We start from the raw sequence: 113,460 nt of genomic DNA, 5'->3' as shown, positions 1-113,460 counted from the left end.
CAGGGCAGGCGTCGCCTCCCCCAGGGTGAGGTAGCCGAGGCCGACGTCGAGGAAGGTCGTGAGCCGGGTCCACACCTTCTTCAGGTCGCGCACGTGGTCGATCGCTTCCGCGATCGTCATCGTGAGCAGTTGCGGCAGCGCCACATCGCCGTCGCCGGTCGCGGACGGGCGCCGGAATCGGTCGGCGTTCGGTCCGTACCGGGTGCCCTCGCAGTCGGGGCAGGTGATGTCGACGTCGGGCAGGAACTGGACGTCGAGCGAGATCTGACCGGTTCCGTCGCAGCGCGGGCAACGCAGCGACCCCGTGTTGTACGAGAAGTCGCCCGCCGTCATGCCTGCGTCACGGGCTGTTCCGAGTCGCGCGTAGGCGCGGCGCAATTCGTCGAGCACGCCCGAATAGGTGGCGACGGTCGAGCGGACGTTGACCCCGATGGGCGTCGCGTCGACCATGTCGACACGTTCGATGCCGTCGGCGTCGAGCTCCGCCACGTGCGCGGGCAACCCCGTGTCGCGCCCGACGGCGTGCAAGGCGGGAACGAGGCTGTCGAGCACGAGGGTCGTCTTGCCCGATCCGGACACGCCGGTGACGACGGTGAGCCGGCCGCGGGGGATCTCGACGTCGAGCGCGTGCACGGTGTGGATCGGCTCGGTGCGCAGCCGGAGAACGCCCTGCGCGAACAACTCCCGTTCGGTCGCGCGCTCGCGCACCAGCACGTCCTCGCGGCCGGCGAGGAACCCACCGATCAGCGACTGCGGGTCGGCGGCGAGGTCGGCGACGGTGCCTTCCGCGACGACGGTGCCACCCTGCCGACCCGAGCCCGGTCCGATCTCGATCAGCCGATCGGCCTCGCGCAGCACCTGCACGTCGTGGTCGACCATGACGACCGAGTTGCCCTCCGCGAGCAGATCTTCGATCACACCTTGCAGACCGTGCACGTTCGTCGGGTGCAGACCGATCGACGGCTCGTCGAGGACGTACAGCACGCCGGTCGTCTCGTTGCGCACCGCACGCGCGAGCTGCACGCGCTGGCGTTCCCCCGTCGAGAGCGTGGACCCCGCGCGGTCGAGAGACAGATAGCCGAGCCCGAGTTCGAGGAGCCGTCGCGCCATGCCCTGCAGCGTGTCGACGAGGCTCTTCGCCATCGCGTGCATGTCGTCGGGCAGTGTGTCGACGACAGTCGGCGCCCACGCGGTGACGTCGTCGAGCGTCTTGGCCGTCACGTCCGCGAGACCGTCGTCGCCGATCCTCGGCGCGCGTGCCGCCGGCGACAGGCGAGTGCCGTGACAGTCCGGGCACGTGCGTTCGGTGAGGAAGCGCCGCACTCGCGCGAGCCGCTTCTCGTCCTGCGCGCGCTCGAGCTCCTTGGTGACGGTGAGCCGCGCGTTGCGGAAGGTGAAGTCGAGCTCGTGGACGCCGTTCTTCGTGGTGACGGTGATGTGCTTCTTCTCTTCGGGGCCACCGAGCACGGTGTTCTTCTCGCGCCGGGTGAGTGTGCGCCACGGGACGTCCGTGCGGACACCGAACTCGCGCGCGATCTGCGGTTGGACGTTGAAGCCGAACATCTGCCACGGCACGATCGCGCCGTCGTCGATCGACATGTCCGGGTCGCGGATCAGCGACGTGTCGTCGACCTCGCGGACCGTGCCGGTGCCCTCGCACGTGGGGCACGCACCGGCCGAGTTGAAGGCGAGCGCCTCGGCGCCCGGGCCGTAGAACTCGACCCCGCACACCGGGCACACGATGAGTTCCTCGAGCGCGACCTTCAGGGTCGGTTCCTGCCGGTGGCCGTTCGGACACACGTGCCGCGCGAGCCGCGAGAACATCAGCCGCACGACGTTGAGCAGTTCCGTCGACGTCCCGAAGGTGGACCGCACGCCGGGAATCCCGGGGCGCTGCCGCAGCGCGAGCGCGGCGGGCACGTGCCTGACCCGGTCGACCTCGGCGCGCGGGGCCTGGGACATCCGGCGCCTGGTGTAGGTGGACAGCGCCTCGATGTAGCGGCGCGAGCCCTCGGCATACAGGACGCCCATCGCGAGCGACGACTTGCCCGACCCCGACACCCCCGCGATCCCCACGAGCGCCGCGAGCGGCACGTCGACGTCGATGTTCTTCAGGTTGTGGACGCGCGCACCGCGCACCTCGATCGCCGACGGTTCGTGGCGGGTGCGGCGGGCCAAGACGGTCTCCTCACGGCCGAGAACGGGGCGCCCTCCATCCTCCCCCGTGCGTGAAAAGAGCGTGCGGGGACTCGCAAAGTGCTCACGAGGGGTCAGCCGCGCGCCGCGAGTTCTTCGTAGGCGGCAACGAGGTCGATCCGCAACCATCCGCCGTCAGGGCCCGCGACGTCGAGCGGATATCCGGCGTCGATCGCGGTCTCGCGCAGAACGTCGAGCCGTTCCGCGTCGGTCAGGTCCGGGGCCGCGTGGCGCAACAGCACGGCGGCGGACGGCGGAATGTCGTTGACCAGGTCGGGGTTCGACCGCTCGAACCCGTAGGTCAGGCGGTCGCGGTAGAGCTCCGCGTCGGTCGACGCGGCGGAGTCGGCGAGCGGCCCTCCCGTCTCCGCTTCGAGCAGTCCCCGCAGCTCGACCCCGGCGGCGTCGACCAGTCGAGCGAACGCGGGATCCGCGAGTCGATCGACGGCCGCCGCCTGCCCCATGATGCGTCCGCCCATGACGTCGAGTGGATAGTGCACCCCGAGCACGACGCGACTGTGCCCGATGGCCGACGCGCGGGTGAGCAGCTGCGGCGCGAACTCGGGCAGCATGTCCGCGAGGAGCAGCGCCGTCCAGTACCCCTGGCTGGTGTGACCCGACGGGTACGACCCGGTGCCTGCGGTGTCCCCGTACGGGTCGGCGCCCCCGCTCACCCCGTCGCCGTGATAGCGCACGATGCGCTCGGGCGCGACGTCGAACGGCCGTGGATTGCTCCAGTACTGCTTTTCCACGAGCGTCGAGTTCGCGAGGAGACCCGCCCGGGCGAGATACCCGTCGAGCAGGGATTCGACCTTGGGCAGCCGGCCGTCGGCCAACGCCTCGCGGAAGACGCTGGCGAGGCGCTCGCCGAACGCATCAGCGAGGGAGTCGAGCCGAGCGTGGTTGTCGTCGTAGAGCGCCTGCGCCTGCGTCGCCTCGTCGGCGGAGTTGTTGATCGCCACGGTGTGCTCGAGGTTGCGGTCCATGATGTCCGGGCGGCTGTCCCGCAACGCGGTGAAGCCGTCGAGGACTCCGATGTAGGTGCCACGGGCAGGAAGATCGGACGGGTACGGGCCGACGAGCTCGCCGAGTTCGAACGGCGCCGGTGCGGGCGGCTGGGCGAACGCCACCGGCGCGGTGAGCCCCACCGTCATCGCCCCCGCGACGGCGAGCACGGCCATTCCTCGACGCACACTCATTCGGCAACCTTTCGCTCGATCCACGCGGACACCTGGGCAGTCAAGCTGCCGAAAGCATCGCAGAAGCAACTCGTCGGTGAACAGCGATCGGCAACCTGCGTGTCCGCCGCTGTGCGCGAAAAGAGCGTGCGGGGACTCGCAAAGTGCTCACGAGGGGGGGAATGACGAAACCCCCGCTCCGGATCATCCGGAACGGGGGTTTCGTACTGGTGGAGCTGAGGGGAATCGAACCCCTGACCTTCTCGATGCGAACGAGACGCGCTACCAACTGCGCCACAGCCCCTTTGCCCTGCAGACGTCGCCCTTACGAGCTCAGCCCTTTCGGACGCTGGCAACTGTAGCAGGCCCACTCGGCGCGCTCCTAATCGGCTGCCTGCAGCAACGTTCGGTCACTCCCCGGCGGCGCGCCGCATCGGGAAATCGGGCGCGCGGTCGTCGTAGAACTCGACGTCACCGTCGTCGTAGGCGTACTCGTATCCGTACTCGTACTCGACCCCGTCGAGGTGGTCGAAGACCGGATCCTCGTCGTCGAGCTCGAGCACCGTGGCACCCGGCCTGCGCAGGCGCGGCGGGGTGACATTGAGTTCGTCGTCGACATGGGATTCGACGCCGAGCCGCGAACGCTCGAGCCGGGCGAGCCGGCGGCGCCGGATGTCCTGCTCGATGCGCACCTGACGGCGAAGGTAGGTGAGATAGCCGACCAGACCGAGCGCCGACGCGACGAACGTGAGCCACAGCAACGGCGCGGTGACGAGCGAGAGAGCCGCGGTCATGATCGTCGCGAACACCAACGCAAGCACCGCGCGCTGACGGAATGCGTACCGCGCACGCTGAGCGAGGGCGTCGGCCTCGGGGTCGAATCCACCACGGCCGCGTCGCGGTGGCGGCAGATAGTCCTCGATCGGGCCGCGCTCGCCGTAGGCGTCGCGGTCTTCGAAATCCTGTTCGTCGACGTCGTAGTCGTCGAGTGCGTCGTCTGCGCGAGTGTCCACGAGGTCCTCCTCGTCGTCGCGGGCATGGTTCCGACCGAACGCGATGCGGCCAGGTGCAGGTTCCGAATCCCATGCGGGCTCCGGTTGCCAGTTCGGGTCGCTGCGATGCCCGGCGGCCGGTCCACGCAGTACACGGCGCGAATCGCCGCGGTGCAGGACGCGGGTGGCGAGCGCAGCGTCGCTCGTCTGACGGATGCGCGGGCGCTTGCTGGCGAGCATCGGCACGAGGACGAACAGCCACACGGCCACCAGCCCGATCAAGAGAACCGAGTTCGGCATGCCGCCACCTCCCCACATCCGTCTACCAGCATCGACAGCGCCATCAGCCTCTTCGAGGCTAACGGCGCGGACGGCGACATCCTCGCAGACTCGCCGACACGAGAATACTCATGTGTCACATCAGTAACATCTGGAATTGTGACGGAAGTTGCGACAGAGTGCACGGAAGCACGGCGCCACGGCGCCTGCCGGAAAGTTGCCACGGGGTCGGCGGGGAACCCGAACCGCCCGTTAACCAGTGCGTAACTGCTGGTCGGGGCTCAGTTCCAGGACGCGCGACCGGCCCGCACGAGGACGTCGGTGACCGTACTCGTCACCTCTTCCACCGTGAGCGCGACGAGCATGTGGTCGCGCCACTGGCCGTCGACGTCGAGATACCGGCGCAGCAGCCCCTCCTCGCGAAACCCGACATTGCGCAGCACCGAACGACTCGCGACGTTCTCCGGACGCACGGTCGCCTCGATGCGGTGCAGACCGACCGCACCGAAGCCGTGGTCGAGCCCGAGCGCGAGTGCCGCCGTCGCGACACCTTGATTGTTGACCTCGCTGTCGACCCAGTAGCCGATCCACGCCGAACTCAGCGCGCCGCGCACGATGTTCCCGATCGTCAACTGACCGCAGAACCGGCCGTCGAGTTCGATCGCCATCGGCACCATCCGGCCCCTGCGTGCCTCCCCTCGCAGCGACGAGCACAGTCCCGGCCACGCCGACACGTGATGCCTCGAGTTCCACGGCGCGGCGCCCGACGGCTCCCACGGTTCGAGGTTGGCGCGGTCGCGCGTGCGGATACGGCTCCACGACGCACCGTCGCGCAGTCGCACGGCACGCACCGTGACGACGCCGCCGCGCACCCGCACGGGACCGAGACGAGGCGGCCACCCCGGGTGCGTCGACACCGGACTCACCCGCGCTGGGCGAGAAACGAGACGTCGACGTGGTCGCCGGTGCGCACCTCGGTGACCTCGGGATCGAGCAGCACGAGACAGTTGGCCTCGGCGAGCGTCGCGAGCAGATGCGACGACGAGCCGGGTGCGCCGCCGAGCGCCTGCACCAGGTACTCGCCGGTGCCCTCGTCGCGCATCAGCTGACCGCGCAGGAAGCCCTTGCGGCCTTCGATCGACGTGATCGGGCCGACCGTGCGTGCCTTCACGACGCGGCGCATCGACTGCCGTCGACCCAGTGCGATGCGGATCAGCGGCCGCACCATCACCTCGAACACGACGAGCGCGCTGACCGGGTTCGACGGCAACAGGAAGGTGGGCACCTCGTCGCGCCCGAGCCTGCCGAAGCCCTGCACCGACCCCGGGTGCATCGCGACACGTTCGATCTCCAGGTCGCCGAGCTCGGACAGCGCCTTGCGCACGGTGTCCGACGCGTCGCCGCCGACGGCGCCCGCGATGAGCACGACCTCGGCCCGGATCAGCTGACCCTCGACGACCTCGCGCAGCCGCCCGATCTCGCTGCTCACGATGCCGACGCGGTTGACGTCCGCGCCCGCATCCCGCGCGGCCGCGGCGAGCGCATAGGAGTTGACGTCGTACACCTGCCCCTGGCCGGGCGTGCGGTCGACGTCGACGAGTTCGCCGCCGATCGAGACGACCGACAGGCGCGGACGTGGATGCACGAGCACCTTGTCGCGGCCGACCGCCGCGAGCAGACCCACCTGTGCGGCCCCGATGATCGCGCCTGCCCGCACCGCGACGTCGCCCGGCTGGACGTCGTCGCCGATGCGGCGCACGTAGTCGCCCGTGCGCACGGGCCGGTTCACCGTGATGCGTCCACGCGCCGACTCCGTCGCGTCGAGCGGCAGCACCGCGTCCGCGAGCGTGGGCAGCGGCGCACCGGTGTCGACCCGCACCGCTTGCCGCGGTTGCAGCCGCGTCGGCTGGCGCGAACCCGCGCGCACCTCGCCGACCACGGGTAGTTCGACCTCGACCGGGTTCCCCTCGTCGTCCACCTCGTCGGTGCCCGCCGACTTGACGTCGACGCTGCGCACGGCATAGCCGTCGATGGCCGCCTGATCGAATCCGGGCAGCGGCCGCTCGGCCACCACTTCCTCGGCGCACAGCAGCCCCTGGGCCTCCGAGATCGCCACCCGGACAGGCCGCGGAGCCACTGCGGCCGCCGTGACGACGGACTGCTGTTCCTCGACCGACCGCATGTGGTTCTCGTCCTTTCGCCCTCGGCTCAGTCGGCTGCGTCGACGGCCCGGTCGCCCTCCTCGAGGCGACCCGTGAGCCATTCCCGCAGCGACGGCCCGTACTCGTCGCTGTTCAACGCAAAGTCAACCGCAGCACGGAGGTAGCCTCCGGGATTTCCGAGGTCGTGTCTCGTGCCGCGATGCACGACGACGTGCACGGGGTGGCCTTCCGCGATCATCAGCGCGATCGCGTCGGTGACCTGAAGTTCGCCGCCCGCACCAGGCTCGATGCGACGCAGCGCGTCGAACACCGCACGGTCGAGCAGATAGCGGCCTGCCGCCGCGAAGGTCGACGGCGCGTCCTCGACGGACGGCTTCTCGACCATGCCGAGCACCTTGAGCACATCCGGATTGGTGGCGTCGGGCACGGTCTCGACCTCGAACACGCCGTACGCACTGACCTGGTCCTTCGGAACGTCGATCGCGCACAGCACCGAGCCGCCGCGCTTCTCGCGCACTCGCGCCATCGTCTCGAGCACGCCGCGCGGCATCACGAGGTCGTCCGGCAGCAGGACCGCGACACCTTCTTCGTCGTCGTCGAGCACTTCCTCGACGCGGCCGATCGCGTGGCCGAGACCGAGCGGCTCGTCCTGCACGACCGACTGGACGTCCAACAGCCCAGGAGCCTTACGCACCTTTTCGAGCAGGTGGTACTTGCCGCTCGCCTCGAGCTTGCTCTCGAGGACCAGATCCTCGACGAAGTGCGCGACCACGCCGTCCTTGCCCGGGGACGTGACGATGACCAGCCGGCTGGCGCCGGATTCGGCTGCCTCACCGGCGACGAGTTCGATACCCGGCGTGTCGACGACCGGCAGCAGCTCTTTCGGCACGGTCTTGGTGGCCGGGAGGAATCGCGTCCCCATACCCGCAGCCGGCACGACGGCCGTGCGGAAAGCCCTGTTGGAACGTGGAACGCCTTCTGTCATGCCCCACACCATAACGGTGGGGGTTCGGCGGTGAGCGTCCACGATCGCTCGGCGACCCCGCAGTGCGACGTGCGCCACCTACAGTGATCGCGTGGAACCCGCCGGTCACGACCCCGACCTCCCCGAGCACGCCGTTTCCCCCTCGGACAAGGCTCGGTGGCGCGGTCGCGTGCTCGAGGCGCGCCGGGCGCTGGGCGCCACCGACCGTGCCCGCGAGGGCGCCGCGCTGGCCGATGCGGCGGCGCGCGCGATCACCACGGGCGAGACGGTCGCCACGTATCACCCGGTGTGGGACGAGCCCGGCGCGGACGCCCTGCTCGACGCGATCGCGCGCGTCGCGGGCCGCGTGCTGCTCCCGCTCACACCGCGTAGGCCGGGGCCGCTCGAGTGGGCACCGTACGCGGGCCCGGCGAGCCTGGCCGCGGGCCGATTCGGTATCCGCGAGCCGACGGCACCGCCCGTGTCCGCCGGCGAGTTCGCCGCGGCCACCACGGTGTTCGTCCCCGCGCTCGCGGTGGACCGGCGCGGCGTGCGCCTGGGGCGCGGGGCCGGCTTCTACGACCGGACGCTGGGCGCCGCGGATCCGTCGGCGCGACTCGTCGCGGTGGTGCGCGACGACGAGCTCGTGGACGCACTGCCCGAGGACCCGCACGACGTGCGGATGGGCTGGGCGCTCACTCCGGGCGGGGGGCTCGTTCGTCTCTCGTGACGAGGGAATATCCTCGCTGGTAGCACTGTTGGCCCGACTAGCGCAGTTGGCACTGTGGACTGTAGAGTGCCAACGCTGCGGTTGGATCGAGCCCGTGGAGGAATGCAGTGCCCACCTATTCGTACGCATGCACCGAATGCGACAACCGCTTCGACATCGTGCAGTCGTTCAGCGACGACTCCCTGACCGTGTGCCCCGAGTGCGCCGGCAAGTTGCGCAAGCTCTTCAACTCGGTCGGCATCGTCTTCAAGGGCAGCGGTTTCTACCGCACCGACAGCCGCAGCGGCGGCACCGCCAGCGAGTCCGCGAAGTCCGATTCCTCGAGCTCGTCCGGCTCGTCCGATTCGAACTCGTCTTCCAGCAGTTCTTCGTCGAGCAGTTCCGCCAGCTCGTCCGGCTCCTCGAGCACCGCCGCAGCCGCCAGCTGACCTCCCGTTTGTCCACAGGGCCCGCCCGGTATCCCCAGGCGGGCTCTTCGTGTTCCCGAGGCGCCGCGGCCGGGCTAGCGTTCGGCCATGCCGCGCCCCGATCGTTCCCTCGCACCGTCGCTCGCCGACCGTTTCGCCGACCGCCTGTCGTGGGCCCGGATTCCGGTGCTACGCAAGATCGCGGCAGGTGTGCTCGCGGCCGCGGCCGTCGTGGTGGCATTGCGGGGCGACCCGTCGGCGGCCGAGACGTCCGTCGTCGTCGCGGCGCGCGATCTCGCGCCCGGTAGTGCACTCGCTGCCGACGACGTCACCGTGGCGGCGCTGCGCGCGGGCGATGTGCCGTCGGGTGCCACGCCTCGCCTCGACGACGTCACCGGCCGCGTGCTCACCGGTCCCGTCCGCGCGGGCGAGGTGGTCACCGACGTCCGGGTGATGTCTCCTCGGCTCGCCGCCGCGACCACCGGCATCGACGACGCGCGCGTCGTCCCCGTCCGCCTCGCCGACGAGGGAGTGACCGGGTTGCTGCGCGAAGGAGACCGGGTGGACGTACTCGCCGCCGGCTCGGACACCGACACGGCCCGAGTCGTCGCGACCGGGGCCGTCGTGGTGCTCGTGACGGCGAGCGACGACCCTCGTGCGAGCGACGCCCGTATCGTGATGCTGGCCCTGGCCGCACGCGACGCCCAGCAGGTCGCGGCCGCATCACTCACCGATGCTCTCACCGTCACCGTGCGTTGACCGTCACACTCCTCGCGTCCTACCCACTCGGTTGCAGCGAGCCCCTAGGCTCGATCACCGAGACATGCCTGCGTCGGGCCGCGCGTCCGGCCTCACACGAATCGAAGGACCCCATGCTCAAAGGATTCAAGGATTTCCTGCTGCGCGGCAATGTGATCGACCTCGCGGTCGCGGTCGTCGTCGGCACCGCGTTCACCGCGATCGTCACCGCCTTCACGAACAACATCATCAATCCGCTGATCGCGGTGATCGGCAGTGCGGACATGGGATTCGGCGTCCAACTGCTGGCGAGCAAGCCGGAAACGTTCATCGACTTCGGCAAGGTCATCACCGCCGCGATCAACTTCCTCATCATCGCCGCGGTCGTGTACTTCATCCTGATCGTGCCCGCCAACGCGGCGAAGAAAAGGTTCACCACCGAGCCCGCCGACAAGCAGGTCAGCCAGGAAGAGCTGCTCATCCAGATTCGCGACATCCTCGCGAAAGGTCAGCACCTGTCGCCCGCGGTCGAAAACGGCGACGAAGGCTGGGCCGACACCCCGGACGACGACGGGTGGGCGGACGGCGCACACGCACGCACCACTCCCCCGAAATCCTGACCGCCCGTTCCCCCACGCACGACTCGGGCCCCGCACCGGCGTTCCAGGTGCGGGGCCCGAGTCGCGTCGTGCGTCCGGCACTCAGCCGAGGCTGAACGGCTGACCGTAGAGCGTGACGGTGCCGTCGACGGACTCCGTCGACACATCGACCGTGACGTACGAACGCGCCTGCGCGTAGCCGGCGCAGCCCGAGACACCGAAGGTCTCGTCGGAGTACGTGAATCCGCCGCTGTTGCCCTCGAAGTCGAAGCTGCTCTTGGACGCCTCGGCGCCGTAGTCGTCCGCGTACGAGATGTCGAGGATCGACACCTTCTCTGCCTGACCGGGCCCGATCGTGATGCCGCCCGACGCCGCACCTTCCACGTCCGCGGTGACTCGCTGGTCTTCGAGAGTGGGCGTGCCGGTCGCTTCGCCGCTCACTTCGCCACCGAAGTTGAACTGGCACGCCACGATGTAGCCGGCGTCGATCGTGCCGCCCTCGGCCGAATCGCCGGACAGCGTCACGTCGATCGACCCGGATGCCCAGACATTGCGGTGCAGCGGCGTCGACCCCATCGACGGGCTGATGTTGGCCGAGTTACCCGTCTGCTTGACGGTCACGACGGTGCCGTCGAGCAGCGTCTGGGTGATCTCGCCGTCCTGCAACGGAACGAAGGTGTCGGCGTTCGCCGCACCCGTCGAAAACAGGCCGATGGCCACGGTCGCCGCGCCGACGACGCTCGCCGCGCGCGTACCGCGGCGCAGAGTCTTGCTGTTCATGATTCCCCTCTGGGTGTGAGTTCACGGGGCCTCGCCCCGATTACCTGCGAGATGAGCGCGACGCTCAGCCGATGCTGAACGGCTGGCCGTACAGCGTGCCCTTGACGTAGTGATTGCCCGGAACCTCGACCACCGAGTACGCACGAGCCTGCGCGTACCCACCGCAGCCCTGCACCTCGATCTCGGCATCCTTGTACTGGATCGCCGACACACCCGATTTGATGTCCTTCGAACCGATCTTGGCGAACTTCACCTCGCCCGGTGCAATGGGCAGGCTCAACGAGCCATCCAGCGACAGACTGTCGAGCGACAGACTTCCGCTGAGTCCGGCGGACAGTCCGGTGATGTCGACCTGGCAACCCACGATGTAGCCCGTGGTGAGCGTGCCTTCCTCGGCACCCTGCAGATCGGCGAACACATCACCCGTCACCCACGCGACACGGCCCGCACCATTGGCAGCCAACGACGGCGACACCAACGCACTCTCGGCATTACGCGCGACCTTCACCGACACATCGCCCGCGTTGACAACCTTCTCGCCACCCGGCAACGGCACGAACGTATCGGCATTCGCAGCACCGGTGGACATCAGCCCGAGCGCCACAGCGCCGGCAGCACCCACGCTCGCAACACGGGCAGCCCGGCGCACACCGGACTTACGGATCTTGCTCATTCGTTCCCCTCACCGAGTTCTCACACGCTCGAGTTCGCGCACTGTCGAGTCGCCCGCCCCGGCTTTCGGGGCGTCAACTCGTGGCGGCGTCAAGTTATCGGAACCGCACGCGAATCGGCGCATCAGATTTCGCGTTTAACACGGGTTTTACGTGATCGACCCATGCGACGAGGCGGCTGGGGCCGCGCGTAATACTCGCGGCCGCATCACTCACCGATGCTCTCACCGTCGCGAAGACTCGCGCACCCCACCGCTGTCGGTGGTCCGGCAGATCAGCCGAGGCTGAACGGCTGGCCGTAGAGCGTGACATTGCTCGACACGGCGTCGGTGCTGACACCGACCTTGACGTACGAGCGGGCCTGCGCGTAGCCGGCGCAGCCCGAGACACCGAAGGTCTCGTCGGCGTAGGTGAATCCGCCGCTGTCGCCCTTGAAGCTGAAGCTGCTCTTGTGGGCCTCGGCGCCGTAGTCGTCTTCGTACTCGATGTCGAGGATCGACACCTTCTTGGCCTCGCCGGGTCCGATTGTCATTTCGCCCGACGCAGTACCCGCACCCTCGACCGTGACCTCTTGGCCGGAGAGCGACGGCGTGCCCTCGGCCTGACCGCCGACCTTGCCACCGAAGTTGAACTGGCACGCCACGATGTAGCCGGCGTCGATCGTGCCGCCCTTCGCGGTGCCGCCGTCGAGCTTGACGTCGATCGACCCGGATGCCCACACATTGCGGTGCAGCGGCGTCGAACCCATCGACGGGCTGATGTTGGCCGAGTTACCCGTCTGCTTGACGGTCACGACGGTGCCGTCCAGCAGCGTCTGGGTGATCTCGCCGTCCTGCAACGGAACGAAGGTGTCGGCGTTCGCCGCACCCGTCGAAAACAGGCCGATGGCAACGGTGGCCGCGCCCACCACGGCCGCGGACTTCGCGCCGCGACGCACAGTCTTGTTCATGTTCTTCCTTTACCGATCGAAGAGTTGGAGTGGGGCGCTCAGCCGATGCTGAACGGCTGGCCGTACAGCGTGCCCTTGACGTAGTGGTTGCCCGGAACCTCGACCACCGAGTACGCACGAGCCTGCGCGTACCCACCGCAGCCCTGCACCTCGATCTCGGCATCCTTGTACTGGATCGCCGACACACCCGACTTGATCTTCTTCGAACCGACCTTCGCGAACTTCACCTCACCCGGCGCAACCGGGAGGCTCAACGAACCGGACAGGTCGATGCCCTTGGTGGAGAGCGATCCGCCCAAGCCACCCTCGAGACCGGTGATGTCGACCTGGCAGCCCACGATGTAGCCCGTGGTGAGCGTGCCTTCCTCGGCACCCTGCAGATCGGCGAACACATCGCCCGTCACCCACGCGACACGGCCCGCACCATTGGCAGCCAACGACGGCGACACCAACGCACTCTCGGCATTACGCGCGACCTTCACCGACACATCGCCCGCATTGACAACCTTCTCGCCACCCGGCAACGGCACGAACGTATCGGCATTCGCAGCACCGGTGGACATCAGCCCGAGCGCCACAGCGCCGGCAGCACCCACGCTCGCAACACGGGCAGCCCGGCGCACACCGGACTTACGGATCTTGCTCATTCGTTCCCCTCATCACACGCTCGCACCCCGACCTTCGGAGCGGGAGTTTTACTACGGGATGGAAACAAGTTAGCCGAAGTATCACGAGAATGTGACCCCTACGTTGCACGAGCAGGCCCACAGCCTGGGGTCCGTTACCACTCCGTGACCTTCCTGTCCTGGTGGGACGCGCTCGCGGGTCGGGCACGTGCACACCAAATGCTCACCAGCACAGCCGGTTCCCGCTCCGGCCGGCGACCGGAACGAGAGCGGCGCTGTTTCCACACTCGCTCTGCGGGCCGAGTGTTCGGCCCACTGCCGGGATTCGATCCGTCCGATCCCAATGGCCGGAACGCACCCGCGGACGCGTCGTACGGCCACGCGAAGTATCGAGAGCCCGTCTGTCCGTTCGGTGAACGGCGGGTGACAGGACGTCGAGGGCTCGGCGTCCGGTACGTGCCGCACGCCCTACCGTGCGTTCGAACCGTGTACCGAGTGGGAACGGCGTGCCGAATCGCGATGGCGCCCGCACGCTATCGCTTCCGCGATACGCACGCGCGCTGGGGGTCGGTCAGCCGTGGTGAGGGGGAACCTGCCTGCGCAGCCAGTCGTCGGAGTCGCCCCCCGAGCGTTCGCCGTCCGAGCCGCGCTCGTCCGCCGTGGTGTCGGGGAAGACGTCGCCGAAGACGCGCGCGAGCCGGGCCCGGTCGATCCGGGCCCGGCTCGCGCGCTCGGGTTCGTCGACGCCCGCGGAATCCTGCTCCCCCGGCGTGGTGTCGCGTTCGGGAGGCTCGTGCGGGTCGTCGTGCGAGGAGATGTCGCTAGCCTTCCAGTCCGGAGAGCTCCGCGATGACGTGGCTCGCGAGCCGCGTGAGGGTGGCCATGCCGTCGCGCACCGCTTCGCGCGACGACGCGAGGTTGACCACGAGCGTGCTGCCCGACACGCCGACCAGGCCACGCGACAGGCCGCCGTCGAGCGAACCGGCCGCGAGCGCGGACGAGCGCAGCGCCTCGGCGATGCCGGGGATCTCGCGGTCGAGCAGTTCGCCCGTCGCCTCGGGCGTGATGTCGCGGACGCCGACACCGACACCGCCGACCGACACCACGAGATCGACGCCGCCGATAACCGCGGTGTTCAGGGCATTGCGGATCGAGACCTCGTCGGCGCGTACCGCCACCACACCGTCGACGAGGAACCCGCCCTCGGCGAGCAAGTCGGTGACCAACGGGCCGATCGAGTCGGTGTTCCCGCGGGCCGTCGTGTCGTCGACGATGAGGACGAGCGCGCGGCCCGCCGTCGCGGATTCGATGTCCATGAGGTCCACCGTAGTGTGCGCGTCCGTCGCCGCGTCGGGGTGTTCGCCCGAGTGTCGCGACCGGCCGGGGAAGTCGACGATCGGCACCGTCACCGGCCCCCGCTCGTCTCGGCGGTACCGAGCGTGACGTCGACGGTCTTCGAGTTCGCGCCGTTCGCGTCCGCGTACGTGACCGAGACCTGGTCCCCCGGCGCATGCGAGCGCACGGCCGCGATGAGGGAGTCGCCGCTCGAGATCACTCGGTCGTCGACCTTCGTGATGACGGCGCCCTTCGGGATGCCCGCCTTCTCGGCCGCGCCGCCCTGCGTGACCTCGGCGACGACCGCGCCGTTGACCTCGCTGATCGACGGCACCTGGACGCCGAGCACGGCCTGGGTCGCCTTGCCCGTCTTGACGAGTTCGTCGGCGACGCGGCTGGCCTGGTCGACCGGGATGGCGAAGCCGAGGCCGATCGACCCGCTCTGCTCGCCCATCGCGCCCGAGCCGACACTCGCGATCGCGGTGTTGATGCCGATCAGCTGGCCGTCCATGTTGACGAGCGCGCCACCCGAGTTGCCGGGGTTGATCGCGGCGTCGGTCTGCAAGGCATCGATCACCGTGTTCTGGTTGCCCGACTCGCCGCTCGTGGACACCGGCCGGTTCTGCGCCGAGATGATGCCTTCGGTGACGGTGCCCGCGAGGCCGAGCGGCGAACCGATGGCGACCACCTGCTGACCCACCTGCACGTTCGACGACGTGCCGAGTTCGATGGGCGTGAGATCGTCGCGGCCCGACACCTTGATGACGGCGAGATCCGACACCGGGTCGGCACCCACGAGCGTCGCGTCGGCCTTCGAGCCGTCCGAGAAGGCGACGCTGAGCTTGCCGCCCGTGCCTGCCGCACCCGCGACGTGGTTGTTGGTGAGGATGAGCCCGTCCGCCGACAGCACGACGCCCGAGCCCTCGCCGCCCTGGCCGCGCGCCGACGCGATCTCGATCTGCACGACACTCGGCAGCACCTTGTTCGCGACCGCCTGCACCGATCCCTCGGGCGCGTTGGCCGTCGGCTGCGCAGTCGCACGCGGTGCATTGAGCGCATTGCTGCTCGAACTGGTGCCACCGTCGCGGCTCGCGGCATATCCGCCGACCGCGCCGCCGATGCCACCTGCGACGAGCGCGAGCGCGACCGCGCCCGCGACCAGCGCGGCGCGACCGGGACGACGCGGCTGCTCGGTCGCGATCAGACCGGGCTGCGCCGGGCCGGAGAACTGCGGGTTGCCCGGGTCGTTCGGATGCCGGGGATCGGGCTGGCCGGTCTGTCCGGGCTGCGGACCCGCGGCGCCGTACTGCGGTGGCGTGGGCGGGTACTGCCCCTGGTACGGGCCGTACTGGCCCTGCGCCTGCCCCTGCGGGTAGGGCGCCTGCTGAAACCCGCCCTGGCCGGGATGCTGCCAGTACGCGCGGGTGGGGTCGGCCTGCTGATCCGGGTTGGGGTTCTGGTCGGGATTCGCGCCCGCGCCACCGTTCGCCTGCGAGTTGTCACCTGATCGATCGTCGGTCATCGCACCACTTTCCACTCCGCGACCCACGGGCCGCACCATCTGGCAATCGACTCTGCCGCGTCGGGCTGAGAACGCGCTGAGACACTCCTGCGTGTTTGCCGAGACCCTCGCGACGCTCCCGCCCGAGACGCCCGACCGAGTCGCCGAGACTTCCGAAGTGTCCCCCGCCTCAGGCGGGTCGTGGGGTCGATTCGCCGGGCAGGACCACCCGGAACAACGCGCCACCACGATCGGACTCCTCCACCGCGATCGTGCCTCCGTGCTTGACTACCACCTGCCGCACGATCGCCAAACCCAGGCCCGAGCCGGGCATCGACCGCGAGGCCGTCGAGCGATAGAAGCGGTCGAAGACGAGTGTGCGTTCGTCCTGGGGGATGCCGGGACCGGCGTCGTCGACGGTGAGTTCGAGCAGCCCGTTGCCCAGCGGCCGCATCGCGACACGCACCTGTTCGCCGGGCGGGCTCCACTTCGCGGCGTTGTCGAGGATGTTGAGCACTGCCCGCGCGAGTCCCGCCTGATCGCCGTACACGTACCACGGCGCGGTGGTGACGGCGAAGTCCACCTCGTTGCGGCGCCGGCGTGCGCGCTCGAGCGAGCGGTCGACGACGTCCGCGAGATCGACCAGCTCGTACACGGTTTCTGGTGCGTCCTCGCGCGCCAGATCGACCAGATCGCCGACGAGCGTCGACAGTTCCTCGATCTGCGCGATGACGTCGGCGCGCAGTTCCGCCATGTCCTCCTCGGGCACCGCGGGTGCGCCGGGCCTGCTGGCGGCGATGAGCAGTTCCATGTTGGTGCGCAGCGACGTGAGCGGCGTGCGCAGTTCGTGGCCCGCGTCCGCGACGAGCCGGCTCTGCCGCTCGCGTGATTCGGCGAGTGCGCGCAGCATCGTGTTGAAGCTCTCGGTGAGCCGCGCGAGTTCGTCGTTGCCGGTGACCGGGATCGGCGTCAGATCGTCGGTGCGCGCGACGCGTTCCGTCGCGGCGGTGAGCCTCGCGATGGGCCGTAGCCCCGTTCGCCCGACGGCGGTGCCCGCGACGCCTGCGATGACGACGCCGAACCCGCCGACCACGAGCAGCACCCACGCGAGCCGGTCGAGCACGCGGCCGGTGGGGGCGAGCCGTTGCGCGATCACGATGGTGCTGCCGTCGGCGGTGCGCTGTGCGAGCACCCGGGTGTTGTCGACGGTGCGCAGCGAGCTGTCCGTTTCGGCGCGCGCGACCGCGATCTCGGGGTCGCCGATCGGCACGTGCGAGCCGGGCGGCGTGTACGTGTCGAGGTTCGCGAACACCAACGCGACGCTCACGTCCGTCGTGTAGAGCGTCGCGCCCGCGATGTAGCGCGGGTCGAAGGTCACGAGGTTGCTGTCGATGAGTGCCGAGGCGCGACTGCGCAACTGGTTGTCGACGTCCGCGTACAGCGCGCGCGACACGACGGCGTACGCCGCGATCGCCATGACGGCGACCGCGATCGCGACGACCGTCGCGGCGAGCAGTGTGACGCGCCAGCGCAGCGACACCGAGCGCGTGAGCGGCATCGGCGGGCGCAGGTCGCGCGGCACCGGTCGCCGCGCGACGAGGGGCTGCGGGCCCGTCCGGTCGTCGCCGGACGTCACGGAGGCGTCTCCCGCAGGACGTAGCCGACGCCGCGCACGGTGTGCAGCAGACGCGGTTCACCGTCGGCTTCGGTCTTCCGGCGCAGGTAACCCACGTAGACCTCGAGCGCATTGCCCGATGTCGGGAAGTCGTATCCCCACACCTCTTCGAGGATGCGGCCGCGCGTGAGCACGCGGCGCGGGTTGGCCATCAGCATCTCGAGCAGCGAGAACTCGGTGCGGGTGAGGCTGATCTGGCGCTCGCCGCGCGTGACCTCACGCGTGACGGGATCGAGGCTCAGGTCCTCGAACACGAGCTTTTCGGACTCGTCCGGGTCGGGCGCCGCACGCCGCAGCAGCGCACGAAGTCGGGCGAGGAGTTCTTCGAGTGCGAACGGCTTCGGCAGGTAGTCGTCCGCGCCCGCGTCGAGGCCCGCGACGCGTTCGGACACCGAGTCGCGCGCGGTGAGCACCAGGATCGGCAGGTCGTCACCCGTGCTGCGCAACCGCCTGCACACCTCGAGGCCGTCCATGCGCGGCATCATCACGTCGAGCACGACGGCATCGGGACGGTCGGCCGCGATCTTCTCGAGCGCGTCGACACCGTCGACCGCGAGTTCGACGGTGTAGCCGTTGAAGCTGAGCGAGCGCCGAAGCGATTCCCGCACGGCGCGATCGTCGTCGACCACCAGTATGCGCATACCGACAGTCTGGCCCGAACGACTGAGACGCCGCTGAGAAGGGGGCCTGCGCCCGCCGGAGGTCACTCGTGGACCCGGGCCGTCGGCAGGCCCCACCCGCGCCAGAGCGACACGACGCGCAGCACGAATGCGAACGCCGTGCCCACGACGAGTCCGATGTCGGTGGGCAGGCCCAGATCGACCACGACGCCGACGAGCGCCGCCGCGATCAGCGCGGGCACGGCGTAGAACTCGCGCTGCAGCAGCAGCGGCACCTCGTTGACGAGGATGTCGCGCAGCACGCCGCCACCGATCGCCGTGGTGGCGCCGACGAGCGACGCCGCGAGCGCGCCTGCGCCGTGGTCGAGGGCGACGACGGCGCCGGTGCTCGCGAACAGGCCCATTCCGAGCGCGTCGAGCACGAGGATCTGGCGGCGCATCTTGGTGACGACCGAGTGCAGGAACATCACGACGAAGGACACGCCGAATGCGGTGCCCAGGTTCGCGGGGCTCACGAGGGAGGTCGGCGGGTGCACGCCGATCAGGACGTCGCGCACGATGCCACCGCCGAGCGCGGTGAACACGCCCATCACGCACACACCGAACACGTCGAGACGTTTGGTGACGCCGACGAGTGCACCCGACGCCGCGAACGTCGCGATACCCACGAGTTCGAGGATTCTCAGCAGCACCCGGTCAGCATGTCACCGGCGGCCGCCACGTCAGGCGGGCATCGACGCGATCGACGGCTTTTCGTGGCCGATCAGCCGCTCGTGGCTGGTGGCGATCTGGTGCTCGCCGAGCCGCTGCAGCGCACGCCTGCCCGCGGGTACTCGGCCGACGACATGGTGCTTCGCGACGTTGACCGCGGTACGCAACACCGGATACCACGGCGGGCGCACCGGCACACGCAGTGCGCGCACCCCCGCGGGCCCGAGCAGCGTGGTGGCGAGGGACAGGCCGCGCTCGTATTCGTACCGGCGGCGCAGCGCCGCGAACCGCGGGTACTGGGCGCGCAAGGGGACGTCGACGAGGGACTTCGCGAGCGCGTAGCTGTCGTCGTCGGCGGGCGGTGACGCGAGACCGATCTGGTAGAGCAGGCGGCGCCCGGCACGCTCGTCGGTGACGAGCCACTGGTCGTCGACGCCCATGAGCCAGCCGACGTAGCGCCACAGGTGCATGACGGCGTCGGCTTCGCGCGCGGTGTAGCGGACTCCGAGGACGCGCGTGTGCAGCAGGAAGCTGGTGGAGAACAGGCCGAGCGTGCCTGCCTGATCGAACTGGTTGACCGGCAGCCCGCGGGCCGTGGTGTCCCAGCCGTTCCGCTCGTGGTGGTATGCGATGAGCGCGTGCATGAGCCGCACGTGCACCGTGAGGGTGAAGCCGGCGCCGAAGCGGTCGAGCCCGCCGTCGGCCACGCAGCCCTGCCACCACACGCCCGTCTCGGTGATGCGCCGCAGCGTGCGGTCGCCGGTGAGCTTGCCCGACGACACGAGGACGGGGAGCGGACCGGAGTTGTTGTAGCCGCCCAGCAGCGAGCCGTACGCGAGGACGTCGCCGACGTCTCGGCCGACCCGACGCAGCGTGCGGGCGCCGAGCGCGATCGCGTCGCGGTCGACCCACGTGGGCGTGTCTTCGAGCAGCGCGAAGTACTCGCGCAGCGGTGCGGGGGTGTCGTCGTCGACGCCGTGCTCGAGCACATGACGGAACTGGGCAAGCGTGACGGTTCCGTCCTCGCGGATCGCGCGGACCAGTCGATCGCTCGGCTCGTCGCGTTCGAGCAGGGCGCGCGCGAGGCGATCGGCCTCGGCAGGTGTCGGGTCCGGATGTCTGCCCGCGAACAAGCGCAACGGCGCGGCCACCCTGCCGGAGCGGGCTGGGTCGCGCAGGAACCGGGTGGGACGTTCGGTGAGCGTGGTCACACCCTCAGACTGCAGCTGACAACGCGCGTTGTCAACAGCCTTCCGGCCCTCGGTCGCCGACATCGGCGTCAGAGCGCAGTGGCCGCGACCGCGACGAGGACGAATGCGCTCAGGATGATCGCGAGCCGCAGGTAGTGCAGGCGATCCCAGCGCTGGTACTGCTCGCGCCAGTCGTCGGGATGCTCGTCCGCCGTCCACGTGGCCTGCCGGTTGTTGATCGGCACCAGGAAGCCGATCGACAGGGCGACGCTCGCGGCCAGCAGGACCGCGGCGACCAGCGCGGCGACGCCGCTGCCCGTCCCCCATGCGACGGCGGCGAGCGCGACCGAGAGGGCGAGCGAACCGAAATACCAGAACGGCATCACGCGGCCCAACATGCGCGCGCCGTCGGCCCGGGCAGCCATGGCGGCAGCGAACGGAAGGCGCAACACGATCGGATTGACGACGAAGGCGACCGCGAACTCGACTCCGACCATCAAGCCGAGGACGCTCACCGCGAGCACTGCGAGAACGAATGTCATGGCATTTCCTCTCGTGCGGGACGGGCGGTCACGCGGGTTGCGCACTTCCCAGCCCCGTCAGGATTTCTAGCACTGCTAGATTTTCTAGCAGTGCTAGATTAGAACGATCACGACATGCACCGCAAGAGGAGACCCGATGGCACACCGAACGGAACGCGAACAGCGCAACGACGAACGGCGCCGCCGAATCCTCGACGCCGCGCGCCTGCGCGCCGACACGGACGGGTGGGCCGCCGTCACGACCCGCCACCTCGCCGACGCGATCGGCTACTCCCAACCCGTGCTCTACGGCCACTTCCCCGGCGGCAAGGCGGAGATCATGCTCGCGGTCGCCCTCGAAGGGTTCGCCGACATGGCGCGCCTGTGCCGCACGGCTCTCGGCCGCAAGCGCGGCAGGATCGCAATCGAAGCCGTCGCCGATGCGTACCTGGAGTTCGGCGCCGCGCACCCCGCCGTCTACGAGGCGATGTTCCAGCAGCCGATCGACACCCGATTCGGCGCCGAGGACACCGACCCCGACCTCCGGGCCGGATTCGCCGCCCTGTCCGAGACCATCGGCGACGACGGCGACGGTACCGCCACCGAAGTGTTCTGGGGCGCCCTGCACGGCCTCAGCCTGCTCGAGCGGGCGGGCCGGATACGGCCCGAGAACCGCGACAGCCGGGTCGCAGCACTCGCTGTGCGCTTCGCACCCGATACGACGGCATAGCCCGAACCCGGTGGACTAGGCGGCGCTCACGTCCTCGGAGCCGGAATGACACCCGTGGCCAGGTCGGCGAGCAGGCTCGGATGCGTCGGCTCCCACCCGAAGCGCTGCCTCGTCTGCCTACTCGACGACGGCTGGTCGACCGCGAACACCGTGCCGAGGAAACCGAAATCCTCCGCCGGCACCTCCTCGACAGGCAACCCGAGTCGCTCACCGACCACCACGGAGATCGAGCGCATCGAATCGCCTTCGTCAGCGACGGCGTGAGCCACCGAGCCCGGCTCGGCACCTTCGAGCACGAGCCTGAACAACCGCGCGGCGTCGAACCGGTGCACCGCGGGCCACCGCTGACTGCCGTCGCCGACGTAACCGGACACGCCGGAGCGCTGCGCCGCCTCGACGAGCAGCGACGCGAACCCGTAGCGGCCGTCGCCCGAATGCACCGACCGCGGCAAGCGCACCGTCGCCGAACCCACCCCGTGTTGCGCCAGGTCGAGGACGGTCTGTGCACTGCGGGCCCGGCCGGCGAGCGGGCCGTCGAATTGCGCCGGATCGTCCTCGGTGGACGGCCGCCCCGGCGTCACCGGCGTGCCCGACGCGAACACGAACGCCTTCCCGCTCCCGTCGACGGCCGCCGCGAGAGCATCGACCGCCGCAGCTTCCTCGTCGACATTCGCCTGGATGTCGGTGAAGTCGTTGCCGAAGGCGAGATGGATGATGCCGTCGGCCTGTTCCGCGCCCGCGCGCAGCGCGGCCGAGTCGGCGAGGTCGCCGCGCAGCGGGGTGGCACCGGCCGCGACGACTGTCTCGGCGGATCGGTCGGAGCGCGCCAAGCCGACCACCTCGTGACCTGCGGCGACGAGCTCGGGAACGACGGCGGAGCCGATGGCACCGCTGGCTCCGGTGACGAAGACACGCATGGGTTTCCTCCACGGACGAGAGTCCCCATGCTATCGCCGCGCACCCCGGACACGTGCCGTTCTCGCAGCTCCGCGGGAGCTTCCGGGCGCCGTCGAACACCGGGCGAAAAACAGTCTGGACTGACTGCAAATATGCGACTAGCGTCACATCACATGGCAACGACGACTCGTGTCACACCACTCCCCTCCTCCGTCGACGTGCTCGTCGTGGGCGCAGGATTCGGCGGGCTGGCCGCCGCGCACGAGGTGCGGCGCACGCATCCCGAACTCTCGGTCCACGTCGTCGAACGCGGCTCGTCCGCGGGCGGCGTGTGGCGCGACAACACCTACCCGGGCTGCGCGTGCGACGTCCCGACCTCGCTGTACTCGCTGTCGTCCGCGGACGAGCCGGACTGGCGGCACTCGTACGGCCGTCAGCCCGAGCTACGGCGCTATCTCGACGGCGTCGCCGCCGCCACGGACGCCCCGTTCACGTTCGACTGCGAACTCACCGACGCGCGCTGGGACGACGCACGCGCACGCTGGACGGTCACCACCACGCAGGGCACCGTCGAATGCTCGGTCCTGGTGTCCGCGACCGGAGCGCTGTCGACACCCGAGTTGCCCGACGTCCCCGGCCTCGACCGGTTCACGGGCACCGTGTTCCACAGCGCGCACTGGAATCACGACCACGACCTGACCGGCAAGCGCGTCGCGACGATCGGCACCGGAGCGTCGGCGATCCAGTTCGTGCCCGAGATCGTCGACCGTGTCGAGCACGTCACGGTCTTCCAGCGCACCCCCGCGTGGGTCGTGCCGCGCGTCGACCGCACGATCGGGCGACTCGAACGCGCGCTCTACCGCAGGCTTCCGTTCACCCACCGCATCACCCGCGGACTCGTCTACCTGTACCGCGAGGGTTATGTCGTGCTGATGGCACGCAAGCCGGCACTGTTGCCGATCGCGACCTTCGTCGCGAAGAGGCACATGCGCCGTCAGGTGCGCGACGCCGCGCTGCGCAGGCGGCTCACTCCGGACTACTCGATCGGCTGCAAACGGATTCTCCTGAGCAACACCTGGTTCCCGGCACTGCAACACGAGAACACGACGCTCACCGGCAGCCTCCGCGAGATCACCGATCGCGGCGCGATCGACGCGGACGGCGTCGAACATCCCGTCGACACCATCGTGTTCGCCACGGGCTTCACACCCACCGAACCGCCCGTCGCACACCGCATCGTCGGGCGCGACGGGCGCACCCTCGCGCAGCACTGGAACCATTCGCCCAGCGCGTACCGCGGCGTGTCGGTGCACGGTTTCCCGAATCTGCTGCTCATGTACGGCCCCAACACGAATCTGGGGCACAGCTCGATCGTGCTGATGCTCGAAGCACAGGCCCGCTATCTCGCGTCGATGCTGGATCACATGCGCACCCGCGGCATCGCGTCGTGCGACGTCACCGAACTCGCCGAGCACCGCTACCGCGCCGAGATGGACAGCGAACTCGAACGCAGCGTGTGGAACTCGGGCGGATGCTCGAGCTGGTACATCGACGCGTCCGGCCGGAACTCGGTGATGTGGCCCAAGTTCACATGGAGCTATCGCGCGATGATGCGGCGCTTCGATCCCGCCGACTACGCGTTCACGCGGGACGTCGCCTCGAGCGAGCGGAACTCGGCATGACCCGCGGGGACGGCCGCGACGTCGTCGTCATCGGTTCCGGATTCGGCGGATCGGTCACCGCGCTGCGGCTCACGGAGAAGGGCTATCGCGTCACGGTGCTCGAGGCCGGGCGGCGCTTCGAGGACGACGAGCTTCCCGAAACCAGCTGGCGCGTCCGTCGTTACGTGTGGGCGCCGCTGCTGGGCTGTTTCGGTGTCCAACGCATCCACCCGCTCCGGCACGTACTGGTGATGGCGGGCGCGGGCGTGGGCGGCGGGTCCCTCAACTACGCCAACACGCTGTACCGGCCGCCGCGCGAATTCTTCGACGACCCGCACTGGGCGTCGATCACGGACTGGGGAGGCGAACTCGCGCCGTACTACGACCAGGCGAGCCGCATGCTCGGCGTCACGACCTACCCCGACAGTTCCCCCGCGGACCCTGTCATGGAAGCGGTCGCCGACACGATGGGTGCGCGCGACAGCTTCGTCGCGACTCCCGTCGGCGTGTTCTTCGGCGAACCCGGCGTCGAGGTGGCCGATCCGTTCTTCGGTGGCGCGGGCCCCCGCCGCACCGGTTGCACGCAGTGCGGGTCGTGCATGACGGGATGTCGCGTCGGCGCGAAGAACACGCTCGTGAAGAACTATCTGTACCTCGCCGAACAGGCGGGCGCCCGCGTCGTCGCCCGCGCCACCGCGCACGACGTGCGCCCCGCCCCCGGCGGCGGATACGTCGTGGCGAGTCATCGCACCGGGTCGTGGCGCGGACGACGGGAGTGGTCCGCCGATCACGTCGTGTTCGCGGGCGGCACGTACGGCACCAACAAGCTGTTGCTGGCGATGCGCCGCAACGGCCACCTGCCGTCGCTGTCACCACGGCTCGGCACGGCGGTGCGCACCAACTCGGAGGCCGTGGTCGCAGCCACCGCGCCGCGCGTCACCGACACCGACTACTCGCGCGGCGTCGCGATCACGTCGTCCTTCCATCCCGATCCGCACACGCACATCGAATCCGTCCGATACGGCAAGGGAAGCAACCTGATCGGTCTGCTGCAGACCGTGCTGGTCGACGGCGACGGCAGGATGCCACGGCCCGCCGCGGCGCTCGGCGCCGCGGCCCGGCATCCGGTGCGCTTCGCGCGGTCGCTGTCGGTGCGCCGCTGGTCCGAGCGCACGATCATCGCGCTCGTGATGCAGACGCTCGACAATTCACTCGAACTGTCGGTGCGCCGTTCACTGTTCGGCACGTCGCTGCGCACGCACCGCGGTACCGGCGACGCGCCGCCCACGTGGATTCCGGCGGGGCACCGCGCCGTGCGCGCGATCGCCGACCGCATCGGCGGCGAACCGGGCGGCTCGATCGCCGACGTCTTCGACATCCCGATGACCGCGCACTTCCTCGGCGGGTGCCGCATGGGGCGCACCGCCGACGACGGCGTCGTCGACGGGTACCACCGGGTGTTCGGCCACCCCGGTCTGCACGTCGTCGACGGGTCGACCGTGTCGGCGAACCTCGGCGTCAACCCCTCGCTCACCATCACCGCACAGGCCGAGCGCGCGGCCGCACTGTGGCCCAATGCCGGCGACGCCGATCCGCGGCCCGCGCTCGGCGACGCCTACCGCACGGTCGCCGCGGTGCCCCCGCGCGCACCCGCGGTGCCCGCCCACGCGCCGGGCGCCCTGCGAGTGAGCGTGCCGGAAGCGGGCACCGCGTGAGCACGCAGAGCGAGCGCAGCACCCGCATGCGCACGTTGATCCTCGACGCGACCATCGACACTCTCGTCGAACACGGCTATTCCGGCACCACGACGCAGGAGGTGTCGCGGCGCGCAGGCGTGTCGAGAGGCGCACAGCTGCACCACTTCCCGACTCGCGAGTCGCTCGTGGTCGCCGCGGTGAGCCGTCTCGTCGACCGTCGGCTGCACGAATTGCTCGGCCGCAAGCACGCCCACGACGCGGGGATCGACATCCTCGTCGACGCGTTCTCCGGCCCGCTGTTCGACGCGTCGCTCGAGCTGTGGGTCGCCGCGCGCACCGATCCGGCATTGCGCGCGGCGATGGTGCCGCTCGAACAGAAGATCTCGGACGCGCTGCGGGCGGGCTGCCTCGAGGTGTTCGGCGAACGCATGACGCCCGAGGCCATGGAACTGAGTGTCGAACTCGCCCGCGGGCTCGCGCTGTCGCGCATCTTCCGCGACGACGCGAGCGAGGCCGCGCTGCGCGCGCGACTCGTCCCCGCGTGGGAAGCGATCGTGCTCGAGAACCCCGAAGGAATCTGATCATGTGGGCCGTTTCCGAATCCGCCGACACCCGCGCCGACTGGCCACAGAGCCCGCCTCCGCCGTGGCCCGCGTCGGTGCACGCGACACTGTGGTGGCATCGCGCGAACGACGCTGCACGTCGACATGCGCTGCCGGGCCGTACGATTCCGATCACGGTGGCGATGGTCGTCGACTATCTCGACTCGCCGGTCGGGCCGTACCGGGAGATCCTCGCGAGCCCGGTACTGCGCGTACCGCGGCGGGGCGTGGGCGTGGTGCCGCGCATGCAGATCCCGTTCATCGCCGTCGATTCGGCGACGTCGGTGCACGGTGGCCGCACACACTGGCGGCTCCCGAAGGTGCTCGCGCACTTCGGCGGCGACGTGACCGGCGACTCGCTCACCGAGGGCGAAGGCTGGTCGGTGCGCACGGATGCGGCGCCGTACGGGCCGACGCTGCCGATCGCGGGTGCGCTCGGCTTCGCTCAGCCGGGTGCCGACGACAGCGCACCGTGGCTGCGCGCGTCCGCACGCCTTGCCGGCACCTCCCGGCCCGCGCGCGTACGTGTCGAGCCGGTGGGCCCGACGCTCGGCGAGTGGCTCGTACCCAGCACCCACCACGGCATCACGATCACCCGCGGGCGGATGCGCACCGGACCGGGGCGGACGTAGCGGTCACACCCACTGCACGAGTTGCCACACGATGCCGTTGGGGTCGGCGAACTGGCAGTAACGTTCGCCCCACGGCTCGGTCTCGGGTTCGGTGACGACCTGTGCGCCGCCGTCTCGCACGCGTGCGAACTCGGCGTCCACGTCGTCGACCACGAACGCGACGAGCATGCCCTGGCCCGCCGGACCGGCGATCGACGCGGGTTTGAACGACTCGAGCCCGGTGCGCAGGAACACGACGTTCACGGCGAGGTCCGGGTGGTGCAACGACACGAAGCCGTCGTCGGCCATCGCGACGTCGAAGCCGAAATGCCGCTGCGCGAAGGTCGCCGACGCGTCGACGTCGGCGACGTTGAGCGACAGGGCGGCAGACGAGATCTTCATGGTTCCTCCAGACGAATCACGATCATTTCCATACACTGTACAGAAATGACACCGACGAGGACGCGAGAATGGATCTGATCGACCTGCTCTGGCGCGGGCACCCCGCGGCGCCACGACGCTCGCCGCGCGGCCGTCCGGCCAAGACGTCGACGGACGGCGCCGTCCGCGCGGCCGTCGCCGTCGCGGACGCCGAGGGGCTCGGCGCCGTCACGACGCGCCGCCTCGCCCACGAACTGGGCGTGTCCGCGATGACGCTGTACGGGCATGTCGGCCCTCGCGACGACCTGCTCGTGCTCATGGCCGACGACGTGCACCGCGCGCACACGCCGTCCGGGTACCCGAGCGAGAGCTGGCGCGACCGCGTGCGCACGGTCGCCCAGGACAACCTGGCACTGCACACGCGGCACGGCTGGCTGCTCGACATCGTCGACCAGCGGCTCGCATTCGGGCCGGGCACGATCGCGAAGTACGACCGCGAACTGCACGCATTCGACGCGATGGCCCTCTCCGACCTCGATCGGGACGGCGCGCTCACCTTCGTGCTCGACTTCGCCCGCGGGTCGGCCCGCGCGGCACTCGCCGACGGGCAGTCCGTCGGCATGGCAGGCGAATGGGCGCGCACCGCACCGCGTCTGGCCGCCTACCTCGGCGACGCCCACCCGCTGGCGCAGCGAGTCGGCGGCGCCGCGGGTGCCGACATGAACGCGGCGTACAGCGCGAGCCATGCGTGGCGGTTCGGACTGGGACGCGTCCTCGACGCACTCGAGCCGCTCGCCACGCCGTGACCTACAGGTCGTCGGGGTCGACGACACCGAGCCGCACCGCGCGGACGAGGCGGCGTGGCACGCGGTAGCGCACGCCACCGACCGTCACGTCGACGAGATCGGGAACCGTTGCCTTCCACTGGGATCGACGCGATCGGGTGTTCGACCTCGACATCCGGCGCTTGGGAACCGCCATCTCACACCTCCTTCCGGGTGCGCTTGCCGTAGCGGCGCTCGAACTTCTCGACCCGGCCTGCGGTGTCGACGCGTCGCTGCGTCCCCGTCCAGAAGGGGTGCGAATCGCTCGACACGTCGACCACGACGAGTGGATAGGTGCTGCCGTCGTCCCACTCGGTCGTGCGGTCGCTCTGGACGGTCGAGCGGGTGAGGAAGGACGTGCCGGTGTTCGCGTCGCGGAACACGACGGGGTGGTAGTCCGGGTGCAGATTCGGTTTCATCGGTTCTCCTGATCGTCGGGACGGGCGGCCACTCGGGGCTCGGCGTCGGACAGGCCGGGCTCGCACGGGTCCTCGTGGAACGAGCCGAACGGGTCGTTCCAGTCGGCCCACTGCGCGGGGTCGGCGAACTCTGCGTCGGTGACGAGCGCCGCGTGCAGCGCGCCGCGCACGTCGTCGGGGTCGGCGCCGCACACCAGCACCACGAGTGCGTTGTGCCGGTCGCCGTACGGGTCGGCCCAGTGCAGTGCGGCGTGCGCACGCCGCTCGGCGTCGAGGGCGTCCTGCTCGTCCGGCGACAGCGCCGCCATCCACGGCCCTCCGTCGCCGACGCGCAATCCGCCGCCTGCCGATTCGAGCCACAGCGCCGTGCCGGGCTGGGTCGCGATCCACAGCCGGCCCCGCGCCGTCACGACGCCGTCGAACAGGACGTCGAGCGCGTCGTGCAGCCGCCCGGGATGGAACGGACGCCGCGCCTCGAACTCGACGAGGGACACGCCGAGGTCGTCGTCGAGCGGCGGTTGCCCCCGCAGCAGCGGCGAGAACGCCGTCGTCGCCGCGCCGCGCAGTGCGGTGGGCGGCACGGCCGCAACGAGCGTGGGCGTCGACGCCGCCGAGCCCCAGGCGACCGGGGCGCCGGGCGCGAGCCGCGCGAGCACCGCGTACAGACGGGCCTGTTCCCAGCCGTCGCCCGCGGACCCGGTGACCAGGATCGCGTCGGCGACCGACACCTGCCCGACCACGATCTGCGCCACGGTGCGCTCGTCGACGAGCCCTTCCTCCTCGACCGCGTCCGCGGCCGGCTCGTCGCCCAGCGCGTCCGCGAGCCAGGTCTCGGCGTCGACGCACGCGAGCACGGCCTCGATGCGCACGTCGTGCGCGGCGGGTGCGTCCACGGCGCCGACGAGCCCCGCCACCACGACCTCGCGGATCGCCCAGCACACCGGCTCGGGTTCGAGCATCGGATCGAGCTCGACGACGATCCGGTCGATGCCGTCGCGCTGCGCGAGGCGACGCAGCAGCGGCAACAGGTCTTCGCGCAGCGTGCACGAGACGCACGCGTGTGCGAGTTCGACGATTCCGGACCGCGTGACGGGCACGCCGTCCTCGACGGTCGTGACGCTGCGCGCGACGACGCCCTCGCCGACGAGGCTCAGGTCGTGATGCACGACGGCCGTGCCCTCCGCCTGCAGCGAGCGCGCGGCGCCCGCGGTGTCCCCACGTCGGCCACAGACCAGTACGACGGGCGTGCGCGTGTCCGGTGCGACAGCCACAGCCACCCTCCCAGTTGGTAACGATTTTCAATACGGCGGGACAGACGTTACAGTCCTCGCAACCGTTTGTCGAAAACGATTATCGTTATGGAGTGCGGGGAACGGCCACGCACCCGACGACCGAAAGGAGACACTGGTGTCAGCACGCTGCCAGGTCACGGGACGCACGCCGGGCTTCGGCAATGCCGTCTCCCACTCGCACCGCCGCACCGGCAGGCGGTGGGACCCGAACATCCAGAAGAAGGCCTACTACGTGCCCAGCGAAGGACGACGCCTCACGCTCACCGTCTCGGCCAAAGACATCAAGACCATCGACCGCGACGGCATCGACGCCGTCGTCGCACGCATGAGGGCACGGGGAGAGAAGCTCTGACATGCCCCGTAACGACATTCGCCCGATCGTCAAACTCAAGTCGACCGCAGGCACCGGGTACACGTACGTCACGCGCAAGAACCGGCGCAACGATCCCGACCGCCTGGTGATCAAGAAGTACGACCCCGTCGTGCGACGCCACGTCGACTTCCGCGAGGAGAAATAGCCTGTGGCCAAGAAGTCCAAGATCGCGAAGAACGAGCAGCGCAAGCAGATCGTCGCCCGCTACGCCGCCCGCCGCGCCGAGCTCAAGGAACTCGTCCGCAAGCCCTCCACGCCGCCCGACGAGCGCGAGGCCGCGCAAGCCGCCCTCGGGCGACTACCCCGAGATGCCAGTCCGGTACGATTGCGTAATCGAGACGCTGCGGATGGACGTCCGCGCGGCCACCTCCGCAAGTTCGGCCTGTCCCGCGTGCGTGTGCGCGAAATGGCTCACCGTGGAGAGCTGCCAGGCGTCCACAAGTCGAGCTGGTAGTAGAGGGAGCAACGGATGGCAGTCAAGAGATCATCGAAGAAGCCGCGCCCCGTCGAGGGCCGCAAGCCCAAGAAGAACCCGCTGTTCGCGGCCAAGATCGAGCACGTCGACTACAAGGATGTGAACCTGCTCCGCACGTTCATCTCCGACCGCGGCAAGATCCGCAGCCGTCGCGTCACGGGCCTCACGCCGCAGCAGCAGCGTCAGGTCGCCGTCGCCGTCAAGAACGCCCGCGAGATGGCCCTGCTGCCCTTCACGAGCCGGTAGGTCCACCCGCACCCCGAAGGCCGGGTACGAGCTGATGCTCGTACCCGGCCTTCGTCGTCCGGTCGGTCCGTCCCGGACGCGAGTTCCGCTCCGTGGACGGACCCCTCGTCCGACGGCCCGCACGCTCGTAACGTCCGGCGGACCCCACGAGCGGAGGTCGGATGAGAAGGGCAACCCCGGTGGCACCCCTCGACGTGCGCGAGGTCGAGGCGTTCGACACCGAAACGGACGTCCTGGTGGTCGGCTACGGATGCGCGGGAGCCGCGGCGGCACTCGAGGCGACGGCGGCCGGACGCGACGTGACGATCCTCGAACGCGCGAGCGGAGGCGGCGGATCGTCGGCGCTCTCCGGCGGAGAGATGTACCTCGGCGGCGGCACCCCGGTCCAGGCGGCATGCGGGTTCGAGGATTCGGCCGACGACATGGAGGCCTACCTCCTGGCAGCGCTCGGGCCGGACGCCGACGCAGAGAAGGTCGGCCTGTACGCACGTGAAAGCCTCGACCACTACCGGTGGCTCGTCGAACACGGAGTGCCGTTCAAGCCGTCGTTGTGGGACTCGCCGACCTGGGTGCCGCCCACCGACGACGGGCTGATGTGGCTCGGCGAGAACGCGTGGCCGTACACCGAGATCGCGCGCCCGGCACCGCGCGGGCATCGCGTCACCTCCGAGGGCTTCGGCGGCAAGGTACTGATGGCGAAGCTGATCGACGCCGTGTCCCACACCCCCGCCGACGTGCACACCGACACCTATGCGACGCGGCTGATCGTCGACGGCGAGCGGGTCGTGGGCGCCGTCGGCCGTCGGTACGGCACCGACCACTACTACCGCGCGGGCGCCGTCGTCCTCACGACAGGCGGGTTCGCGGACAACTCCGACATGGTCGCCGAGCACGCGCCGCAGCTCGTCGGCCTCGGTGTCAACAGCGACGGCAGCGACGACGGTCGCGGAATCCTCATGGCCCAGGCCGTCCGTGCCGCCGTCCGCCACATGTCCGCAGGGCAGGTCGGCATCTCGCTCGTGCCGGGCATGATGGTGCGCGGCATGATCGTCAACCATGTCGGCCAGCGATTCCTCAACGAGGACGTCTACCCCGGGCTCGTCGGGCAGGCCGCGTTGTACGGGCAGAAGCTGCGAGTGTGGGTGATCCTCGACGAGAAGGCCTACGAAGAGGTACCCGAGAACGAGCGGTGGGGCGTCCAGCCGCATGTCGTCGCCGAGACGCTCGCGGAACTCGAACAGCAGATCGGCATGCCGGAGGGCGCCCTCGAGACCACCGTGGGCGAATACAACCGGCATGCCGCGAACGGCGAGGACCCGTACTTCCACAAGGCCGCGAGATGGCTGCGCCCGCTCGAGCCGCCGTTCGCGGCGATCGACGTCCGGCGCGGCATGACGCCGCCCGAGGACGGTGGTGCCGACGGCGGCGCGGCGGTGTTCACGATCGGTGGTCTGCGCACGACCGTCGACGGCCACGTGCTCGACCTCGACGGCGCGCCCATCCCGGGCCTGTTCGCGGCGGGCCGCGCGACGTCCGGGCTGCACGCGTGGGGCTATGTCAGCGGCACGTCGCTCGGCGACGGCACGTACTTCGGCCGTCGCGCGGGAGTCGCGGCCGCCGACCAGTAGCCTGCACACGCCCCGTGTACGGCACTCGAATAGAATTCGACCCGCGTACCGCTCGAACCTGAGCAGGTCGAGGCAGTATCGAAGGGTCGAGTGGCGTAGTTGTCGGGTGTTGCAGCGGGATTCACCGTCATCTTCGTCATCATCGCGGTGGGTTACGTCCTCGCACGACGACAGACCCTCGGGCTCGAGGGCGAGATCGTCCTGGGCCGGCTCGTGTTCTTCGTCGCGACGCCTGCGCTGCTGTTCGACACCCTCGCGAGGTCGGACCTGTCGGTGGTCTTCTCCCCCACCCTCGCGGTCGCGTCGGCGACGGCATTCGCGGCGGGCGCCCTGTACGTCGCGTGCGCGAAACTGTGGCTGCGACGGCCGCTGCCCGAACTCGTGATCGGTGCGCTGTCGGCGTCGTACGTCAACTCGGCGAACCTCGGCATTCCGATCGCGGTGTTCGTGCTCGGCGACGCGTCGTTCGTGGCACCGCTGCTGCTGTTCCAGATCGTCGTGTACTCGCCGCTCGCGCTGAGCATCCTCGACATCACGACGCTCCGCAGCGGGGCGTCACGCCTCGAGACGATCCTGACGCCGCTGAAGAACCCGATGGTGCTCGCGGGCGCGGCGGGCCTCGCCGTCGCGGTCAGCGGTATCCACCTGCCGGAGGCGGTGCTGCAGCCGTTCGCACTGCTCGGCGGCGCGTCCGTGCCCGGCGCACTGCTCGCGTTCGGCATGTCGCTGTACGGCGTGCGGGTGCTCGAACGCGGGGCGAGCCCCCGGCGCGATGTCGCGCTCGCGTCGGTCCTCAAGATCGTCGTGCAGCCGATCCTGGCGTACGCGATGGCACGCTGGCTGCTCGGGCTCGACGGGCACGAGTTGTTCGCGATCGTCGTCGTCGCGGCGCTGCCGACCGCACAGAACGTATTCGTCTACGCGAGCCGGTACGGTCGCGGCACGGTACTCGCACGCGATTCGGCCTTCGTCACGACGCTCGCGTCGATCCCGACGATCGCCCTCGTGGCGGCGCTCCTGGCGTGATGCGCGTTACCGTGTTCTATGCGTGCCTTCTCTCTCGCCCTGCTGTCGTTGGTCGCGATCGCGGCATGTAGCTCCCCGTCGTCGGACGATCCGTCGCCGTCCATGCCCGGCCCGGTTGCGTCGAATTCGAACGAGCCCGGTACCGCTGCGCCCACCGAGAACCCCGACCAGGACTTCGGCACACCGTTCCAGCCGCGCCCCGACATCGTCGATGCGCGGGTCACCCCGTTCGAGTCGTGGTCGAAGATCGACGAGAACACGCTCGCAGTGCATTTCGTGACGGGTACGCCCGAGTGCTACGGCGCGTACGCGACCGTCGAGGAAACCGACACCACCGTCACCGTGTCGATCCACACCGGCACGCTGCCCGAGACCGCCGACAAGATGTGCATCCTCGTCGCGGTGTTCGGCACGCTCGACGTCCCGCTGTCGGCACCGCTCGGCAACCGCGAGGTCGTCTCCGGCTCGTGAGCACTTCGCGAGTCTATGCACGCCTTTTCCACGCACAGCGCGGGCACGGACTCACCGTCGTCCGAATCCAGCCTCCGCGCCGCAAGACCACCTCCACCTCGTCGGCCACCCCGCACGCGTCGTCGACCACCTCGCGATAGCCGTACACGAGCCGGGGACGTCCCGCCAGTTCGGCTGCGTTGTCCCGCCGCCGATCACGGAACGCGACCTCCGCGGCCGCATGCGTGGCCCGGCCGTCGAGACGCACGATGAGCGGCACACCGGTCGCCGAATAGTCGACGTCCTCGAACAGCGTCCTGCCGTCGACGCGCACGGGCGCCTGACGGCGTGCACTCGGCAGGCCGTGCGCACGCTCGACGCCCTCGGCATACCGATGCTCGAGTACCGACTGCACACCTCCCGCGAGCGACGCGATCGCCGCGTCGATCGCCGCGTTGTAGCGTCTCGGCCTACGTTCGAGAACCCGTGCCTGCAGCCGGTGCACCGTGACACCGGCCGCGCCGGACAACTCGATCACGGTCGCATGAGCGGCATGTGGGGTGTCCGCGTCGACCGCGACGTCGAGAATCGTGTCGACACGCGAGGTGAGCGGCAGCGCCGCGTCGACGCCGAGGTAGTTGTGGGCGCGCGAACGGTGGACGCGCACCCCCGGATGTACGACCGTGTCCTCGACGTGGCCCAGGCTCTGCTGCGCGATACGACGCGTCGTGTGCGTCGGCGGCTGGCTCTGCGCCGACCTCCCGTACGGGACGGTGACGTGGACGGGCGCCGTCGGGTCGACCGGACGCCATCCCCATATTTCCGCAGCCGTGGCGTGGCTGACGAGTGCGCCGTTGCTGCCGAACAGCAACGCCGCTTCGAGTTGCTGTGCGCGAGAGAGCGGCCCGGTGAACACGCTGTACACGCCATGCAGCACCGCCTGCCACTGTCCGGATTCCACTCGATGCCGCACCTGCGAGCGCGCGATCCCGAGCGCGGCGAGTTGCGCATGCCCGATCAGCCCCTGCTGACGCTGCGCAGTTGCCTTGACCACCTCGAACCATGTCGGTTTCATGCGTGCAGCGTCGAGCGCCCGACCGACACCAATGCAGGAGTCCAGGCGAGTTGTCCCCAGCCGCGAGAGTTTGTGCACAGCCCCTGTGCGTGAAAAGAGCGTGCCCAGACTCGCTAAGTGCTCACGAGCGGCGGCGGCGCACGTAGTCGCTCACGACGGCCGCACCGAGCCCGTCGAGATCCGGTGCCACGACGCGTCCGTCGACGCGACGCGCGAGCGTGTCGACCACTCGCGCGAGGCCGGGATCGTCGCCGAGCCGGAAGAACGTGATCTGCGCCCCGAACCGCGCGAGGCTGTCGAGCCCGCGCACCGTGAGCCCGAGAGTGCGCGGGCTGGGCGGATAGTCGAAGAACGCATAGCCGTCCGATTCGAGGTGCGCGGTCGGTTCGCCGTCGGTCACGATCATCACGACGGGCGTCGCGTTCGGGTGCCTGCGCAGATGCCGTTCCGCGAGCAGCAATGCATGGTGCAGATTGGTGCCCTGGTCCCAGGCACCGTCGAGGCCCGCGAGCTCGCCCGCCGTCACCACCTGTGCGTGCCGCCCGAACGAGACGAGCTGCAACTCGTCGCTGCGGAATCGGGTGGACACCAGGTGGTTGAGCGCGAGCGCGGTGCGCTTCATCGGCACCCACCGGCCCTCCATCACCATCGAGAACGACGTGTCGACGAGCAGCGCGACGGCAGCCTGTGTGCGCTGTTCGGTTTCGCGCACCTCGACGTCGTCGACGGTGAGCCGCACGGGCATTCGGCCGGGCGAGCGGAGGATCGCGTTCGTGACCGTGCGCGTGACGTCCCACGGCTCGGTGTCGCCGAACACCCACTCGCGCGTGGCGCCGGTCTGTTCGCCCATCGCGCCTGCGCGGCGCGTGTCGCGCTCGCCGCCGCGCGCCGAGATGCGGTCGGCGATGTCGCGCAACGCCGTCTGTCCGAGCTGACGCATCGCCTTGGGGGTGAGCCGCCACTGACCGTCCGGCGCCCGATCGAAGAAACCCTGTTCGCGCAGTGCGCGTTCGAGATCCGCGAGGGTCCGCAGGTCGGCCGTCGCGTCGGGGCCCAGTTGCCGCTCGAGCAGTTCGGGGTCGATGTCGTCGAGTTGTGCCCCGTTGTACTGCTGCGACAGCTGGTCGGCGAGCGACTCGAGTTCGGCGACGTCCTGCAGCGCCGCCGTCCCCTCGCCGAGGCCCATTCCCTGGTCGCCGCGGAACTCCTGCGACCCGGACCAGTCCTCTCCCGGCCGGGCGGCCTGCAGCATCCGGTCGAGCCGGTCGAGCTCACCCGTCAACGACGGGTCGCCGAAGGCCTGCTGTGCGAGCGCGTCGAGTTCGTCGCGCTGCTCCTGCGACAGCGAGTTGCGCAGGCGCTGCGCCGCGGCGGCGCGGGAGGCCAGGGCGTCGAGCAACTCGTCCACGTTCTGCGGCCGCTCCGGGAAGTAGTCGCCGTATTCGTCCATGAACTGCTCGAACTGTTCGCGGGTGTCCTCGCCCCGCGCGTGGGCCTCGAGCAGGTCGTTGAGCGACGCGAGCATGTCCCGGATACGTTGGCGGTCTTCGTCGGTTGCGCCTTCGAGAGCCTGCTTCATGCCTTCGAAGCGCTGGTCGAGAACCTCCCGGCCGAGCAGGTCGCGGATCTTGTCGTACTCCTCGCGTGCGGCCTGACTGCGCCACTGGTAGTCCGCGAGTTCTTCGACCGCCTTCGCCGTCGACGGCGACAGTTCCGCGATCTGCATCTCGGCGAATCGAGCGTCGTCGTCGAGCGCCCGCGCGAGCGTCTTGCGTTCCTCGAGCACCGCGCGGTCGAGGATCTCGCGCACCTCGTCGAGTGTGCCGGTCAGATTGTTGCGTCGCAGCAGCTCCTGACGTCGGCGGTTGGCCTGCGCAGCGAGATCGTCGAGCCCGCGCATGTCGCGTCCGCCGCGGCGCAGCAACTCCCGTAGTGCCTGCCGCGGCGACGTGCCGGCGAGGACGTCCTCGCCGATCTCCGACAGCGCCTCACGCAGGTCGACGGGCGGCGCGAGCGGATCACCACCCTGATACGGGCCGTACTTCGAGTTGCGCGCCATCACGAATACACCGTTCCCCCCTCGGAATCGGCGTCCTTCGAGATACGCCGAGCGAGGTAGAGCCCTTCGAGGGCGAGTTCGAGCGCTGCCGCGCGTTCGCCGTCCGTCCCGGCACCGAGCCGCTCGGCGACGTCCGACACGATCGGCAGGTCCGGCAGTTCCGCGAGCAGCGCCTTCGCGGTGACGCGCTCGCCCGTCACGACGGGATCGCCGTGCTCGACCGCGTCGACGAGCGGCGCGAAGTCGATGCCGCCGAGCCGATCGCGCACCGTCTCGGCCGTTGCACGACGCAACAGGTGTCCGAGAACCTCGAGTTCGCGCCCTTCTTCGCCCGACTCGAATTCGACCTTGCCGCGCAGGACGTCGATCACGGTGTCGAGGTCGACCGGCCGCGCCACCGGCTCGTCCTCGCCGAGCACCGCGGCGCGGTGCACTGCCGACGCGCTCACCGTCTCGGCTGCCGCGATCGCGAACCGCGCCGACACCCCGGAACGCTGATCGACGGACGACGACTCGCGCAGCAGCCGCGTGAACCGCGACAGGATCTCGAGCAGATAGCCCGGCACGACCGCGTCTAGATGCGCTTCCTGCTCGACGACGGCGACCTCGTCGGCGAGGTCGAGCGGGTAGTGCGTGCGGATCTCGGCGCCGAACCGGTCCTTGAGCGGCGTGATGATGCGACCGCGGTTGGTGTAGTCCTCGGGGTTCGCGCTCGCGACCAGCAGGACGTCGATCGGCAGCCGCAGCGTGTAGCCGCGCACCTGGATGTCGCGTTCTTCCATCACGTTGAGCAGCGCGACCTGGATGCGTTCGGCGAGATCGGGCAGCTCGTTGATCGCGACGACCCCGCGGTGCGCGCGGGGCACGAGCCCGAAGTGGATCGTCTCGGGGTCGCCGAGGCTGCGGCCTTCCGCGACCTTGACCGGGTCCACATCGCCCACGAGGTCCGCAACCGACGTGTCGGGTGTCGCGAGCTTCTCCGAATACCGCTCGCTCCGGTGCCGCCACTCGATCGGCAGGTCGTCACCCAGCTCGGCGGCGCGCCGCTTCGACTCGGGCGCGACCGGTTCGTACGGGTGCTCGCCCAGTTCGGAGCCCGCGATGACCGGCGTCCACTCGTCGAGCAGCAGCGGCAGCGTGCGCAACAGCCGGGTCTTGCCCTGGCCACGTTCGCCGAGCAGCACGATGTCGTGCCCCGCGATGAGGGCACGCTCGAACTGCGGCGCCACGGTGTCGTCGAAACCTTTGATTCCCGGCCACGGGTCGCGCCCCTCCCGGAGCGCATCGAGGAGGTTGGCGCGGATCTCGTCCTTCACGGAGCGCTGCGCGTGGCCGGATGCACGCAGTTCCCCGAGAGTCGACGGCCGTTCTTGCGAAGAAGTGTCCTGCGTAATCGTCACCACTCCACGCTACGAGCGTTTCGCGCGAATGGCACGGGTCGAGTTACGCCCCGCGCGAATCGACGCGGCGGCGCACGGCCTCGGACGTCCCTGGTAGACAAGGTGCATGCCTGACACCGAGATCACCTTCGACAGCGGCGCCGTCACCCACTACGGAAGCCTGCGGCTGCCCGACGCGAGCGGCCCGGTGCCCGCCGCGCTGATCCTCGCGGGCAGCGGCCCCACCGACCGCAACGGAGACAGCGCACTGCTCGACGGCGATATCGGCACGCTGCGTTTCCTGGCCGACGTCCTGGAACAGCACGGCTATGCGAGCCTGCGCTACGACAAGCTCGGCAGCGGCCTCACGGGCCTCGGACCGTACGACGTCGACGACATCGCCGAACTCGGCTTCACGGCCGCGTTCGTCGAGCCGGCGTCGGATGCGCTCGACCTGCTCGCCGCCCGGCCCGAGGTCGACGCGACACGCGTCCTCGTCATCGGCCACAGCGACGGCGGGCTCACGGCGCTCGACCTCGCGGTGTCCGAGCGCGGCGACCGGGTGCGCGGTGTCGGCCTGCTCGAACCTCTCGCGGTGCGTCTGCTCGACCTGCTGACGAACCAGATCGACGCGCAGCTGTCGGCGGTCACGGCCGCGGGCCAGCTCCCCACCGAGGTGGCCGACGAGCTGCGCGTCGCGCTCGCGGGCACCGTCGAGTCGCTGCGCACCGACGGCACGATCCCCGACGGGCTGCCCGAACCGCTGCAGAACGCGGGCCTGGTCGCCGCCAACGCGAAGGCGCTCGCCGAAGAGGACGCACTCGATCCGCGCGCGCTCGCCCAGCGCCTGCCCGGCGGCATGCCCGTCGTGACCAGCTGCTCGGCCAAGGACATCCAGGTGTCTGTCGCCGACGTCGCCGCGCTCGACGACGCCCTCGCACACACCGCGCTCACGTCGATCCGGATGCAGAGCGCCAACCACGTCCTCAAGGATCTCGGCGACGCGGCGTCGACGGGCAGCGACTACACGCTCGCCCTGCCGTACTCGGCCGAGTTCGCCGAGCCTTTCGGGGCGTGGCTCGACGCGGCACGCTAACCGGCGTTCTCCTGCAGGGTCGACAGCAGCGTCGCCGCGAGATCCGATGCCAGGCCCATGGTCTCGTCGTTCATGAGGTCCTGCAGACCGGACAGGCCGCCCGACTCGAGCATCTGGGTGAGGATCGTGAGTGCCTGCGCAACGATCGCTTCGACCGCCGTGGACGGCGAGTCCTCGTCACCGAGGAGATCCGGCGCCGTTGGCGTCGATTGATCGGGCGCGGGTGCTGCGTCGCCTGCAGGGGCCGGCGTCGTCGCCTGCGGTGCCGCGTCGGGAGCGGGTGCGCCGAGCAGCTGCGTGACGGCGCCGGTGATGATCGCGACCGCGTGGTCGAGCTGGCCCTCGTTGCTCTCCAGCTTCGCCGCGTCGGCGGGATTGGCGCCGTTGCCCATCTCGACGAACACGAGCGGAACGTGGGTGCGCGCCGGGCCCGCGATGTCGGCGCGGGTCTGAAGCCCGTCGGTGACTCCCGCATAGTTCGCGGGCGTGAATCCGCGGCTGACGTACGCGTCGCGCATCGCCTTCGACGCCTCGAGACCGACCCCCGCCTGCGCCTTGTCGGCGGCCGCGTCGGGCAACGGGAGCTGCGGCACGATCATGTGGAAGCCGCTCTTGTCGGCGTCCTCCGCGGCAGCGGTGGAATCGGCATGGATGCTGACGGCGAGGTCGGCGCCCGAGGCATTGGCGGCGGCAGCCCGTTCGTCGATGCAACCGCCCCAGCCGGTGTCGTCCGGACGGCTCAGTTCGACCTTCGCGCCGAGGCCTTCGAGCGCGCTCTTGACCAGCTGCGACACATTCCACGCGATGGTGTGTTCGGGTACGCCGCCGAGCGTCGTCATCCCGGTGGTCTGGCAGTCTTTGGTGCCGCCCCGGCCGTCGGGAACCTGCTTCGCGAGGTCGTGTCCGTCGGCGGAACCCTGGTGACCGGGGTCGAGGAACACGGTGCGACCGGCGAGTTCGTTGCCGGTGGGCTGCTCGGGCTCGGCGGCGGCCTGCGTGGGGGTGAGTACCGCGGCGCCCAGCGCAACCGCACACACGCTCGCCTTCAACACGTTTCGGCTCATACGCGATTGGACGGCTCCCCCCGGTGTCCGCCACTCTCCTTCCAGAACACGGGTCACTCCGGCCACGGTAACACCAACCCTCAACCTCTAGTAGAGGTTGTGAATGTCGTGTCCGGGTCGTGACACTCCACAACACGCGACTGCGCTCCGGACGGATCGTCCGGAGCGCAGTCGCGTGTGCGGTTGTTCTGTCGTCAGTGCGCGAAGTGGCGTGCACCCGTGAAGTACATCGTGACGCCCGCGTCCTTCGCGGCCTCGATCACCTCGTTGTCGCGCACCGATCCGCCGGGCTGCACGACCGCCTTGACGCCCGCCGACGCGAGCACCTGGAAGCCGTCCGGGAACGGGAAGAAGGCATCCGACGCGCCCACCGAACCGGCGGCGCGCTCGCCCGCGCGGTTGACCGCGAGGTGCGCCGAGTCGACGCGGTTGACCTGCCCCATGCCGACGCCGACCGCGGCACCGTCGTGCGCGAGCAGGATCGCGTTCGACTTCACCGAACGGCACGCGCGCCAAGCGAATTCGAGATCACGGAGGGTGTCGGCGTCGACGGCCTCGCCGCTCGCGAGCGTCCAGTTCGCGGGATCGTCGCCTTCGGCGTCGACGACGTCGCGGTCCTGCACGAGCAGACCACCCGACACCTGCTTGGTCTCGAGGCCGGCCGCGGACGGCGCAGCAGCGAGCAGGACGCGGATGTTCTTCTTGCGCTGCAGAACTCCCAGCGCACCGTCAGCATAGGACGGCGCGATGATCACCTCGGTGAACACCTCGGCGACCTGCTCGGCCATCTCGACCGTGACCTCACGGTTGGCCGCGATGACGCCACCGTAGGCACTCACCGGGTCGGTCGCGTGCGCCTTGCGGTGTGCATCGGCGATGTCGCTGCCGACCGCGATGCCGCACGGGTTGGCGTGCTTGATGATCGCGACTGCGGGCTCGGCGAAGTCGTGCGCGGCGCGCCACGCGGCGTCGCCGTCGGTGTAGTTGTTGTACGACATCTCCTTGCCGTGCAACTGTTCCGCCTGGGCGAGACCCGGCTGCCCCGCCGCGTCGACGTAGAGCGCGGCACTCTGGTGCGGATTCTCGCCGTACCGCAGCTGCGACGACCGCTGCCACGTCGCGCCGGTCCACGACGGGAAGCGCGTGTCCGTCTCCACGAGCGTCGACGTCATCCACGTCGCGACCGCGACGTCGTAGGTCGCGGTGTGCTGGAACGCCTGTGCCGCGAGCGCGGTGCGCTCCGCAAACGTGAAACCGCCCGAGGCGACGGCGGCGAGCACGTCGGAGTAGCGCGCGGGATCGACGACGACCGCAACCGAGGGATGGTTCTTCGCGGCAGCGCGCACCATCGACGGGCCGCCGATGTCGATCTGTTCGACGACCGCGTCGGGGGCGGCGCCCGACGCGACGGTCTCGGCGAACGGGTAGAGGTTGACCACGACGAGCTCGAAGGTCTGGATACCGAGATCGTCGAGCTGGCTGAGGTGTTCGGGCTTGCGGGTGTCGGCGAGCACGCCCGCGTGCACCCGCGGGTGCAGTGTCTTGACGCGGCCTTCGAGGCACTCGGGGAATCCGGTGAGCTGCTCGACCGGCGTGACCGGGATGCCCGCGTCCGCGATCTTCGACGCGGTCGAACCGGTCGACACGATCTCGATACCCGCGTCGTGCAGGCCGGTGGCCAGTTCGACCAGTCCGGTCTTGTCGTACACGCTCACGAGCGCGCGGCGCACTGCCTTGCGGTCACTCACTGGGGATCACGGCCTTTCGTCCATCGGTCAGAACTCCACGGGTGGCGACGGCGGCGACGGTGTCCGCCAGCAGCCGTCGCTCCACGGTCTTGATGCGCTCGTGCAGCGCTGCCTCGTCGTCGTCGGCGTGCACCGCGACGGCCTCCTGCGCCAGGATCGGGCCGGTGTCGACGCCGTCGTCGACGAGGTGGACCGTGCATCCGGTCACCTTGACACCGTAGGCGAGGGCGTCGGGCACGGCGTGGGCGCCCGGGAACGCCGGCAACAGCGCGGGATGGCTGTTGATCACGCTGCCGCCGAAACGCGCCAGGAAAGCCGGGCCGAGGATCTTCATGAAGCCGGCCGTGACGACGAGATCGGGGTCGTACGACGCGGTGACCGCGGTGAGCGCGTCGTCCCACGCGGCGCGGTCGTCGTAGTCGCGCAGGAGCACGCGCGTGCAGTCGATGCCGGCGGCGGCGGCGCGGTCGGCGGCCGTGCAGTCGCGGTCGACGACGACTCCGACGATGCGCGCAGGATAGTCGGATTCGGCGGCTGCCAGCAGCGACTGGAGAAGGCTGCCCGTGCCCGACGCGAGTACTACGACACGCGCCGGACCCTGCCGACGGAGGTTGTCACGCGAGGTGGTCAGCGCCTTACTCCTGTGGAAAATCGTGAGCGGTTCGGCCGGAGTGTCGACCGCAACGGAGTTTAGTCCTGCGGCTTCGACGGGCCGTCGGCGAGGTCGCCGGCCCCGGCGGGCCGGGATTCCGCGGGCTCCTCGACCACCTCGGCGTCGAGGATGTCGTCGACTGTGTCCGTGTCGGTCTCGTCCGTATCGGCCTCGCCGTGTGCGCCGTCGGGCACCGGGGCGCCGACGAGTCCTGGAGTGTCGATCGGTTCGGGGTCACCGTGTGCCGCGGCGAGCGCGGGAATCGGCTCGGCGGTCCGCTCGCCGGGCGCGTCGGGCTGTTCCGCCGGCTCGTCGACCGCGTGGCGGCCGCGGAACCAGGTGAGCACGACGACCGTGAACGCGCCGACCACCGCGAGCCACGCACCCACGAGGCCGCCGAACGCCCACCAGTGCACGTCGACGGTGCCGTAGCCGCCGAGCGCGCCACCGGCCAGCACCGCGGCGAGCGCGGCGACGACGCCCGCACCCAGAGCGGCACCGCCGACGACGGCGAGTGCGCGCTGACCGCTGTGCCGCACCGACGCGTCGCGTCCGCACAGCACACCGACCGCGGCAGGCACCACGAGCAAGGCGGGCCACGCCGCACCGCCGACACCCTCGGGAACCGCACCGAACAGGGGCAGCGCGGGCAGCCGGCCACCGATGTTGCCCCACACGCTGACCGACACGTCGCCGAACGTGGCGTTCGCGCCCACCAGCGTCGCCGCCGCCGAGACAACGGCGTTGGGCAGGTACAGAATCGACACGAAGGCGAGTCCCGCGGCGCCGACCGCGCCGTCGGACGTGTCGAACAGTTCGCCGACGGTGGTCCAGTGCCACACCAGCGACACCGCGAGCGCGAACGAACCCGCGGCCGCGAAGCCCGCAAGGGCGCGCCCCGCGGGACGGGCGCCGTCGCGCACCCAGAACGGCACGCGAGCCGACCAGTGCGGCCACCGCGCGACGGTGATGCCGACGCCCGCCGCGAGCGCGTGCAGTACCGCCGTCCAGGCCAGCGCCGCGAGGGGGTTCGGTGTGGACAGTGCGACGACGCTCGACGCGTCGGCGACGATCGCGAGCGCGGCGCACGTCACGACGAGCGGCCCGACGACGGCGGCCCCCGCGACACGCAGCAGATCGCGCGTCTCCGTGCCTTCGGTGACCGCGCCGTCTTCCCCGACCGCCCGGTGCACCCCACGCGCGACGGCCCACAACAGCAGCGCCGACGCCGTGAGCGGCGCGACGCCGAGGGTGACGCCGTCGATCGGCAACGGCACGTGGTGGATCGCGAGCCAGATCCCCGCGATCGCGGCGAACGTTCCGGTCAGCTCGCTGCTCGCGACGACGAGGACGACGACCGCGAGGACCGACGTCAGCACGATCGCCGCACCCGCGGGACGGAATGCGACGGCGAGCAGACTCTTGATCCGGGCAGCGTCCGGCGCGGGGGCTTCGCGCGTCGGGTTCGGTTCGGCGGGCGGGGCCGAGCCGTTCCGACGTCCGGTGGAACCTCCTCGGGTCCGGGCGGAGCCGCCACGGGACGGGCCGGGGTTCCTTCGGGCCTTACGGGTCGCGCCGCCGCGCAGTCGATCGGTCAGAACACTCATCCCCTCGAGATCCTCGCGTGTCCTGTCGAGCGTGGCACCGTGAGCCGGTCCGCACTACCAGGCGCGCCGCGTGAGAGCCGGAAACGGCCCCCGGCCTGACGGTCGGGGGCCGCCTCCGGCGGTGTTGCCGCTGTGCTACTTGTCGCCGTCCTGGTGCTTGCGGACGTCGAAGGCCTGCGTGGGAGCCGGTCCGGTGTCGGTGCCTTCCGACGGCGTCGCGTCCTCCGACGCGTCGCGGTGCTCGGCCGCGGCGGGTTCGGACGGCTGGGCCTGCCCCGCATTGGGCACGGCCTGCGTCGGCTCGGCCGGCTGCGCGCCGCCCTGCCCCGGCGCATAGGGCGAGCCCTGCTGGTACGGGCTCTGGTAACCGGCCTGACCGTAGCCGTACCCCGCGTGCTGCGGACTCGCCTGGCCCTGCTGTCCTGCCTGGCCCTGCTGTCCTGCCTGGCCCCAGCCGTAGCCGGGCTGCTGGCCGTACGGCGCGTAACCCTGCTGCTGTGCGTAGCCCTGCTGCGGCTGCGGGTACGGGTACGGGTGGTGCTGCGCGCCGTAGGACATCGCCTCGGTGGGCGCGGCCTGGCCGTACGCCTGCGGCTGGCCGTACTGCTGCTGGCCGTAGCCCTGCTGGCCCTGACCGGCGTAGCCCTGCTGGCCGAACTGCTGCTGCCCGAAGTTCTGCTGGGGCTGCTGCTTCGGCTTGGGCGCGGGCATGCTGAGGATGCCCAGCCCGAACAGCAACGCCGCCACGGCGGCGACCGCCTGCAGGAAGCTGAAGATCAGGATGACGAGGCCGCCGATTCCGAGCGAGACGTCGCTCAGCGAGAAGAACGTGAACAGCGAGACCACGAAACCGGTGACCGCGGCGGCGGCCGCCGGGCCTACCCAGTCCTGCTTCGGCAACAGCGACAGACCCGCGAGCAGGCCCGCGAAGAACACGAAGCCGACGGCGAAGGCACTGCTCTCGTATGCGTTCGACGCCAAGCTCATCGACGAGAACTCCGAGTACGGGGCGAATCCGAAGAACACGCTCAGAACGCCGAGCACCGCGACCGCGACGAGCAGCCAGTAGGGCAGGCCTTTGGTCCCCGCCGACGCGTCGGTCGCCGGCTGCGAAGACGCACCGGATTCGGGCTGCGCGGGCGAGCCGAACTGTCCGCCGTCTGGGTGCGAGCCCCCGGGCTGCGGGCCACCGGGCGTGAACGACATGACTACTCCTCTGCCTGTGCGGGTCTCGTGTGCTCTCGACGCTAGCCTACGGAAACGGCACGTCCCGCCGATCGTGGCACGCCCCGTCCGGCCACAATGAAGTCCATGCCCACGACGCTCCGTCCCGGAACCCGGCCCGACGCCGAACTCGACGTCAAACGGTCGCGGTTCGTCGCGGTGGCCCGACGTGTCGCCGATGTCGACGCGGCACGGGAGGTGATCGACGGCGAGCGTCGTGCACACCCGGACGCCCGTCATCACTGCTGGGCGTACGTGCTGGGCGACGTGCCCGCGTCGCGGATCGCGAAGTCGAGCGACGACGGCGAACCGGGCGGAACCGCGGGCGTCCCGATGCTGCAGGTGCTCCGTGCGCGCGACGTCGTGGACGTCGTCGTGGTGGTGTCCCGCTATTTCGGCGGCGTGAAACTCGGTGCGGGCGGGCTGGTGCGCGCGTACTCCGGGGCCGTCTCGCTCGTGCTCGACGGCGCCCGGTGGGTGCACCGGCAGCGCGGCGACGTGTTCACGCTGGCGCTTCCGCATGCGGACGCGGGCCGGGTCGAGGCCGAGTTGCGCGCCCAAGGTGTCGACGTCCGCGATGCCGCGTACGGCGCGCGCGTCGTGCTGACCGTCGCCACGACCGACACCGGCCGGCTCGAGACCCTCGTCGCCGCGGTGACCGCGGGGACGGGAGTGCTCGAACCGGCCGGTGAGGTGTGGACGGACGTCCCGTGAGCGTTACAGGCGTACCTGGACTCGCCAAGTGCTCACGAGGGGATGTGCCTACAGGCTCTCGAGGATCTCGCGAGCGAGCGCGGCGGTCTCGGACGGCGTCTTGCCGACCTTGACGCCTGCGGCCTCGAGCGCATCCTTCTTGGCCTGCGCGGTGCCCGACGACCCGGACACGATGGCGCCCGCGTGGCCCATCGTCTTGCCCTCGGGGGCCGTGAAGCCCGCGACGTAGCCGACGACCGGCTTGCTGACGTTGGCCTTGATGTAGTCGGCGGCACGCTCCTCGGCGTCGCCACCGATCTCGCCGATCATCACGATGACCTTGGTGTCGGGGTCCTTCTCGAACGCCTCGATCGCGTCGATGTGGGTGGTGCCGATGACCGGGTCGCCGCCGATGCCGATGGCGGTGGAGAAGCCGAAGTCACGCAGCTCGTACATCATCTGGTAGGTGAGCGTGCCCGACTTCGAGACCAGGCCGACCGGGCCCGCGCCGGTGATGTTGGCGGGCGTGATGCCGACGAGCGACTCGCCCGGCGTGATGATGCCGGGGCAGTTCGGGCCGATGATCCGCGTCTTGTTGCCCTTGTCGACGTTGTAGGCCCACGCGTACGCGGAGTCCTGCACCGGGATGCCCTCGGTGATGACGACCAGCAGCGGGATCTCGGCGTCGATGGCCTCGATCATCGCGTCCTTGGCGAACTTCGGCGGCACGAAGGCGATCGACGTGTCGGCGCCCGTCTTCTCGATGGCCTCGGCGACGGAACCGAAAACGGGCAGCTCGACGTCGGAGCCGTCCTTCGCGGTGTGCGCGACGGTGGTGCCCGCCTTGCGCGCATTGACACCGCCGACGATGTTGGTGCCCGCCTTGAGCATCAGTGCGGTGTGCTTGGTGCCCTCGCCGCCGGTGATGCCCTGGACGATGACCTTGTTGTCCTTGTTCAGAAAGATCGACATGTCCTGATTCCTACTTCGCAGCCAGAGCGGCGGCCTTGTCGGCGCCTTCGTCCATGGTTTCGGCCAGCGTCACCAGCGGGTGCGCGTACTCCTTCAGGATCGCGCGACCCTCTTCGACCTTGTTGCCGTCGAGACGGACGACGAGCGGCTTGTTCGCCTCGTCGCCGAGCTTCTCGAGCGCACCCTTGATGCCGTTCGCGACGGCGTCGCACGCGGTGATGCCGCCGAAGACGTTGACGAACACGCTCTTGACCTGCGAGTCACCGAGGATGACGTCGAGACCGGCGGCCATGACCTCGGCCGACGCGCCGCCACCGATGTCGAGGAAGTTGGCCGGCTTGGTGCCGCCGTGGTTCTCGCCGGCGTACGCGACGACGTCGAGGGTCGACATGACCAGGCCCGCGCCGTTGCCGATGATGCCGACCTGTCCGTCGAGCTTGACGTAGTTGAGGTCGTTCTCCTTGGCCTTCTGCTCGAGCGGGTCGGTCGCGTCCTTGTCCTCGAACTCGGCGTGACCGGGCTGACGGAAGTCGGCGTTCGCGTCCAGGGTGACCTTGCCGTCGAGCGCGAGGATCTGGTCGTCGGGCGTGCGCACGAGGGGGTTGACCTCGACCAGCGTGGCGTCTTCCTTGACGAAGACCTCCCACAGCTTCGCGATCGTGACGGCCGCGGCGTCGAGCACCTCGGCGGGCAGGTGGCCCTGCTCGGCGATGCTGCGCGCGAACGCGACGTCGACACCCTTGACGGCGTCGACCGGAACCTTGGCGAGGCGATCGGGCTTGGTGGCCGCTACCTCTTCGATCTCCATGCCGCCCTCGACCGAGCACATGGCCAGGTAGGTGCGGTTTGTGCGGTCGAGCAGGAAGGAGATGTAGTACTCCTCGGCGATGTCGCTCGCCTCGGCGACCAGGAGCTTCTTGACGACATGGCCCTTGATGTCGAGCCCGAGGATCGCCTTGGCGTTCTCCTCGGCGGCGTCGGCGTCGACGGAGTACTTGACGCCGCCGGCCTTGCCTCGGCCGCCGACCTTGACCTGCGCCTTGACCATCACGGGCTTGCCGATTTCCTCGGCAATCTCGCGAGCGCCGGCGACCGTGTCGGTCACACGACCAGCCGAGGTAGGCACTTCATGCTTGGCGAAGAGTTCCTTCGCCTGGTATTCGAAGAGATCCATCTGCTCACCGTCTCGTCTGCGTTGACGCCCGCCCGTAGGGTGGAGGGCGGGCCTTCTCGGACAATAGCCAGCGGCCGTGCACCGTCGTTTTTCACGGGTCGGCGATGTGATTCACGACACAAGCGTCGGCTCTTCGTGTGCGCCTTCACCTGTCCGTCATGCGCGTCGCAAGTGCGGTCGCGGCTGCCAACAACAGTAGGCCCGTCCCCGAAACGACGACACCCGGCCCCATCGTGGACTCCGGAACGACGCCCCGCGTGAGCGGCCACGACGCGAGGTACACCACGAGGACCGCCGCGCATCCGGCGGACAGAGCGACCGCGCGGGCCCGGCGCGACCGCACCGCCACCAGCACCGCGATCGCGACCGACGCCGCGAGCAGCACGTGCCCCCACGCGTCGATGTTCCACGGCAGATCGGCGAAGGACGTCGAGCGGTAGTCGCGGCCGCGCGCGTCGGTGCCGCGCACGAGCGGCAGCGCGAAACCCAGCACCGCGACGACAGCACCGAGCCCGCCGACGACGGCGAAGGGCCGGTACGGCGTGACGGCCTCGGAGGTGTCGACCTCCTCCCGCTCGAGTCCACCCGCCGCGGCCACGAGCAGACCCGTCGCCGCAGCGAGCGCGCACGCCACCCACAGCACGATCGCGCCGAGACCGATCGAGATGCCCGGTAGATCGGTCGCCCGCATCACCGACTGCGACACCGCCGCGACGGACGCGGGTACCGACACCCACAGCACCGCGACGGCCGGCCGTACCGCGCGCGCGAATTCCGACAGCACCAGCAGCACGCCCGCGACGGCCAGGACTGCGCCCGCGACGAGGACGACTCGTTCGCCGAGGATCTGCGGCACGGACATCCCGGACGGAACCGTGAGCAGGGGAAGGAAGGTGCCACCGATCGCGAGCGCGCCCGACGCGATGCCGCATGCTCCCGCGAGCGCGTGCGCGCGGTGCACCCGCGCCCATGCCGCGGCGTCCGCCGCGCGGCGCACCTCCGCGGCCGTCTGCCGGTCCGCCGCACCGTCCGACTCCTCGGGTTCCGCGCGGCGCGATGCCGCCCCGTCGCGCGCGCGGTCGGCGAACGGCATGGCCAGACCCGCGCACACCAGCACGGCCGCCCCGGCCGTCGCCCACACCGTCCCGGCCCCGACCTCGACGCCGTCGCCCGCCGCGACGCCCGCGACGAGACGGGCACCCGCGAGTTCGAGCGCCGCGAGCCCGGCACCGACAACTGTCGCGGAGCCCACGACGGGGCTGATCGAGGCGAGTGCCGCGGCGACCGCCACGACGAGCGCCACGGCGACGACCGCTGTCCCGGCCGCGACCGGGAGGTCGGCGGAGAGCGCCGCGGGCACCAGCACCACGGGGTCGTGGGACGCGAACGGCGGCGCGAACAGTGCGCCCGCCACCACGAGTGCCGCGAGGACGACCACCGACGCGAGCGGGCGCCCCACACGGCCACCACTCGCTCGGCCCGCGAGTTCGGCGCTGCGTGCGTCGTCGTAGCCGTCGCCGAGCGACGCGCGGTGCACGACGACGAGCCCGATCAGGCCGGCGGCGACGCCCAGCGCATGCCCCGCGACGACGGCGTAGGCACCTGCCGCCGCCGACAGCTCGGTCGCCGTGTGCGGTCGGAACAGTTCGAAACGATTCGCGTCGAGCGCGCGGGAGAACAGTTGGACGTCGAGCACCGCGAGACCGAGAGACACCGCACCGGCTCCGGCGAGCAGCGCACCCGCCGCTTCGCCGCGCCCGGACGCGAGAGCGATGCCGGACAGTGCCGGAATCGTGAGTGCCACGACGGCCGACCACACCGCGGCCGCGACGACGACCGTGACCGAGCCGTCGTCGACGGCGCCGAGCACGGGAGCGAGCGCTGTGGCGATCGCTCCGACGACCGCGACGGACACGCCGACGACTGCGAGAGAGCGGTAGTCGCGGGGCTCGGGATCGTCGAGCCGCGCGCGCACGGCGGTCGACGCCGACGGCGCGATGCGTGTCGGTGTTGCCCGACGGGGAGGCCGAGTCGAAGACGCCACGACTACGACGCTAATGCCAACACCGCCGCCGACCGGGGAAATGACACGCTTCGGACTCGACTCACCCGGCCATCGAGTGACTCACGTCACAGCACTCCCGGTCCGTGGACGTTACGGGTTGCGCGATTCGCAATCATTTCGTTACCGTCACCGGGTCCAAGTCACAGGCGGGTCACACGCAGGAGGTCGAGCGCACCGATGCACGATCGCTTGCCGCGCGACCCTTCGCGGTTCACCACCAGCCGCTACGGCGACCTGAATCACGACACGAGCTGGAGCTCTTCCGCCTCCGCGTTCGGTGACGACCACGACACGACAGACGCAGGCATGTACCACCGCAGTTCCACACCGCAAGACCGCTCGTTCGACTACAGCCCCTCGTTCGATGACACCGGCGAATCCGACCGGTACGGCAGCTACCGCGACGAGTTCGACGACGAGATCCCCGGTTTCACCCCGCACGACTCCGCGGCCACCCGGTCGCGTCGAGGCGCACACCGAGTTCCCACTCCCCCCTCGGCCCTCAAGGGCCGCGCCGCCGTGCTCGCGGTCGCCGCAGGCGCGGTCGTCGCGGCAGGCCAGGCGGCCACCTCCCAGGGTGGCAACTCCGATCATTCCGAGGTCGCACTCGCGAGCGACGGTGCAGACGACACCGCCGAGCCGCAGGCCGCACAGTTCTCCGACGGCGCCGCACCCGCCGCGTCCGGATCGAGCGCGCCGCAGGTGCTCAACATCGCCAACCCGAACGACCTCTCGCAGTTCGGCAACCTGCTCGCCAAGGGCCAGGCGTTCAGCGACGAGCGCGCGGCACGCGAAGCAGCGTCCCGCAAGCCGCTGTTCGTCCTTCCCGCGGTCGGCACGTTCACCTCGACGTTCGGTTCACGCTGGGGCACCATCCACGGCGGTGTCGACATCGCAGGCCCCATCGGCACGCCGATCCTGGCGGTCGCGGACGGCGAGGTCATCGACTCCGGGCCCGCATCCGGCTTCGGCATGTGGGTGCGTCTGCTGCACTCCGACGGCACCATCACCGTCTACGGACACATCAACGAGTCGACGGTCAGCGTCGGCCAGAAGGTCATGGCGGGCGACCAGATCGCCACCATGGGCAATCGCGGTTTCTCCACCGGCCCGCACCTGCACTTCGAGGTGCACCTCAACGGCGATCAGAAGATCGACCCGCTGCCCTGGCTCGCCTCGCGTGGCATCAGCCTCGGCGCCCAACAGGACTGACCGCTCCCCCCTCGCCCGCACGGCCACAATGTCACACCATGTGCATCCAGCGCACACGATGTGACATCGTGCCCGCCGAAAAGGGGTTTCCGAGAATCGATTTCAGAGTTTGACCATCGGCACACCGCCGATGAGCATGAGCCGCACCTTGCCCGCACTGCCGAAATCGATGGTGGCGGTGGCCGTCGGCCCAGCCCCCTTGACCTCGAGCACCGAGCCCAGGCCGTACTTGTCGTGACTCACGCGGTCGCCCGCCGCCAGCACGAGATGATTGTTGCGGCCACGAGCCGCGGCCCCGAAACCGGATCCGCTGCCGTTCCCGAACCCACTGCTGCCGTAGTCCTTGCGTGGGCGGCCGCCACCGACGGCGCCTCCCAGGCCGACCGTGCGCCCCGGATCCTCACGACGCCAGTCGAGGAGTTCTTGCGGAATCTCCTGCAGGAAGCGCGATTCGGGGTTCTGGATGGGCTGCCCCCATGCCGAACGCATGACGGCACGCGAGACGTAGAGCCGCCGGCGCGCACGCGTGATGCCGACGTACGCGAGCCGGCGCTCCTCCGACAGTTCTGCGGGATCGCCGAGCGCGCGCATGTGCGGGAACTGGCCGTCCTCCCAACCGACGACGAACACGACCGGAAACTCGAGCCCCTTCGCGGTGTGCAGCGTCATGAGGGTGACGACACCCGCCCCCTCGTCGGGTAGCTGATCCGAATCGGCCACGAGCGACACGCGTTCGAGGAACGCCGCGAGCGAGCCGGGATCGGGTTCGCCTTCGCGGTCGACGGGATCGCCGTCCACGTCGATGCCGGCCGCATTGCGCGCGTCGGAACTGAATTCGCGTGCGACGCTGACGAGTTCGTCGATGTTGTCGAGACGTGCGCCGTCCTGCGGATCGGTGCTCGCGGCGAGCTCGGCCCGGTAGCCGGTGCGGTCGAGCACCGCCTCGACGACCTCGCCGATGTCGCCCTGGTCCTCCGCGTCGGCGGGCGGCATGAGCCCGCGCAGTCCGTCCATCATCTCGGTGAACGCGGCGATCGCCTTCTGCGAGCGGGTGTTCAGCATCGCCACCTTGCCGTCGACGGCGTCGCGCAATGCCTGCCCGAAGCTCAGATTGCGCTGCTCGGCGTGCACCGCGACGCACGCCTCGGCGCGGTCTCCGATGCCGCGGCGCGGGGTGTTGAGGATGCGGCGCAGACTCACGTCGTCGTCGGGGTTGGCGAGCACCCGCAGGTAGGCGACGATGTCGCGCACCTCCTTGCGCTCGTAGAAGCGCACACCGCCGACGACTCGATAGGGCACGCCGAGCCGGATGAAGATCTCTTCGAGCGCGCGCGACGAGTTGTTGGTGCGGTAGAAGACCGCGACGTCGCCGAACGTGGCCTCGCCGTCGTCGACGAGCCGGTCGATCTCGGAGGCGACGAACGACGCCTCGTCGTGCTCGTTGTCGGCGACGTAGCCCGTGATGAGCGGACCCTCGCCCGAGTCGGTCCACAGCCGCTTGTCGCGCCTGCCCGTGTTGCGGGCGATGACCGCATTGGCCGCGGACAGGATGTTCTGCGTCGACCGGTAGTTCTGTTCGAGCAGGATCGTGCGCGCGTTCGGGTAGTCGCGCTCGAATTCCTCGATGTTGCGGATCGTGGCGCCGCGGAAGGCGTAGATCGACTGGTCGGCGTCGCCGACGACGCACAACTCGGACGGCGTGACCCCGTCCGCATCGGTCTCGAGCCCGACGAGCTCGCGGACCAGCACGTACTGCGCGTGGTTGGTGTCCTGGTACTCGTCGACGAGCACGTGCCGGAAGCGCCGCCGGTAGTACTGCGCCACCTGCGGATACGACTGCAGGATGCGGACCGTCTCGCCGATCAGGTCGTCGAAGTCGAGCGCATTGGCCGCGCGCAGCCGCTGCTGGTACTGCGCGTACACGCGGGCGACGAGGCGGGGCAGTTCCTGCTGTTCCTTGTCGGCGTCGGCCGCGGCGTCCTCGGGGTCGATCAGCTCGTTCTTGAGGTTGGAGATCGCGGTGGCCAGCAGCCGCGCCGAGTACTTCTTGGTGTCGATCTCCAGATCCTTCGAGATCATCGTGAGCAGGCGACGAGAGTCGTCGGCGTCGTAGATCGAGAAGTTGGAGTTCAGCCCCGGGACGAGCCCGGCCTGGGTGCGCAGAATGCGCACGCAGCTCGAGTGGAAGGTGGACACCCACATCGCGTTGGCACGCGGACCGACCAGGGCGGCGACGCGCTCGCGCATCTCGGCGGCGGCCTTGTTGGTGAACGTGATGGCGAGAACCTGCCCGGGCGCGACGTCGCGCTCGGCGAGCAGGTAGGCGATGCGGCGCGTGAGCACCGCGGTCTTGCCCGAGCCCGCGCCCGCCACGATGAGCAGCGGCGAACCCGCGTGCACGACCGCCTCGCGCTGTTGCGGGTTGAGCCCCTCGAGCAACGCCTCGACAGACTCGGCGGCCGAAGCCGCGACGGAACTGCCGGTCGAACCTGAGCGGGGGGCGGCGTCGGGAAGAGTGTTCATCGTGTGTCCACGCTACCGGGACGCGCCGACACCGGCCCACACGGCCACGCTGCGGATCAGGCTCCGCTCGGGCGCTCACCAGCAGCGGGACCGGAGCCCGAAAGTTGACACGGCCCCCTGGGCGTGACCAGAATCGACAGAGTGTCATGTGATCGGACTCGCCTCGACCGGCGATTTTTCTACGGGTACCGGACTCCGGTGCCCGTGAGCTGATCCACTTCACGAGCCCCGCGGTCCGCACCGGATCCCGGGGCTCATTTTTCTTGTCGGGCAGGGCACCAGGATCGGGTAACGCCCGCAGCCGAGGCCACGATCCTTGTTCTGAGCGGAGGAGACTTTCACCATGAGCACACGTACCGTCCCCGACGGCAGTGCCGACAGCACACACACCCCCTCGACCGAGGCCGAGATCGACGAGCTCCGGCTCGAGATCGACCGCCTGGACGCCGAGATCCTCGCCGCGGTCAAGCGCAGGTCCGAGGTCTCCCAGATGATCGGCCGCGCACGTATGGCGTCGGGCGGCCCGCGTCTGGTGCACAGCCGCGAGATGAAGGTCATCGAGCGGTTCAACGAGCTCGGCCAGGAAGGCCATACGCTCGCGATGCTGCTGCTGCGCCTGGGACGCGGCCGCCTCGGCCACTGACGTTTCGAGGTCGCCCGCGCGTCGAGATCGCCCTGCCGGCCGGCGGACCAGCCGTCAGTCGGTGAGCGCGATGTACTTCGTTTCGAGGTACTCGTCGATGCCTTCGATGCCACCCTCGCGGCCGAAACCGGACGCCTTGATGCCACCGAAGGGCGCGGCCGTGTCGGAGAGCACGCCGCGATTGACGCCCACCATGCCGCTCTCGATGTTCTCGGCGACGCGCAACGCGCGGTCGAGGTCGCGCGTGTAGACGTACGCCGCGAGGCCGTACTCGGTGTCGTTGGCTGCGGCGACGCCTTCGTCCTCGCCGTCGAAACCGCGGATCGCGACGACGGGCCCGAACACTTCTTCCTTCAGGATCCGCGCGTCGGCGGGCACGTCGGTGAGGACCGTCGCGGGATAGAAGAATCCGGGGCCGTCGGGCACGGTGCCGCCGAGCACCGGCGTCGCACCCTTGTCGACGGCGTCGCGCACGAGTTCGTCGACCTTGTTGCGCTGGTCGGCGTTAACGAGCGGGCCGAGCGTGGTGTCCGGGTCGAGGCCCGGTCCCAGCACGTACTCGCGGAGCTTGTCGGTCAGTTTCGTGGTGAACTCGTCGCGCACCGCGTTGTCGACGTGGAAGCGGTTCGCCGCGGTGCACGCCTCTCCCCCGTTGCGCATCTTCGCGAGGGTCGCTCCCGCGACGGCCGCGTCGACGTCGGCGTCGTCGAACACGACGAACGGCGCGTTGCCGCCGAGTTCCATCGACGTGCGCAACAGTCCGTGCGCCGACTTCTCGACCAGCGAGCGGCCGACCTCGGTCGACCCGGTGAACGTGAGCTTGCGCAGGCGCGGGTCGTCGAGCAGGGGCTGGGTCACCTCCGACGAGGACGACGAGGGCAGCACCGACAGGACGCCTTCGGGCAGCCCTGCGTCCTGCATGAGCTTCGCGAGGTAGAGCATCGTGAGCGGTGTCGCGGACGCCGGCTTGACGATGATCGGACAACCGGCGGCGAGCGCGGGTCCGATCTTGCGGGTGCCCATCGCCAGCGGGAAGTTCCACGGCGTGATCGCGAGGACGGGCCCGACGGGCTGCCGCGTCACCAGAATGCGACCGTTGCCCGCGGGCGCCTGCGTGAACCGCCCCGCGACGCGCACCGCTTCCTCGCTGAACCAACGGAAGAACTCGCCGCCGTAGGACACCTCGGCGCGGCTCTCGGGCAGCGCCTTGCCCATCTCGAGGGTCATGAGCCGCGCGAGGTCGTCGGCGTGCTCGCTGATCGCCTGCCACACCGACCGCAGCAGCTCGCCGCGTTCGCGTGGCGCCGCTGCGGCGAACGACTTCTGCGCGGCGGTGGCCGCGTCGAGCGCACGCATCGCGTCGACGGGACGGGCATCGGCGACGCGGGTGAGGACATCGCCGGTCGACGGGTCGATCACGGGAAAGGTCCCGCTGCCCTCGGCGTCGCACCATTTCCCGCCGAGGAAGAGCTGCGTGGGAACGGAGTCGAGCAGGCTGCGGGTGTCGGCGTCGAGCTGCCGGGGTGTTTCCTTGTCCATGACCCCATCATGCGCGTCCCACGGCGACGTGTGGGTTGCTCTCGCGGGTTCACGGCCCGCCACCTTTCGCCGCCCTTCCGAATACGGGCAGGGGCACTAAGCTCGGTGTCCGTGGCCACAGACATCACCGAATCCGACGCGTGGCAGGAGTTGCGCGCCCATCACGCCCAGATCGAACCGGTCCATCTGCGCGATCTGTTCGCGTCGGACCCGCGCCGCGGCACCGAGTTCGCGCTCGACGTCGCCGATCTCCACATCGACTACAGCAAGCACCGGCTCGACCGCCGCACGCTCGCGCTGCTGCTCGATCTGGCGCGCACGGTCGAACTCGAACAGCGTCGCGACGCGATGTTCGCCGGCGCGCACATCAACACGTCGGAAGATCGCGCGGTCCTGCACACCGCCCTGCGGCTGCCCGAGACGGCGGAGTTGGAGGTCGACGGGCAGGACGTCGTGTCGGACGTGCACGATGTCCTGCGACGCATGGGCGAGTTCACCGACAGGTTGCGCTCGGGCGAATGGCGCGGCGCAACCGGCGAGCGCATCACGACCGTGGTCAACATCGGTATCGGCGGGTCCGATCTCGGACCCGTCATGGCATACCGCGCGCTGCGCCACTACGTCGACGCAGGCATCTCGGCGCGCTTCGTGTCGAACATCGACCCCGCCGACATGGTGCGCAGCCTCGCGGGCCTCGATCCCGCGAAGACCTTGTTCGTCGTCGCGTCGAAGACCTTCTCGACTCTCGAGACGCTCACCAACGCGCACGCCGCCAAGCGGTGGCTGCTCGACGGGCTGGGTCTCGGCGACGACGCCGTGGCGAAGCATTTCGTGGCGGTGTCCACCGACGCCGCCCGGGTCGCCGAGTTCGGAATCGACACGACCCACATGTTCGGCTTCTGGGATTGGGTGGGTGGACGGTACTCGGTGGACTCGTCGATCGGCCTCTCGCTGATGGCGACGATCGGCAAGGAACGGTTCGCCGAATTCCTCGACGGCTTCCACCTCGTCGACGAGCACTTCCGCACCGCGCCGCTCGAACACAACGCGCCGGTGCTGCTCGGCTTGATCGGGGTGTGGTACTCCAACTTCTTCGGCGCCGAATCCCGTGTCGTGCTGCCGTATTCGAACGACCTCGTGCGGTTCGCGGCCTACCTGCAGCAGCTCACCATGGAGTCGAACGGCAAGTCGGTTCGCGCCGACGGCAGCGCGGTCACGACCACGACCGGCGAGATCTTCTGGGGCGAGCCGGGCACCAACGGCCAGCACGCCTTCTACCAGTTGCTGCACCAGGGCACGCGGCTCGTCCCCGCCGACTTCATCGGTTTCGCCGAGCCCACCGCAGATCTCCCCACGGCGGACGGCACGGGCAGCATGCACGACCTGCTGATGAGCAACTACTTCGCGCAGACCAAGGTCCTCGCGTTCGGCAAGACCGCCGACCAGATCGCGGCCGAGGGCACGCCCGCGCATCTCGTCCCCCACAAGGTGATGCCGGGCAACCGCCCGTCGACGTCGATCCTCGCGCCCAAGCTCACGCCGTCCGTGCTGGGCCAGCTCATCGCGCTGTACGAGCATCAGGTGTTCGTCGAGGGCGTCGTGTGGGGCATCGACTCGTTCGACCAGTGGGGCGTCGAGCTCGGCAAGACCCAGGCTCAGGAACTCCAGCCCGTCCTGACCGAGGCCGAACCGCCTGCCACGCTGTCGGATTCGTCCACCGACGCCCTTGTGCGGTGGTACCGGCACGAACGCGGGCGCGCCTGAGGGGCGAACGGCCCGGTGGGCGGATCTCCGCGATCAGGGTCCTACGGCCTGACCGCGAAGCCATGGTGAGCATTACGGTGTCCTACTCGCTCCGCGTAGCAGCGACCAGGCAGCCTGGTTGCACCGCTCGGACTGGTTCGACTAGTCGTAGGACCGGTACGGACGGCGCGCGGTCTCGGGGTCGCCGAAGGTGAAGGCGCGTTCGCGGCGCGTGCCCGACGCGAGGGTGACGGCCCAGTTCGATACCGTGCCCATCCGGTTGCGCACGCCCGCGAGGAAGGCGATGTGCACCGCGCCCCACGCCAGCCAGCCCACGAATCCGGACAGAGCGACGGGACCGGCCTGCACGACCGCGTTGCGTCGCGCGATATAGGCGGCACTGCCGAGGTCGCGGTACCGGAACGGCGCCGGGTCGGTGGCGTCGCCCGCGAGGAGCCGGGCGATGGACTCGCCCGCGTAACCGCCGCTCTGCATCGCGACCTCCGCGACGCCGGGCAGGTCCGTCGGCGGCGCCATCACGTCGCCCACGACCCACACCCGCCCGCCCGCGCGCAACCGGGTGTCGACGGGAACCCGACCGTCCCGCGTCGCGTCGACCCCGAGCGCGTCGGCGACACGGCGCGCGAACGGGACACCCTCGACGCCCGCGGTCCACAGCACGGTGCGCGCGTCGTAGCGAGTCGCCTTCGCGCCCTTCGACTTCGGAGTGATCCCGACTCCTGTCTCGTCGACCGCCGTGACGTGCACCCCGAGGTGCGTTTCGACGCCCATACGGTCGAGTGTGCGCTGCGCGGCCTGCGAGAGTCGGCGCGGAAAAGACGGCAGCACCCGGTCGCCGCCGTGGAAGAGCAGCACCCGTGCCTCGTCGGGGTCGATCGCGTCGAACTCGTGCGCGAGTGCCCGCCCGGCGAGTTCGCGGATCTGGCCCGCGAGCTCGACACCGGTGGGGCCGCCACCCGCGACCGCGAACGTGAGCCACGGCTTGCGCTCCTCGGCTGTCGGCAGGGTCTCCGCGATCTCGAACGCCGACACGATCTTCCGCCGGATCGCGAGCGCATCGTCGAGGGTCTTCATGCCCAGCGCGTGCCGCGCGAACTCGTCGTGCCCGTGGTACGACGACCGCATGCCCGCCGCGACGACGAGGTAGTCGTACGGAAGCTCGTAGGACGTGCCGTCGAACCGTGTGACGTCGAGAACGCGGCGGGTGGTGTCGATGTGGGTGGCCTCGCCGAGATTGACCCGCACGTTGCGCTGACGCCGCGTGAGATGCCGTAGCGGGCTGCTGATCTCGCCTTCCGACAGCAGCGCCGCCGCGCACTGGTAGAGCAACGGCTGGAACACGTGACTCGTGCCGCGGTCGAGCACGACGACGTCGGCGTCGGTCTTCGCGAGCGCGCGGGTCGCCCGCAGCCCAGCGAATCCTCCGCCGACGATCACGACCGTCGGGGTGTCCGTCGCTGCGTTCGACATCTGCGGCTCCTCGATTCCGGCTCGTCGCGAGCCCTCTTCGGCGCCTGCCGGTTACACCATCCGATCGGTGATCCTACGCGGCAGCACACGCAGCGCGAGGTCGATCGCCTTCCATCGGACGCCCGGCAGCGCGGCACGCACGGACTCGCGTTCGATCGCGTCGATCATCGCGGTCACGCCGTCGTCGAGAGACGCAAGCATCTTCGCATCCCCTGCCCGCCCGGACATGTCGGTCGCGATGAACCCGGGCAGCAAGGTCGTGACAGCGATGGGAGACTTCGCCAGCTCGGCGGTGAGCGCCTCGCCGAGCGCCGAGACCGCAGCCTTGCTCGCCGAGTAGGCAGCTTTCGCACCGGACAGTCCGCGGTCGGCGCTGATCGACGACACGAGCACCAGATGACCGCGCTCGCGGGCGCGGAACAGTTCGAGCGCGGCTTCGCACTGCGACAGCGCGCCGAGCGCGTTGGTCCGCATCGTCGCGAGATTCGCGTCGGCCCGTCCGGTGCCGATCTTCGCGCCCTTGCCGAGCCCGGCGTTGACCACGACCCGGTCGAGGCCGCCGAGTTCTTCGTCGAGCGCGCTGAACACCGACGTGACGGCGTGATGGTCGGTGACGTCGAGCGCCCGCACCGCGACCGTGATCGACGGATTCGCCGTGACCAGTTCGTCGCGGAGCGCCTCGAGTCGGTCGGTGCGGCGCGCACACAACGCGAGATCGCGCCCGCGGGCCGCGAACCTGCGTGCCATCTCCTCCCCCAGTCCCGAACTGGCGCCGGTCACGAGAATCCGCTGACGAGTCATGTCGGCCAGCGTAATGACCGCACGCGCGGCGCGTGAGTGGGCACTCGCCCAATCCGCGCCGGGGAGTAGGCCCTCGGCCATACGCTTGCGGACATGGCTGCGAACGAAAGCACGTCCGGCACCGACGCATCCTCCGCGGCCGACGAGTACGACGTCGTCGTGATCGGCGGCGGGCCCGCGGGCGAGGTCGCGGCGGACGCGGCGATCGCGGGCAGCGACCGCACGGCGATCGTCGTCGAACGGGAGCTCGTCGGGGGCGAATGCTCCTACTGGGCGTGCATGCCGAGCAAGGCGCTGCTCGTGCCGGGCGAGATCCTCCGCGGCGCGCAGCACATGGGAGGCGTGTCGGCGAACGGCCTCGACGTCGACGCCGTGTTCACGCGACGCAACTCCTTCACACACGACTACGACGACTCCGCGCAACTCGACTGGGCCGAGCAGGCCGGCATCGCCATCGCCCGCGGTGACGCGCGACTCAGCGGCGAACGCGAAGTCACGGTGGCGAGTTCGCCACCGCACGGCGAGCGCACCCTCCGCGCGCGGCAGGCCGTGATCGTCGCGACGGGCAGCGCCGCGTCGATTCCCGGAACCCCCGGCCTGGCCGAGGCCCTGCCGTGGACCTCGCGCGATGCGACCGCGCTGCGCGAGATCCCCCGCCGCATCGCGATCGTCGGCGGCGGTGTCGTGGCGTGCGAGGCGGCGACGTGGCTGCGCGATCTCGGCTCCGAGGAGGTGACCCTCGTCGTGCGTGGCCGAAGCCTGCTCTCCCGCGCCGAACCGTTCGCGCGCGATCTGGTCGCAGACGCACTGCGCGAGCGCGGCGTCGACGTGCTGTTCGAGACCGACGTGCGCAGCGTGCATCGGCCGGACGCGCGCGACACCGGGCACGGCCGCATCCACGGTGGTCCCGCGACACTCGACCTCGCGGGCGGCGAACCGCTCGTCGTCGACGAGATCCTGGTGGCCGCGGGCCGCACGCCACACACCGCGGGGCTGGGGCTGGACGGATCGCTCCTCGACGATCACGGCTACGTACGTACCGACGAGCACACGACCGCGGCCGGCGAATGGCTGTACGCGGTGGGCGACGCCAACGGACGTGCGCCACTGACGCACATGGGCAAGTACCAGGCGCGCGTGTGCGGAGACGTCATCGCGGCCCGCGCCGAAGGCCGTCCGCTCGACGGCCCCGCGTTCCGACTGCGCGAAAACGTCACGACGCAGGTCGTGTTCACGAGCCCGCAGGTCGCGTGGGTGGGGCTCACCGAACGCGAGGCCCGGGATGCGGGCCTGGACGTCGTCGCGGTGGACTCCGACATCGCGGTCGCCGGGGCGGCGCTCGCACGCGACGACTTCTCGGGCCGCGCGCGGCTCGTGCTCGACCGCGGCACGCGTGCCGTGGTCGGCGCGACATTCGCGGGCACCGAGGTGGCCGAACTGCTGCACGCCGCGACGGTCGCCGTCGTCGGCACGGTGCCGGTCGACGACCTGTGGCACGCGGTTCCCGCGTATCCGACGGTCAGTGAGGTATGGCTGGGGTTGCTGTCGTCGGCGCGCGACCAGTTGCGGCAGGGTGGATGAGGCACAGTCTGCGTGACGAGCACGCGCGGCAGCCCGGACGGGAGGAAGACACATGACGGACGGCGACCACTCCCGGCCGTCGCAGCTCAGCCGCGATTCGATCCTCGAATCCGCCACCGAACTGGTCGACCGCGAGGGACTGCGCCAGCTCACGATGCGCCGGCTCGGATCGTGGTGCGGCGTCGAGGCGATGGCCCTGTACCGCTACGTGTCCGGCCGCGAGGACCTCGTCACCGGAATCGTCGACCGCGTCATCGACCAGCTCTACGACGACCAGTTGCAGAAACGTGACGACCAGTTGCAGAAGCGCGACACCGAGGGCGGTTGGCAGGAATACCTGCAGCGCGTGGCGCACGGCTTCCGGGACATCGCGTTCGAACATCCCGAACTGTTCCCGTTGATCGCGACCCGGCCACCGGAAGCGCCGTGGATCCGCCCGCCGCTGCGCAGCCTCAAATGGACCGAGACATTCCTCTCGACATTGGGCGAGTTCGGGTTCGACGACGACGCTGCCGTCTCGGCGTACAAGTCCTTCACCACATTCCTGCTGGGACATCTGCTGCTCGAGGTGTCCTCACACGGCACCGAGATCGGGCCCGAGGATGCGCGTCGGATCCGGTCGGAGCCACCCGACCTGAGCGCCTGTCCCAACCTGCGGCGCCTGCAGCACCAACTCGAACAGGATCACGGCCACACCGAGTTCGAGGTGTCACTCGAGAACCTCCTCGACCGCATCGAACTCGAGGTCGAGTGACCTCCGACAGAGCTGAGTTTACAGCGTAAACTCGTGCGGGTACCGTCGGTTGTCGGATGACTGAGACACACGGCTGCACGCGGACACCCCGCTCGACATGCACAGGCTCCGGCACATGAACGATCATGTCTTCGCCGACGCCCTGCTCGCGCTGTCGACGTACACGGAACGGTTCGGCCACGTCGTGGCGGCCGCGTCCGGTCGCGTGGTGCGTATCGAGTTCGAATACGGCCGATACCTCGACGCGGTTCCCTTCCCCGCAGCCACCGAGACGCCTGCCGTCGGCGCGGTGGGTGCGGATGCACGCAGCGTGTGGCTCGACGCGGGCTCGTGCCTGTGGCGCGTCGACCTCTACCGCAGGCCACGCTGGCGCCGCGCGCCCCGGCTGCTCGCGTCGGCGACCGACCGATGGGTGATCGACGCCTACGACCGCGCCGTCGGCGACGTGGCCGACTGGTCGCGTCCGCCGCACGCGCGGCACGTCCAGACGCATCTGCGGCTCGTTCCCAAGCCCGTGCGTTCACGGCGTGGGACGCCGGAAACTCCCTTCGAGGTCTGACGCGCGCGGCTCGAGCAACTCCAGCATCTCGAGGACCGTCGCGAGGGCGATGCCCTCGGCCATGAGCTCGGTGATCCGGTCGATCCGGTCGGCATCGACGGCCGACAACCGCGCCGTGCCGTCGTCACACCACTGCGGCGTCACGACGCCGCGGCGCTCGAGCAGGTGCATCGTCTGCGGGCCGATCGGCCCGGTGGTCTCCCCGCGCACGAATGCCGCACGGCGGGAATCGTCGTGGATTGTCATCGCCTCACTCCGATCCCGGCCTCGTCGGCCGTATTCCTGCACCGTAACAAGCGCGTCGGCACTCGTGGGGCGGCGCGGAAGCACGACCCTTCCGGCTCGCTCGGGTCGTCTCTAGACTCGGCCCATGACGACGAGCGACACGACGAACGACGCGGCCACCGCGGTACGGACGACAGACGGGCTCGTGCGCGGGATCCGCTCCGACGGGCTGCTCGCATTCCGCGGCATCCCGTACGCGGCCCCTCCCGTCGGGCCGCTGCGGTTGCGCGCGCCACAGCCGGTCGCACCGTGGGAGGGCGAGCTCGACGCGTCGACATACGGCGACGCCGCCGTCCAGCCCCGCGCCTACACCCGCACCGGCCTGCGGACCTTCCACCCGTCGAGCGAGAACGCGCTCACCCTCAACGTGCTCGCGAAGCCCGGAAGCGCCTCGGCGAAGCGACCGGTCATGGTGTTCGTGCACGGCGGCGCGTACTCGATCGGCACGTCGGCCACTCCGATCTACGGCGGCGAATCCCTCGTGCGCCGCGGCGACGTCGTGTACGTGTCGATCAACTACCGGCTCGGCGCCCTCGGCTACCTCGACTTCACCCGGTTCGCCACTCCAGAAAGGCCGTTCGACTCCAATCTCGGTCTGCGCGACCAGGTCGCCGCACTCGAATGGGTCCAGCGCAATATCGCCGCGTTCGGCGGCGACCCCGACAACGTGACCGTCTTCGGCGAGTCGGCGGGCGGCGATGCCGTCACGACGCTCATGGCGACACCCGCGGCGAAGGGGCTGTTCGCTCGGGCCATCGCCGAGAGCCCGGCACCCGGACTCGTCAATCCGGCGGGTCGCGCGCAGAGGTGGGCCGCCGACGTCGTCGCCGCTCTCGGCGCGGACCCCGGGGATGCGGCCGCCGTGCTGTCGACGTGCGCACCGTCCGACCTCGGTCGCGCCGCGAACACGGTCAGCGCGAGCGTCGTCAGCGAGAGTCCCGGGCTGAGCCTGTACGGCCCGATGGTGGACGGCGACTTCCTGCCGCGACCACCGATCGAGGCGTTCCGCGACGGCACCGCGCATCGCGTGCCGCTGGTGATCGGCACGAACGCGCGTGAGGGCACACTGTTCCCGCGCTTCCTCGACGCTCTCCCGACCAACCCGGACCGCATCGAGACCATGTTCGCGCGCACCGATCCCGACGCCCGCGACCGCGTCGTCGCCGCCTATCCCGGGTACCCGGAGGACGCCGATGCATCCGTGAACCTCGGCGGCGACATCACCTTCTGGTGGCCGTCGATCGAGATCGCGCAGGAGCACAGCGAATACGCGCCCACCTACATGTACCGGTTCGACTACGCACCCCGACTGCTACGCACACTCGGATTCGACGCGACCCACGGTCTCGAACTGTTCGCCGTGTTCGGACTCGCGAAAAGCCCTGTGGGCACGCTCTTCTCGATGCTCGGCGGCAGACGCGGGTTCACCGCGGTCTCGGATGCGGTCTAGCGGCAGTGGATCCAGTTCGCCCACGACGGCACGACCACCGCGTCGTGGCCGCGCTACGACACGGCCCGCCGTGCGACCCTCGTGTTCGACGAGGTCACTCAGGTCGTCGACGACCCGCGGCGCGAGCGACGCGTCGCGTGGGAGGGGTACTCGGGATACCGGGGGCAGGGCATGTGAGCAACGACCACACGGCCCGGGACCCTCTCGAGGTCGCGACGGCGACGGGCGTCGTGCGCGGCATCCGCGACGGCGGTGTCTTCGCATGGCGCGGTGTCCCGTACGCCGCTCCCCCGGTGGCACTGCTGCGCCTGCGGGCGCCGGAGCCGCACGCGTCGTGGACCGGGGTGCGCGACGCGTCGTCGTTCGGTCCTGCGGCGCCGCAACCACGCGATCCGGGCGACGAGGACTGCCTGACGCTCGACATCGTGCGGCCGCCGACCTCGGCGCCGGCACGGCCGGTGATGGTGTTCGTGCACGGTGGCGGTTACTCGGGCGGCAACTGCTCGGCCCCGATGTACCGCGGGCACTCTCTCGCGCTGCGCGGCGACGTCGTGTACGTGTCCATCGGCTACCGGCTCGGCGCCCTCGGGTATCTCGACTTCACCGAGTTCGCCACTCCTGAGCGTCGATTCGATTCCAATCTCGGCCTGCGCGACCAGGTCGCCGCACTCGAATGGATCCAGCGCAACATCGCCGCATTCGGCGGCGACCCCGACAACGTCACCGTCTTCGGCGAGTCGGCGGGTGCCAACGCGGTCACGACACTCCTGGCGACGCCCGCGGCAAAGGGCCTGTTCGCGCGAGCGATCGCGCAGAGTTCGCCGGTCGCGTCGAGCTATCCGCGCACCCGCACGGCACGGTGGGCGCGCGAGTTCGTCCGCCTCACGGGAGCGCGCGACGCGGCGTCGTGGCTCGAGGATGCGCCGGCCTCGGAGTTCGTGCGGGTCGGCGAAACTCTGGTCCACCGCGGGGTCGACGCCGAACCCGGCACCCGGGCCTTCGCTCCGGTCGTCGACGGCGATTTCCTGCCCGAGCACCCTCTCGACGTGCTCGAAGCCGGTCGCGCGCACCCGGTGCCGCTGATCATCGGCACCAATGCGCACGAGGGACGGGCTTTCCCACGGTTCGCCGACATCCTGCCGACCACGCAGGAACGGATCGACGGCATGTTCGCGCACGTTCCGGACGCGGTGAAGAGCGCCGCGATCTCCGCGTATCCGGCCTACCCGAAGCCACGCGGCGCGGCCGATCTCGGCGGTGACGTCACCTTCTGGGAGCCCTCCGTGCGCGCGGCCGCAGGGCATTCCGGGCGCGCCGAAACCTTCACGTACCGGTACGACTTCGCACCCAGGCTGTTGCACCTGGCGGGCCTGGGAGCGACGCACGCGACCGAGTTGTACACCGTGTTCGGGCATCGCCCGTGGTGGTTTCCGCTGCTGACCTCGTTCGGGGGTCGCCGGGGAGCACGCGCGACGACCGATCTGGTGCAGACACACTGGGTGCACTTCGCCCGGCACGGCACACCTGCGCCGGGCCCACATGCCGGTGGCGTGGACTGGCCTCGCTACGACACTGCCGAGCGCGCGACTTTGATCCTGGATGCGCAGCCGCGCGTCGAACGGGACCCGGACGCCACGAAGCGGCGGGCGTGGATCGGCTACGAGCACATCCGCTGACGGCTCCCGAGGGTTGCCGCGCGCTCGGTGCACGAACCGCTGGCCCACCCGCCCTTCTATGGGTAGGCTAACCGAATTCGAGGGCGGGGTCGGGTCGCACGTCCGGGACGGATCGGAGGGGAGGGCGATGTCTCGCAGAGGCTTCCAAGGGGCGGTGCTGCGTGGCCTGGGGGTTCGGTACCACACGGCCGCGGTGCTCGGCACGGAGGATCCACTCCCTCACATGCGCCGGGTGTGGCTCAGCGCGCCGACGCTGTTCGAGGACATCACGATCGAACCGACGGCATGGCTGCGCTTCTGGTTCCCCGATCCCGCAGGATCCGAGACGGAGTTCCAGCGCGGATACACGATCGCCGAAGTGGACGTCCACACGGGCCGTTTCGCCGTCGACTTCGTTCTGCACGAGCCGAGCGGACCCGCATCGACGTGGGCTCGCCAGGTGTCCGGTGGCGAAACCGTCGAGGTCGCGTCCTTCGGGTCGAAGGGCTTCGCTGTCGACCACGAGCTCCCCGCGGGATACCTGCTGATCGGCGACGCAGCCTCGATTCCGGCGATCAACACCGTCCTCGACGCGGTCCCGCACACCGTGGACGTCGAGGTCTACCTCGAGCAGCATCACGAGGACGATCGGCACATCGCGCTCAGCGAGCATCCGCGCGCCCGAGTGCACTGGGTGCCGCGGACCTCGGAGACCGCGGTGGCCGACGCACTCGACGCTCGCGACTGGTCGGACTGGAAGGCGTGGGCAGGATCCGAGTCGAAGTCACTCAAGCACATTCGAGCACGCCTCAAAGGCGAGTTCGGCTTCCCCAAAGCGGAGATCCACGCGCAGGCGTATTGGGTGCACGGACGGTCGATGGGCACGCAACGCGACGGCTCCGAGATTGTCGCCGACGAGCCGCCCGACGCCCGGACCGTCGCCGAAACCTCCGGCGCCGACACCGCATCGGTCGCCACCACGACTCCGCCGTTCGCCACCACGACTCCGCCGGAAGATCGGTCCGGCAGCAGGTCGGACGCGGCTTCCCCGGCAGTCTCGCGCCGGCGCGGACACTGGCGTTCACAGGCCGGTGGCAGGCTGCTCCGGCCGCTGCGCCCGGCATTGTGGACGGCCGGGATCCTGCAGTTCCTCGTCACCCTCCTTCAGCTCTCCCCCTACCTACTTCTCGTGGAACTGGCCCGGAATCTGTTGGCGGGCAGCGAGACGTCGACGCTGTGGACGTTGGGCCTGTGGGCCCTCGGACTGCTCGGCGCCGGGGCCCTGCTGGAAACGGCTCTCCAACTGTGGTTGCACACCGTCGACGCACGCTTCGGCCGGGATCTGCGTGGTCGCCTGCTCGGCAAACTGTCCCGGCTGCCGCTGGGCTGGTTCACCGCGCGAACTTCGGGCCGGATCGACAAACTCGTCTCCGGCGACACATTGTCCCTGCACTATCTCGTCACGCACGCGGTCACCGATGCCGTCGCTGCGGCCGTCGCCCCGGTGGCCGTGCTCGGCTACCTGTTCTGGGTCGACTGGCGACTCGCCCTGGTGTTGCTGCTCCCCGTGCTCGCGTACGTCTTCACGATGGCGACGATGATGGCGCAGTCCGGGCCCAAGATCGTGCAGTCGCAGCAGTGGGCGGAACGGATGAAATCCGAGGCGACGTCCTATCTCGACGGTCAACCCGTCATCCGCGCATTCGGCGGGTCCGCGGCATCGCAGTTCCGGCGAAGCCTCGACGACTACGTCGGCTTCCTCGGCGACTGGCAGCGGCCGTTCGTCGGCAAGAAGTCCGCGATGGACCTCGCCACCCGGCCGGTCACCTTCCTCTGGCTCATCGCAGTGGTCGGCACGGTGCTCGTGACGACCGATCGGCTCGACCCGGTCGACCTGTTGCCGTTCCTGTTCCTGGGCACCACATTCGGCGCCCGGCTGCTCGGCATCGGCTACGGCGTGTCCGGCCTTCGCGAGGGGCAGCTCGCGGCACGCAACATCCAGAACGTGCTCGACGAGCGCGAACTCGGCACCTCGACATCCGTGGGCGCAGCCGAAGAACCCGCGGGTCGAGTGGTGTTCGACGACGTGACATTCGGTTACCGCACCGGCGTTCCCGTCGTCGAGAACGTCTCGCTCACCCTCGAGCCCGGCACGATCACGGCGCTGGTCGGCCCCTCCGGCGCCGGAAAATCGACCGTGGCGGCGCTACTCGCCCGTTTCCACGACCTGGACGGCGGGAGCATTCGCGTCGGCGGACGCGACATCGCCACCCTGGACCCCGACGAGCTGTACACGAAAGTCGGGTTCGTGTTCCAGGACGCACAGCTGGTGCACGGCACGGTGCGGGAGAACATCGCCTTGGCGGTGCCCGACGCGTCCGACGAGGACGTCGAACGGGCGGCGCGCGGGGCACAGATCCACGACCGGATCCTGCGGCTGCCCGACGGCTACGGCACGGTACTCGGCACCGGGTCCGGGCTGTCAGGCGGCGAACGGCAACGCATCACCATCGCGCGGGCGCTGCTCGCCGACACCCCCGTTCTGATTCTGGACGAGGCCACGGCCTTCGCCGATCCGGAGTCGGAGTTCCTCGTACAGCGGGCGATCGACCGGCTGGCGGCCGGCCGCACGGTGCTCGTCATCGCGCACCGCCTGCGCACCGTCACCGGTGCCGATCGCATCGTGGTGCTCGACGGTGGCCGAGTGGCACAGTGCGGCACACACGACGCACTGCTCGCTTCCGGCGGACGGTATCGCCGGCTCTGGGAGGCCGGAAACGCCTCGGAGACACAGGAGTACGTCCGATGATCCGAACGCTGTCGGCCCTGCTCCCCGAGGAGCACCGGGCGAAGGTCTGGGGTTATCTCGTCCTGACGATCGTCTCGACGCTGCTGCGGGCGGTCGCCGTCGTCCTGGTGGTCCCGCTGGTGTCGGCACTGTTCACGGACGAGCCGAGTGACGCGTGGCCGTGGGTCGCGGCACTGACCGGCGGCGTCGTCGTGGGGTGGATCGTCGATTCCGTCGCATCGCGTGTCGGATTCGATCTCGGCTTCGCCATCCTCGACCGCGCCCAGCACGAGGTGTCCACGCAGGTGGCGCGGATTCCCCTGCGCTGGTTCACTGCGGACAACACCGCCACCGCACGGCGTGCGATCGCAACCACTGGGCCCGACCTGGTCGGGCTGGTCGGCTATCTGGTGACACCGTTGATCCAGGCCGTACTCCTGCCCGTCGCGATCGGCGTGGCCTTGCTCCCGATCGCCTGGCAACTCGGCGTCGTCGCGCTCGTCGCGGTACCGCTGGTTCTCGGCGCCCTCTGGGCGACCGAACGCCTCACCTGTCGAGCGGACGAACTCGCGGCCGAGTCCAACAGTGCACTCACCGAACGCATTCTCGAGTTCGTCCGTACGCAAGCGGCATTGCGCGCCGCACGCCGCGCCGAGCCCGCGCGCGGCCAGGTGGGAGCCGCACTCGACGCGCAGCGCGGTGCCACCCTTCGGCTGCTGGCGCTGCAGATTCCCGGCGAGGTGCTGTTCAGCCTGGCCAGTCAGGTAGCACTGCTGCTGCTCGCCTCGACCACCACCTGGCTGGCCGTGCGCGGCACCCTCGGCATTCCCGAGTCCATCGCGCTGATCGTCGTCGTCGTCCGTTATCTCGAACCCTTCGCGTCGCTGGGCGATCTCGCGGCCGCAACCACGTCCACGCGCAGCTCCGTGCGCGACATCCGTACCGTCCTCGACGCGGCGGATCCGGCGGGCGGCACGCGTGCACCGGCCACGGACGAGGCACCGACGGTCGAATTGCGGGAGGTCACCTTTCGTTACGACTCTTCGGTCGCCGACTCGTCGGACACCCCGATCTTCGACGGTCTCGACGTCGTGTTCGAGGCAGGCCGCACGACCGCCGTCGTCGGCCCGTCGGGCTCGGGCAAGAGCACACTGCTCGCGTTGGTCGCCGGTCTGGAAGAACCCACCGGCGGCAGTGTCGTCGTCGGCGGTATCGACCGCCGCACACTCGACCGGGCGGAGCGCACCGCGGACACGAGCGTCGTCTTCCAACAGCCGTATCTGTTCGCGGGGACCATCCGCGAGAACGTGCTCGCCGGCAATCCCGATGCAGACGCCGACGAACTCGCCTCCGCGCTGCGACTCTCCCGCGTCGAACAGTTCGCGAGCCGACTACCGGAAGACACGGCCACCCTGGTCGGTGAGGCGGGAACAGCACTGTCGGGTGGTGAGCGTCAACGCGTGTCGATCGCCCGGGCACTGGTGAAGCCGTCGTCGCTGCTGCTCGTCGACGAGGGGACGAGCGCGCTCGACGCGGAGAACGAAGCCGCCGTCGCCGACGCGATCACCGCCGACCCACGCCGCCGGACCCGCATCGTCGTCACCCACCGGCTCTCCACGATCGCGGGTGCAGATCGTGTTCTGTTCCTCGAGGGCGGCAGGATCGTCGAGGACGGAAGCGTGGACGAGTTGCTCGCAGCAGGAGGACGATTCGCCGACTTCTGGCGGCACCAGCACGACGCGGCCGGATGGCGGTTCACTGCCTCGGCCGACTGACCGGCTCCGATTTCGCTCTCGCATCGAAGTGACGGCCGACCTGCAGTAGATCGCTCCGGTCGACTGCTACAGTCGACGCAATGTGACGTGCAACACATTCGAGTAGTGGGAGGCGGCCCATGCGTCGAGCGGGATCGGTGATCGGAATCCTGACGGCCCTCGCACTCGGCGTCGCGGGCACGGCGTCGGCGATGCCTGCGCCCGCACCCGTCGGCGCCCAGTACGTGTCGCTGGGCGACTCGTACGTCGCCACCGGTTCGTTCGCCAGCGGAGAGATGCACGGCGGCTGCGCGCAGGCGAGCGACAGCGTCGGCAGGCTCGTCGCCGCGCGGCTGCCCGGTGTCAGCTTCGGCGACTGGGCCTGCGGCGGCGCCGACACCGCGGATCTCACCGAGGACACCCCGATGGGCGCGCAGGTCGCAGGCCTGTCCGCGAACACCCGCTATGTGTCGCTGTCGATCGGCGGCAACAACGACGACCTGTTCGGCGACCTCGTGCAGAACTGCCTCGTCGCCCTCGCGTGCACGCCCGAGTTCCAGCAGGCCACCGACGCGAAACTCGACCGGCTCGGCCCCGCGCGCGACACCGCCTACGACGCGGTCCGCGCGCATGCGCCGCACGCGAAGGTCGTCGTCGTGGGCTACCTGCGGGTGCTCCCGGACGACGCGGCGGGCTGCTTCGCCGAGGCCCTGACCACGCAACCCGGTGTCGATTTCGCGAACCGCGTGCAGCGCCGCCTCAACGACGAGATCGCGGCCGCCGTCGACCGCGCAGGCTTCACGATGGTCAACCGGCAGCAGGACGACACGCACTCGATGTGCGCGCCCGACGGCGCGCGCCACGTCTCCCTCACCGGGATCGGCCCGGGCGACGACGGCACACCCGTCCATCCCACGCTGCTCGGCCGCCACTACACCGCCGACCTCGTGGCCGACGCATTCCTGGGCGTGTAGACGTCATCTCTCCAGCCACTGCGCCAACTCGCGTGCGACGGCGCCGCACGCGGCGAGCGGAGTGAGATGCCCGGCGCCGGCGAACACTGCGACCTCCGGCGCTCCTGGCAACAGGTCGCGCAGCCTCGACGCCTGCTCGACGGGAATCCACGGGTCGTCCGCGCCCCAGCCGATCCGTGTCGGGCACCGAACCTCCCCCAGCACCGCTGCGATCGGTCGCGTGTGTCGTGGTGTCAGCCGGGCGATCTGCCGATAGAACGCGGCACGACCGTCGACACCGCACCACGGCGCGGCGAGTGCATCGAGGGTCTCGGGATCGAGCTCGCCGCACTCGGCGCCCGCGATGTACTCACGCACCAGCGCCGCGTGCAGTGCGACGGGGATACGGACGAACACGTCCTCGTTCTCGGCAACGAGCCGAAAGAACGGCGAGCCCCAAGGTTCGAGCATCACCACGTCGAGGAGGTACAGCCCGGCGTACTCGGCCGATTCGAGCAGGTGCGTACCGAGCGCGACGGCACCCCCGATGTCGTGCGCGACGACCCAGGGCCTCTCGAGCGACCACATCTCCAGCAGTCGGGCAAAGCGCCGTCGTTGTGCCACCAGATCCACCGGGACCGAGGCCGACATCGTCGACGCGCCGTAGCCCGGCATGTCCCAGAGGAAGACTCGGTGATCGCGGGCCGTCGCATGTGCGATACGCGCCCACACGGCGGCCGACCACGGCGTCCCGTGGCAGAACACGACGTCGCCCCGCGACCGTCCCGATTCCGGCTCCAGAACGTACGTCGCGACGGACGCACCGTCGAGGTCCACGAAGACCGGATCGGGAAGTCCGAGTGTCTGTCCGTGCATACCGACAACGCTAGAACTTCAGGCCGACATGCCGAGGTGCGGGGCTGAGCCTGGATCGCCCCGGTGGGCGGCACACGCCTGACGCTCGACCCTGTTCGCCGGCCGGGTGATGCCCCTATGCTCGTACATGGCCGGCTCCGCCTGCGAGCTGCACGGCCGACGCGGCGGCACCCTTGCCGCGGCGGCTCACCCTCCCGACCGGGAGGCCCGGCCGTCCGAGCGACACCCGATGCTCGTCCTGCCTGCGCGCCGCCGCACCTGCCGCGCGCCGCATCTCCCTCCCCGCCGCCCACCGTCGTCACCATCATGGACGGGATCTACGAGCCGTACGACTGGTTCGCCAGCGCCGATCGCATCAACGACATCCTCGACCAGCCCGCCCGCGGCGTCGAGGACGCAGTCGCCCTGCCCACACGCGATCGGATCACGCGTGTGGGTGGCTGCTACGGCACATGTTCGGCATTGTTCGTCGACGTGCACGCCTCGCCCGCGCTGACCGGCAGCCACCCGCGCCCCGTGCTCGCCAAGATCTACCGGGCGTTCGCCTCCGAGATGGTGGCGGTGCTCAATGGTCACGAGCGGGTCCGGGAGGTCGACATCGTCGGTCACCGTGTCTGGGCCGTCTACGACACCCGTCACCGCACCGACATCGACGCCCTCTTCGACGTCGCAGTGACCGCGAACTCGACGACCCTGCTCCTCAACACCCTGTACGCCAAGCGTGGATTCGGGCCACTCGACATCGGGATCGGAGTCGACTACGGGCGTGCGCTGATGGTCCGGGTCTGCGGCGACGGTCCCGGGCGCGCCGGGGTCGTCTACATGGGCGACGTCTTCGATCGCGCGGGCCGTCTCGCGCGCAAGGCCGGACGCGTCCGCCATGGAGTGGTCGAGCCACCGATCTGGGTCGGCAAGCTCTTCCACGACAATCTCGACGATCGCGACAGGACCCGGCTGCGCCACCGGGACGACGACGAGCTGGGCATCGTCTACACCGGATGGCACGTCGGCGCGGACAAGAAAAGATGGATCGACCGAAACGGCTGATCCCCGCCACTACTGTCGCAGTATGACAGTGCGCATCGAGACCACCGGACCTGTCACCACCATCGTGTTGTCGCGCCCCGACGCACGCAATGCCGTCGACGGGCCCACCGCGGCCGAGTTGTACGAGGCGTTCACGGCGTTCGACTCCGACGACGACGCGTCCGTCGCCGTACTGTGGGGCGAGGGCGGAACCTTCTGCGCGGGAGCCGATCTCAAGGCGCTCGGCACCGAGCGTGCCAACCGGGTCACACCGGGCGGGCCGGGACCGATGGGTCCCACGAGACTGCGCCTGTCGAAACCCGTGATCGCCGCCGTGTCGGGATATGCCGTCGCGGGCGGGCTCGAACTCGCACTGTGGTGCGATCTGCGCGTCGCGGAGGAAAGCTCGACGTTCGGCGTGTTCAGCCGCCGGTGGGGAGTCCCGTTGATCGACGGCGGCACGGTGCGGCTGCCGCGGCTGATCGGGCAGTCGCATGCGCTCGACCTCGTCCTCACCGGACGGGCCGTCGATGCCGACGAGGCTCTCGCGATCGGGCTCGTCAACCGCGTCGTTGCGGACGGCGGCGCGCGCAGCGCCGCAGAGGAACTCGCCGCCCGGATCGCGGCCTTCCCGCAGACGTGCATGCGACACGACCGGCTGTCCCTGCTCGATTCGGCGGGCCGTAACGAGGTGGATGCGCTCGGCATCGAACACGAGCACGGCATCGTCTCGCTCGAATCCGACGCCATCGCGGGGGCCGAACGGTTCGCGTCGGGCGAGGGCAGGCACGGCTCCGGCACGTGACGCTTGACCTTCGTGTCGGTCGAAACCCGATCATGAACCGGTGAACGAAACAGACACGATGACGATCGGTGCGATGGCCCGGGCGAGTGGCCTGACGACCAGCGCATTGCGCTTCTACGACGACAGCGGCGTGCTCCCGCCCGCATGGGTCGACCCGGCCACCGGCTACCGCTACTACGCGGGCGACCAGGTCGAACGGGCCGTCGCGATCCGGCGGCTCCGCGAAATCGACATGCCGCTCGCGGCGGTCACCGCGGTGCTCGACGGCGACCCCGATTCCGCGCAGCACGCGCTCGACGAGCACGTGCGCACCATGCGCGAGCGTGCCGACGTCGCTGCCGCGGTGGCGCGCGAGTTCGGAGCAGGCGCGCCGGGCACACCGGTGCATGCGGCCGAGTTGCGCGAGGCGATCGGGCAGGTGATCTCGGCAGCCGCGTCGGGTCACGAGATCCCGATCCTGCACGGCGTGCTGTTCGAGTGCCGCGACGGCGAGCTCTCGCTCACCGCGACCGACCGGTACCGGCTCGCGACGCGCACCCTCGCGGTCCCCCGCGGGCATTCCGAGTGGTCGGCGGTCGCCGAGCTCGACAGCCTCCGGGCGGTCACCGCGTGGCTGACCGGCGACCGCATCGTGCGCATCGGCTCGGCCGAGGCCGTGATCCGGTTCGCCGACAGCGCCGGGGAGGCCACGTGCGACACCGTCAGCGAGGCCACGTGCGACACCGTCGCGGGCACCTACCCCGACTACCGGGCGATGCTGGCGGCCCTGCCCACCGCACGCACGCACGTCGTGGTCGAGCGGGCCGCGCTGCGCCGCGCACTCGACACCGAGGGGCCGCTGCCCCTCGCCGCGTCGGACGGCACGTTGACTGCCGGTCCGACGACGCTCGCCGCCGTGGTGCGCGGCGAGCCGATCGCCCTGCACGCGAATCCCGAGACACTGTCCGCCGCAGTGGAATCCGCGGTGGGACCGGAGGTGATGCTCGACTTGACGGCACCCGATCAACCGATGACCGTACGGTCGGCCACGGACGGCGACCTCATGACGCTCGTGATGCCCGTGCGACCGGACCGTGCTGCCGGGCCTACTTGAGCAGTCGGGACATGCGGCGGTCGGCGAGGATCTTGCCGCCGGTCTGGCAGGTGGGGCAGTACTGGAACGACCGTTCGGAGAAGGACACCTCGCGCACCGTGTCGCCGCACACGGGGCACGTCTGCCCCGCCCGGCCGTGTACCGCCATGCCGGAGCGCTTCTCGCCCTTGAGCCGCGCCGCGTCCTGACCGGCCGAGCGCGCGACGGCATCGGCGAGCTCGTCGCGCATCGCCGCATACAGGGCCGAGACCTGCTCGGGTTTCAGTGATTTCGCGGTGGCGAAGGGCGACAACCGGGCGGTGTGCAGGATCTCGTCGGAGTAGGCGTTGCCGATGCCCGCGAGCAACGACTGATCGACGAGGACCGTCTTGATGCGGGCGTTCGTGCCCGCGAGGATGTGCGCGAACTCGGTTTCGGTGACGGCGAGCGCGTCGGGGCCGAGCCGCGCGATGCCGGGCACCTGCTGCGGGTCGTCGACCACCCACACCGCGAGCCGTTTCTTCGTGCCGGCTTCGGTGAGGTCGAACGCCGGGGTGTCGCCGGTGGGCGTGAACAGGTGCACGCGCAGCGCGAGCGGACCCTTGCCGGGCTTCGGTGGGTTGGGCGACGGGCTGTCGGACCAGCGCAGCCAGCCCGCCCGCGACAGGTGCGTCACCAGCCACAGCCCGTCGCAGTCGAGCGCGAGGAACTTGCCGAATCGGTCGGCACCCGTGACGTCGCGGCCCTGCAGCGCTGTGACCGGCGGATCGAACGTCTTGAGCACGCTCATCGCCGCGACGTCGACGCGGCCGACGACCGCGCCCACCGCGTGCTCGCGCAGGAACCCGGCGAGCGCCTCCACCTCGGGAAGTTCGGGCATGTCCGCAGGTTACGCCCCGGAACCGACGCGGCAGCGCGAATCGAGCGGGCGATCGGTCAGCGGGTGCGGCGCAGCAGATAGGTGTCCATGATCCAGCCGTGGCGCTCGCGCAGTTCGGCACGCGTGCGGACGATGTCTTCCTCGACCGCGCGCAGGTTTCCTGCGACGAGCGTCTCGTCGGCCGTGCCGAGGTACGCACCCCACCAGATGTCGACGTCGTCGCCCGGCACCTGGGTGAAGGTGGTGTGCGCGTCGAGCATCACGACGGTGTCGTCGGTGACGTCCGGGTCGGCTGCGAGGCGGCGGCCGGTGGTGACGTGCACGGGCTCGCCGATGCGGTTGAGCACGATGCGGTGCTGCGCCGCGAGCGTCTGCACGCTCGTGATCCCGGGGATCACCGAGTAGTCGAAGCGCACGACGCCACGCGCGAGGACGCGCTCGACGATGCGCAATGTGCTGTCGTAGAGGGACGGATCACCCCACACGAGGATCGCGCCGACGCCGTCGGCCTGCGCGAACTGCTCTTCGAAGACGGCGGCGCGGCGCTCGTGCCAGTCGTCGACGACGCCCTCGTAGTCGCTCGGGGTGCGATCGCGCGGCGGGTCCGTGATCTCGACGATGCGGTGGTCGCCGGTCACGTGCTCGGCGAGGATGCGGGTGCGCAGATCGACGAGCTCCTGCTTCTCGGCGCCCTTGCCGATGACGAAGAACACGTCGGCCCGGTTCATGGCCTTGATCGCCTGCACCGTCACGTGGTCGGGGTCGCCCGCACCGATACCGATCACCAGCAGCTCATGCATACCGGCGAACTTATCCCCCGTGCGCACTCGACGAGTCCCCGCACGCCGAAAACGCTCACAAGGGACGGCGCGCCTAGACTGGCGGGCGTGACCGACGCACACCAGCCGACCCCGCCGACTACCGTGCCGACGCCCTACGAGGACCTGCTGCGGCTCGTCCTCGAGACCGGCACCCCCAAGGCCGACCGCACCGGCACGGGCACCCGCAGCGTCTTCGGTCACCAGATGCGGTTCGACCTGACGGCCGGGTTTCCGCTGATCACCACCAAGAAGGTGCACCTCAAGTCGATCGTGTACGAGCTGCTGTGGTTCCTGCGCGGCGACTCGAACGTGCGGTGGCTGCAGGAACACGGCGTCAGCATCTGGGACGAGTGGGCCGACGCGAACGGCGACCTCGGACCCGTCTACGGCGCACAGTGGCGCAGCTGGCCCACCCCGTCGGGCGAGCACGTCGACCAGATCAGCCAGGTCCTCGAGACGCTCCGCACCGATCCCGATTCACGCCGCATCATCGTGTCGTCGTGGAATGTGGCCGACATCCCGCACATGGCGCTCGCGCCGTGCCATGCGTTCTTCCAGTTCTACGTGGCCGACGGCAAGCTGTCGTGCCAGCTCTACCAGCGCAGCGCCGACCTCTTCCTCGGCGTGCCGTTCAACATCGCGAGCTACGCACTACTCACGCACATGGTGGCGCAGCAGGCCGGACTCGAGGTGGGCGATTTCGTGTGGACCGGCGGCGACTGCCACATCTACGACAACCACGTCGAGCAGGTGCGCGAGCAGCTCACCCGCGAGCCGTACCCGTATCCGACGCTGGCGTTGCGCAAGGCCGACTCGCTGTTCGACTACACCTTCGAGGACATCGAGATCGTCGGCTACCGTCATCACCCCGCCATCAAGGCTCCGGTGGCGGTGTGATGCCCGAACGGTCCGTCACGCTCGTGTGGGCGCAGGCGAACGGTGGCGTCCTCGGCCGCGACAACACGATTCCGTGGCGCGTGCCGGAGGACATGGCGCATTTCAAGAACGTCACGATGGGCCTGCCCGTCGTGATGGGCCGCCGCACATGGGAGTCGCTTCCGCCGAGCGTGCGTCCGCTGCCCGGTCGCCGCAACATCGTGGTCACGTCGGCGCCCGACACGATCGACGGCGCCGAGACGGCAGACTCGGTCGCCGCGGCGCTCGCACTGTGCGAGGGCGACGTGTGCGTCATGGGCGGTGGCCAGGTGTACGCGGCCGCGATGGAGCACGCGACACGCCTCGTCGTGACACACGTCGATCTCGACGTCGACGGCGACGTGTACGCGCCGCCCCTCACCGCCGACTGGTCCCTCGCGAGCGACGACGGATGGCGAGAGTCCGCTCACGGCGGCACCCGCTACCGCATCGCGCACTACCACCGCGCCTGACCGGCTCAGGACGCCCTGGCCCGGACGACGATGGACGAGCTGCCTGCGCCGGTACTCGCGCACCTGGACCGCCACGACCCCGGTGGCGTCGTCGGCATCTATCTGTACGGGTCGGCGGTGAGCGGCGGTCTACGGCCCGACAGCGATGTCGACCTTCTCGTCGTCACCCGCCGCTCGCTCGACTCGGCCGAGCGCACCGGGCTCGTGCAGGTCCTCCTGGACAATTCCGGGTGGCGAGGCCACGCAGACCGGTTCCCCGACGCGGCGAGCCGTCGCCCACTCGACGTGACGTTCCTCGTGCTGGGTGAACTCTCACCGATGACGGCGCGTCCCCGCCGCGACTTCCAGTACGGCGAGTGGCTGCGGGACGCCCTGCTGGGCGGCGTACTGCCCGAGCCTGCCGACGATCCCGACGTCGCGCTCCTGCTCGCCACTGCCCTGCACCGTTCCCGAACCCTCGAAGGTCCCCGGCTCGCCGAGATCGTCCCACCGGTGTCCGCAGAGGTCCTCCGGCAGGCGTCGCTCCAACAGGTTCCTCGTCTCGTCGACGAGATCGCCGAGGACACACGCAACGTGCTCCTGACACTGTGCCGCATCCTCGTCACGCTCGAGTCCGGCGCGATCGTGTCGAAGGACGTCGCGGCGCAGGCCGTCGCGTCACGACGGAGCGGGCACGAGCGGGCATTACTGCACCGCGCCCGCGCCGCCTACCTCGGATTCGCCCGGGAGGAGCCGCCCGCCGCACCGCACGCGCACGCTCTGGCGCAGACCCTCGTGGACGAGATCATCCGGCTGGGCGACGGCACGATTACCGCACCGGATTCGCCAGACCTGCCCTGACCCGGCGTGGCGCGGGTCATACTCACTGGCATGGAGAAGAAGTCGCTCACCGCGTTGGCCCGCCAACAGCTGAAGCTGGCGACGGCCTCGTCCAGCGGACGCAGCTCCGCGACCGTGTACGGCGGTCACCAGCGGTCGTTGCGCCAGACCCTCGTCGCGTTGCAGTCCGGCGAATACATGCGCGAACACGAAAGCCCCGGCGAAGCAACGCTCGTCGTACTCGAGGGCACGCTCAATCTGATCGCGGGCGACGACGTGTGGAAAGGGTCGGCAGGCGACTTCCTCGCGATCCCCGACACGAGGCACAGTGTCGAAGCCCTCGACGACGTCGTCTTCCTGCTCACCGTCGCCATGTGAGTGACGTGGTCTCGCCGACCACACGGTCGCTCGCGCGGGTACGCGACGGTGTCGAGCACTTGGACCCCGGATATTTCGCGCTGGTGATGGCGAGCGGAATCATCTCCGTCGGAATGTATGTGCGCGGATTCGGCGCGGTGTCCGATGCATTCTTCGCGCTCGCCACGGGTGCATACGGGGTCCTGACGATCGGTACCGTGTGGCGCGTCGCCAGCCACCGAGCCGCTATGGCCGACGACCTGCACGATCCCTCGCGCGGTTTCGGCTTCTTCACGTTCGTCGCAGCCACCAATGTGTTGGGGGTGCGCTGCGCGATGGCTGAGCTACCTCGGGTCGCGTTGGTGTTGCTGCTCGTCGCGACGGCGTCGTGGCTGGTTCTCGGATATCTGGTGCCATGGACCGCGGTTCTCGGTTCCGCCGAACGCCCTGCGCTGGCCCGCGCGAACGGCACCTGGTTCGTGTGGGTCGTAGCGAGCCAGTCGATCGCGGTGTCGGCGGCGACGCTGGAACCCGTTTTCGCGCACCGGGCGCTCGCACTGCTGGCACTGTTCTCCTGGTCGGTAGGTGTCGTGCTGTATGTGGTCGCTGGTGTCTTCGTCGTGGCACGACTGCTGCTGTATCCGATCACGCCGGAAGGGCTCACACCCGCGTACTGGGTCGCGATGGGGGCCGCGGCGATCACGGTGCTCGCTGGATCACGTATCGCGATGATGACCGACACTCCGACGACCGCACTGATGGGCGGTCTCGCCGGGGGCGTGTCCGCCGTGCTGTGGGCATTCGCGACGTGGCTGTTTCCGCCGCTCCTCGCGGCGGGCTGGTGGCGACATGTCGTGCATCGCGATCCGCTTCGCTACGAACCCGGATTGTGGAGCATGGTGTTCCCGCTCGGCATGTACGCCGTCGCGTCGCTCACCTTGCACATGGCTGAGGGGCTCGGTGTGGTCGGCGCGGTCGGGGCGGTCGAGCTGTGGTTCTCGGTCGCGGTGTGGCTGGTCGTGTTCGCCGGTATGCTCGTCCCCCGCTCGCGGGGCCCGGTCGAGGCGACAACAACTGAGCGCGGCGCGCGCCCGTGACGCACAACGCCCCGTCCATGCACGATGCGCGTGGACGGGGCGCAGTCGAGAAAGATCAGCCGAGCACGAGACCCAGGCTCGGCCACCACACGGTGCTCACGACGGTCTGCTCCTTCGGCAGATCGTGGCGCAGGTTGCCGTAGATGGCGCCGACGATCGTGTCGCCGTGGTGTGCACCCGGCACGGGAGCCGACGAGATGACGGTGGGCAGAACCCGCTCGCGCTCGTTGACCGGCAGGATGCCGCTGGTGCCGTTGGTGAGGTTGACGTACACGACGCTCAGGCCGACGCCGTCCTGGTTGCGCGAGATCTGGCCCGGGCCGCCGAAGAACCCGAAGCGGAACTCGTTGTTGGTGTTGGTCGCGACGCCCGTGCCGTACAGCTGGCCGAGCACCGGGCCGCCCTGACCGGTGTCCGAGTACGCGGGCACCTGAAACAGCTGGACCGGAATGTTGGTGGGCGGAAGCACCTTCTCGGCGTCCGCGACGTCGACCACGTCGCGCGGCGACTTCGCGAGACGCTCGACGGCCTCGGTGGCCGCCGCGTCGCCCTCGGCGGCATCGCGCAACTGCGCGACGGCTGCGTCGGTGTCGAAGGCGGGGTCGGTGTCGGGTGCCGCCGAGACGGGACCGGAGAGCATGAGCGTGGCAGCCACGGCGGCCGTCAATCCACCGGCGATGCGGCGGCTCCAGCGGTGCGACCGCGTCCGTGATGTCCTCAAAGTTCTTCTCCTCGTGGGATCGTCCCGACGAATGGACTTCGTACGGGTTCGCGCACATATCGGGACGAACGTGACAGGCGTTACGATCGCGACACGGTCACCACGAAGCGGCATACCATGCATCCCATGTTCGTGGACGTCGCCGACAGTCTCGCCGAGCTGGTGACGGACGCACACCGGCTCCAGCGCCTGCTCGAGGCCACCCAGGTGGTCGGCACGGGCCTCGAGCTCGACTCCACGCTCCAGCGCATCGTGCAGGCCGCGACGTCCCTGCTCGACTGCCGATACGGCGCCCTCGGTGTCCGCGCACCGGCCGGCGGGCTCTCGGAGTTCGTGTACGAGGGCATCTCCGAGACCGATCGCGCGCTGATGGGTCACCTGCCCGAGGGCCGCGGGATACTGGGCCTGCTCATCGATCACCCGCAGCCGGTGCGGCTCGAGAACCTGCACGAACATCCCGCGTCGATCGGCTTCCCACCCGGCCATCCGCCGATGCGCAGCTTCCTCGGGGTTCCGATCATGATGCGCGGCCAGGTGTTCGGCAGCATCTACCTCACCGAGAAGCGCGACGGCGGAACGTTCACGCGCGCGGACGAGTCGATCGTGCGCGCCCTCGCGACGTCCGCGGGCATCGCGATCGAGAACGCGCGGCTGTTCGAGGAGTCCCGCACACGCGAGCAGTGGATGCGCTCCACCGCGCATCTCACGGCGCGTCTCCTCGCGGGCGACCCGCTCGAGCGGAACCTGCACGAGCTCGTGCACCAGGTGCGCGACCTCGCGTCCTGCCGTGATGTGTACCTGCTCGCGTCGGACGGTCCCGACGTGGTGACGTGCGTCGCCTCCACCCACCCCCCGCTGCACGGCACGTTCGAGTGGCGCGAGAGCGCGTTCGCGGACGTGCAGTTCACGCACGCCACGATGACGCTCACCGATGCCGACCTCGCACCGCTCGCCGCGCCCGCCGAGCACGCCGCCGTGTTCCCGTTGACGACGTCGTCGGGCGTCACCGGTGTGCTCGTCGTGGCGGCCGACCACGCACCGGATCCCGAGGTGGCCTTGCGGATCGAATCCGTCGCCGACCTCGCGGCCGTCGCACTGCAGTTCGCGGACCAACAGCGCAAACAGCGCCTGCTGTCGGTGCTCGCGGACCGCGATCGCATCGGACGTGACCTGCACGACAACGTCATCCAGCGGCTCTTCGCGTCCGGCATGAGCCTGCAGAGTCTGCTCGCGGACGCCTCGCTGCGGGGCCGCCCGCGGGAGGTCACCGAGGAGACGGTGCGGCAACTCGACCGCACGGTCCGCGAGATCCGCACCACGATCTTCGATCTCCAGACCGCGGGCACCGACAGCTCGGGCAGCCTGCGGCGACGGCTGCTCGACGTCGTGTCCGACATGACGTCCCTGTCGCCGGTCGCCCCCAATGTGCAGTTCTCGGGCGCCCTCGACACACTCGTGCCCGCGCGTCTGCACGACCACGCGGAAGCGGTTGTGCGGGAAGCACTCAGCAATGCGCTACGGCACGCCCGCGCGCACCGCATCGACATCGTCGCGACGGTCGACCCCGACGAGTTCACGATCGTCGTCACCGACGACGGAGTCGGGCTACCGGACGGGGGCAGGCGCAGCGGCCTCGACAATCTCGCGCGGCGCGCGGCGCTCAACGGCGGATCGTTCGAGGCCCGTCCGGGCGACGACGACGGCACGGTGGTGTCGTGGCGCGTGCCACTCGAACCCTGAACCGCCTACCCGGATCCCGGCGACGGCCGGTCAGATACCGCGGCTGCGCAGCTCCGCCGCGAGCACCGCGGCCTGCGTGCGCCGCTGCATGCCGAGCTTCGAGAGCAGCCGCGACACGTAGTTCTTGATCGTCTTCTCCGCGAGGAAGAGCCGCTCCGCGATCTCACGGTTGGTGAGACCCTCACCGATCAGATCGAACACCGCCCGTTCCTGGTCCGACAGGTCGGCGATCGGGCTCACACTGCGCTCTGCGCGGATGCGGTTCATGAGCGCCGTCGTGGTCTTGCTGTCGAGCAGCGAGCCGCCCTCGCCGACGGTGCGCACCGCGGACATCAGGTCGGTGCCCAGGATCTGCTTGAGCACGAACCCCGACGCGCCCGCCATGATCGCGTCGAGCAGTGCCTCGTCGTCGGCGAACGACGTGAGCATGAGGCACCGCAGTTCGGGGCACGCCGCACGCAGTTCGCGGCACAGTTCGACACCACTGCCGTCGGGCAACCGGACGTCGAGCACCGCGACGTCGACCGCGAGCGTCGGGATGCGCACGAGCGCTTCGCGAGCCGACGCGGCCTCTCCCACGACTTCGAGGTCGGGCGCGCTCGCGAGCAGGTCGGTGAGCCCGCGTCGCACGATCTCGTGGTCGTCGACCAGGAAGACGCGGGTGCGTGCGGTGGCCCGGTCTTCGTCGCGTGACGTGGTCATTCGTGTCCTCTACCTGGTGCCGGCTACTTCCCACCACGCTACGCGCGGCGCGGGGTACCCCACGAGGGCCCTTCCAGGCCCCGCGGCGGGACCTTCGGCCCTTTTCGCTCTCGCGCCCGTGGCGAAAGCTCGGCGAGCGAGGAACACGGAACGGAGCATGCACTGTGAAGCGCACATTGACCGACCGCGAACTGTTGACGGAACTCGAAGGAGTGGCCGCACGCGAGGTCGACCGACACCTGTCGATGGCGAAGGAATGGCATCCGCACGATTACGTGCCGTGGGACGACGGCCGCAACTTCGCCGCACTCGGCGGTGTCGACTGGGATCCGGAGCAGTCCGCGCTGTCCGACACCGCGAAGGCCGCGATGATCACCAACCTGCTCACCGAGGACAACCTGCCGTCGTACCACCGGGAGATCGCGCAACACTTCTCACGCGACGGCGCGTGGGGCACGTGGGTGGGCCGGTGGACCGCCGAGGAGAACAAGCACTCCGTCGTGATGCGCGACTATCTCGTCGTCACCCGCGGAGTCGACCCCGTCGCGCTCGAACGTGCCCGCATGGATCACATGACCGCCGGCTTCGACCCCGGCGACAACGGGATGCTCGACTCCGTGTCGTACGTGACCTTCCAGGAACTCGCGACGCGAGTGTCGCACCGCAACACCGGCAAAGCGTGCGGTGACCCGATCGCCGACCGGATGCTGGCGCGCGTCGCGGCCGACGAGAACCTGCACATGATGTTCTACCGCAACATCGTCGAGGCCGCGCTCGACGTCGCGCCCGATCAGGCCGCGGCCGCGATCTGCAAGGTGCTCACCCACTTCCAGATGCCCGGCGCGGGCATGGCGAACTTCCGCCGCAATGCCGTACTGATCGCGAAGGGCGGCATCTACGACCTGCGCCAGCACCTCGACGAGGTCGTGCAGCCGGTCCTGCGCAAGTGGAAGTTCTTCGAGCGCACCGACTTCGGACCCGAGGGCGAACGGCACCGCGACGAGATCGCACTGTTCCTCGACGATCTCGCCGACAAGGCCGTCACATTCGAGGAAGCACGTGACCGTGCCCTCGTCCGCGACGCGCGACGCGCCGAACAGGAGGCGACCGCATGACCGAAGACGAGTTCTTCCGCTGTGTCCTCGACATGGCCGAGGCTGCCCGGCACGAGGATTCGTCGGCGTGGATGCAGGCGCGCTGCCGCACCCGCAGTGCAGACGACTCCGCCTACCTGTCGTCGATGCTGCTCGGCCTGCTCGTCGAGAACGAAGCCGTGCGCCGCGGAGAACACCCCGCGGACGCATGGCATCGTCTTCGCACCGAAGGCATCGACAGCTTCGGGTGATGCATAGGTAGGGTTACGCTCCCCCACCGATCGCATCCTCGACCGAACCGGTGGAGATGCCGGGGGGCAGGATGTCGCCGATCACGATTGCTCCACCTATACCGACCAGGTCGGGATTTGCGTTGCAGATCGTCCCCACCGCATAGGCGCCAACAGGAACATCGGTGAACGCGCCCGTGACGACACCGTCTCGCGGCGTGCTCTTGACCTGTGCGTCGACAATGGCATCGGCCTCCCTGAGGTCGGCGATCAACTCCAGGTAATTGACAGACTCGTCACTCATCGTCTGCACCACTGCGGGGCCAACTATCGGCGCAGCCTTGACCGCATCGATGAGCGTCGTTGCGCAGTGGCCAAGAAGAAAAATGTACGGAACACCGGTCGCGGTGTAGTTGATCGTCGTCCCGTCAGCGGTGACATTGAAACTGAATGGCTCAGCCAGTGGTTCGATTTCCTGGGCGGCCGCGGTACCGGCTCCTGCGGCGACGAGTGCGCCGGTGGCGGCGAGCGCGACGAGGCCGCGTGTCAAGGTGGGGAGAAGTTTCCGCATCGGGGTCCTCCGGTCAGGTGGGAGCGCTACCTGACGGGTGACGGTACCGACGAAAAGAAACCGGCGAGACGGTTTCGGAGGAAACCGTCTCGCCGGTGGAAGGATCGGTCAGAGCGGCCGCACGATCATGACCGGGCAGTCGGCGGTGTGCAGCAGCGCATTGCTGGTGGAGCCGAGCAGCATGCCTCGGAAGCCGCCACGGCCCCGGCTGCCGACGACGATCAGCTGCGCGGCTTCGGCGTACTCGCTGAGCACACGCACCGGCCGGTCCCGCGCGACGACGCGTTCGACGATCACCTCGGGGTACTGGTCGACGTGCCCGGCGAGCCTTTCCGCGAGTACGGCCTCCTCGCCCGCCTGGATGTTGCTCCACTGCGGATCCTCGGGGGTGGCGCCGAGCGAGGGCTGCACCGTGACGTCGCTCCACACGTTGACCGCGACGAGCGGCGCATTGCGGATCGACGCCTGCGCGAATGCGGCGTCCAGGGCGGCCTCGCTGTGTTCGGAGCCGTCGACGCCGACGACGACCGGGCCCATGTTGGGCGGCGCGCCGTCGAGCGTGCGGCCACGCACGATCGCGACGGGGCACTGCGAGTGCGTCGCGAGCGCGGACGACACCGAGCCGACGATCAGGCCGGTGAACTCGCCGTGTCCGCGCGGGCCGAGCGCGAGCACCGACGCGTGCTCGGACACGTCGATGAGGGTCTGGGTGACCCTGCCCTGCAGTCGATCCGTGACGACCTCGAGCGGGCCGTCGACGGACTCGCGCGCGAGCACCGCGGCGCTCTCGAGACGCGCGCGAGCCGTCGACTCGAGCTCTTCGCGGAAGCTGTCCGCGAGATAGGGCTCGGAGTAGTAGAACGCCGGCACGTGCGTGACGGTGACGATGCGCAGTGGGAGTTTCGCGAGCGACGCCGTGCGGGCAGCCCACACGACCGCCGTGGACGCGGCCTCCGATCCGTCGACCGCCACCACAACGGGTTTCGCGCCCACCATGATCGCTTCTCCCTCCTGCCGCCGGCGTGCGACGGCGTCAGCCGCAGATGTTGCGGAGCTTCTCGATCAACGCGACCCGACCTGCACGGTCGCCCGCGAGCGGAGCCACGTTCAGCGTAGTGACTCCCGACTCGGCGAAGGCCGCGACGCGCTCGGCGACATAGCTTTCGGGGCCGATCAGCGACACCGAACGCACCAGATCGTCCGGCACGGCCGCGGCGGCTTCCTGCTTCTTGCCGTCGAGGTAGAGGTCCTGGATGAGGGCCGCTTCCTTCTCGTAGCCGTAGCGCACCGCGAGGTCGTTGTAGAAGTTCTTGCCCTTCGCGCCCATGCCGCCGATGTACAGCGCGAGCGTGGGCCGCACCCAGTCGAGCATGTGGTCGACGTCGTCGCCGATCGCGAGCGCGGGGCCGGCGTAGATGTCGAGTTCACCGAGTGACGGATCGCGCTTGGCCTTGCCCTTCGCGAGGGACTCGCCCCACACGTCGGCAGCCTTCTCCGGGTAGTAGAAGATGGGCTCCCAGCCCTCGGCGATCTCGGCAGTCATCGCGACGTTCTTGGGACCGAGCGACGCGATGACGACGGGGATGCGTTCGCGCACAGGGTGGTTGATGAGCTTGAGCGGCTTGCCCAGGCCCGTACCCTGATCCGCGGGCAGCGGAATCTGGTAGTACTTGCCGTCGTGGACGACCTTCTCGCGGCGCCACACCTGACGGCAGATCTCGATCACTTCGCGCGTGCGGCCGATGGGCGCGTCGTACTTGACGCCGTGGAAGCCCTCGATCACCTGCGGACCGGACGCGCCGAGACCCATCACGAATCGTCCGCCCGACACGAAGTCGAGGCCGGCGGCCGTCATCGCGGTGAGGCTCGGGGTGCGCGTGTAGATCTGGAAGATGCCCGATGCCAACTCGATGGTGGACGTCTTCGCGGCGAGGTACCCGAGCTGGCTCACCGCGTCGAACGAGTACGCCTCCGGAACGAACGCGATGTCGAGCCCCGCGCGTTCGAGGTCACTCACCTCCTCGGCCGTCTCGGCGAACCCGCCGCTGTAGTTCAATCCCATGCCGATGCGCATGTCGTACCCCATTCCTGGCAATGCTCTGACACCCGCACACTACGGCCCGGTGAACAGGCTCACTCCGCGGGGCGCACGACCATGACCGGGCTGTGCGACTCGGCGGCGAGGGTGTTGCTCGTCGAGCCGAGCAGCATGCCGCGGAAGCCACCGCGGCCGCGGCTGCCGACCACCACGAGCTGTGCCTGCTTCGACCATTCGACGAGCCGGGCCCGTGGATTGTCGACGTACACGTGACGCTCGACGGCGACGTCGGGGTACTGCTCCTGGTACCCGGCGAGCGACTCGGCGAGCACGACGCGCTCCTCCTCCTCGAGACTCTTCGGGAGCAGCTCGGCAGCGCGCGGGTCTTCGAGCAGCCCGGGCCCGAGATCGCTCCACACGTGAACCGCGACGAGCGGAGCCGCACGGAAGGACGCTTCCTCGAATGCACACGCCACGGCGCGCTTGCTGGTCTCGCTGCCGTCCACACCGACGACGACCGGGCCACTGTCGCGCGCCTCGCCCCGCACCACCACGACCGGGCACTTCGCGTGCGCGGTGACACTGATCGCGGTGTTGCCCAACAACAATGCGGTCGCGGCCTTGCCCGCACCGGACGCACCGATCACGACCCACCGGACGGTCTCGGACAGGTCGACGAGCCACTGCGCGCTGCTGCCGATGGACAGATCCGTCTGTACCGTGATCGACGGCGCGACGTCGTGCGCGGTCTTCTCGGCGTCGGCGAGGATCTTCTTGCCACCTTCCTCGACCCACTCGTACACGCCGCCGGCATCCATGTAGGGGCCGCCGAAGCCGTACGGCGCGAAGTCGAGACTGTGGACGATCTGCAGATCCGCGCCGCGCCGTCCGGCCATCTCGGCGGCGAACGCCACCGCGGCCGTCGAACTGGCGGAGCCGTCGGCGCCGACGGCGATGAGGTTGGTGCGCTCCGATGACGTCATGTCCTCACAGTACCCAGCGTCGTGCGAGCTCGCGCGGGTTCCGGCGACCCCGATTCCGGGCCTGAAATCCCTGCGGTTCGGGACTTTAGGCCCTACCCGGACATCTCCATGTATCCGCTGGTCAAAGCAATGAAGACAGGTTGGTCACAGTTCCTCGCGATCGGCCCCGTCGGTTGTATTTTCAAGCGCATGCAGTTCACGCACTTCACTCATCTCGGGCTTCGCGTGATGGCCCGCCTCGCGGCCCAGGACGCCGACGACGGTCGTATCGACACCCGCACCATCTCGGACGAGCTCGCGGCGTCGTACGCACATGTCGCGAAGGTCATCACGCGTCTCGGCGAGATCGGTGCGGTCGACGCACGCCGCGGCAGGCGCGGAGGTCTGATGATCACCGACGACGGCCGCGCTGCGCCGCTGGGCTGGCTCGTCCGGCATCTGGAAGGCGACGACGAACTCCTGCCGTCGTGCCCGGACCGCGCCCCCGAGACCGTGGCGCAGCGACTCCAGGTGGGCATGCGGGCCGCGCAGCTCGCGCTCTACAGCTCGCTCGACACGATCACGGTGGCCGACCTGGTCCCCAACCGGGCCCAGGTCATTCCACTCGCCGTCTGAACCTCGCGCTGCGCGTGATCTGCTGCCGCTCCCGGTTCCTCACTGCCGCGGCCCGCAATCGCCGGTGCGGCAGTTGCACTCGGGGAGCGGCAGGACCCTATCAAGCCTGACCGAACTCCACCTCGGCGATCCTCTTGATCGCGGCGAGCGTCGCGGGAATGCCCGCGTGTGCCGCTTCGGTGCGGTCGCGCACCTGGGCAGGCGCGTCGTCGCCGAACCGCTCGTCGAAAAACGCGAGCCCGTCGGGCAGGAGGTGCCACGACTCGGTGAGCACCGTGCCGGAGTCCCTCGGCTCGAGCGTGTATCCCCACCGCACCAGCGAGCCACCGACCACGAATGCGAACTCCTGTCCGGGCTCGGCGACGGCGACCTGCGAACGCGTCTCCCACGTGCGGTCCGGAGTCTCGTTGCGTCCGGTGAACCACGCACCGACTCGTGCACCGTCACCCTCGTCCCACCAGCAGGCTGTGCAGACGGGGCTCCACTCGCCGGTCCTGGTGACGTCGGCGACCAGGTCGTACAGCGGGCCGGGGGCGCACTCGACGTAGACGGATTCGGAGTAGGTGAGGGCGTCTGCGCTGTCCCGTGCGGTCATTGCCGCAGTCTCGCAGATGCCGGCGTTGCCGCTCGGCGAGGCCGTGAGCACTGTGCGAGTCTCCGGACTCGCACAGTGCTCACAAGGTCAGACGAGGGCGACCTCGACCTCGGTACCGGTCGCGGCGAGAACCTCGTCGACGCTCACATCGGCCGCCGTCTCGCGCAACACCACCCGTCCGTCCTCGAGGTCGAGCACCGCGAGATCGGTGATCACCCGCTGCACGACGCCCTGGCCGGTGAGGGGCAGCGTGCACGCCTCGACGATCTTCGGCGAACCGTCGCGCGCGGTGTGCTCCATGAGCACGACGACCTTGCGGGCGCCGTGCACGAGATCCATTGCGCCACCCATGCCCTTGACCATCTTGCCGGGCACCATCCAGTTGGCGAGGTCGCCCGTGCGGGAGACCTGCATGCCGCCGAGCACAGCCGTATCGATGTGTCCGCCGCGAATCATGCCGAACGACAACGCGGAATCGAAGAACGACGCCCCCGCGTTCACGGTGACAGTCTCCTTGCCTGCATTGATCAGGTCCGCGTCCACTGCCTCCTCGGCAGGGTACGGTCCCGTTCCCAGGATGCCGTTCTCGCTGTGCAGCACCACTCGCACGCCGTCGGGCAGGTGGTTCGGGATCAGCGTCGGCAACCCGATCCCGAGGTTCACGTACTCACCGGGCTGCAACTCCGCTGCCGCCCGTGCCGCCATCTGTTCCCGCGACCAGCTCATGCCGCCACCTCCCGACGCACCGTGCGCTTCTCGATCCGCTTGTCCTGCGCTCCCGTATGCACGATCCGCTGGACGAAGACGCCCGGCAGGTGCACCTGTGCGGGATCCAGCTCACCGGGCTCGACGAGCTTCTCGACCTGCGCGATCGTGACGCGTCCGGCCATCGCGGCGAGGGGATTGAAGTTGAGGGCCGACTTCTCGAAGACCAGATTTCCCTCGGTGTCGCCGACGGCCGCGTGCACGAGCGCGTAGTCGGCGACGATGCCCTCTTCGAGGACGTACCGGCGCCCGCCGAACTCACGCACCTCCTTGGGCGGCGACGCCACCGCGACGGACCCGTCCGGCGCATAGCGCCAGGGCAGCCCGCCGTCGCTGATCGGGGTTCCGACACCCGCGGGCGTGTAGAACGCGGGGATCCCGGCGCCACCAGCTCGAAGGCGCTCGGACAAGGTGCCCTGGGGCGTCAGCTCCACCTCGAGTTCACCCGCCAGGTACTGGCGCGCGAACTCCTTGTTCTCGCCCACGTACGACGCCGTGACCCGCGCGATCCGACCGGCCGACAACAGGATTCCCAATCCGTAGTCGTCGACGCCGCAGTTGTTCGAGAACACCTCGAATCCCGACACGTCACGCTCCGCGATCGCCGCGATCAACGCGTCCGGGATGCCGCACAACCCGAACCCGCCCACCGCGAGCGTCGCCCCCGACCCGATGTCCGCAACCGCGGCCTCGGGTGTTTCGCACACCGATGTTCCCATCCGCACGCATCCTTCTCTCGACTCCGCTGCACGTCGCAGCGTCCACTCCGCAACGTCCACTGTGTGGACGATTCGAGGCGCTCACAGTCGGAACCCTGCTCACGCCTGTAGGCCAGGACACCGAACAACGACGTCCGCTGCAAGAGCGGTACTGCGATGGGCGCGGAATTGCTCACTCAACGGACGACCCACTCCCCCGCGTCCACTCAGCGGACGCTGCCGTATGATCGTCCGCATGGCCGCACCACCGCACTGCACCGTCCTCGGGAGAGCCGCAGCACTGCTGCGCGCGATCGCCGACGGCGAGCAGGACGGCTCGACCACCACCCAACTGGCACGCGAGACGTCGCTGGCGCGGCCCACAGTCCATCGACTACTCGAATCGATGTCCGAGGAAGGGCTCGTCGACCGCGACCACAAGTCCGGCCGGTGGCTGCTCGGCCCCGAGCTGTACCTGCTGGGGTCGCTCGCCGCGGCTCGCTACGACATCACGTCGCTGGCCCGGCCACTGTTGCGCGATCTCTCCCGCAGAACCGGCGAGAGCGCATTCCTGTCGCGACGTCGCGCCGACGAAACCGTCTGCCTGGCAAGCGAAGAAGGCAGCTTCCCGCTCCGGTCACACGTGCTGCACGTCGGCATACGACTCCCGCTCGGAGTCGCGTCGGCGGGTCTCGCGATCCTGTCGCACCTGCCCGAACGCGAGATCGACGAGTACCTCGGACGCGTCGACCTGGTCGATCGCTGGGGCCCCGAACACTCTCGCACGGGCATCGAAGAGCGGATCGCGGCCACCCGCGACAGCGGGTACTGTGTCAACCCCGCGCTGCTGGTCGAGGGCAGCTGGGGCATGGGTGCCGCGGTGTTCAACGAGCGCGACGAGCCCGAGTGGGCACTGAGCCTCACCGGTGTCGAGACCCGCTTCGCCGAACACCGGCGCCCCGAGCTGGGCCGACTACTCCTCGAACAATCCCATCTCCTCACCCGAGCCGTCCGCGGGCACCACCGCTGACAGCTCCACCTCCCCCGGGGCGCATGTCGCGACCGCGTGGATTTCGGACTTTCAGGAACCCTGGAATCGGACGGGTCGTCATCTGAATCGCGAGTAGGGTGCATCACCGGAAGGCCGCAAGCAGCATCAAAGTCGACACCGCCAGCACCAGCGAGCCGAACGCCCGGCGCAGCGCGCGCTCAGGAACATCCATCCCAGACCTGGACGCAATTGCCGCGGTAGCCATTGTCGTCGCGGCGAAGGCCCCGGTGAGCATCCAGTCCAGCGAGACGGTCGACAGCTGCGCTACCAGCCCAGTCAGTGCGTTGGCGCCGATGACGACGAGCGACGTCCCGATCGCAACGGTCATCGGGAGTCCGAGCAGAAGGGTGAGCGCGGGCACGATGAGGAACCCGCCCCCCACTCCGAGAAGCCCGGTCAGGGTACCGACGATCGCCCCCGCCAGGATGGTGCGGGCCAATCGGCCGAGCCCTCCTGCGTCCGCTCTCGTCGCGGTACCGTTGGGTGCGCGGAGCAGGAAGAAGACGGCAAGCGCGGCAACCCCGACGAAGCCGAAGGCGAGGGCCTGCTCGTCGAAGCCGCGTCCGAGGGTTGCGCCGGCGGCGGTGCACGGCGCGCCCGCCGCTATCATGATCGCGGCGGTAGACCACCGAACGCCAGACCGCAGTCTGGGTATCACCGCACTGAGCGACGAGCAGAGCACCACCACCAGCGCCGTCGCGATGGCCTCTCGCACAGGAAGACCCGCAGCCAAGGTGAGCACCGGCACCGCGATGATCGACCCGCCCGCCCCCAGCAGTCCCAGCAGGAGCCCTATGACTGCGCCTGCGGCCAGCGTCACTGAGACTGCCACGGACTCAGCTCCTCTTGGTGCGCGGGCACGTCAGCGCCCGGCTGTCGCGACGGCGGTGGCGAGCCACTCCGAGAATCCGCCCTCGAGGTCACGCACCCGGTCATGCCCGGACGCTCTGAGGAAGCTGGCGGCTACGCTGGACCGCCACCCACCCGCGCAGTAGACGACAACGTCTGCACCGCTGTGGAGTTCGTCGTGTCGCGCAGCGAGCTGCGGCAACGGGATGTGGACCGATCCGTCGATCGCGCCGCTTTCGCGCTCACCGGGATTACGTACGTCGAGCACCACGAGGTTCGGCCGGGACCGTAGTTCGTCGGCGTGCAGCCGGCTGGCGGTCCGCGTCAGCGGACGCAACGCCTCGTCGATCCCGGTGGACAGGTCGTGGTGGCCCACAACCCGGTCGATGCCGATCCGGCCGAGCCGGGTGACGGCCTCGCGTCCGCGACCTCCGACGGTCAGCACCACGACCGGGACGTCGTGGGGCACTAACATCCCGGCGGTTTCGGCGAATCGGCCGTCGAGCCCGATGTTCACACTGCCCGACAGGTGGGCCTCGGCGAATTCGTCCGGGCCGCGCGTGTCGATCACACAGGTGGTCCCGTCCTCGAGAACGGCGCGAAGTTGCGCCGCCGTGAGCTCGGACAACAGCGCCGAGGAGTCGTACAGCGCGCGCACCTGCCGGTTCAGCCGAGCGTCCACGGCGAAGTAGGCGGGTGCGGGCGGCTGCCCATCGGTGATGAGGGCCACGAACTCGGCCTCGCTCATCGGCTGCGCCGCATAGTTGGTGCGACGCTGCTCCCCGATGGTGGAGGACAGTTCGGCCGACAGGTTCTTCCCGCACGACGACCCTGCACCGTGCGCGGGGAGCACCCTGGTGTCGTCGGGAAGCGCCAGCAGCCGGTGTATCGACGAGAATTGAGCGCGTGCAAGCGTTTCGGTCTCGTTCGGGGCGGCGGAGGCGAGATCGGGGCGCCCGACATCGCCGACAAACATCGCGTCGCCGGTGCACACCGCGTCGGGGTCGCTGTCGGCGTGCTCACGGATCACGATGCTGATCGACTCCCAAGTGTGGCCGGGCGTGGAGATGATCTCGAGGTCCACTTCGCCGAGCCGCAGGTGTTCACCATGTGCGAGGGGGCGGATCCGATGGTCGATAACGGCCCGCTCCCCGAAGCCGATCCAGGCGCCGGTCGCCGCGGCCAGCTCCAGGTTTCCCGCGACGAAGTCCGCATGGACGTGCGTGTTGATGACGCCGACGATCGACACCCCGGCGGCCCGCGCGTCGGCGAGATAGTCGTCGATGTCGCGGCGCGGATCCACGATCACGGCTTGGCCGGTGGTCTCGTCGGCCACGAGGTAGGAGGCGTGGGACAGGCAATCGAGGTAGTACTGCTGGACGATCACGGCTCAGTTCCCTTCCGTGGGCAGCCCCGCCCGGATCCACGCCCTGGTGCCACCACTGACGGAGACGGCTGTGCGACCGGCGTCCGCGAGCAGGCGTGCTGCCTTCAGGCTCCGGTTCCCGGACGCGCAGATCAGGTATACCGGATCCGGACCGACGATCCGTTCGAGGGCACCGGGCAACTCGGCGAGCGGCAGATGTTGGGCGCCGGGAACGTGTCCGGCGGTGAACTCGTCGCTTTCGCGGACGTCGACGACGGTGGGCGCGTCGCGGTGCACGGTGGCGAAGGTGGGGACGTCCACCTCGGTGGGCGGGGCGGGAGTAGTCACGGTGGTGTTCCTCATGCGGCGTCGGTGGTCGGTGCGGTCAGTGATGCGAGCAGGGCCGCGCGCAGGTCGTAGAAGCGGGGGTCCTTGTTGAGCTCGTCCTGCGACCGGGGCCGGGCGAACGGGACGGCGATGTCCTGCGTGACGGTGGCAGCAGGCCCGTGGCTCAGCACCAGGATGCGATCGGAGAGCACGATCGCCTCGTCGACGTCGTGGGTGACCATGACGACGGTGCGTCGCTCGCTCTCCCACAGCCGAAGCAGTTCGTTCTGCAGGTCGACGCGGGTGAGCGCGTCGAGAGCACCGAAGGGCTCGTCGAGGAGCAGGACCTTCGGCTGCAGTGCGAAGGCGCGGGCGATGCCGACGCGTTGCTGCATGCCGCCGGACAGTTCGCCGGGGCGCCTGTCTTTCGCGTGACCGAGCTTGACCGTCTCGAGGTAGTGGTCGGCCAATTCTTCCCGTTGCGCGCGAGGGAGGTTGCGCCGCGCCGAATCCAGCCCGAAGAGGACGTTCTCGCGAGCGGTCATCCAGGGAAGCAGGACGTGCTGTTGGAACACCACCCCACGGTCGTGTCCGGGACCGGTGATCGGATGCCGATCCAGCCAGATGTTCCCCTCGTCGGGCTCGGTGAGCCCGGCGATCATGCTCAGCACGGTGGACTTTCCGCACCCGGACGGCCCGAGCAGGGAGACGAACTGTCCCTCTTCGATCGCGATGTCGATGTCCCCGACGATCTGGTTCCATCCGTTCTTGTGGTGATAACCCTTGCTGATCTGCTCCAGGTGCAGGAACTTCGGGTTGGGGAGGCTGCCCGCCAGGTCGTGGACGGTGGTGTCAGGCATTGGGGACCACCTTCTGGAGCGCGGTGACCGCGCGGTCGAGGACGAGACCGACGACGCCGATGAGGAGGATGGCGACGAGGATGCTGGGGATGTTGAGCTTGTTCCACTCGTTCCACACGAAGTAGCCCATTCCCCTTCCCCCGACGAGCATCTCGGCAGCAATGATGACCAGCCAGGCAGTGGACAGCGACATCCGTAGGCCGGTGATCATCGAGGGCAGCGCCGCTGGGAGCAGGATCCTCCGGACGACGGTGATGCGGCCGGCCTCGACTGTGCGGGCCAGATCCAGATAGAGAGGGTTCACGCCGCGGACACCGTCGATTGTGTTGAGCAGGATCGGCCAGAGCGCGGACATGAAGATCACGAACAGTGCGGTCGCCTCGGCGTCGCTGAGCAGCGCCAGACCCAGTGGCAGCCACGCGAGTGGGGACACCGGCCGGAGGATCTGGACGAACGGATCCACGGCCCATCGAAGTGCGGTGCTGGTGCCCAGGATGAAGCCCAGCGGGATCGCGACCACCGCGGCGAGTCCGAACCCGATGACGACGCGCTGCAGGCTTGCCAGCAGGTGCCAGAAGATGCCCACACTGTTGGGTCCTGCCACATAGAACGGGTCGGCCAGGACGTCGAGCAGTCGCTGCCAGGTTTCCCCCGGCGTCGGGGCCAGCCCGGAGCCACCTTCCGCGGACGTGGCCATCTGCCACATCCCGACGAACAGGATGGAGATCAGCAGGAAGAGGATGGCCGCCCGGATGGCGGTGCCGGACCGCGACTTCCGTTCTCGTCGTGGCGGCTTTCGCGCAGGGGCCTGCGGTTGTCGTCCCGTCGCGTCGTCCCGAGCAGGGACGCTGCCGGCGTCGAGGTGTTCGGTCTGTGAGGTACTCATACTTTCACCTGCTTCGCTGTCCAGGGGGTGGGGTCGGACGGATCGAAGAGCGAGCCCATGATCAGCTCCGGATTCCATTGGGGCGGGGCCGACCCGAGATCGGTGAGTGCGGTTGCCGCTGTGGTGGTGTCGAATACGGGCCGGACCGAACGCCGGTACGACTCGGCTGTGGTGAAGGTGCCCTCCGGAACCAGCCCCCACCGCTGGAACTGGGAGAGCATCCACACACCCATCGCCTCATATGGGTACGGCGAGAACCGAATCCGGTCGGGGACGGACAGCTGGCGACCGGTCCCATCCGGAAACTCGCCCGTGAGAACCTGGGTCAGCAGTTCGGGATTCTGATTCAGGTACGACTCGGCGGCCATCGACCGCGCAGCGGCGGCACGGTGACCGGGATCGTTGCTCCACAGTGCAGCGTCGACGACGGCACGGGTCAGGGCCCGGTACGTCACGGGATTCTCGGCAGCGAAGTCGTCGCGGACCGCGAAGCTGCAGCATGGGTGCCCGTTCCAGAGGTCACGGGTGAGGACGTGCAGGTAGCCGGCGCCGATGGCGACGGCCCGCTGGTTGAACGGGTCGGGGGCGAGGTAGCCGTCGATGTTGCCGGTGACCAGATTCGCGACCATGTCCGCCGGACGCATGACGCGTAGTTCGACGTCGGTGTCGGGATCCACTCCGCCGGTGCTGAGGTAATGCCGCAGCAGCAGGTTGTGCATCGAGTAGTCGAACGGGATGCCGAGCACGAACCTCGCCATGTCCTCCGGCCCGTGCACCCGATCCCGATGTTCGAGTGCCAGGGTGATCGCCTGGCCGTTGCTGTTGGTCAGCAGCGGTAGTCGGGTTGCGGTCTGCCCGGACGCGAGCCCATTGTGGATGGCCAGCGGCATCGGAGCGAGCATGTGTGTGGCTTGGATCTCGCCGGTCGCGTACGCACCCCACACCTCGGCCCAGCCGGAGAATTTCTTCAGGGTGACGTTGAGACCATGCTTGGCGTAGATGCCGAGCGGGGCGGCGTTGACGATCGGGGAGGCGCATGTGATCGGGATGAAACCGACTGTGATGTCCGGCTTCTCGATCCCACGGAGGGGTTCGGCGGCGAACCCGGTGTCGACGCTGTCGACGACGGGCGCTTGCGCCCCGCTTACCGTCGCGCATCCGGCGAGCATTCCGGTGCTCGTCAGCGCCGCGCCCAACCCGAGGAACCGGCGTCGGCTCAGCCCGCTCACGTCGTGTTCTCCGTGGCGGCCTGCTCCCAGTCGTACATCGCGCCCGAGTGGTACAGCAGGGGCATCGAGTCGGATCGGTGCACCGAGTGGACCCTGGTGAGGAGGATGACGTGGTCGCCGCCGTCGTAGATGCGTGCGATGTGGCAGTCCATCCAGGCGCTCACCCCGTCGAGGAGTGGCACGCCGTGCGGCCCGAGTGTGTAGTCGACGCTTGCGAATCGGTCGTCGTGCCGGCTCGCGAAACGCTTTGCAAGCCAAGCCTGGTCGTTGGCGAGGATGTTGACGGCCATCGGTCCACCGGCGCGGAAGGCAGGGAGACTACCCGCCGTGCGCGCCACGCAGACGAGCAGCAGCGGCGGATCGAGGGACACAGATGCGAACGAGCTGATCGTCAGCCCCACCGGAGTGGATCCGGCGCTCGCGGTGATGATCGTGACGCCGCTCGGGAAGGCGCCCGCCGTGTTCCGCAGGGTTGCCGCGTCGATCGAGCCGCCGCACAACCAGTTTCCGGTCAGGTCGTCCTCAGGTGTCGAGACGTCCGGGATGATGCTCATCGGTGTCGGAGTCCTTTCGGCTCGTGGTGACCGCGGCCAGCAGCGCCGCGATTCGCGGATCGTCCGGATCGACGGTGTCGCCGTCCGAAGTGCGCAGTAGGTGTCGCAGGTCGATGAGTTGCTCGAGGAACACGCGGCACGGCGGACAACCCCGCAGGTGCCGCACCATCGTCGCGTCCCACTGCGTGTCGTCGACGTCGAGCAGGGTGTCGACCAGGCGCAGGAAGTCGATGCAGTCGATCTCCGGCGCCCTGGCGGCATGGGGTGCGTCGCCGGTCTCGTTCATAGCCAGGTTCCTGATTCGTTGTCGGGGCAACCGCGGCCGAATTGGTAGCACTCGATGTGTGCGCGCAGTTTCCCGCGTCCGCGGTGCAACAGAATGCGCTGGTTGCCTGCGTCGAGGCCGAGGAGTTCGCACACCTCCTCTGGACTGAACCCCTCCACGTCGCGCAGCTGGACCACCTGGCGCTGGCGCGGCGGGAGCATCTCCAGTGCCTGCCGGACCTTCTCCCGGAGCTCGGCGGCGACAGCCCGTTCCTCGGGCACGAAACGCGCCGACGGAGGTAGGGACCAGTGCCCCGCGTCCGGATGCCCCGGCGGGTGGAGGCGGCCGGCCAAGGGATCGATCTCGTCGTCGAGTCTCTCCGCCTCCCGGTCGCGCCGACGCACCTCGGTGCCCAGCGCCTTGCGGGCCTTGTTGCGTAGGACCGCATACACCCACGTCCGGAGGCTCGACCGGCCCTCGAACCGCTCCATCCCACTCAGCACGGCGATCCACGTCTCCTGGACGACGTCCTCGGCGATCTCCGCCGACACCATCGTCCGAGCGAAGCGCAGCATCCCCGGATACCACTCGGCGATCTGCTCGCGGGACCATTCGGAGGGAGCGGCACCGTCGGAGGCCGGTTCGGTAGCGGACATCGGTTCGGCGGTCATTGCCCGCACGAGGCGAGCTCCCACCGCAGTTGAGCCTCGGAGGGGGACTGCACCGGGATGAACGCCGCCTCCCGGAACCGTCGGCTCGCGCCCGAGCTGCTGGCGTAGCCCTTGCCGCCTGCGGTCCGCGCCTCGAGCGCCGCCGCGCCGCTGGCCACCTCGGCGCCCGCGAGCCGTAGTGCGAGCAGCTCTGCGCGTGTCGGCGGAACGAGCCCGCCCACGCTGTGGGCAGTCTTGGTGGCAGCCGACGAGACTAGCGCGAGCTTGCCCGCCATCGATTCGACCTCCGTGGCGAACACCGCGTTCACACCCACCAGGGACTGCCGGGCCTGCGCGATGCAGGTGCGTGCCAGACCTGCGCACATCGCCGTCTGCAGCACCATGAAGGTGGGGCGCACCGCGGTGAGGAACTTTTCGAAATCCCTCGTCAGAATGTTCTCGGCCCCGATCCGGACATCGGTCAGCGTGAGGAACGATGACGCGGTGCTCCCCAGTGCCAGCAGCGAGAAGGGCGAGCCCACCGTGATACCGGGCGTCGCCAGGGGAAGTGCGACGGCCAGCCGCTCCCCCTGTTCGGTGCGCACCCCCGTGACCAGCAGAGCGTCTTCGTACAGGTTCGACGCCCAGCGGATCGGCCCGTTCAGGACGTACCCGTCGCCGTCAGGAGTCGCGGTGATCTCGAGGCTGCCGCAGCCGGCAAGTTCACGGAACGAGGCTGCCATACCGGTGATCCCCGGCATCTCCCCGGAGCGCAGCCGCGGCAGCATCAGCTCCGCGTACGGGGTGCCCGCGGCCGCAAGGTATTCGATTGTCATCCGGTGTGCCCAGGTCGTGAACGCTGAGCTCATGCAGCGCGACGACAACTCGGAGATTACCCCTGCCATCGCCCCGAGCCCACCGTCGGCGTTGTGCGGTGCACCCAGGTCGAGTGCGCCGTCCGCTGCGAGAAGTTCGAGAACAGCGCGGGCCTGGCCGCCGTCGCGGTCGAGGGCGTCGGCGCGTGCCGCCACCTCGTCACCGATGCTCTGCGAGAGGAGGTAGTCCGACCGCGTGGCCGCGTCCTGAACGGGGGTGCTCATGGTGATTCTCCAGTCTGAGTGGGAATGTCTGGGGCGGTGAGTAATTCACGTCACCATTGGTAGTCGAGGAACTTCCCGTCGAAGGTGACGACGACGCGGTCGCCTGCCGGGTCCGTGCGGCGCTGGATGTCGAGGGTGAAGTTGATGGCGCTCATGATCCCGTCGCCGAACTCCTCGTGGATGAGTTCCTTGATCGCGGGACCGTACACCTGCAGCGCCTCGTGGAAGCGGTACATGGTCGGGTCGGTGGGCACGCCTTCGGACGACCCGCGGTACGGCTGGACCTGCAACGCCTCGACGACGTCCGCGTCGAGGTCGAGGATCTCGCCGACCGTGATCGCGTCCTCCTTGCTCATCGAGTGCTGACCGAGCAGCGCCGCCGTCGTCCACACTCGCGGCTTCCCGATTTTCTCGGCGATCTCCGTCCAGGTGAGCCCGGCCCGGAATCGCGCACGGGACATCAGTTCCCCTGCATCATTTTTGCTGATCATGACACGCTCCCTTGTCGAAGGATTCTCGAAACGCTAAGTGCCGAAGAGTAATTGGTGTTGTCAGACGGTATCCGCCCGATGTTTCGACACGATTACCGGAATGTGTTCCGGTAGAGACACGTCCACTGCTCGGTGCCCTCCCGGAGCCGGCGGGGACCGGCTCCGAGACGGAGGCCATCACATGGCGCGAACGTGCCGGGATTCACTCGACGGTGAGGGTGGAGGTCACTGCCACCGGACGCGTGAAGGTGTTGACGACCGGCGACCAGAACATCGCGTTCTCTCGGATCTCCTCCAGGGTCGCCTCGTCCGCGTCTCCAGCCATGGTGATGGCGCAGCGGACCGCGGTGAAACCGGTGACCTTCTCCTTCGGGGTGTCGCCGACGCCCCACACCGCGGAAATGTCGATGTCGCCCTCCATCGCCACCTCCAGCTTGCTCAGCGTGACGCCCTTCGCGGTGGCATTGGCGAGCAGCCCCACCGAGATGCAGGAGCCCAGTGCTGCCAGAGCCACCTCCGACGGGTTCGGTGCGGCATCGTCGCCGAGCAGGTGGCACGGCTCGGAGACGAGTACGGGGTCGAGGGTCCGCACCTGCGTCAGGTTGCGGAATCCACCCTCGCAGGTGGTGGTGGCCTTGAGGGTCTTCAGTCCGGTCGAGGGCTCCTTCTTCGCCGTCTCCGACAACTCGATCAATCCGTCGACGTCGATCCCGGCCAGAGCGGTGGTCGTCTCGGTCATTGAGAGTCCTTCCCTAGAGCCGACTGTTCGCCGGCGTGTGAGCAATGTGCAACCGTCGACGCGGGCAACGGTCGGGAAGGTAGTTCCGAGAGTGTTTGAATTCGTTACGCGCCAAGAGGTGCATTCAGCTGGCTTTACTCGAACGCAACAATCGAAACAGACTCGCAATCGGTTCGACGCACCGCTCAGCCAGCTTCGTTTTGACGGCGACTCGTACAGGCCGAGCGCCAGTCACACAAATTCGGGATCGGCCAAGGCCAGACCTGTTACGTACGCCGGAGCACACCGCTGGACCGAAGCTGTGGATGAGACGCCCAAGACCGTTGAAAGCTGGATAGGTGGGGAGATCATTCCTCGTGCGTGCGTTCTCGGTAGGGCGACTCTGCGTTTGATCTACACGCCCCGCACGGGCCACGTGTGCACCGGATCGCCCTCGTGCATGTGCGCGATGTAGTCGCGCAGCATTCCGGCGAGGGCATCCGGGCGGCTCTCCCCCGCGTCTTCCCGTACCGCGACGCGGTCGCGCTGCCACGAGGCGCCGTTCTGTCTTGCGAGACAACGGCCTTCGACGACGGACAGATAGCGGTCGCGCGCCTTTGCGTCGACGCCGAGCGACGCGAGGCCCTGGTCGGCGAGCGGAAGAAGCTTGCGCAACACCAGCTCCGAGACGGCGACCCATCCGATGTCGGGCCAGTACACGCGCGCGTCGATGCCGTACTTCGCGCCCTGGTGCAGGTTCTCCTCGGCCGCGTCGAAGGACATGTGCGACCACAGCGGCCGTCCGGATTCGACGAACGCCCGCTGGGTGCCGTAGTAGAAGGCGGCATTCGCCATCGTGTCGATCACGGTCGGCCCCGCGGGCAGCACACGGTTCTCGATCCGCAAATGCGGTGTGCCGTCGATGACGTCGTACACCGGCCGATTCCATCGGTAGATCGTGCCGTTGTGCATCTGCAGCTCGCCGAGCGACGGCACCCGGCCCGCATCGAGCTCGGCGATCGGATCCTGGTCCTCGACCTCCGGCAGCAGCGCCGGGAAGTACCGTGAGTTCTCCTCGAACAGGTCGAACACGGAGTTGATCCAGCGCTCGCCGAACCACACCCGCGGCCGCACACCCTGATTCACGAGTTCTTGCGGACGCGTGTCCGTCGCCTGCTCGAACACGGGGATGCGCGTCTCGTGCCACAGTGCCTTGCCCGCGAGGAACGGCGAGTTGGCGCCGAGCGCGACCTGAACGCCTGCAAGACACTGCGCGGCGTTCCAGTGCGGCGCGAACTCGTCGGGCGCCACCCGCAGGTGCAGTTGCAGCGACGTGCACGCCGCTTCGGGCACGACGGAGTTCGTGTCGGCACGCAGATGATCGGTGGGCCGCCCGGGCATCGCGACACCGTCGACGTCGAGTTCGATGTCTTCGCCGCGCGCCGCGAAGATCTGTTCGTTGAGCAGCTCGTAACGGGGGTTGTCGGTGATGCGGTCGCGGCCGAGATGGTCGAGACCCAGCGTCGGCAGCATTCCGATCATGACGAGTTCGGCGTCGTGGTCGCCGATCCGCGCATCCGCCACGTGCAGCGACGCGCGCAGTGTGCGTTCGAGCTCGAAGGTCTCCTCGCCACTGAACGGACGCGGGCGCACATTCATCTCGACGTTGAACTGCCCGAGCTCGGTCTGGAAGACCGACTCGTCGTCGATCGCGGCGAGCACCTCGCTGTTGGACATCGCGGGAGTCATGTCTCGTCGGACGAGGTTGAATTCGATCTCCATCCCGAGCAGCGGCTCGGGCCGGTGCACGTCGTCCCCGAAGGCGTTTTCACGCAGCATCCGCTCGAGCGCCGCGACGCACTCCTGCACCTTCTTCCGGAAGATCCGCCGGTCTTCTCGCGTGTAGGTGCGAGCGTCCACTTCTCTGCCCACCGGGTCGTCCCCTCTCGTGCGGCCTGCTCGAAGGCTAACGCGCAGACGCGGCCCGCTGGGGCGGCGACGCGACGATCCGTCGCCGGAGCGCCCGCCGAACCGGCACATTTCGCCCCGCGACGGTGTTCTCCCGGTTTAACCTCAGGGCGAAGAGACGAGGAGGGGCGATGACTCAGGCCGGTGGGGCGGCACGCGCGACGTCGTTCGCGGTCGGGGCGCGGGTACGCACGGCACATGCCACGGACGCGTCGACGCCACGCGCGAAGTGGCCGGTGGAGGCAGGCACGATCGTCGACGAGTTCGGCGGTGTGCAGGAGATCGCCGACGCCGACTACGGGCGCGACTGGGCGGTCTCCAAGCGTTGGGCGATCGCGCTCGACAACGGCACGCTGGTGTTCCGCGACGATGCCGAGCTGGAGGTGGAAGCGGAGGCCGAGCCGGAACCGGCGAAAGCAGAGAAGTCGGCGAAGACGCCGCCCGCCGAAAAGACACAGCGCACCGAGAAGCCCGATACGGCCGAGAAGACCGACACGGCTGAGAAGCCCGATACCGCCGCGAAGCCCGATACTGCCGCGAAACCCGATACTGCGGCGAAGACGCAGGCGGGAAAGACCGCGCAAACGACGAAACCGGGCTCCGAAAAGGAGCCCGGTTCCGGAAAGAAGCGCGATCAGACCTGAGTGGACGCGTCCGTCCAGGTGACGGCGACACCACGCTGCTGCAGCCACGCCGCGGGGTCGGTCTTGTTGCCGGCGGCGTCGTGCACCTCGAAGTGCAGGTGCGGACCGGTGGACTGGCCGCGGTTGCCGACGGTGGCGATCTCGTCGCCCGCATTGACGCGTTCGCCTTCGTGCACCGAGTAGCTCTCGACGTGGCCGTAGACGGTGACGGTGCCGTCGTCGTGCAGCACGCGCACCCACTGGCCGAAGCCCGACGCGGGACCGGCCGAGATGACGGTGCCGTCGGCCGCGGCGAGGACGGGCGTGCCGACGGGAGCCGCGATGTCGAGGCCACCGTGGTGCGCGCCCCACCGCGAGCCGAAGTTCGACGTGAGCGTGCCGGACACCGGCTGCACCGTCGCCGGCTTGATCGGGTTGAGCTGATCGACCCAGTGCTGCAGCTGCTGACCGACCTGCGCGTAGTCGGGGCCGAGGTCGGGAACCTCGAATCCCGCGGGCACGAGGCCCTCAGGGACGGCAGCCGCGACGTCTGCGGGCAACGCGTCGGGCAGATCGAACGGGAGCGGCGCGGGGGCGGCCTCCGTGGTGGTGTGCTCGTCGAGCTCGTGTGCGGCGGCGGTGCCGGTGCCGAGCTGGGCGGCGCCGACGACGATCGCGCCGGTCGCGGCGGCCACGCTCGCTGCCTTCACGCCCGAGCCGTACCGGGCCGACTCGTCACGGTGGCGACCGCGAGGCGCGGTGGAATCGATGACGAATGCAATGGGTGTATCGGTCGTGCGGCGGTGCGAACCCACAGTGGTGCTACCTATCAGTCGTCGGCGTCCAGCGCGCCCCCGTGCGGGACGGCTCCTCTGTCTGGCGGTGAATGTTACAAAACGATATAAGCGAGCGCCACCGTTACCGAATCATGACCTTTCGGCGGCGGGCCGCATTCAGCCTTGTGCGGCGTCGTCGGGGGCAGCGATCTCGTCGTGGAATCGGCGGTAGCGCGCGACGTGGCTCGGTTGCCTGCGCACGTACGCCCACGCGATGCCGAGCACGGCGAACCACACCGGGGTCACGAGCAGCGCGTGCAGTGTGTCCGCCTCCTGTGTGAGCGCCCACACGACGAACACGAAGAACGCGAGCACGACCCAGCACATGACGACGCCGCCGGGCATCTTGAACTTCGACGCGGCGTGCAACTCGGGCCGCTTGCGGCGGTACACGAGGTAGCTGCACAGGATGATCGTCCACACGAACATGAACAGCAGCGACGAGATCGTGGTGACGAGGGTGAACGCCTCGATCACCGATTCGCCGGAGAACAGCAGCACGAGCGACGCCAGCAGGAAGGCACACGAGAAGAACAGTGCGTTGGCCGGCACGCGGCGGCTGCTGAGCCGGCCGAGCGGTGCAGGCGCGTCACCTTCCTGCGCGAGGCCGTACACCATGCGCGACGTCGAATAGATGCCCGAGTTCGCCGACGACGCGGCCGAGGTGAGCACCACGAAGTTGACGACGGATGCGGCGATGCCGAGCCCGGCGAGGGCGAACATCGCGACGAACGGGCTGCGTTCGGCGCTGATCTCGCGCCACGGCGTGACGGCCATGATGACGACGAGCGCGAGCACGTAGAACAGCAGGATGCGCACCGGGATCGAGTTGATCGCGTGCGGCAGGTTCTTCTCCGGGTCCTTCGCCTCGGCCGCGGTGGTGCCGACGAGCTCGATGCCGACGAAGGCGAAGACCGCGATCTGGAAGCCGGCGACGAAGCCCATCGCGCCGGTCGGGAACATGCCGCCGTCGTTCCACAGGTTCGCGAGGCTCGCCTGCGCGCCGTTGGGCGCCTCGAACGACGAGAACACCATGACCAGGCCGACGACGATGAGGCTCACGATCGCGATGATCTTGATGAGCGCGAACCAGAACTCGGTCTCGCCGAACGCCTTGACCGTGGGCAGGTTGAGCAGCAGCAGCGCGAGGATCGCGGCGAGCGCGGGAATCCACAGCGGGATGTCGGGCCACCAGTAGTCGACATATCCCGAGATGGCGACGATGTCGGCGATCCCGGTGACGATCCAGCAGAACCAGTACGTCCAGCCGGTGAAGAATCCGGCCCACGGTCCGAGCAGGTCGGCCGCGAAGTCGGAGAACGACTTGTACTGCAGGTTCGACAGCAGCAGCTCCCCCATCGCCCGCATGACGAAGAAGAGCATGAAGCCGATGATCATGTAGACGAAGATGACCGACGGGCCCGCGAGGGAGATCGTCTTGCCGGAGCCCATGAACAGGCCGGTACCGATCGCGCCACCGATCGCGATCAGCTGGATGTGGCGGTTGGCCAGCTGCCGGGACAGGTGCGGCTCGTCGTGCTGCAGCTCCTGGCTGACGGGGTTACCCATGAAAGTCCTTCGCACTCGTGTCGTCCGGCCGATCCGAGCCCGACTGATGCAGGGCTGGCCGGAACCGGGGACACGATACGCGCGCCTGACGTGCCCGTATGCAGCGGCAATCGCGGAATGCGGACAAACAAGACGAGTCCGGCCTCGCGAATATCGGCATGCGAGAGTGAGCCCATGACCGAGCACCCCACCTTCCTGGTCACCACACCGCTGCCGGAACCGGGCATGCAGATGCTCCGCGGCGCCGGCACCGTGGACGTCCCCGACGCGACCCTCGACCGCGACGGTCTCGCGCACGCGTGCGCGTCGGGGAGATACGACGTCGTGGTCTCGCAACTACGCGACCGCTTCGATGCGGACCTGCTCGCCCACGCCCGCATCCGAGGCGTCGCCAACTACGCCGTCGGCTACGACAACATCGACGTCGACGCCGCCACCGCACACGCGATCATGGTCGGCAACACCCCCGGCGTCCTGACCGATGCGACGGCCGACGTCGCCATGCTGCTGATCCTGGCCACTGCCCGCCGTGCGGTCGAAGCCGACGCCTACGTGCGCGCGGGTCGCTTCGACGGATGGAAGCCCGAACTGCTCCTCGGGCAGGACGTGTCCGGTCGGGTGCTCGGACTCGCGGGTTTCGGCCGAATCGCACGGGCGACGGCGCGGCGTGCACTCGGCTTCGGGATGACGGTGCTGTTCGCTCCGCGTCCGCCCGCGGACCGTCCCGTCACCGACGCGGAGCTCGGCGAGTTCGCGGGCCGCGTCGAACACGTGCAGTGGGACGAGCTCGTGCGCCGCAGCGACTTCCTGTCGCTGCACATCCCGCTCACCGACGACACCCACCATCTCGTCGACGCCGGCACCTTCCGCGCGATGCAACCGACATCGATCCTGATCAACACCGCCCGGGGTCCGATCGTCGACGAGACTGCTCTCGTCACCGCCCTCGCGGACGGCGAGATCGCCGGTGCGGGCCTCGACGTCTACGAGGACGAGCCTGCGCTCGCGCCGGGCCTCGCCGAGCGCCCGAACGCCGTCCTCCTGCCGCATGTGGGCAGCGCCACCGTGCGGGTGCGCAGCGAGATGGCCCGGCTGTGTGCCGCGAACGCGATCGAGATGGCAGCCGGGCGTCGCCCGCCGCATCCGGTCAACCCCGACGCGTGGCAGTGACCGCACGCACGGGCCGGTATAGTCCCTCCCGTCCGTCCCTGCCTCGGCTGGGCCGGACGAGCACAATTGCACTACTCCGCCCTCGTAGCTCAGGGGATAGAGCACGGCTCTCCTAAAGCCGGTGTCGCAGGTTCGAATCCTGCCGAGGGCACGACCGTGAACTCAGCCACGATCGTGAACGCGCCGCGACGGCTCGCCGCAGCCTGCCGATCCGGTCGAGCGGCGCGAAAGGAGCTCCAGTGACCGCCTCCGTGAGCGTCGACGGCCTCACCGCGCATCTCGTGAGCCCCGACGGCCCCGACACCGGTGGCGCCATGCTGCTGCTCCCGATGATCACCGGCATCGGCGAACAGGTGCGCGACTACGCCACCGAGGTCGCCGCATCGGGAATGACTGCGCTCGTGTGGGATCCGTGGCACGGCCCGAGTTCCGACGACACGCCGCCGGAACGGCTGTCCGAACTCATGGGCCGACTCGACGACGAGGCGTCGCTCGCCGAGATGCAGGTGCTGTTGCGCTACCTGCGCGACGACCTCGGTTTCGAACGGATCGGCGTGATGGGCTGGTGCCTCGGCGGACGGTTCGCGCTGCTGCTCGCCGAGCGGGAGCCCGATCTCTCGTGTGTCGTCGCCTACCATCCCTCGATCGCCGATCCCCCGGCCGACAACCACGCGCTCGACGCCGTCGCCGCCGCGTCGCGCATCACCGGGCCGGTCATGGTGCTGCACGCGGGGGCCGACACGGTCATGAGCGCCGCGACGCTGTCCCGGCTGCGCGACGCGCTCGAGACGCGCGAACACGGCGCGACGATCGTCCACGTCTACCCCGGCGCCGACCACGGGTTCAGCAACCGCACGCGGCACGACCAGCAGGTCAACGCCGATGCATACCGGCTCTCGTGGCCGCAGGCGCTCGCGTTCGCGGGCGCAGCGAACGCCGGCTGAGTGCGGGCGCGCTCGGCCTCGGAGGCCTGAATTCGGTTGCGAAGTCTTGAACCTCGCATACCCACGGGGATACGATGCAACAGATCGCGCGTATCTGTAACATCCGCGTCCACTCGGAAGGAGCCATCGTGGGCTCGATCGAGATCTTCAACTACCTCCCCGAATACCTGTTCACCGATCTACCGCGCCTGATCACGGCGGGCCTCACTGCCATCGGCGTCACCTTCGGGAGCGTGGAACCACCCTTCTGACAAGAATTTTCGGCACAACCCCACAGTCCAGCACGGCTCCCCCGCTCACACGTCCTCGGGTGAGGGATCCGGGATCTCGTCGGGTCGGTAGCTCGGCAGCCTGCTCGCGGGCAGGATCGCCGTCGCGCTCACCGCGGCGAGGATCAGCAGACCGAACTTGAGGGTGCGCAGGCGGACGTCCTCGTTGAGCTCGACGGCGGCGTCCACCTGTTCGGGCGTCGCATCGGTGCCTTCGAGCACCGAGCGCAGGTCGTCGTTGCTCACGAAGTTGACGTTGTCGAGATTCACCTGGGCGACCAGCGATCCGGGCAGACGGGGGTTGTCGACGAGGGCCTGCCCCACCCCCAAGCTCAGCAGCGTGACGAGGAGTGCACCGATGACAGCGGTACCCACGGCCGAAGCGAGGTTCTGGGTGGTGCCGCGGATCGAGCCGACGTCGCCCGCGAGGCGCTTGGGCGCCGACGTCACGAGGACATTGAACACGAGCGTCACGAGCGCGCCCTGACCGACACCGAACACCACGAGCCCGACGATCGTCGCGAGCGTCTCCCAGTTGTTGGTGACGACATACGCGAGCCACACGAGCGCGATCGTGGTGAGCGTGAACGAGAAGACACCGATCGCGCGCGGGCTGTACCACTTGTAGACCCGCACGACGAGGGTGGCGGTGACGAAGACCGTGAGGTTGAACGGCATCATGGCGAGCGCGGTATCGAACGGGGTGCGCCCCTGCACGATCTGGATGTACAGCGGCACCGTGAAATTGAGCGCGGCCTCCATGGCGACGACGATGAACATCGCGTACACGGCGGCGCGTTCACGCGAACTGCCGAGCACCGACAAGTCGACGAGGGGCACCTTGCCCGCTGCCATCCGACGCCGCGTCCACACGAAGAACGCCTGCCCCAGAAGCACACCGAGCACGATCAGCACGATCGCGGGTGACACGCCCAGCACGTCGAACGGCGCATTCGCGTCGGCGAAGAACACGCCCCACGCGTTGAGATTGTTGAACCCGAGAGTCAGCATGACGACGCCTGCACCGATGAGCACCGCCGCGACGAGATCGATGCGAATGCCCGCGTCGCCCTTGTCCGAACGCAGTGTGAAGCTGAACGCGAACACTGCCACCGCGAGGGCGAGGACGATCGCGAACACCGGGCGCCAACCGACGAGTGTGCCGAGCGCACCACCGAGGAAGAAGGCACTCATTCCCGAAACCGCGCGTGCCGAGCCGAGCGAACCGATCGCGGTCGCCTGCTGGTCGCCGTGGTAGTTCTCGGCGATCAGCGCGACGAGCGCGGGCACGATGATCGCGGCGGACGCGCCCGCGAGCGCCTGGCCTGCGATGGCCCACTCGACCGACGGCGACACGATCATGAGGATCGCGGCGCACGCGAACGCGACGACGACTCCCCGGAAGATGAGCACCCAACCGATGCGCTGGCCGAGTTTGGCGCCCACCATCACGAGCGCAGCAACCGCGAGGCCGTACACGACGATCGTCGTGCTCACGACGGTGGGGGCGACGTCGAAGTCGTCGACCATGCCACCGATCGACACGGGCAGCGCGGCGACGTTGAACGACATCAGGACCTGCGCCAGGAACAGGCCGACCATCGGCAGCCACGACGCGCGTTCGGTCGCCGCCGGTGTGGACGTGGTGGTCATGAGGCGCTGTCCTTCCGTTCCGACGAGCGCGCGGCCCGTCCCGATGCGTGCACGTCGGACGCGAACACGTTGAGACCGAGCGTGCGCGACAGATATGCCGTCGCACGCTGACCGCGAACACTGTTGCCTGCGCGGTCGAGTCGCGGCGAGAACGTGCCGATCGCGCCCTTTCCCGGTGCCACGGCGACGATGCCGCCGGCGACCCCGGACTTCGCGGGGATCCCGATCTCGAACAGCCATTCCCCGGACCGCTCGTACATTCCGGTGGCCGCGAGTACCGACAGGGTGTCGCCGCACACGTGCGCATCGACGACGCGTTCGCCCGTCACGGGATTCACGCCACCGTCGGCGAGCGTCGCACCCATCACGGCGAGATCGCGTGCGTCGACGCGCAGCGCACACTGGCGCGTGTACACGTCGACGACCTCGAGCGGGTCGGTGTCGATGCGTCCGTAGCTTTCCAGCAGCCGGGCGATCGCCTTGTTGCGCTGGTTGGTGAGCGTCTCCGACTGGTAGACCTCGCCGTCGAGCACGAGTTGCCTGCCCGCGAACGCCGACAGCGTGGTGCGGATGCGCTCCCACTGCTCTGCCGGTGTGGCTCCCGGCACGAGCGCCGTGGTGGCGAGCGCCCCCGCGTTGACCATCGGATTCATCGGGTGGCCGTCGTTGAGTTCGATCGCGATGACCGAGTTGAACGGCAGGCCGGTGTTGTCGACCCCGACTCGCTCACGCACGATGTCGTGGCCCAGTTCGTGGCACACAAGGGCGTAGACGAATGCCTTGGAGATCGACTGGATCGAGAACTCGACGTCGACATGGCCTGCCGTGTGGACGCGGCCGTCGACCTCGGCGACCGAGACGCCGAACAGGTCGGGATCCGCGGCCGCGAGCACGGGTATGTAGTCCGCGACCGCACCGGACGTGCGCGGCAGATAGCGCTCGTGCGCCTCCGTGACCAGTTCGTCGACGCGGGACCACGCGGGCAGCGTGCCGGTCGAGACCGCCTGCTCGACCCCCTCGACGTCGGTATCCACGAGCGGCTCCCTCCCCATTGCCCGGCCCGGCGCACCTGGCGGACGGCGCGCCGCATGTGCCGCCGACACTATGCGCGAAGCGGTGCGCTCGTACCGGAATCGGTGAGATCGGCCGTGCGACCGGCAATTCCCGTCGGCAACCAGTTCCGGATCGGTTTCGCGGAACCGTTGACTTCGAATCTGTGTTCGAACTAAGGTTCGTTCATGGGGCTGGGGGATTCGATAGAGACGACGCGCGGTGAGCCGTGGCGGTCGAGTGACGGCGAGTTGCTCGCGGAGGCGGTCGAGTTGACGCGAGTGATTCCGGGGTTGCAGGCGCGGCGCGTCGCGGTGATGGGTGAGGTCGAGGTGCGCCGGGTGGCGGTCGAGGCCGGGTATCGCGACGGTGCCGCGTGGTTGGCAGCGCACACCCTGTTGGAGATCGGCGAGGCACGCGGGATCGTCGCTCTGGCGGGGTCGTTGTTGCGGGAGCCGGAGATC

The 113,460-nt window shown here is 69.4% G+C and carries 113 protein-coding genes, 2 tRNA genes and 2 pseudogenes (1 of these 117 only partly in view); 49 read left to right on the top strand and 68 right to left on the bottom strand.

Going from position 1 to position 113,460, the window contains the following annotated elements; translation table 11 throughout:
- From HCA44_RS07450 to HCA44_RS07420, 7 genes are all read right to left on the bottom strand, one after another.
- On the bottom strand, positions 1-2,178 hold the 5' portion of the coding sequence (locus tag HCA44_RS07450) for an excinuclease ABC subunit UvrA (RefSeq protein ID WP_206037855.1). Its footprint begins 384 nt before the window's first position; only the first 2,178 of its 2,562 coding nucleotides appear in the window; the start codon lies at positions 2,176-2,178; the stop codon falls past the left edge of the window.
- Between the two features lie 92 nt (positions 2,179-2,270).
- Positions 2,271-3,395 carry a phosphatase PAP2 family protein gene (locus tag HCA44_RS07445; RefSeq protein ID WP_169647913.1) on the bottom strand — a complete coding sequence of 375 codons (1,125 nt, stop codon included), beginning with the start codon at positions 3,393-3,395 and terminating at the stop codon, positions 2,271-2,273.
- 207 nt (positions 3,396-3,602) lie between these two features.
- A tRNA-Ala gene (locus HCA44_RS07440) sits at positions 3,603-3,678 on the bottom strand.
- 106 nt (positions 3,679-3,784) lie between these two features.
- Positions 3,785-4,666, bottom strand: a complete 882-nt coding sequence (gene glpR, locus HCA44_RS07435; RefSeq protein ID WP_169647912.1) for a gephyrin-like molybdotransferase receptor GlpR — start codon at positions 4,664-4,666, stop codon at positions 3,785-3,787.
- 260 nt (positions 4,667-4,926) lie between these two features.
- The gene (locus HCA44_RS07430; RefSeq protein WP_169647911.1) at positions 4,927-5,562 is read right to left on the bottom strand and encodes a GNAT family protein; all 636 of its coding nucleotides are present in this window, start codon (positions 5,560-5,562) and stop codon (positions 4,927-4,929) included.
- A gap of 5 nt (positions 5,563-5,567) precedes the next feature.
- Positions 5,568-6,827: a gephyrin-like molybdotransferase Glp gene (gene glp, locus HCA44_RS07425; protein WP_169647910.1), complete on the bottom strand. Its 1,260-nt coding sequence runs from the start codon at positions 6,825-6,827 to the stop codon at positions 5,568-5,570.
- A gap of 26 nt (positions 6,828-6,853) precedes the next feature.
- Complete coding sequence (locus HCA44_RS07420; RefSeq protein WP_169647909.1) at positions 6,854-7,792, bottom strand: UTP--glucose-1-phosphate uridylyltransferase; 939 nt, start codon at positions 7,790-7,792, stop codon at positions 6,854-6,856.
- Between the two features lie 91 nt (positions 7,793-7,883).
- Here HCA44_RS07420 and HCA44_RS07415 point away from each other — a divergent pair, with 91 nt between their 5' ends.
- The 4 genes from HCA44_RS07415 (at position 7,884) to mscL (ending at position 10,266) form a co-directional block, all read left to right on the top strand.
- The gene (locus HCA44_RS07415; RefSeq protein WP_169647908.1) at positions 7,884-8,501 is read left to right on the top strand and encodes a 5-formyltetrahydrofolate cyclo-ligase; all 618 of its coding nucleotides are present in this window, start codon (positions 7,884-7,886) and stop codon (positions 8,499-8,501) included.
- A 107-nt stretch (positions 8,502-8,608) separates the two neighbouring features.
- Positions 8,609-8,929, top strand: a complete 321-nt coding sequence (locus tag HCA44_RS07410) for an FmdB family zinc ribbon protein (protein ID WP_169647907.1) — start codon at positions 8,609-8,611, stop codon at positions 8,927-8,929.
- Between the two features lie 87 nt (positions 8,930-9,016).
- A complete protein-coding gene (locus HCA44_RS07405) occupies positions 9,017-9,667 on the top strand; it encodes an SAF domain-containing protein (protein WP_169647906.1) in 651 nt (216 codons plus the stop codon).
- A gap of 113 nt (positions 9,668-9,780) precedes the next feature.
- A complete protein-coding gene (gene mscL / locus HCA44_RS07400) occupies positions 9,781-10,266 on the top strand; it encodes a large-conductance mechanosensitive channel protein MscL (RefSeq protein WP_169647905.1) in 486 nt (161 codons plus the stop codon).
- A gap of 81 nt (positions 10,267-10,347) precedes the next feature.
- Here mscL and HCA44_RS07395 read toward each other — a convergent pair whose 3' ends face one another.
- From HCA44_RS07395 to HCA44_RS07345, 11 genes are all read right to left on the bottom strand, one after another.
- Complete coding sequence (locus tag HCA44_RS07395; protein ID WP_169647904.1) at positions 10,348-11,025, bottom strand: MspA family porin; 678 nt, start codon at positions 11,023-11,025, stop codon at positions 10,348-10,350.
- Between the two features lie 64 nt (positions 11,026-11,089).
- Positions 11,090-11,698, bottom strand: a complete 609-nt coding sequence (locus HCA44_RS07390; RefSeq protein WP_169647903.1) for an MspA family porin — start codon at positions 11,696-11,698, stop codon at positions 11,090-11,092.
- A gap of 272 nt (positions 11,699-11,970) precedes the next feature.
- Positions 11,971-12,645, bottom strand: a complete 675-nt coding sequence (locus HCA44_RS07385; RefSeq protein WP_169647902.1) for an MspA family porin — start codon at positions 12,643-12,645, stop codon at positions 11,971-11,973.
- 38 nt (positions 12,646-12,683) lie between these two features.
- A complete protein-coding gene (locus HCA44_RS07380; RefSeq protein ID WP_169647901.1) occupies positions 12,684-13,292 on the bottom strand; it encodes an MspA family porin in 609 nt (202 codons plus the stop codon).
- 800 nt (positions 13,293-14,092) lie between these two features.
- The gene (locus HCA44_RS07375) at positions 14,093-14,587 is read right to left on the bottom strand and encodes a molybdopterin-binding protein (RefSeq protein ID WP_169647900.1); all 495 of its coding nucleotides are present in this window, start codon (positions 14,585-14,587) and stop codon (positions 14,093-14,095) included.
- 89 nt (positions 14,588-14,676) lie between these two features.
- Positions 14,677-16,128: a trypsin-like peptidase domain-containing protein gene (locus tag HCA44_RS07370; protein ID WP_169647899.1), complete on the bottom strand. Its 1,452-nt coding sequence runs from the start codon at positions 16,126-16,128 to the stop codon at positions 14,677-14,679.
- Positions 16,129-16,297: 169 nt separating this feature from the next.
- A complete protein-coding gene (locus tag HCA44_RS07365) occupies positions 16,298-17,665 on the bottom strand; it encodes a HAMP domain-containing sensor histidine kinase (protein ID WP_169648091.1) in 1,368 nt (455 codons plus the stop codon).
- Between the two features lie 74 nt (positions 17,666-17,739).
- Positions 17,740-18,423 carry a response regulator transcription factor gene (locus HCA44_RS07360; RefSeq protein WP_169647898.1) on the bottom strand — a complete coding sequence of 228 codons (684 nt, stop codon included), beginning with the start codon at positions 18,421-18,423 and terminating at the stop codon, positions 17,740-17,742.
- A gap of 62 nt (positions 18,424-18,485) precedes the next feature.
- A complete protein-coding gene (locus HCA44_RS07355; protein WP_169647897.1) occupies positions 18,486-19,094 on the bottom strand; it encodes a trimeric intracellular cation channel family protein in 609 nt (202 codons plus the stop codon).
- 30 nt (positions 19,095-19,124) lie between these two features.
- Positions 19,125-20,324, bottom strand: a complete 1,200-nt coding sequence (locus HCA44_RS07350; RefSeq protein WP_169647896.1) for an oxygenase MpaB family protein — start codon at positions 20,322-20,324, stop codon at positions 19,125-19,127.
- Positions 20,325-20,392: 68 nt separating this feature from the next.
- The gene (locus HCA44_RS07345) at positions 20,393-20,845 is read right to left on the bottom strand and encodes an anthrone oxygenase family protein (RefSeq protein WP_169647895.1); all 453 of its coding nucleotides are present in this window, start codon (positions 20,843-20,845) and stop codon (positions 20,393-20,395) included.
- A 136-nt stretch (positions 20,846-20,981) separates the two neighbouring features.
- On the opposite strand from HCA44_RS07345, the gene HCA44_RS07340 reads away from it, so the two are divergent.
- The gene (locus HCA44_RS07340) at positions 20,982-21,554 is read left to right on the top strand and encodes a TetR/AcrR family transcriptional regulator (protein WP_169647894.1); all 573 of its coding nucleotides are present in this window, start codon (positions 20,982-20,984) and stop codon (positions 21,552-21,554) included.
- A gap of 26 nt (positions 21,555-21,580) precedes the next feature.
- Here the strand turns inward: HCA44_RS07340 and HCA44_RS07335 are convergent, their stop codons facing one another.
- Positions 21,581-22,471: an SDR family oxidoreductase gene (locus HCA44_RS07335; protein ID WP_169647893.1), complete on the bottom strand. Its 891-nt coding sequence runs from the start codon at positions 22,469-22,471 to the stop codon at positions 21,581-21,583.
- Positions 22,472-22,624: 153 nt separating this feature from the next.
- Between HCA44_RS07335 and HCA44_RS07330 the strand changes: the two genes are divergently transcribed.
- Genes HCA44_RS07330 through HCA44_RS07315 form a run of 4 tightly spaced genes read left to right on the top strand, consistent with a single transcriptional unit; the run spans position 22,625 to position 27,043 of the window.
- A complete protein-coding gene (locus HCA44_RS07330) occupies positions 22,625-24,133 on the top strand; it encodes an NAD(P)/FAD-dependent oxidoreductase (protein ID WP_169647892.1) in 1,509 nt (502 codons plus the stop codon).
- A complete protein-coding gene (locus HCA44_RS07325) occupies positions 24,130-25,827 on the top strand; it encodes a GMC family oxidoreductase (protein WP_169647891.1) in 1,698 nt (565 codons plus the stop codon). The genes HCA44_RS07330 and HCA44_RS07325 overlap by 4 nt, the downstream gene beginning before the upstream one ends.
- Before the next feature lie 26 nt (positions 25,828-25,853).
- Positions 25,854-26,390 carry a TetR/AcrR family transcriptional regulator gene (locus tag HCA44_RS07320; RefSeq protein WP_169648090.1) on the top strand — a complete coding sequence of 179 codons (537 nt, stop codon included), beginning with the start codon at positions 25,854-25,856 and terminating at the stop codon, positions 26,388-26,390.
- A 2-nt stretch (positions 26,391-26,392) separates the two neighbouring features.
- Entirely contained in the window at positions 26,393-27,043 is a 651-nt protein-coding gene (locus tag HCA44_RS07315) for a hypothetical protein (RefSeq protein ID WP_169647890.1), read from the top strand.
- 3 nt (positions 27,044-27,046) lie between these two features.
- Here the strand turns inward: HCA44_RS07315 and HCA44_RS07310 are convergent, their stop codons facing one another.
- Positions 27,047-27,424 (bottom strand): VOC family protein, encoded by a 378-nt coding sequence (locus tag HCA44_RS07310; RefSeq protein ID WP_169647889.1) that lies wholly within the window; start codon positions 27,422-27,424, stop codon positions 27,047-27,049.
- Positions 27,425-27,492: 68 nt separating this feature from the next.
- Here HCA44_RS07310 and HCA44_RS07305 point away from each other — a divergent pair, with 68 nt between their 5' ends.
- A complete protein-coding gene (locus HCA44_RS07305; protein WP_169647888.1) occupies positions 27,493-28,209 on the top strand; it encodes a TetR/AcrR family transcriptional regulator C-terminal domain-containing protein in 717 nt (238 codons plus the stop codon).
- Between the two features lies 1 nt (position 28,210).
- Here HCA44_RS07305 and rpmF read toward each other — a convergent pair whose 3' ends face one another.
- From rpmF to HCA44_RS07290, 3 genes are read right to left on the bottom strand one after another with little or no spacing between them, the layout of a single operon-like run.
- Complete coding sequence (rpmF, locus tag HCA44_RS07300) at positions 28,211-28,384, bottom strand: 50S ribosomal protein L32 (protein ID WP_169647887.1); 174 nt, start codon at positions 28,382-28,384, stop codon at positions 28,211-28,213.
- A gap of 1 nt (position 28,385) precedes the next feature.
- A complete protein-coding gene (locus tag HCA44_RS07295; protein WP_169647886.1) occupies positions 28,386-28,646 on the bottom strand; it encodes a type B 50S ribosomal protein L31 in 261 nt (86 codons plus the stop codon).
- A complete protein-coding gene (locus HCA44_RS07290; protein WP_169647885.1) occupies positions 28,643-29,917 on the bottom strand; it encodes a GTP-binding protein in 1,275 nt (424 codons plus the stop codon). The genes HCA44_RS07295 and HCA44_RS07290 overlap by 4 nt, the downstream gene beginning before the upstream one ends.
- Positions 29,918-30,053: 136 nt before the next feature.
- Between HCA44_RS07290 and rpmB the strand changes: the two genes are divergently transcribed.
- The 7 genes from rpmB to HCA44_RS07255 all read left to right on the top strand — a co-directional run bounded on the left by rpmB (position 30,054) and on the right by HCA44_RS07255 (position 34,157).
- Positions 30,054-30,290 carry a 50S ribosomal protein L28 gene (gene rpmB, locus HCA44_RS07285; protein WP_169647884.1) on the top strand — a complete coding sequence of 79 codons (237 nt, stop codon included), beginning with the start codon at positions 30,054-30,056 and terminating at the stop codon, positions 30,288-30,290.
- 1 nt (position 30,291) lies between these two features.
- A complete protein-coding gene (gene rpmG, locus HCA44_RS07280; RefSeq protein WP_169647883.1) occupies positions 30,292-30,456 on the top strand; it encodes a 50S ribosomal protein L33 in 165 nt (54 codons plus the stop codon).
- Between the two features lie 3 nt (positions 30,457-30,459).
- A complete protein-coding gene (rpsN, locus tag HCA44_RS07275; protein WP_169647882.1) occupies positions 30,460-30,765 on the top strand; it encodes a 30S ribosomal protein S14 in 306 nt (101 codons plus the stop codon).
- 15 nt (positions 30,766-30,780) lie between these two features.
- Entirely contained in the window at positions 30,781-31,032 is a 252-nt protein-coding gene (gene rpsR, locus HCA44_RS07270; RefSeq protein WP_169647881.1) for a 30S ribosomal protein S18, read from the top strand.
- Positions 31,033-31,193: 161 nt separating this feature from the next.
- Positions 31,194-32,660: an FAD-dependent oxidoreductase gene (locus HCA44_RS07265; protein ID WP_169647880.1), complete on the top strand. Its 1,467-nt coding sequence runs from the start codon at positions 31,194-31,196 to the stop codon at positions 32,658-32,660.
- A gap of 99 nt (positions 32,661-32,759) precedes the next feature.
- On the top strand, positions 32,760-33,686 hold the full coding sequence (locus HCA44_RS07260) for an AEC family transporter (protein ID WP_169647879.1): 927 nt from the start codon (positions 32,760-32,762) through the stop codon (positions 33,684-33,686).
- 18 nt (positions 33,687-33,704) lie between these two features.
- A complete protein-coding gene (locus HCA44_RS07255; protein ID WP_169647878.1) occupies positions 33,705-34,157 on the top strand; it encodes a hypothetical protein in 453 nt (150 codons plus the stop codon).
- Between the two features lie 13 nt (positions 34,158-34,170).
- Here HCA44_RS07255 and HCA44_RS07250 read toward each other — a convergent pair whose 3' ends face one another.
- From HCA44_RS07250 to HCA44_RS07240, 3 genes are all read right to left on the bottom strand, one after another.
- On the bottom strand, positions 34,171-35,211 hold the full coding sequence (locus HCA44_RS07250; protein WP_169647877.1) for a type IV toxin-antitoxin system AbiEi family antitoxin domain-containing protein: 1,041 nt from the start codon (positions 35,209-35,211) through the stop codon (positions 34,171-34,173).
- Between the two features lie 121 nt (positions 35,212-35,332).
- The gene (locus HCA44_RS07245) at positions 35,333-37,270 is read right to left on the bottom strand and encodes a VWA domain-containing protein (protein WP_169647876.1); all 1,938 of its coding nucleotides are present in this window, start codon (positions 37,268-37,270) and stop codon (positions 35,333-35,335) included.
- Complete coding sequence (locus tag HCA44_RS07240) at positions 37,270-38,664, bottom strand: ATP-binding protein (RefSeq protein WP_169648089.1); 1,395 nt, start codon at positions 38,662-38,664, stop codon at positions 37,270-37,272. Before HCA44_RS07240 ends, HCA44_RS07245 begins: the two co-directional genes overlap by 1 nt.
- A 112-nt stretch (positions 38,665-38,776) precedes the next feature.
- On the opposite strand from HCA44_RS07240, the gene HCA44_RS07235 reads away from it, so the two are divergent.
- Entirely contained in the window at positions 38,777-39,745 is a 969-nt protein-coding gene (locus HCA44_RS07235; protein ID WP_169647875.1) for an alpha/beta hydrolase, read from the top strand.
- Here the strand turns inward: HCA44_RS07235 and HCA44_RS07230 are convergent.
- From HCA44_RS07230 to HCA44_RS07210, 5 genes are all read right to left on the bottom strand, one after another.
- The gene (locus tag HCA44_RS07230) at positions 39,742-40,809 is read right to left on the bottom strand and encodes an N-acetylmuramoyl-L-alanine amidase (RefSeq protein ID WP_169647874.1); all 1,068 of its coding nucleotides are present in this window, start codon (positions 40,807-40,809) and stop codon (positions 39,742-39,744) included. The genes HCA44_RS07235 and HCA44_RS07230 overlap by 4 nt on opposite strands.
- A gap of 194 nt (positions 40,810-41,003) precedes the next feature.
- Positions 41,004-42,557, bottom strand: a complete 1,554-nt coding sequence (gene purH / locus HCA44_RS07225; protein ID WP_169647873.1) for a bifunctional phosphoribosylaminoimidazolecarboxamide formyltransferase/IMP cyclohydrolase — start codon at positions 42,555-42,557, stop codon at positions 41,004-41,006.
- Positions 42,550-43,188: a phosphoribosylglycinamide formyltransferase gene (gene purN, locus HCA44_RS07220; protein WP_169648087.1), complete on the bottom strand. Its 639-nt coding sequence runs from the start codon at positions 43,186-43,188 to the stop codon at positions 42,550-42,552. Before purN ends, purH begins: the two co-directional genes overlap by 8 nt.
- A gap of 59 nt (positions 43,189-43,247) precedes the next feature.
- Positions 43,248-44,816, bottom strand: a complete 1,569-nt coding sequence (locus HCA44_RS07215) for a DUF6350 family protein (protein ID WP_240945361.1) — start codon at positions 44,814-44,816, stop codon at positions 43,248-43,250.
- A 135-nt stretch (positions 44,817-44,951) separates the two neighbouring features.
- Complete coding sequence (locus HCA44_RS07210) at positions 44,952-46,022, bottom strand: DUF5336 domain-containing protein (protein WP_169647872.1); 1,071 nt, start codon at positions 46,020-46,022, stop codon at positions 44,952-44,954.
- A 105-nt stretch (positions 46,023-46,127) separates the two neighbouring features.
- On the opposite strand from HCA44_RS07210, the gene HCA44_RS07205 reads away from it, so the two are divergent.
- Entirely contained in the window at positions 46,128-46,754 is a 627-nt protein-coding gene (locus HCA44_RS07205; RefSeq protein ID WP_169647871.1) for a YigZ family protein, read from the top strand.
- Positions 46,755-46,802: 48 nt separating this feature from the next.
- Here the strand turns inward: HCA44_RS07205 and sucD are convergent, their stop codons facing one another.
- The 3 genes from sucD to HCA44_RS07190 all read right to left on the bottom strand — a co-directional run bounded on the left by sucD (position 46,803) and on the right by HCA44_RS07190 (position 50,923).
- Entirely contained in the window at positions 46,803-47,705 is a 903-nt protein-coding gene (sucD, locus tag HCA44_RS07200) for a succinate--CoA ligase subunit alpha (protein ID WP_169647870.1), read from the bottom strand.
- A 10-nt stretch (positions 47,706-47,715) separates the two neighbouring features.
- Positions 47,716-48,879: an ADP-forming succinate--CoA ligase subunit beta gene (gene sucC, locus HCA44_RS07195; protein ID WP_169647869.1), complete on the bottom strand. Its 1,164-nt coding sequence runs from the start codon at positions 48,877-48,879 to the stop codon at positions 47,716-47,718.
- 145 nt (positions 48,880-49,024) lie between these two features.
- A complete protein-coding gene (locus HCA44_RS07190) occupies positions 49,025-50,923 on the bottom strand; it encodes a hypothetical protein (RefSeq protein ID WP_169647868.1) in 1,899 nt (632 codons plus the stop codon).
- A gap of 198 nt (positions 50,924-51,121) precedes the next feature.
- On the opposite strand from HCA44_RS07190, the gene HCA44_RS07185 reads away from it, so the two are divergent.
- The gene (locus HCA44_RS07185) at positions 51,122-52,156 is read left to right on the top strand and encodes a M23 family metallopeptidase (protein WP_169647867.1); all 1,035 of its coding nucleotides are present in this window, start codon (positions 51,122-51,124) and stop codon (positions 52,154-52,156) included.
- Positions 52,157-52,258: 102 nt separating this feature from the next.
- Here the strand turns inward: HCA44_RS07185 and pcrA are convergent, their stop codons facing one another.
- Entirely contained in the window at positions 52,259-54,679 is a 2,421-nt protein-coding gene (gene pcrA, locus HCA44_RS07180; RefSeq protein ID WP_169647866.1) for a DNA helicase PcrA, read from the bottom strand.
- Positions 54,680-55,022: 343 nt separating this feature from the next.
- Between pcrA and HCA44_RS07175 the strand changes: the two genes are divergently transcribed.
- The gene (locus tag HCA44_RS07175; RefSeq protein ID WP_169647865.1) at positions 55,023-55,322 is read left to right on the top strand and encodes a chorismate mutase; all 300 of its coding nucleotides are present in this window, start codon (positions 55,023-55,025) and stop codon (positions 55,320-55,322) included.
- Between the two features lie 54 nt (positions 55,323-55,376).
- Here the strand turns inward: HCA44_RS07175 and HCA44_RS07170 are convergent, their stop codons facing one another.
- Complete coding sequence (locus tag HCA44_RS07170) at positions 55,377-56,861, bottom strand: NAD-dependent succinate-semialdehyde dehydrogenase (protein ID WP_169647864.1); 1,485 nt, start codon at positions 56,859-56,861, stop codon at positions 55,377-55,379.
- A 111-nt stretch (positions 56,862-56,972) separates the two neighbouring features.
- Between HCA44_RS07170 and pgi the strand changes: the two genes are divergently transcribed.
- Positions 56,973-58,625, top strand: coding sequence for a glucose-6-phosphate isomerase (gene pgi, locus HCA44_RS07165; RefSeq protein WP_169647863.1), 1,653 nt, complete (start codon positions 56,973-56,975; stop codon positions 58,623-58,625).
- A gap of 141 nt (positions 58,626-58,766) precedes the next feature.
- Here the strand turns inward: pgi and HCA44_RS07160 are convergent, their stop codons facing one another.
- Both HCA44_RS07160 and HCA44_RS07155 read right to left on the bottom strand, forming a co-directional pair.
- The gene (locus HCA44_RS07160) at positions 58,767-60,095 is read right to left on the bottom strand and encodes an NAD(P)/FAD-dependent oxidoreductase (RefSeq protein WP_169647862.1); all 1,329 of its coding nucleotides are present in this window, start codon (positions 60,093-60,095) and stop codon (positions 58,767-58,769) included.
- A gap of 51 nt (positions 60,096-60,146) precedes the next feature.
- Complete coding sequence (locus HCA44_RS07155) at positions 60,147-60,896, bottom strand: SDR family oxidoreductase (RefSeq protein WP_169647861.1); 750 nt, start codon at positions 60,894-60,896, stop codon at positions 60,147-60,149.
- A 93-nt stretch (positions 60,897-60,989) separates the two neighbouring features.
- Here HCA44_RS07155 and HCA44_RS07150 point away from each other — a divergent pair, with 93 nt between their 5' ends.
- From HCA44_RS07150 to HCA44_RS07140, 3 genes are all read left to right on the top strand, one after another.
- A complete protein-coding gene (locus tag HCA44_RS07150) occupies positions 60,990-62,477 on the top strand; it encodes an NAD(P)/FAD-dependent oxidoreductase (RefSeq protein WP_169647860.1) in 1,488 nt (495 codons plus the stop codon).
- A gap of 52 nt (positions 62,478-62,529) precedes the next feature.
- Positions 62,530-63,231, top strand: coding sequence for a TetR/AcrR family transcriptional regulator C-terminal domain-containing protein (locus HCA44_RS07145; protein ID WP_169647859.1), 702 nt, complete (start codon positions 62,530-62,532; stop codon positions 63,229-63,231).
- Between the two features lie 115 nt (positions 63,232-63,346).
- On the top strand, positions 63,347-63,790 hold the full coding sequence (locus HCA44_RS07140) for a hypothetical protein (protein ID WP_169647858.1): 444 nt from the start codon (positions 63,347-63,349) through the stop codon (positions 63,788-63,790).
- Here the strand turns inward: HCA44_RS07140 and HCA44_RS07135 are convergent.
- A complete protein-coding gene (locus HCA44_RS07135) occupies positions 63,752-64,036 on the bottom strand; it encodes a MerR family DNA-binding transcriptional regulator (RefSeq protein WP_169647857.1) in 285 nt (94 codons plus the stop codon). The genes HCA44_RS07140 and HCA44_RS07135 overlap by 39 nt on opposite strands.
- Positions 64,037-64,160: 124 nt before the next feature.
- On the opposite strand from HCA44_RS07135, the pseudogene HCA44_RS07130 reads away from it, so the two are divergent.
- From HCA44_RS07130 to HCA44_RS07110, 5 genes and pseudogenes are all read left to right on the top strand, one after another.
- Positions 64,161-65,702, top strand: a pseudogene (locus HCA44_RS07130) (carboxylesterase/lipase family protein).
- Complete coding sequence (locus HCA44_RS07125; RefSeq protein WP_346764625.1) at positions 65,699-67,201, top strand: carboxylesterase/lipase family protein; 1,503 nt, start codon at positions 65,699-65,701, stop codon at positions 67,199-67,201. Before HCA44_RS07130 ends, HCA44_RS07125 begins: the two are co-directional and overlap by 4 nt.
- 127 nt (positions 67,202-67,328) lie before the next feature.
- Positions 67,329-69,989, top strand: a complete 2,661-nt coding sequence (locus HCA44_RS07120; RefSeq protein WP_169647855.1) for an ABC transporter ATP-binding protein/permease — start codon at positions 67,329-67,331, stop codon at positions 69,987-69,989.
- Positions 69,986-71,743: an ABC transporter ATP-binding protein gene (locus HCA44_RS07115; protein WP_169647854.1), complete on the top strand. Its 1,758-nt coding sequence runs from the start codon at positions 69,986-69,988 to the stop codon at positions 71,741-71,743. The genes HCA44_RS07120 and HCA44_RS07115 overlap by 4 nt, the downstream gene beginning before the upstream one ends.
- A 119-nt stretch (positions 71,744-71,862) precedes the next feature.
- Positions 71,863-72,696 (top strand): SGNH/GDSL hydrolase family protein, encoded by an 834-nt coding sequence (locus HCA44_RS07110; protein ID WP_169647853.1) that lies wholly within the window; start codon positions 71,863-71,865, stop codon positions 72,694-72,696.
- A gap of 3 nt (positions 72,697-72,699) precedes the next feature.
- Here HCA44_RS07110 and HCA44_RS07105 read toward each other — a convergent pair whose 3' ends face one another.
- A complete protein-coding gene (locus HCA44_RS07105) occupies positions 72,700-73,551 on the bottom strand; it encodes an alpha/beta hydrolase (RefSeq protein ID WP_169647852.1) in 852 nt (283 codons plus the stop codon).
- 306 nt (positions 73,552-73,857) lie between these two features.
- Here HCA44_RS07105 and HCA44_RS07100 point away from each other — a divergent pair, with 306 nt between their 5' ends.
- The 3 genes from HCA44_RS07100 to HCA44_RS07090 are packed head-to-tail and all read left to right on the top strand — an operon-like array spanning position 73,858 to position 76,475.
- Positions 73,858-74,598 (top strand): adenylate/guanylate cyclase domain-containing protein, encoded by a 741-nt coding sequence (locus HCA44_RS07100; RefSeq protein WP_169647851.1) that lies wholly within the window; start codon positions 73,858-73,860, stop codon positions 74,596-74,598.
- Positions 74,599-74,620: 22 nt separating this feature from the next.
- A complete protein-coding gene (locus HCA44_RS07095; RefSeq protein ID WP_169647850.1) occupies positions 74,621-75,382 on the top strand; it encodes a crotonase/enoyl-CoA hydratase family protein in 762 nt (253 codons plus the stop codon).
- Positions 75,383-75,422: 40 nt separating this feature from the next.
- Positions 75,423-76,475 carry a MerR family transcriptional regulator gene (locus HCA44_RS07090; RefSeq protein WP_346764624.1) on the top strand — a complete coding sequence of 351 codons (1,053 nt, stop codon included), beginning with the start codon at positions 75,423-75,425 and terminating at the stop codon, positions 76,473-76,475.
- Here HCA44_RS07090 and HCA44_RS07085 read toward each other — a convergent pair.
- Positions 76,468-77,334 carry an Fpg/Nei family DNA glycosylase gene (locus HCA44_RS07085; protein ID WP_169647849.1) on the bottom strand — a complete coding sequence of 289 codons (867 nt, stop codon included), beginning with the start codon at positions 77,332-77,334 and terminating at the stop codon, positions 76,468-76,470. The genes HCA44_RS07090 and HCA44_RS07085 overlap by 8 nt on opposite strands.
- A gap of 56 nt (positions 77,335-77,390) precedes the next feature.
- Positions 77,391-78,134 (bottom strand): precorrin-6A synthase (deacetylating), encoded by a 744-nt coding sequence (cobF, locus tag HCA44_RS07080; protein ID WP_169647848.1) that lies wholly within the window; start codon positions 78,132-78,134, stop codon positions 77,391-77,393.
- 87 nt (positions 78,135-78,221) lie between these two features.
- Between cobF and HCA44_RS07075 the strand changes: the two genes are divergently transcribed.
- The 5 genes from HCA44_RS07075 to HCA44_RS07055 are packed head-to-tail and all read left to right on the top strand — an operon-like array spanning position 78,222 to position 81,816.
- Complete coding sequence (locus HCA44_RS07075) at positions 78,222-79,052, top strand: thymidylate synthase (protein WP_346764623.1); 831 nt, start codon at positions 78,222-78,224, stop codon at positions 79,050-79,052.
- A complete protein-coding gene (locus HCA44_RS07070) occupies positions 79,052-79,543 on the top strand; it encodes a dihydrofolate reductase (RefSeq protein ID WP_169647846.1) in 492 nt (163 codons plus the stop codon). The genes HCA44_RS07075 and HCA44_RS07070 overlap by 1 nt, the downstream gene beginning before the upstream one ends.
- Before the next feature lie 30 nt (positions 79,544-79,573).
- Entirely contained in the window at positions 79,574-80,383 is an 810-nt protein-coding gene (locus HCA44_RS07065) for an aminoglycoside adenylyltransferase domain-containing protein (RefSeq protein WP_169647845.1), read from the top strand.
- Positions 80,384-80,413: 30 nt separating this feature from the next.
- On the top strand, positions 80,414-80,740 hold the full coding sequence (locus tag HCA44_RS07060; RefSeq protein WP_169647844.1) for a cupin domain-containing protein: 327 nt from the start codon (positions 80,414-80,416) through the stop codon (positions 80,738-80,740).
- Entirely contained in the window at positions 80,737-81,816 is a 1,080-nt protein-coding gene (locus HCA44_RS07055; RefSeq protein ID WP_346764622.1) for a tellurite resistance/C4-dicarboxylate transporter family protein, read from the top strand. Before HCA44_RS07060 ends, HCA44_RS07055 begins: the two co-directional genes overlap by 4 nt.
- 55 nt (positions 81,817-81,871) lie before the next feature.
- Here the strand turns inward: HCA44_RS07055 and HCA44_RS07050 are convergent, their stop codons facing one another.
- Positions 81,872-82,471 (bottom strand): Tat pathway signal protein, encoded by a 600-nt coding sequence (locus HCA44_RS07050; RefSeq protein WP_346764621.1) that lies wholly within the window; start codon positions 82,469-82,471, stop codon positions 81,872-81,874.
- 192 nt (positions 82,472-82,663) lie between these two features.
- Between HCA44_RS07050 and HCA44_RS07045 the strand changes: the two genes are divergently transcribed.
- Positions 82,664-84,277, top strand: a complete 1,614-nt coding sequence (locus HCA44_RS07045) for a GAF domain-containing protein (protein ID WP_240945360.1) — start codon at positions 82,664-82,666, stop codon at positions 84,275-84,277.
- 30 nt (positions 84,278-84,307) lie between these two features.
- Here the strand turns inward: HCA44_RS07045 and HCA44_RS07040 are convergent, their stop codons facing one another.
- Positions 84,308-84,979, bottom strand: coding sequence for a response regulator transcription factor (locus HCA44_RS07040; protein ID WP_169647841.1), 672 nt, complete (start codon positions 84,977-84,979; stop codon positions 84,308-84,310).
- Positions 84,980-85,143: 164 nt separating this feature from the next.
- Between HCA44_RS07040 and HCA44_RS07035 the strand changes: the two genes are divergently transcribed.
- Positions 85,144-86,094: an acyl-ACP desaturase gene (locus HCA44_RS07035; RefSeq protein ID WP_169647840.1), complete on the top strand. Its 951-nt coding sequence runs from the start codon at positions 85,144-85,146 to the stop codon at positions 86,092-86,094.
- Positions 86,091-86,324 (top strand): hypothetical protein, encoded by a 234-nt coding sequence (locus tag HCA44_RS07030; RefSeq protein WP_169647839.1) that lies wholly within the window; start codon positions 86,091-86,093, stop codon positions 86,322-86,324. Before HCA44_RS07035 ends, HCA44_RS07030 begins: the two co-directional genes overlap by 4 nt.
- Positions 86,325-86,337: 13 nt before the next feature.
- Here HCA44_RS07030 and HCA44_RS07025 read toward each other — a convergent pair whose 3' ends face one another.
- The 4 genes from HCA44_RS07025 to HCA44_RS07010 form a co-directional block, all read right to left on the bottom strand.
- Entirely contained in the window at positions 86,338-86,874 is a 537-nt protein-coding gene (locus tag HCA44_RS07025; protein WP_169647838.1) for a hypothetical protein, read from the bottom strand.
- 108 nt (positions 86,875-86,982) lie between these two features.
- On the bottom strand, positions 86,983-87,870 hold the full coding sequence (locus tag HCA44_RS07020; RefSeq protein WP_169647837.1) for a universal stress protein: 888 nt from the start codon (positions 87,868-87,870) through the stop codon (positions 86,983-86,985).
- A gap of 37 nt (positions 87,871-87,907) precedes the next feature.
- Positions 87,908-88,948 carry an LLM class F420-dependent oxidoreductase gene (locus tag HCA44_RS07015; protein WP_169648084.1) on the bottom strand — a complete coding sequence of 347 codons (1,041 nt, stop codon included), beginning with the start codon at positions 88,946-88,948 and terminating at the stop codon, positions 87,908-87,910.
- Between the two features lie 59 nt (positions 88,949-89,007).
- Entirely contained in the window at positions 89,008-89,895 is an 888-nt protein-coding gene (locus HCA44_RS07010; RefSeq protein WP_169647836.1) for a universal stress protein, read from the bottom strand.
- Between the two features lie 189 nt (positions 89,896-90,084).
- Here HCA44_RS07010 and HCA44_RS07005 point away from each other — a divergent pair, with 189 nt between their 5' ends.
- Complete coding sequence (locus HCA44_RS07005) at positions 90,085-90,510, top strand: Rrf2 family transcriptional regulator (RefSeq protein ID WP_169647835.1); 426 nt, start codon at positions 90,085-90,087, stop codon at positions 90,508-90,510.
- Between the two features lie 100 nt (positions 90,511-90,610).
- On the opposite strand, the gene HCA44_RS07000 is transcribed toward HCA44_RS07005, so the two are convergent.
- The 3 genes from HCA44_RS07000 to HCA44_RS06990 form a co-directional block, all read right to left on the bottom strand.
- Positions 90,611-91,105: an SRPBCC family protein gene (locus tag HCA44_RS07000; RefSeq protein ID WP_169647834.1), complete on the bottom strand. Its 495-nt coding sequence runs from the start codon at positions 91,103-91,105 to the stop codon at positions 90,611-90,613.
- Between the two features lie 87 nt (positions 91,106-91,192).
- Complete coding sequence (locus HCA44_RS06995) at positions 91,193-91,831, bottom strand: 3-oxoacid CoA-transferase subunit B (protein WP_169647833.1); 639 nt, start codon at positions 91,829-91,831, stop codon at positions 91,193-91,195.
- On the bottom strand, positions 91,828-92,589 hold the full coding sequence (locus tag HCA44_RS06990) for a CoA transferase subunit A (protein ID WP_169647832.1): 762 nt from the start codon (positions 92,587-92,589) through the stop codon (positions 91,828-91,830). The genes HCA44_RS06995 and HCA44_RS06990 overlap by 4 nt, the downstream gene beginning before the upstream one ends.
- 235 nt (positions 92,590-92,824) lie before the next feature.
- On the opposite strand from HCA44_RS06990, the gene HCA44_RS06985 reads away from it, so the two are divergent.
- Positions 92,825-93,598 (top strand): IclR family transcriptional regulator, encoded by a 774-nt coding sequence (locus tag HCA44_RS06985; RefSeq protein WP_169647831.1) that lies wholly within the window; start codon positions 92,825-92,827, stop codon positions 93,596-93,598.
- A gap of 103 nt (positions 93,599-93,701) precedes the next feature.
- Here the strand turns inward: HCA44_RS06985 and HCA44_RS06980 are convergent, their stop codons facing one another.
- The 13 genes from HCA44_RS06980 to HCA44_RS06920 form a co-directional block, all read right to left on the bottom strand.
- Positions 93,702-94,451: a sulfite exporter TauE/SafE family protein gene (locus tag HCA44_RS06980; protein WP_169647830.1), complete on the bottom strand. Its 750-nt coding sequence runs from the start codon at positions 94,449-94,451 to the stop codon at positions 93,702-93,704.
- 30 nt (positions 94,452-94,481) lie between these two features.
- Entirely contained in the window at positions 94,482-95,855 is a 1,374-nt protein-coding gene (locus tag HCA44_RS06975; protein WP_169647829.1) for a rhodanese-like domain-containing protein, read from the bottom strand.
- A 3-nt stretch (positions 95,856-95,858) separates the two neighbouring features.
- A complete protein-coding gene (locus tag HCA44_RS06970) occupies positions 95,859-96,182 on the bottom strand; it encodes a rhodanese-like domain-containing protein (protein WP_346764620.1) in 324 nt (107 codons plus the stop codon).
- Positions 96,183-96,193: 11 nt separating this feature from the next.
- Complete coding sequence (locus tag HCA44_RS06965) at positions 96,194-97,021, bottom strand: ABC transporter ATP-binding protein (RefSeq protein ID WP_169647827.1); 828 nt, start codon at positions 97,019-97,021, stop codon at positions 96,194-96,196.
- Positions 97,014-97,907, bottom strand: a complete 894-nt coding sequence (locus tag HCA44_RS06960; RefSeq protein ID WP_169647826.1) for an ABC transporter permease — start codon at positions 97,905-97,907, stop codon at positions 97,014-97,016. The genes HCA44_RS06965 and HCA44_RS06960 overlap by 8 nt, the downstream gene beginning before the upstream one ends.
- Positions 97,904-99,136: a CmpA/NrtA family ABC transporter substrate-binding protein gene (locus HCA44_RS06955; RefSeq protein ID WP_169647825.1), complete on the bottom strand. Its 1,233-nt coding sequence runs from the start codon at positions 99,134-99,136 to the stop codon at positions 97,904-97,906. The genes HCA44_RS06960 and HCA44_RS06955 overlap by 4 nt, the downstream gene beginning before the upstream one ends.
- Positions 99,133-99,690: a flavin reductase family protein gene (locus HCA44_RS06950; protein ID WP_169647824.1), complete on the bottom strand. Its 558-nt coding sequence runs from the start codon at positions 99,688-99,690 to the stop codon at positions 99,133-99,135. Before HCA44_RS06950 ends, HCA44_RS06955 begins: the two co-directional genes overlap by 4 nt.
- Positions 99,659-99,976 carry a hypothetical protein gene (locus HCA44_RS06945; RefSeq protein WP_169647823.1) on the bottom strand — a complete coding sequence of 106 codons (318 nt, stop codon included), beginning with the start codon at positions 99,974-99,976 and terminating at the stop codon, positions 99,659-99,661. The genes HCA44_RS06950 and HCA44_RS06945 overlap by 32 nt, the downstream gene beginning before the upstream one ends.
- Positions 99,973-100,626 carry an RNA polymerase sigma factor gene (locus HCA44_RS06940; protein WP_169647822.1) on the bottom strand — a complete coding sequence of 218 codons (654 nt, stop codon included), beginning with the start codon at positions 100,624-100,626 and terminating at the stop codon, positions 99,973-99,975. The genes HCA44_RS06945 and HCA44_RS06940 overlap by 4 nt, the downstream gene beginning before the upstream one ends.
- Entirely contained in the window at positions 100,623-101,705 is a 1,083-nt protein-coding gene (locus HCA44_RS06935; RefSeq protein WP_169647821.1) for an acyl-CoA dehydrogenase family protein, read from the bottom strand. The genes HCA44_RS06940 and HCA44_RS06935 overlap by 4 nt, the downstream gene beginning before the upstream one ends.
- A gap of 50 nt (positions 101,706-101,755) precedes the next feature.
- Positions 101,756-102,196, bottom strand: coding sequence for a cyanase (cynS, locus tag HCA44_RS06930; RefSeq protein ID WP_169647820.1), 441 nt, complete (start codon positions 102,194-102,196; stop codon positions 101,756-101,758).
- 202 nt (positions 102,197-102,398) lie between these two features.
- Positions 102,399-102,935, bottom strand: a complete 537-nt coding sequence (locus HCA44_RS06925) for an OsmC family protein (protein ID WP_169647819.1) — start codon at positions 102,933-102,935, stop codon at positions 102,399-102,401.
- Between the two features lie 393 nt (positions 102,936-103,328).
- The gene (locus HCA44_RS06920) at positions 103,329-104,846 is read right to left on the bottom strand and encodes a glutamate-cysteine ligase family protein (protein ID WP_169647818.1); all 1,518 of its coding nucleotides are present in this window, start codon (positions 104,844-104,846) and stop codon (positions 103,329-103,331) included.
- Between the two features lie 272 nt (positions 104,847-105,118).
- Between HCA44_RS06920 and HCA44_RS20945 the strand changes: the two genes are divergently transcribed.
- On the top strand, positions 105,119-105,526 hold the full coding sequence (locus HCA44_RS20945; RefSeq protein ID WP_240945359.1) for a hypothetical protein: 408 nt from the start codon (positions 105,119-105,121) through the stop codon (positions 105,524-105,526).
- On the opposite strand, the gene HCA44_RS06910 is transcribed toward HCA44_RS20945, so the two are convergent.
- Entirely contained in the window at positions 105,517-106,320 is an 804-nt protein-coding gene (locus HCA44_RS06910; RefSeq protein ID WP_169647817.1) for a M23 family metallopeptidase, read from the bottom strand. The genes HCA44_RS20945 and HCA44_RS06910 overlap by 10 nt on opposite strands.
- 138 nt (positions 106,321-106,458) lie before the next feature.
- Positions 106,459-107,910 (bottom strand): D-serine/D-alanine/glycine transporter, encoded by a 1,452-nt coding sequence (gene cycA / locus HCA44_RS06905; protein ID WP_169647816.1) that lies wholly within the window; start codon positions 107,908-107,910, stop codon positions 106,459-106,461.
- Positions 107,911-108,084: 174 nt separating this feature from the next.
- Between cycA and HCA44_RS06900 the strand changes: the two genes are divergently transcribed.
- The 4 genes from HCA44_RS06900 (at position 108,085) to HCA44_RS21165 (ending at position 110,275) form a co-directional block, all read left to right on the top strand.
- Entirely contained in the window at positions 108,085-109,080 is a 996-nt protein-coding gene (locus tag HCA44_RS06900; RefSeq protein ID WP_169647815.1) for a D-glycerate dehydrogenase, read from the top strand.
- Between the two features lie 78 nt (positions 109,081-109,158).
- A tRNA-Arg gene (locus tag HCA44_RS06895) sits at positions 109,159-109,231 on the top strand.
- Between the two features lie 88 nt (positions 109,232-109,319).
- Entirely contained in the window at positions 109,320-110,024 is a 705-nt protein-coding gene (locus tag HCA44_RS06890; RefSeq protein WP_346764619.1) for an alpha/beta fold hydrolase, read from the top strand.
- A gap of 128 nt (positions 110,025-110,152) precedes the next feature.
- Positions 110,153-110,275, top strand: a complete 123-nt coding sequence (locus tag HCA44_RS21165; protein WP_277350770.1) for a hypothetical protein — start codon at positions 110,153-110,155, stop codon at positions 110,273-110,275.
- Between the two features lie 45 nt (positions 110,276-110,320).
- On the opposite strand, the gene HCA44_RS06885 is transcribed toward HCA44_RS21165, so the two are convergent.
- Together HCA44_RS06885 and glsA are read right to left on the bottom strand one after the other, a co-directional pair.
- The gene (locus HCA44_RS06885; RefSeq protein ID WP_169647814.1) at positions 110,321-111,946 is read right to left on the bottom strand and encodes an MFS transporter; all 1,626 of its coding nucleotides are present in this window, start codon (positions 111,944-111,946) and stop codon (positions 110,321-110,323) included.
- Positions 111,943-112,980, bottom strand: coding sequence for a glutaminase A (gene glsA / locus HCA44_RS06880; protein ID WP_346764618.1), 1,038 nt, complete (start codon positions 112,978-112,980; stop codon positions 111,943-111,945). Before glsA ends, HCA44_RS06885 begins: the two co-directional genes overlap by 4 nt.
- 204 nt (positions 112,981-113,184) lie before the next feature.
- On the opposite strand from glsA, the pseudogene HCA44_RS06875 reads away from it, so the two are divergent.
- Positions 113,185-113,460 (top strand): annotated as a pseudogene (locus HCA44_RS06875) (HNH endonuclease); the annotation flags it as partial.

The organism is Rhodococcus sp. HNM0569 (assembly GCF_012726205.1).
Taxonomy (GTDB): Bacteria; Actinomycetota; Actinomycetes; order Mycobacteriales; family Mycobacteriaceae; genus Rhodococcus_F.
The sequence above is the reverse complement of the archived record's forward strand: the minus strand, read 5'-3'. Positions and strand labels throughout refer to the sequence as shown.

Bases quoted from the DNA above. Each gene is read 5' to 3' on its own strand.
- HCA44_RS07445 (WP_169647913.1), bottom strand. From the start codon at position 3,395: ATGAGTGTGCGTCGAGGAATGGCCGTGCTCGCCGTCGCGGGGGCGATG.
- glpR (WP_169647912.1), bottom strand. From the start codon at position 4,666: ATGCCGAACTCGGTTCTCTTGATCGGGCTGGTGGCCGTGTGGCTGTTC.
- glp (WP_169647910.1), bottom strand. From the start codon at position 6,827: ATGCGGTCGGTCGAGGAACAGCAGTCCGTCGTCACGGCGGCCGCAGTG.
- HCA44_RS07420 (WP_169647909.1), bottom strand. From the start codon at position 7,792: ATGACAGAAGGCGTTCCACGTTCCAACAGGGCTTTCCGCACGGCCGTC.
- HCA44_RS07405 (WP_169647906.1), top strand. From the start codon at position 9,017: ATGCCGCGCCCCGATCGTTCCCTCGCACCGTCGCTCGCCGACCGTTTC.
- mscL (WP_169647905.1), top strand. From the start codon at position 9,781: ATGCTCAAAGGATTCAAGGATTTCCTGCTGCGCGGCAATGTGATCGAC.
- HCA44_RS07395 (WP_169647904.1), bottom strand. From the start codon at position 11,025: ATGAACAGCAAGACTCTGCGCCGCGGTACGCGCGCGGCGAGCGTCGTC.
- HCA44_RS07390 (WP_169647903.1), bottom strand. From the start codon at position 11,698: ATGAGCAAGATCCGTAAGTCCGGTGTGCGCCGGGCTGCCCGTGTTGCG.
- HCA44_RS07385 (WP_169647902.1), bottom strand. From the start codon at position 12,645: ATGAACAAGACTGTGCGTCGCGGCGCGAAGTCCGCGGCCGTGGTGGGC.
- HCA44_RS07380 (WP_169647901.1), bottom strand. From the start codon at position 13,292: ATGAGCAAGATCCGTAAGTCCGGTGTGCGCCGGGCTGCCCGTGTTGCG.
- HCA44_RS07375 (WP_169647900.1), bottom strand. From the start codon at position 14,587: ATGGACATCGAATCCGCGACGGCGGGCCGCGCGCTCGTCCTCATCGTC.
- HCA44_RS07370 (WP_169647899.1), bottom strand. From the start codon at position 16,128: ATGACCGACGATCGATCAGGTGACAACTCGCAGGCGAACGGTGGCGCG.
- HCA44_RS07365 (WP_169648091.1), bottom strand. From the start codon at position 17,665: ATGCCGCTCACGCGCTCGGTGTCGCTGCGCTGGCGCGTCACACTGCTC.
- HCA44_RS07360 (WP_169647898.1), bottom strand. From the start codon at position 18,423: ATGCGCATACTGGTGGTCGACGACGATCGCGCCGTGCGGGAATCGCTT.
- HCA44_RS07345 (WP_169647895.1), bottom strand. From the start codon at position 20,845: ATGACATTCGTTCTCGCAGTGCTCGCGGTGAGCGTCCTCGGCTTGATG.
- HCA44_RS07340 (WP_169647894.1), top strand. From the start codon at position 20,982: ATGGCACACCGAACGGAACGCGAACAGCGCAACGACGAACGGCGCCGC.
- HCA44_RS07335 (WP_169647893.1), bottom strand. From the start codon at position 22,471: ATGCGTGTCTTCGTCACCGGAGCCAGCGGTGCCATCGGCTCCGCCGTC.
- HCA44_RS07330 (WP_169647892.1), top strand. From the start codon at position 22,625: ATGGCAACGACGACTCGTGTCACACCACTCCCCTCCTCCGTCGACGTG.
- HCA44_RS07325 (WP_169647891.1), top strand. From the start codon at position 24,130: ATGACCCGCGGGGACGGCCGCGACGTCGTCGTCATCGGTTCCGGATTC.
- HCA44_RS07320 (WP_169648090.1), top strand. From the start codon at position 25,854: ATGCGCACGTTGATCCTCGACGCGACCATCGACACTCTCGTCGAACAC.
- HCA44_RS07315 (WP_169647890.1), top strand. From the start codon at position 26,393: ATGTGGGCCGTTTCCGAATCCGCCGACACCCGCGCCGACTGGCCACAG.
- HCA44_RS07310 (WP_169647889.1), bottom strand. From the start codon at position 27,424: ATGAAGATCTCGTCTGCCGCCCTGTCGCTCAACGTCGCCGACGTCGAC.
- HCA44_RS07305 (WP_169647888.1), top strand. From the start codon at position 27,493: ATGGATCTGATCGACCTGCTCTGGCGCGGGCACCCCGCGGCGCCACGA.
- rpmF (WP_169647887.1), bottom strand. From the start codon at position 28,384: ATGGCGGTTCCCAAGCGCCGGATGTCGAGGTCGAACACCCGATCGCGT.
- HCA44_RS07295 (WP_169647886.1), bottom strand. From the start codon at position 28,646: ATGAAACCGAATCTGCACCCGGACTACCACCCCGTCGTGTTCCGCGAC.
- rpmG (WP_169647883.1), top strand. From the start codon at position 30,292: ATGCCCCGTAACGACATTCGCCCGATCGTCAAACTCAAGTCGACCGCA.
- rpsR (WP_169647881.1), top strand. From the start codon at position 30,781: ATGGCAGTCAAGAGATCATCGAAGAAGCCGCGCCCCGTCGAGGGCCGC.
- HCA44_RS07265 (WP_169647880.1), top strand. From the start codon at position 31,194: ATGAGAAGGGCAACCCCGGTGGCACCCCTCGACGTGCGCGAGGTCGAG.
- HCA44_RS07255 (WP_169647878.1), top strand. From the start codon at position 33,705: ATGCGTGCCTTCTCTCTCGCCCTGCTGTCGTTGGTCGCGATCGCGGCA.
- HCA44_RS07250 (WP_169647877.1), bottom strand. From the start codon at position 35,211: ATGAAACCGACATGGTTCGAGGTGGTCAAGGCAACTGCGCAGCGTCAG.
- HCA44_RS07245 (WP_169647876.1), bottom strand. From the start codon at position 37,270: ATGGCGCGCAACTCGAAGTACGGCCCGTATCAGGGTGGTGATCCGCTC.
- HCA44_RS07235 (WP_169647875.1), top strand. From the start codon at position 38,777: ATGCCTGACACCGAGATCACCTTCGACAGCGGCGCCGTCACCCACTAC.
- HCA44_RS07230 (WP_169647874.1), bottom strand. From the start codon at position 40,809: ATGAGCCGAAACGTGTTGAAGGCGAGCGTGTGTGCGGTTGCGCTGGGC.
- HCA44_RS07215 (WP_240945361.1), bottom strand. From the start codon at position 44,816: ATGAGTGTTCTGACCGATCGACTGCGCGGCGGCGCGACCCGTAAGGCC.
- HCA44_RS07210 (WP_169647872.1), bottom strand. From the start codon at position 46,022: ATGTCGTTCACGCCCGGTGGCCCGCAGCCCGGGGGCTCGCACCCAGAC.
- HCA44_RS07205 (WP_169647871.1), top strand. From the start codon at position 46,128: ATGCCCACGACGCTCCGTCCCGGAACCCGGCCCGACGCCGAACTCGAC.
- sucD (WP_169647870.1), bottom strand. From the start codon at position 47,705: ATGTCGATCTTTCTGAACAAGGACAACAAGGTCATCGTCCAGGGCATC.
- sucC (WP_169647869.1), bottom strand. From the start codon at position 48,879: ATGGATCTCTTCGAATACCAGGCGAAGGAACTCTTCGCCAAGCATGAA.
- HCA44_RS07185 (WP_169647867.1), top strand. From the start codon at position 51,122: ATGCACGATCGCTTGCCGCGCGACCCTTCGCGGTTCACCACCAGCCGC.
- pcrA (WP_169647866.1), bottom strand. From the start codon at position 54,679: ATGAACACTCTTCCCGACGCCGCCCCCCGCTCAGGTTCGACCGGCAGT.
- HCA44_RS07175 (WP_169647865.1), top strand. From the start codon at position 55,023: ATGAGCACACGTACCGTCCCCGACGGCAGTGCCGACAGCACACACACC.
- HCA44_RS07170 (WP_169647864.1), bottom strand. From the start codon at position 56,861: ATGGACAAGGAAACACCCCGGCAGCTCGACGCCGACACCCGCAGCCTG.
- HCA44_RS07160 (WP_169647862.1), bottom strand. From the start codon at position 60,095: ATGTCGAACGCAGCGACGGACACCCCGACGGTCGTGATCGTCGGCGGA.
- HCA44_RS07155 (WP_169647861.1), bottom strand. From the start codon at position 60,896: ATGACTCGTCAGCGGATTCTCGTGACCGGCGCCAGTTCGGGACTGGGG.
- HCA44_RS07150 (WP_169647860.1), top strand. From the start codon at position 60,990: ATGGCTGCGAACGAAAGCACGTCCGGCACCGACGCATCCTCCGCGGCC.
- HCA44_RS07145 (WP_169647859.1), top strand. From the start codon at position 62,530: ATGACGGACGGCGACCACTCCCGGCCGTCGCAGCTCAGCCGCGATTCG.
- HCA44_RS07140 (WP_169647858.1), top strand. From the start codon at position 63,347: ATGAACGATCATGTCTTCGCCGACGCCCTGCTCGCGCTGTCGACGTAC.
- HCA44_RS07135 (WP_169647857.1), bottom strand. From the start codon at position 64,036: ATGACAATCCACGACGATTCCCGCCGTGCGGCATTCGTGCGCGGGGAG.
- HCA44_RS07120 (WP_169647855.1), top strand. From the start codon at position 67,329: ATGTCTCGCAGAGGCTTCCAAGGGGCGGTGCTGCGTGGCCTGGGGGTT.
- HCA44_RS07115 (WP_169647854.1), top strand. From the start codon at position 69,986: ATGATCCGAACGCTGTCGGCCCTGCTCCCCGAGGAGCACCGGGCGAAG.
- HCA44_RS07110 (WP_169647853.1), top strand. From the start codon at position 71,863: ATGCGTCGAGCGGGATCGGTGATCGGAATCCTGACGGCCCTCGCACTC.
- HCA44_RS07105 (WP_169647852.1), bottom strand. From the start codon at position 73,551: ATGCACGGACAGACACTCGGACTTCCCGATCCGGTCTTCGTGGACCTC.
- HCA44_RS07100 (WP_169647851.1), top strand. From the start codon at position 73,858: ATGGACGGGATCTACGAGCCGTACGACTGGTTCGCCAGCGCCGATCGC.
- HCA44_RS07095 (WP_169647850.1), top strand. From the start codon at position 74,621: ATGACAGTGCGCATCGAGACCACCGGACCTGTCACCACCATCGTGTTG.
- HCA44_RS07085 (WP_169647849.1), bottom strand. From the start codon at position 77,334: ATGCCCGAACTTCCCGAGGTGGAGGCGCTCGCCGGGTTCCTGCGCGAG.
- cobF (WP_169647848.1), bottom strand. From the start codon at position 78,134: ATGCATGAGCTGCTGGTGATCGGTATCGGTGCGGGCGACCCCGACCAC.
- HCA44_RS07070 (WP_169647846.1), top strand. From the start codon at position 79,052: ATGCCCGAACGGTCCGTCACGCTCGTGTGGGCGCAGGCGAACGGTGGC.
- HCA44_RS07065 (WP_169647845.1), top strand. From the start codon at position 79,574: ATGGACGAGCTGCCTGCGCCGGTACTCGCGCACCTGGACCGCCACGAC.
- HCA44_RS07060 (WP_169647844.1), top strand. From the start codon at position 80,414: ATGGAGAAGAAGTCGCTCACCGCGTTGGCCCGCCAACAGCTGAAGCTG.
- HCA44_RS07045 (WP_240945360.1), top strand. From the start codon at position 82,664: ATGTTCGTGGACGTCGCCGACAGTCTCGCCGAGCTGGTGACGGACGCA.
- HCA44_RS07040 (WP_169647841.1), bottom strand. From the start codon at position 84,979: ATGACCACGTCACGCGACGAAGACCGGGCCACCGCACGCACCCGCGTC.
- HCA44_RS07030 (WP_169647839.1), top strand. From the start codon at position 86,091: ATGACCGAAGACGAGTTCTTCCGCTGTGTCCTCGACATGGCCGAGGCT.
- HCA44_RS07025 (WP_169647838.1), bottom strand. From the start codon at position 86,874: ATGCGGAAACTTCTCCCCACCTTGACACGCGGCCTCGTCGCGCTCGCC.
- HCA44_RS07020 (WP_169647837.1), bottom strand. From the start codon at position 87,870: ATGGTGGGCGCGAAACCCGTTGTGGTGGCGGTCGACGGATCGGAGGCC.
- HCA44_RS07015 (WP_169648084.1), bottom strand. From the start codon at position 88,948: ATGCGCATCGGCATGGGATTGAACTACAGCGGCGGGTTCGCCGAGACG.
- HCA44_RS07010 (WP_169647836.1), bottom strand. From the start codon at position 89,895: ATGACGTCATCGGAGCGCACCAACCTCATCGCCGTCGGCGCCGACGGC.
- HCA44_RS07005 (WP_169647835.1), top strand. From the start codon at position 90,085: ATGCAGTTCACGCACTTCACTCATCTCGGGCTTCGCGTGATGGCCCGC.
- HCA44_RS07000 (WP_169647834.1), bottom strand. From the start codon at position 91,105: ATGACCGCACGGGACAGCGCAGACGCCCTCACCTACTCCGAATCCGTC.
- HCA44_RS06995 (WP_169647833.1), bottom strand. From the start codon at position 91,831: ATGAGCTGGTCGCGGGAACAGATGGCGGCACGGGCGGCAGCGGAGTTG.
- HCA44_RS06990 (WP_169647832.1), bottom strand. From the start codon at position 92,589: ATGGGAACATCGGTGTGCGAAACACCCGAGGCCGCGGTTGCGGACATC.
- HCA44_RS06985 (WP_169647831.1), top strand. From the start codon at position 92,825: ATGGCCGCACCACCGCACTGCACCGTCCTCGGGAGAGCCGCAGCACTG.
- HCA44_RS06965 (WP_169647827.1), bottom strand. From the start codon at position 97,021: ATGCCTGACACCACCGTCCACGACCTGGCGGGCAGCCTCCCCAACCCG.
- HCA44_RS06960 (WP_169647826.1), bottom strand. From the start codon at position 97,907: ATGAGTACCTCACAGACCGAACACCTCGACGCCGGCAGCGTCCCTGCT.
- HCA44_RS06950 (WP_169647824.1), bottom strand. From the start codon at position 99,690: ATGAGCATCATCCCGGACGTCTCGACACCTGAGGACGACCTGACCGGA.
- HCA44_RS06945 (WP_169647823.1), bottom strand. From the start codon at position 99,976: ATGAACGAGACCGGCGACGCACCCCATGCCGCCAGGGCGCCGGAGATC.
- HCA44_RS06940 (WP_169647822.1), bottom strand. From the start codon at position 100,626: ATGACCGCCGAACCGATGTCCGCTACCGAACCGGCCTCCGACGGTGCC.
- HCA44_RS06935 (WP_169647821.1), bottom strand. From the start codon at position 101,705: ATGAGCACCCCCGTTCAGGACGCGGCCACGCGGTCGGACTACCTCCTC.
- cynS (WP_169647820.1), bottom strand. From the start codon at position 102,196: ATGATCAGCAAAAATGATGCAGGGGAACTGATGTCCCGTGCGCGATTC.
- HCA44_RS06925 (WP_169647819.1), bottom strand. From the start codon at position 102,935: ATGACCGAGACGACCACCGCTCTGGCCGGGATCGACGTCGACGGATTG.
- cycA (WP_169647816.1), bottom strand. From the start codon at position 107,910: ATGGGTAACCCCGTCAGCCAGGAGCTGCAGCACGACGAGCCGCACCTG.
- HCA44_RS06900 (WP_169647815.1), top strand. From the start codon at position 108,085: ATGACCGAGCACCCCACCTTCCTGGTCACCACACCGCTGCCGGAACCG.
- HCA44_RS06885 (WP_169647814.1), bottom strand. From the start codon at position 111,946: ATGACCACCACGTCCACACCGGCGGCGACCGAACGCGCGTCGTGGCTG.